We start from the raw sequence: 115,343 nt of genomic DNA, 5'->3' as shown, positions 1-115,343 counted from the left end.
CGGCGGCGGCCAGTTGCGTCAGGATCCGCTCGTAGTCCGCGGCGAGCCCCTCGATCGTCGTACGCTCGAAACGCTCGCCGTCCCACGCCCATTGCAGGTCGATCCGTTCGCGTGGCAGCACGGCGAGCGTCAGCGGGTAATGGGTGCGATCGGCGCTCTGCTGCGCGCGAACCGTCAGGCCGTCGCCGTGCGCGTCGAGCGCTCGATCGAGCGGATAGTTTTCGAACACGAACAGCGTGTCGAACAGGTTGTCGCCACTGCGGCCGGTCCATTGCTGGATGCGCGTGATCGGCGTGTGTTCGTGCTCGCGCAACGCGTGGTTCAGCGTGTGCAGCTCGCGCAGCCAGTCGGTGGTTGGCGCACTGGCGGGCGCGTCGACCCACAGCGGCACGCTGTTGATGAACAGGCCCATCATCCGTTCGACACCGGGCAAGTCCGCCGGGCGGCCGGACACGGTCACGCCGAAGGCGGCGCGATGACGGCCGCCGTAGCGTGCGAGCAGGATCGCCCACGCGCCTTGCATCAACGTGTTCAAGGTCACCTGGGCGCGCTGCGCGGCTTGCAGCAGGCGGGCGTGCAGACCGCCGGCGAGCCGCGTCGACCAGTCATGCGAGCCAGGTTCGCGTTGCTGCGGACGCCCGAGGCTAGGTGCAAGCAACGCCGCTTCGTCGGCGTGACTTGCGAGGGTGCGCCACCAGTCGGCATGATCGCGGGTGGCGGTGTCGTGTGCGAGCCAGCGGACGTAGTCGCGATAGGGTGCAATAGATGCCGTCGGCGCACTGGAAGCGCGGGTCGCGAGCTGCGCTGCGTGTGTGCCGCTGCGCGTGCGGGCCCGATACGCTTGCGACAGCGCGTTGAGCAATTGCGCGCTGCTCCAGCCGTCGAGCAACGCATGGTGGCTGGTCCACACCAGATCGTGTGCACCGTCAGGCCGCGCGAACAGCGCGACACGCATCAGCGGCGCGCGGCCCGGATCGAAGTCGCTGCGCAGATCGGCGCCGAGCCATTGCGCGAGGCGGGCATCGTAATCGGTGGCGTGGGCACGCCAGTCATGCGTCGCGAATGGCACGACGGCATGTCGATGCACCACCTGAAGGGGACCGCTTTCCTGGCCGAGTTCGAAATGCGTGCGCAGCACCGGATGCTGGTCGAGCATGTCCTGCCAGGCAGCGAGTAACGCGCGTGGGTCGAGCGCGCCGTCGAGCGTCAGGCGCAACTGGTTCAGGTACATGCCCGCGCCGGCCGTGAGCAGGCTATGAAACAGCAGACCTTGCTGCAGCGGTGTCGCTGGATAGATGTCTTCGATGTTGCCGAGCGGCAGCCGCATGGCTTCCAGCGTGGCTTGGCCGATACGCGCGAGCGGGAAGTCGGCGGCGGTGGCACCCGGCGGCGCATCGACACAATGCGCGATCAGTTCGCGCAGCGCCTGCGCGGTTTGCGCGGCGAGTCGTTCGACCGCGTCCGCGTCCAGTACGTCGGGACTGAAGCGCCAGTGAAGATCGAGCACGCCGTCCACCACCAGCGCGGTGATGTCGAGCAGGTGGTCCATGGTGTCGGCGCCCGCAAGCGGCGCGCCGGCGAAGTCGTGAGAAAAGTGCAGGCGCGGGGCGCCATCCGGTGAATTCACCGTGTGACTGCCGGCGAGCGCCTGATCGAACTGGCCGAGATAGTTGAAGCGGACCTGGGCGCGAGGCCAGAGCGCGAGTGCTGCCTGACGTCCGGCGTCGGTTATTCCGTCGAGCGAGGCGCTTCTGCCGGCCTCGCGCAAATGACCGAAATTAAGCCCTTGTTCCGGCACGGCACGTAGCGCCTCTTTGACCGCGATCAGTGTCGCCGCCGGCGTCTGCGCGCGCGGCAAGGCGAACGGGTATTGAACCGTGAACCAGCCTACTGTTCGGTCGAGATCGACGGTATCGAGCGAGGTGCTGCGGCCGTGTGCTTCAAGATCGATCAACACCGGCGCGTCATGACTCGACGACGCGCCGAGCGTTTGCGCAAGCGCCGCAAGCAGCAGGTCGTCGGGACGGGTGCGATAGGCATGCGATGTGTGTTGCAACAGACGGCGCGTGCTGGTTGCGTCGAGTTCGATGCTGACCGTGCGGCTCGCGGCGAGACTGCGATCGACCATGCCTCGCGCGGGCTCGCGGACGAGGTGGTCCGGCAACGCACGTTGCTCAGCCGTGAGCGTGTGCGCCCAATAGTCGAGTTCCGCGGCAGCCGGTGCGGCACTGTTCGCCTGGGCGTTGACCCAAGCGCTCCAGGGCGTTGTGAGGGTGGGCAAAGGTTGGTCGGCGTAGAGCGCGCGCAGGTCGTCGAGCAGAACGCGCCACGACACGCCGTCGACCGCGAGATGATGAATCGCGATCAGCAGGCGGCGGCGTGAGCCCGCTTCGAAATAGCCGGCGCGCAACAGCGGACCGTGCTCGATGTCGAGACTTTGCTGGATCGTCGCGCCTTGCTTCGCCAACGCGTTGTCCCAGTCGGCGGAATCGAGTTCGACGTGGCGCAGCAGCGCAGCGTCCTCGCGAGCGACCACACGCTGCTGCCAGCGCGGGGCGTCACTGTTACCGTTGCCATTGCCGTCGCGCGTGAAGCGCAGTCGGAGCGCATCGTGACGCTGGACCAGCGCGGTCAGCGCGTCGCTGAGGCGGTCGGGATCGAGCGCGTCCGCGGTGTCGAGCAGCACGGACTGATTCCAGTGCGACTCGCCATCCGGACGTTTCGTGAAGAACGCTGCCTGGATCGGCGTCAACGGCAACGCATCGTGGTGCTCGGCGGCCCGGCTTGTCGCATCGGCGCAAACAGTCATAAGCTGGGCCTGTTGCGCGATAGTCGGATGCTCGAAGATCTGTTTGGGCGTGAGATGCCAGCCGGCGTTGCGCACGCGCGAAATCAGCTGCAGGCTCAGGATCGAATCGCCGCCGGCCGCAAAGAAGTTGATGGTGACGCTGGCGACGGGATGGCCGAGCACGGTCTGCCAGATATCGAGCAGGGCGGCTTCACGGGGCGAGCGCGGCGTGACCACGGGCGTGTCGTCGTCCTGCCATGCGGGTTCAGGCAATGCGCGACGGTCGAGCTTGCCGCTGGGCGTGAGCGGCAGCGCATCGAGCGTGACGATGGCCGAGGGCAGCATGTGCGCTGGCAGTGAACGGGCGAGCCGGGTTCCCAGCACACGGGTGTCCGCTGTGCCGGTGATGTAGCCGATCAGGCGCTGCTGCGCGCCTTCGCCCCTGATCGCCACGGCGGCGTTCTTCACGCCGTCGCAGGCACAGAGCGCGGCTTCGATCTCGCCGGGCTCGATCCGGTAGCCGCGCAGCTTGACCTGCTGGTCGAGACGGCCAAGCGGTTCGGGCCGGCCATCGTCGCGCAGCCGGCAGAGGTCGCCGGTGCGGTAGAGGCGGGTACCGGGCGCGCCGTCGGGATCGGGCACGAAGCGCTCGGCGGTGAGAGCCGGGCGGCGCAGATAGCCGCGCGCGAGATTGCGGCCGCCGATGCACAGTTCGCCGAGTCCGCCGTCGGGCACGGCGAGGCCGTGCGAGTCGATCACGCGCAGCACGGTGTCGGGCAAGGGATCGCCGTGAGTGATGGGCTGAGCGGTGAAGACCTGGGCGCCGGCGGAATAGATGGTGGTCTCGGTCGGGCCGTACAGATTCCACAAGGCCACGCCGCGGGCGATCAGCGCGGCGGCGAGATCGGGGTGCAGCGGTTCGCCGCCGCTCAGGCCGAGCAGCGGGCGGTGCGGCACGGACAGATCGGCGCGCCAGCCGGCTTCGAGCAGCATGCGCCAGCCGCTGGGGGTAGCCTGGAAGACGGTGGCGCGGCTCGCTTCGAGGCGAGCGGCGAGCGCGATGCCGTCCCGGGCGGTCTGCGAGGAGACGAGCTCGAGCGGCACGCCGCGCACGAGCGGCAGACAGAATTCGAGCAGGGAGATGTCGAACACGGGTGCCGATTCGCTGAGCCAGAGATCGTCATCGCGCAGGCCGGGGCGCAGATCGACACTGGCGAGGAGGCGGTCGAGCGCGCCGTGGGTGACGCCGACGCCTTTGGGCCTGCCGGTGGAGCCTGAGGTGTAGATGACGTAGGCGAGCTGGTCGGGGTGGAGGGCGGGTAGTGTGTGGGTGCGGTGACCGGAGTGGGAAGCGTGCCGCACGGCGGCGAGCTCGACCACCTGACGCCCGGCAAACAGCGCGGGGCTGTGCTGATCGGTAACCGTAGCGGCATCGGCGAGCACATGCAGCACCTGCGCATCCTCGAGCATCGCGGCGATGCGCTCGGGCGGATAGGACGGATCGACGGGCAGATAGGCCGCGCCGGCCTGCCACACGCCGAGCATGGCGGCGAGCAGCGCAGGGCCACGGGCGACGCAGACGGCGACGCAGGTGTCGCGCTGCACGCCGTCGCGCAGCAGCCGCTGGGCGATGGCCGAAGCCCGGTCAAGCAGCTCACGATACGTGAGGCTTTCCTGCTCACCGGTAAGGGCAACGGCATCAGGTCGCCGCGCACCGGTCTGCGCAATACGCTGGCTCACTGGCACAAACGTATAACGCGCAAGCGGCACCGCCTCGCGCTTCGGCGAACTCACTGTCAGCGAGCGCAATTCGACCTCAGGTCGAGCAATCACCTGATCGACCAGTTCGACGAAGTGATCCGCCATCCGCTCGATCGTCGACGCCGCGAAAATATCATCGGCGAAATCGAAGTGCAGGCGCGCGTAATCCGCTGCGCCGGTGACGTCCAGTTTCAGATCGAACTGCACCGCATCCGCTTGCGCATCGCGCGGCTCGATCCGCAGTCCGGGCAACGCTTGCGTCGGCGCTGCCGCCTGCTGATAGTTGAACATCACCTGAAACAGCGGCGTCGTGTTGCGTTCGCGGTTCGGTTGCAACGCTTCGACGAGCCGCGCGAACGGCAGGTCCGCGTGAGCGTGCGCGTCGAGCGAGCGCTGCCGGACGTGCGCGATCAGTGCTGCGAACGTGTCCGCGCGGCTGATGTCCGCCGTCATCACCAACGTGTTCACGAAGCAACCGATCATCCGTCCAGTCTCGACTTGCGTGCGGCCCGTAACGGGCACGCCGACGCGGATCTCGTTCTGTCCGCTATAGCGTTGCAGCAGGACGTCGAGTGCCGCGAGCATCACGATAAAGAGGCTAGCCTGATGCGCTTCGGCGAGATGACGCAGCGCCTGCATCCGCGCGGTGTCGAGTGTGCGGACGGTGCGGCCGAGTCCACGCCGCCGCTGTGCCGCGCGCGGCTGTTTGAGCGGCAGTTCGAGGACGGGATCGGTTTCGCCAAGCAAGTCGCGCCAATAGCCGAGTTGGCGCGCGAGTGCCGTGTCGTCGGCGTGCAGTCGCTGCCAGCGCGCGTAATCGCCGTATTGCACGCCCAGTTCGGGCAGCGCGGTGAAATCCGCGTGGTCCAGCGCTGCGCGATACAGCGCGATCAACTCGTCGATCAGCAGATCGACCGACTCGCCGTCAGCGATGATGTGATGCAGGGCGAGATGCAGCACATGGTGTTCGGCGTCGACGTGAATCAGCGTGACGCGCAACAGCGGATCGACAGTCAGATCGAACGGTGCACGCGCGGCATCGCTCAATCGTGACGCGACGCCGGACTCACGTGCGTCCGGCGCGCTCGTACGCAGATCGTGCGCCGTCCATGTGTAGCGCGGCGCGGCATGAACCTCCTGATAGCCGACACCATCCTCTTCGCCAAACGACGTGCGTAACGCCTCGTGCCGCAGCGATAGCGCGTCGAAGGCGCCGCGCAACGCGACGGCGTCGAGCGCCCCATGCAGATTCACCGCGCACGTGATGTTGTAGGCGGTGTCCTGCGGATCGAATTGCCAGAGGAACCAGAGCCGTTCCTGTGCATGCGACAGCGGCACGCAGGTTTGCGCAGCCGGACGCCGCACGAGCGCTTGCCGCTGCGATTGACCATCAGGATGCCTGCTGGCAAGCGCCGTTTCCAGTTGCGCGGCGAGCGCGCCGAGCCGCGGATGATCGAAGAAGATGCGCAAGGGCAGTTGCACGGCGAAGGCCTGTTCGATTCGCGCCGCAAGCTTGACTGCCAGCAATGAATGGCCACCGCGAGCAAAGAAATCATCATCGGCATCGACATGGGAGACACCGAGCACCTCGCGCCAAAGATCGGCGAGGCGCAGACCGACCGGCGACAGCGGCGGTACTGGCGCATCGGTATTTGCACCGGCACTCACGTGTTCGGCGCCGAATGCCGCATCGTCCGGAGCGGGCAGCGCGTGGCGATCGAGTTTGCCGTTGATGGTGAGCGGCAGCGCGTCGAGCACGACATAGGCCGACGGCACCAGATGCGCCGGTAGATACGCTGCGGCATGCGCGCGCGCGGCCTGACGCAGCGTGACCGCGTTGCGGCGTGCGACCAGGTAGGCGATCAATTGCACACCCCGTTGCGGATGCTCACGTGCGATCACTTCAGCCGAAGCGATATCCGGATGGCTCAGCAACGCCGCGCGCACTTCGCCGGGTTCGATACGAAAACCGCGCAGCTTCACCTGTGCATCGTTGCGGCCGAGATAGGCGAGCTCGCCATCCGGCAGCCGCCGCGCGACATCGCCGGAGCGATACAAACGCGCGCCGGGAAGACCGAACGGATCGGGAACGAAACGCTCGGCGCTCAGTGCCGGACGATTCGCATAGCCACGCGCGAGACCGGCGCCCCCGATATACAGTTCGCCCTTCGCGCCTGGCGGAACCGGATTCAGATCGGCATCGAGCAGATGCAATTGCAGATCGTCGAGTGCGCTGCCGATAGGGCTCAAAAGCGCCTGTGTCGTGCCGTGAATATCGTTGTCGCGCAACACGCGATGGGTGACGTGCACGGTCGTTTCGGTAATCCCGTACATGTTGACGAGCGCCGGCACATGCGCGCCGCGCGCGCGATGCCATGCGGCTAGCGCCGCGGGTTCGAGCCGTTCGCCGCCGAACACGATTACGCGCACGTTGGCGAAAGGTTCGGACGCCGCGAGATCGGCCTGCATTAATGCATCGAACGCGGACGGCGTCTGGTTCAACACCGTCACGCGCTGCTCACACAGCAGGCGCTGCAGCGCAGCCGGTTCGCGCGTTGTCCAGTACGGGACAACGACGAGCCGGCCGCCATGCGCCAGCGCGCCGAACAGCTCCCACACCGAGAAGTCGAAGGCGTGCGAATGGAATAGCGTCCAGACGTCGTCGGGACCGAAATCGAACAGCGCAGCCGTGCTGTCGAACAGGCGCGCCAGGTTCGCGTGCGTGACGCCGACGCCTTTCGGCCGCCCGGTCGATCCGGACGTGTAGATCACGTAGGCGAGTTGTTCGGGGTGCGGCGTCGTTTGCTGCGGGAAAGCTTCCGCGTCAGCGGTTTCGATATCCTGCAACGCCGCTGCGTCGACGATCGCCACGCCGTGTTCCGTAGCCCACGCGCCGAGTGACGCGATACCTTCGGCATCAGCGACGATGCAGCGTATGTTCGCATCGAGCAGCGTGTCGTGCAGGCGCTCAGGCGGATAGCGCGGATCGAGCGGCACATAGGCTGCACCCGCTTTGAGAATGCCGAGCGCGCCTGCGACGAGCGCAAGCGAGCGGCCCGTGCAGAGGCCGATGCGGACATCGGGCGCCGGCGTCACGCCGGTTTGTTCGGCGAGGCATCGGCCGATCCGGTTCGACCAGCGATCGAGTTCGCGGTAAGTCAAGGCGCCGGTCTCGCCGGTCACAGCCTCTGCATTGGGCCGCGAGCACACGTGGTCGGCGATTCGCTGCAACACGCCGCGTGGGGCATGAGCTTGCTGCGTGACTTCAATGGCGGAGATAGGTAGCGACGCCTGCGCACTGTCGCTCAGGCGCAGGTCGGCGATGCAAAGATTCGCGTTGCGCGCCAGTTGCCAGAGCAGTTCGGCATAGTGATCGGCGAGGCGTTCGATCGTCGCGGCATCGAAGCGGTCGGACGCATAGACGATGTTCAGCCGCGCGCCGTGATCGTGTTCGACGACGTTGAACGACAGGTCGAATTGCGCGGCGCCGGTTTCGATTTCGCGCGTTGTGACGCTCAAACCCGGCAGCGACAACAACGCCGCGCGATCGCTGCGCTGCATGCTGAACATCGCGTGAAAGAGCGGCGTGTCGTCGGTGCGCGAAGTCTGCAGCGACCGGACCAGACGCGCGAATGGCAGCGCACGATGCGCTTGCGCGTCGAGCAATGTCTGGCGTGTCTGCGCGAGCAGCGTGCCGAAGGGCAGATTGCCCGCCACCTGCTGACGCACTACCAGCGTGTTGACGAAAAAGCCGATCAGATTTTCGGTTTCGACACTGTCGCGTCCGCTCGACGGTACGCCGATGCGCAGATCGCTCTCGCTGCTGTAGCGGTATAACAGCGTGCCGAAGGCGGCGAGCAGCGCCATGAAAAGTGTCGCGCCTTGCGCGGCGGCCTGGGTTTGCAGGCCCGCCAGCAGCGCCGCGTCGATCTCGCGCCGCACGCGGCCGCCCGCCGCGCTCGGCTGATGCGCGCGCGGACGGTCGAACGGTAACGGGGACGGTGGCGTGTGCGTGCCGAGTTGCGCGCGCCAGTAGTCGATGTGCGTTTGCAGCGCGGCGTCGTCGAGCCATTCGCGTTGCCATGCGGCGCAGTCGCGAAATTGCAGCGTGGGCGCGGTGGTGGGCGCTGGCGCTTTGCTCGATGCCTGCCGATAGGCTTGCGCCAATGCCCGGATCAGAACGCTCATCGAATGTCCGTCGGTGACGATGTGATGCAGGGTCAGCAGGAGGACATAACGCGAGGCGCCAATACGGAACAGATCGGCGCGCACTGGCGGACCGGCTTCAAGGTCGAACGGCTCGACGGCTGCGCGACGCAGCGCGGCATCGAGTGTTGCATCGAGCGCGGTGCCGTCGGCGCCGCGCAGATCGTGCAGGCGACAAGCGGGCCGCGGCGTGCCTTCCGTTGTCTGTCGCAACTCGCCATCCGCGCGCTGGAAGAAGCGTGTGCACAGACTCTGATGCTGCTGCGCGACGCTGCCTAGCGCGTGATCGAGCGCTGCGGCGTCGAGTTCGCCGTCGAGCTCGATCGCGCCCGGCATGTGATAGGCCGGGTTGTCCGGTTGCAGTTTCCACAGGAACCACAGGTGCTCCTGTTCGAACGACAGCGGCGCGTCGCCGCCGTGCGCAGCACTTCGGGCGATGGGCACGATCGGCAGCGTCGCCGGATCGATGTGCTGTGCGGCCACACGTTGCCGGAAAGCGGCGCGACTCTCGGGCGGCAGTGCGGCGTAGCGGAGCGAGATGACCTGCATTTGCGGAGTCGGTTGGGTCATAAAGTCAGAATCAGTGTCGGGTCGGTGAGCCATGGCGTTACTCGGTTACTCGAGGTCTGCCAGCAGTTGGCTTAGGGTGGCGGCGCCGCTTTGCGCCGCGTCGGCTTGCGCGTCATCGGCGTCGAGGTAGTCGGCGAGCCCGCGAATCGTCGGGTGACGGAATAGCATGGCGAGCGGCACATTGCGCGCGACCATCTGGTTGATGCGCGCGGCGACCCGCACGCCGCTGATCGAATCGCCGCCGGCTTCAAAGAAGTTGACGGTGACGCTGGCGACGGGATGGCCGAGCACGGTCTGCCAGATATCGAGCAGGGCGGCTTCACGGGGCGAGCGCGGCGTGACCACGGGCGTGTCGTCGTCCTGCCATGCGGGTTCAGGCAATGCGCGACGGTCGAGCTTGCCGCTGGGCGTGAGCGGCAGCGCATCGAGCGTGACGATGGCCGAGGGCAGCATGTGCGCTGGCAGTGAACGGGCGAGCCGGGTTCCCAGCACACGGGTGTCCGCTGTGCCGGTGATGTAGCCGATCAGGCGCTGCTGCGCGCCTTCGCCCCTGATCGCCACGGCGGCGTTCTTCACGCCGTCGCAGGCACAGAGCGCGGCTTCGATCTCGCCGGGCTCGATCCGGTAGCCGCGCAGCTTGACCTGCTGGTCGAGACGGCCAAGCGGTTCGGGCCGGCCATCGTCGCGCAGCCGGCAGAGGTCGCCGGTGCGGTAGAGGCGGGTACCGGGCGCGCCGTCGGGATCGGGCACGAAGCGCTCGGCGGTGAGAGCCGGGCGGCGCAGATAGCCGCGCGCGAGATTGCGGCCGCCGATGCACAGTTCGCCGAGTCCGCCGTCGGGCACGGCGAGGCCGTGCGAGTCGATCACGCGCAGCACGGTGTCGGGCAAGGGATCGCCGTGAGTGATGGGCTGAGCGGTGAAGACCTGGGCGCCGGCGGAATAGATGGTGGTCTCGGTCGGGCCGTACAGATTCCACAAGGCCACGCCGCGGGCGATCAGCGCGGCGGCGAGATCGGGGTGCAGCGGTTCGCCGCCGCTCAGGCCGAGCAGCGGGCGGTGCGGCACGGACAGATCGGCGCGCCAGCCGGCTTCGAGCAGCATGCGCCAGCCGCTGGGGGTAGCCTGGAAGACGGTGGCGCGGCTCGCTTCGAGGCGAGCGGCGAGCGCGATGCCGTCCCGGGCGGTCTGCGAGGAGACGAGCTCGAGCGGCACGCCGCGCACGAGCGGCAGACAGAATTCGAGCAGGGAGATGTCGAACACGGGTGCCGATTCGCTGAGCCAGAGATCGTCATCGCGCAGGCCGGGGCGCAGATCGACACTGGCGAGGAGGCGGTCGAGCGCGCCGTGGGTGACGCCGACGCCTTTGGGCCTGCCGGTGGAGCCTGAGGTGTAGATGACGTAGGCGAGCTGGTCGGGGTGGAGGGCGGGTAGTGTGTGGGTGCGGTGACCGGAGTGGGAAGCGTGCCGCACGGCGGCGAGCTCGACCACCTGACGCCCGGCAAACAGCGCGGGGCTGTGCTGATCGGTAACCGTAGCGGCATCGGCGAGCACATGCAGCACCTGCGCATCCTCGAGCATCGCGGCGATGCGCTCGGGCGGATAGGACGGATCGACGGGCAGATAGGCCGCGCCGGCCTGCCACACGCCGAGCATGGCGGCGAGCAGCGCAGGGCCACGGGCGACGCAGACGGCGACGCAGGTGTCGCGCTGCACGCCGTCGCGCAGCAGCCGCTGGGCGATGGCCGAAGCCCGGTCAAGCAGCTCACGATACGTGAGGCTTTCCTGCTCACCGGTAAGGGCAACGGCATCAGGTCGCCGCGCACCGGTCTGCGCAATACGCTGGCTCACTGGCACAAACGTATAACGCGCAAGCGGCACCGCCTCGCGCTTCGGCGAACTCACTGTCAGCGAGCGCAAGCGACGCGGTGCGGCATCCGCCTCAGCCTCGGCACACGTCGCCAACTGATCGAGCAACTCGACATACCCCAGCGACAACCGTTCGACGCCAGGCTGGTCGAGCCGCAAGCCGTCCCATTCCCATTCGAGCTTGAGCGCGGGTTGCGGCACGACCATCAGCGTCAGCGGATAGTGCGTGCGACCGATCGACTGCACGGCGCTCACGCGCAAGCCGTCGCCCGTATCGTTATCGCCGGCTATATTCAGCGCGTCGAGCGCGGCATCGAGCGGATAGTTTTCGAACACGAACAGGCTGTCGAACAGCGCATCACCGCTGCGCCCGACCCAGCGCTGCAATTGCGCGAGCGGCGTGTGTTCATGGCGGCGCATCTCGACCGACTGCGTCTGCATGCGACGCAACCAGCCGCCGACGTCCTCGGCCCCAGGCACGCTCGCCCACACCGGCAAGCTGTTGATGAACAGCCCCAGCATCTGTTCGGCGCCGTCGAGCGATTCGGGCCGCCCAGACACGGTCGTGCCGAACGCCACCTGTTCGCGATTGCCGTGTCGCGCGAGCAGCAGCGCCCACGCGCTCTGCATCAGCGTATTGAGCGTGATGCCAAAGGTGCTGGCGGCCGCGCGCAGACGCGCGTCGCGTGCCGCACCCAGTTCGCGATCCAAACGATAGGCGCCAGGCTGAGGGACGGCGGGTCCCGCGACGGAGGTCGTCAGCGTCGCCGGGTCTTCGCAAGCCGCTGCGGCTGCGGACCACCACGCGCGGGCGTCCGGTTGTGCCGCAAGCCATTCGACGTAAGCGCGATACGGCGTAGCGCGTTGCACCGGCTCGGCGCGCGAGTTATTCAGCGACACTTCCGGTGCACCCGACGCATCCGACCCACGATACCCCTCGCCAATTTCCGCGAGCAAACGCGCGGCGCTCCAGCCATCGATCAGCGCATGGTGAGTGGTCCAGATGAGATCGTGAGCGCCATCGGGCCGTGCGAACAGATCGACGCGCATCAGCGGCGCGCGCGCCAGATCGAAGCCGCGCGCGAGGTCGTCGTGCATCCACGCGGCGAGTCGCGTTTCGTATGCCGCAGCGGTTTCTGCTCCCGCGCCGTACACACCGAACGGCAATTCGACAGCCCGCTCGACGACTTGCCATGCATCGTCGTCGCGCCATTCAAAACGCGTGCGCAGAATATCGTGCCGCGCAACCGCGCGGTGCCAGACAGCCTGCAAGCGCGTAATGTCGAGCGAGCCGGCCAGCGTCAGCCGCCGCTGCGTGACGTACATGCCGCCGCTTCCACCGTTGCCGTTCCTGCTATCGGGCTGGGCCAGGCTGTGGAACAGCAGACCCTGCTGCATTGCCGTGGCCGGATAGGCATCCTGAACCTGCAGCGGATCGAAGCCGAGCGCGGCAAGCGCGTGCGCATCGAGCGGTACGACCGCTGCCGTCGACGGTCCGTCGACGCCGGCCGGACCCACTTGCACGACGGCGCAGAGGGCGCGCACGGTCGGCCGGGCAAACAGCTCGCGCGAGGTGAATACAAGACCAGCACGGCGCGCCTGAGCGACGACCTGGAACGCGCTGATCGAATCGCCGCCGGCCATGAAGAAGTTGTCGTCGATACCGAGCGCCGCTTGACATAGCACTTGCCGCCAGACATCGAGCAGCGCATGTTGCAAGGGCGTTTCAGGCGCTGCACTAGCGTCCGCCGACCGGTGCTCTACCGGCTCGGGCAGCGCCGTGCGGTCGATCTTGCCGTTGCGTGTCAACGGCAGCGCGTCGAGTAGACAGATGACTGCGGGCACCAACGCTGCCGGCAAGCGGGCGGCGAGCGCATCGCGCAATTGCTCCGCATCAAGCCTGTTGCCGACCGCGTAGCCGATCAGGCGCATCCGTTGCTGCGAATCCGCACGGCCGATCACCACGGCGTCGCGCACACCGGGCAGCGCGCGCAATTGCGCGGCCACTTCGGCGGGTTCGACGCGATAGCCGCGAATTTTCAGTTGATCGTCGACGCGGCCGAGGAATTCAAGCTGACCGTCGTCGAGCCGGCGCGCCTGATCGCCGGTGCGATAGACGCGTGCGCCGGGCACGAACGGATCGGGCACGAATCGACCGGCGGTGAGCGCCGCTTGCTGCCGATAGCCGCGCGCCAGCGCGACACCGCCCGCGTGGATTTCGCCACGAGCGCCCGGCAGGGCGGGATGACCGTCGGGGTCGAGCAGATAGACGCGCGCGTGATCCAGTGGGCGGCCAAGCGGCAATCCGTCATCGGCGCCGCGTTCGGACGTCATGATGCCGACGGTCGACTCGGTCGGTCCATAGTGGCCAAGAATGGCGCACTCGGGTTGCAGCAGCGAGACACGCTCGAGCAGTGCACGGGAGCTGGCTTCTCCACCCAGCAGCAACGCGCGCTTCGGCAATACCGCGTGCGCATCCGCCGCATGAAGCAGGCCTTCGAGATGGCTTGGCGCGATCTTGAGCAGATCGGCCGGATGCGTGCGGCACCAATCGGCGTACGCGTCGGCATCGAAGGCACGCCGATCGTCGATCAACTGCAGGGTCCAGCCCGACCACAGCGCCGCCATCAAGGTCGAGTGGCCGAGATCGGCGGCCGGTGTCGACAGATACGCGGCGCTGCGAATGCCATCGGGCAGACGGGCGAGTAGCGCCTCGGTGTACGCGGCAAGCGAGCGGTGCGAGACCAGCACGCCCTTCGGCGAGCCGGTCGAGCCGGACGTGTAGATCAGGTAGGCAGCGAGATCGGCAGGCAGGGCGGCCGGTGTCGGCAATGTGGCCGATGCGGCGCCCGGCATGGATTCGCATTCGGGCGTGCATGCCACCAGCGCCACGTTGTCCGGACGCCAGTCGGCATCTGCATCTGCGATCAGGCAATGCGCCTCGGCATCGCGGATTTGCCAACCGAGCCGTTCGCCTGGCGCGGCCGGATCGAACGGCGCATAGACGCCGCCCGCGCGCCACACGGCGAGCATTGCAACGATCAATTCCGCGCGGCGCGGCAAGACGACGGCCACGGTTGTTTCGGTACGCACACCGGCTGCGGCGAGGCGCGCGGCGAGGGCGCCGGACAGACGCCAGAGCGTCGCCCAGTCGAGGGTGCGGGTTTCATCATGCAATGCGATTGCGGTGGGTTGGCTGTGCGCATGCTGGGCGATGCGCTTGAGCAGGCCGCCTTGCCATGCTGCCGACGCCGCGGTTTCTGGCGTCGACCGCGCCGACGTGATGTCTTTCGCGCTCCCGGTGATTTGCGCGTCGCTGGGCAGATGCAGTGCGCCGAGCGCGCGCGCGGCATTGGCCGTGAACATCGCGAGCGCCTGCTGCAATTGCGCGAGCAGACGCCGCACGGTCGCGCCGTCGAAGCGCTGCGATTGCGCGGCGAGCGTCAGCGTCAATTCATCGCCCGGTACCGCGATCAGGCTCAGCGGGAAATGATTGCGGCCATCGTGCGCATGACCGTCCGCGCCGGTGGCGAGCCGCTCGATCGCGAGACCATGCACGAGCGGCGTGCGCAGCGATGCATCGAGCGGATAGTTCTCGAATACGAAGATGCTCTCGAACAGGGGTTCGCCCGCGGCGCCGGTGATCTCGCGCTGCAATTGCGCGAGCGGCGTCTGCGCGAGTTCCTGCAACGCGAGATTGCGCGATTGCAGTGCCGCCAGCCAGGCGTGCACGGTCATCGCCGGCGGCAATTCAACCGACAGCGGCAAGGTATTGATGAACAGGCCCACCGTGTCGCCGGCGCCCGGCCAGCCGTCACCGCGGCCCGACACGGTGACGCCGAACGAGACTTCGCGCCGGTTCGCGTGACGCGACAGCAGCCAGGCCCACGCGCCCTGGATCAGCGTGTTCAACGTGACACCGGCAGCGCGGGCGAATTGTTCGGCCTGCGCCGTTAGTGCTTGCGGCAGCCGCACGGTGTGTTCGAGCGGCTGTCCGTGGTCGGCGCTGTCGGGCAGGCTAGCGTCTGCGTGTGAAGCGTGTGGAATGTGCGGAGCGTGTGATGAGGCCGCCAGCGGCAGCGGCGTGCGCGACCAGTCCGCGAGCAGCGGACGCCATTGCGCCAGCGCGTCGCCGTCGCGATTCTGCTGCTCGAGCCAGCGCACGTAGTGGCTGAATGCTGGCGCGGCGTTTGGCGTGGGTATCGAGGAGGTGCGGCTCAGTGCGGCGTCGTATGCTTGCAGCACGTCGCGCAGCACGAGCCCGATGCTCCAGCCGTCGAGTTGCGCGTGATGGAAGCGCCACACGAACCAGCGGCATTGCGTGCCGCGCTCGATCAACAGCAACTGCGCGTGCGAAGTCTGCGCAAAATCGAAACCGCGTGCCTGCACCTCGCGCCATTGGGTCGCCAGGGCGTCGCGCGCGTCGCCTTCGCTCAGATGGCGCCAGTCGAGCGAGCGCACGTCGACGGCGGCATGCTTGCGCACCAGTTGCACGGGAGCGTCGAGGCCGTCCCAACGGAAGTCGGTACGTAGCGCGGGATGCCGGTCTATCGCACTTTGCCATGCAGAGACGAACGCGTCGGCTGCGAACGGCCCGTTCAGTTCGAACACGCGTTGCAAATAGTAGGGGTCGCGCGCCGAACGTTGAGCGAGCGATATCAGGCCTTGTTGCAGTGGCGTTGCGATGCACAGGTCTTGCAGCGCCGCGCGTTGAGTCTCGGTCAATTGCAGTGCGTCGCTCAATGCGGCATCGAGTGTTTCGTCAGGCGGCGGGTTCGTGGGCGTAGCGGCAGGATTTGGCGCGTTTGCGGCCGCTTGCTCGACAGGCGTGGCGACTCGCGCCAACTGCTCGATGGTCGGGTGCTGAAACACCTGCTTCGGCGTCAGCGCGAGGCCTGCGTTCAAGGCGGCGCCGACCATCCGTAGACTAACGATCGAATCGCCGCCCGCCGCGAAGAAATCCGTCGTGACACCGAGTGCGGCGGACGGCAGCAGCGCGCGCCAGATCGTCAGCAACTGCGCTTCGAGCGCGTTGCGCGGCGCGATCAGCGTGGCGGTATCGGCGGCGGGCGCGGGCAGGCTACGCCGATCGAGCTTACCGCTCGACGTGAGCGGCAACGCGTCGAGTACGACCCACGCGGACGGAATCAGCGCTGCCGGCAGACGCTCGGCCAGCGCGCTACGCCATTGCGTGTGATCGGCCACGTGACCGTCTGCACAGACTACATATGCAACGAGATGAGGCGCGTCGCCGTCGTGACGCAGGACCACGGCTGCGTCGCGTACCTCGTCCAGCGTGCGCAGCGCGGCTTCAATTTCGGCCGGCTCGATCCGGTGTCCGCGCAGCTTCAATTGCTGATCGAGGCGGCCGAGATAATCGAGACCGCCGTCGTCGCGGCGCCGGCACAGGTCGCCGCTGCGATAGAGCCGCGCGCCGGGCGCGCCGAACGGGTCGGGCACGAAGCTCGCGGCGGTCAAGGCCGCGCGGCCGAGATAACCGCGCGCGAGGTTGTCGCCGCCGATGCACAACTCCCCCACCGCACCGGGCGGCGTCGGCAAGCCGTCTGGATCGAGTACGCGCAACGCGGTATCGTGCAGCGCCTCACCCAGTGTGATGGGTGCGGCGCTTGTGACCGGCGCCATGCTCGACCAGATCGTCGTCTCGGTCGGGCCATACATATTGGAGAGCGTCATACCGCGTTCGAGCAGCGCGGCCGCCAGATCGGCCGGCAGCGCTTCGCCGCCGCATAGCGCCTGCAGTGGGCCGCGCAAGACGAGGCCGGCGCGCGCTTCACTGTCGAGTAGCATGCGCCAGCCCGCTGGCGTCGCCTGCATGACGGTGGCGCCGCTTTGCTGCATGAGCCGCAGCAGACGGGCGCCATCGAGCACCGTGTCGCGCGAGGCCAGTTCGACGCGCGCGCCGCGCGTGAGCGGCAGATGCAACTCCAGTCCGGCAATGTCGAACGATAGCGTGGTCACGCTGAGCCAGACGTCGCTGTCGTCGAAATCGAGGTGCGCGGCGACGCTCGCGAGCAGGCGGTCGAGACTCGCGTGCGTCACGCACACGCCCTTCGGTTCGCCGGTCGAGCCGGATGTGTAGATCACATAGGCGGCCTGCTGCGGTTCGACCGGCTGCGGCCAGCCCTGCGACGCTTCGTTGTGCACGTCGCTGACGCGCACCAGCGTGCGGCCGGCGAGGCAATCGGCGAGTCGGGTTGCGCTGGCGTCGTCGGTGACGACGAGATCGATGCCGGCATCGTCGAGGATGCGGCGCAGACGGTGCGGCGGATGATGCGGGTCGAGCGGCACATAGGCGGCGCCCGTTTTGGTGATGCCGTACAAACCGGCGACCAGCGCGTTCGAACGTTCGACACACAAGCCGATCCGTTGCTCCGCGCGCGCGCCGAGCGACTTGAGGCGGCGGCCGATGCGGTTCGACCAGGCATCGAGTGCGGCATAGCTCAGCGCGTCGCCTTCGCAACCGAGGGCCGGTGCCGCCGGTTTGCGCGCGGCCTGCGCGGCGAGGCGTGCGCCGATCGGCTGGAAACGATGGCCGGCGACGCGGCGCAGCACCTCACGCGACGCCTCGGCGGCCACGTTGCCGCGCGGCATGATGTTGCCGACTGCCGGGTCGTCGGCGTCGCTCAGCGCGGCGAGCACGTCACGCCAGTCGTCGGCGAGCCGGGACAGTAGCGGCATTGTGATCCGCGCGCCATCGGCGAGCCAGACGACGCGGCCTTGCGCGTCGTTCGAAACCAGCATGGTCAGCGGATAGTGAGTGCGTTCGGTCGATTCGACCCGGCTTACGCTCAGACTGCCGAAGCGGCCACGTAACGCGGCGTCGACCGGATAGTTTTCGAACACGAGCAGGCTGTCGAACAGCGCGTCGCCGCTTTTGCCGCTCCAGTGCTGCAGATCGGCCAGCGACGTATGCTCGGCCTGGTGGCGCTCCGCCTGCGCGGTGTGCAGCGTGGACAACCACGTCGATACGCGTTGCGCGGCCGGGACTTCGATCCATACGGGCAAGCTGTTGATGAAGAGGCCGACCATCCGGCCGGCGCCTTGCAACTGCGTGGGACGTCCCGCGACAGTACTTCCGAATGCAACGTGGCGGCGATTGCCGCGCCGCGCGAGCACGAGTGCCCAGGCAGCCTGCACCAGCGTATTGACGGTAACGCGATGGCGCTGCGCCGCTTCGCGCACCCGCGCGACGAGTGCCTCGCCCAGTTGCTGCGTGAGCGTCAGCGACGCGCCGTGTTCGCGCGTTGCGCCGGCGGCCAGCGGCTGATGTTGCAGCAAGGTGGCCGGTTCGGGATGGCGGGCGAGTTGCGCCAGCCACCAGTCGCGTGGCGGCGTCTGGGCGGACAGCCATTCCACGTAGCGGCGGTACGGCAAGACTTCGGGCTGCGGTAACGGCTGCCCGGCGACGCGCGCGACGTAGTCGTCGGCGATCTCGCCCAGCAGTTGCGCGCTGCTCCAGCCATCGAGCAACGCGTGATGAATCGTGCGGACCAGATCGTGACAGCCGTCCGGACGCGTGAAAAGCGCAAGACGCAGGAGTGGTGCGTGGGCCGGATCGAATCCGCGTTGACGGTCGGCGTCGCACCAGACTTGCAGGTCGCGCTCATACTGTGCCGGGTCGCAGTCGGACCAGTCGTATTCGACGAACGGCAACGCGGCGCTGCGCTGCACGAGTTGCAACGGATCGGCGCCGGCGGGCACGACGAAACGCGTGCGCAGAATATCGTGCCGCGCGAGCGCGGCGGCCCATGCCTCGCGCAGCGCGTCGCGATCGAGCGGACCTGCGAGGGTCAGCCGCAACTGATTGACGTAGAGGCCGTGGCCGTCGTCCATCAGCGCGTGGAATAACAGGCCCTTTTGCAAGGGTGTGGCCGGGTAGATATCCTGGACGTTCGCGGCGTCGAGCCGCAGTGCGTCGAGCGCGGGCTGATCGAGTCGCGCGAGCGGGAAGTCGGCGGTATCGAGCGGGACGTCGCCCTTCATGCTGCGCGCAGCGAGCGCGGCGAGTTGCGCCTCGAAATCGGTTGCGAGCGCTTGAGCGACATCCGGCGAGATCTGCGCCGGGTCGTAGCGCAGGGTGGCTGTCAAGCGGCCATTCGACACCCACGCATTGATATCGAGCGCGTACTCGAGCGGCGTGTGGTCGGCGATCGCGGCGCCGAGCGGCTCGTCGAGCGCGAACGAGAGCACGCCCGCGAGTGCGCCGGTTTGCGGCAGGCTCTGATCGAAGCGGCCGAGATAGTTGAAGCTGATCTGCGGCCTGGCGATCGCTTCGGCGAAACGTTCGCGCATGTGGTGCCAGTTTACGCCGCGTGACGGAATGGCGCGCAAGGTGCGGGTCGCCGCGACGAGTGGGTCGCTTCGCAGATCGAACCATGCCGGATAGCGCGTGGTGAACCAGCCGACCGTGCGGCTCGTGTCGTGCGCGGCGCTACGGCTTTCATACGTGCTTGTCTGCACGTCCTGCGGATCGCTGCTGTGAAATTCGCGGCCATGGCCTTCTAGCGACAGCAAGGCGCCGTCTGCGCCGCTCCATTGACCGAGCGATGCGCTCAGCGCGGCGAGCAGCAGTGTTTCGGTTGTGGTGCGTGCGGCGAAGGGCGCGTCGCGCAGCAGCGTAGAGGTGAGCTCCGCGGACAACTGCAGTGTGTGCGTTGCGCTATCGCGAACCCGGCGCTGCTCATCCGCCTGCTTTGCCTGCCAGGCTGGCGAACCACTGACAAGCGCTGCTTTTTTGTCATCCGGCAGTGCGGTTTCACGCAAGCACTGCGCTGCCAGCATGCGTTGCCATGACGCGTATTCCGCGTCGAGCGCCGCCGCTTCGGGCGCGCTCTGCTGCAACGCGACCCATGCGCTCCAGGGCAAGCCGCCCGACAACGTAACCGGCTGCTGCTGGGCAAGCTGTTCGTAGGCCAACTGGAACGATTCGAGCAGCACGCGCCACGACATGCCATCGACAGCCAGATGATGGATCGTCAGCAACAGACGGCCTTCGCCGCGCAGTCTGACGTACGCCGCTTTGATCAGGCGTCCGGCTTCGATATCGAGGCTTTGCTGCAACGGCGTGCCGATCGCGAGCAGACGCTCGGGCCATTGCGGGGACTCGGTGCCTCCGTCGACATCGATCACGTCGAGCAACGCGCCGGCGTCCGGCACTGAAGCGGATGCTTGCACCTGTTGCTGCCAGCCGTGAGCGTCACGGAAGAATTTGAGGCGCAGCGCATCGTGCGCGACGACGACCGCGTGCAGCGCCTGGGCGACTAAGGCCGCATCGAGTTCGCCTTGCACGCGCAATGCGACCGTCTGATTCCAGTGCGACTCACCGTGCGGAAAGCGCTCGAAGAACCAGGCCTGAATCGGCGTGAGCGGCAGGGGTACGTGCCGCTCGGCCGGCAGTGCGAGCGCGCTCGCGCTGCCCGATTCGGCGCTGGGTGGCAACTGGGCGAGTCGCGCGATGACCGGCTGTGCGTAGAACTGTTTAAGGTTGAAATGCAGGCCGCGCTGCGCGGCCCGCGCAACCACCTGCAGGCTCAGGATCGAGTCGCCGCCGATGGCGAAGAAATTGTCGTCGATACCGATGGCGTCCGTGCCCAACACGGCGCGCCAGATCGCCAGCAATTCGGCTTCCTGCTGGTTGCGTGGCGCACGAGCGGCAAGCTCGCCTTCACCATGCCCGCTGGACTCCTTCGGGTCGGGCAAGGCGCTCCGGTCGACCTTGCCGTTCAGCATCAGCGGCAGCGTCGCGAGTTGCATCAACACGGCCGGCACCATGTGGGCCGGCAGGCGTGCTTCGAGCGTATCGCGCAACGCGCCCAAATTGAGTGAGTCGGCGCCGGCCACATAGCCGATCAAACGCAGATGGCCATCCTTGCTGCGCGCTTCGACGGCGGCATCGCGCACGCCTTCGCATTGCCGCAGCATGGCTTCAATCTCGCCGGGCTCGATGCGAAAACCCCGTAGCTTGATCTGCCGGTCGATCCGGCCAAGGAAATCGAAGCCGCCGTCGGCGCGGCGGCGGCACAGGTCGCCACTGCGGTAGCAGCGTGAACCGGGCACGCCGTGCGGGTCCGGCACGAAGCGCTCGGCCGTCAGGGCGGCCTGGCCGATGTAGCCGCGCGCGAGCGTGGTGCCGCCGATGCACAGTTCGCCCACGGCACCGACCGGCACGGCATTGCCATCGGCGTCGACCACCTGCGCGCTGCGCGACGGGAATGGCACGCCGATCTGCACGATGGGTTGTTCGACGTCGGCCGGGCCGGTACGGCGGTAGAGGCAGGCGACCGTCGTTTCGGTCGGGCCGTACAGATTGTCGACGTGAATCCCGCGTAGCGGGCCGGCGTTCCAACGCGCCAGCGCGTCACCCGGCAGCGCCTCGCCGCCGACGGTGATCTGCCGCAATGCACTCAGGCTCTCGCGAGCGGGCGGCGTTTGCAGCCACTGCTGCCAATAGGCGGTCGGCATGCGCGCGAAGGTGACGCGCGAGTCGATCAGGCGCTGGCTCAAGGTGGCAAGGTCCCACGCCTGCGGACCGCGCATGACGACGCGGCCCCCCCGCATCAGTGCGGGCAGCATCTCATGCAAGGCGACGTCGAAGTTGATCGTGGACGATTGCAGTTGGCAATCGTGTTCGGTAATGGCGTAGGTGGCGATAAAGTCGGCGAGATGCCGCGCCAGGGCGCCATGGCTGATGGCGACGCCTTTCGGCATGCCGGTCGAACCGGAGGTGTAGATGACGTAGGCAAGCTGTTCCGGATGCGAGGTCGCGAAATGACGTACTGGCTGAGACAGATCGAGAATCGGTGCCGCATCGATGTCGAGTGTCGCGCAGGCGCTGAAGACGTCGGCGAGTCCGCCAAGACAGGCGCTGTCGCCGACGACCATGCGTACCCGTGCATCGTCGAGCATGTGGCGAAGGCGTTCGGCCGGATAGACCGGATCGAGCGGCACGAACGCCGCGCCGGCCTTCCAGATGCTGAGCAGGGCGGCGATCAGGGCGGGCGAGCGTTCGACGCACAGGCCCACGCACGCGTCGGCGCCGATGCCGGCTTCCAGCAGGCGCTGCGCGAGTTGGTCCGACCAGCGGTCGAGCGCGCCGTAGCTCAGTTGCTGCGCGTCGCATTCGAGCGCGATCCGTTGCGGATGAGTGTTGGCCGCGTGGGCGAACTGGACGGTGACCGGCAAAGGCACGGCTTCGGCCGTTTCAGCCGTTCCGGCGGCCAGCGTATGCTGCGAATCGGCATGCGTGGCGGCCGGCTGGTGCAAGACGAAATCGCGTACGTCGAGGCTCGCGCCTTCGACCGCCTGCGCGACGATGGCGAGATACGCATCGGCCAGTTGCTCGACGGTTTCGCCGTCGAACAGATCGACCGGAAAGTCGAATGCGATCTGCACGCCGTTATCGTCGCGCGCGAGATTCAGCGCGAGATCGAACGGGGTCGCCTCGGCGCCGTGCTCGAAGCGCTGCAATTGCAGCGTCGTCGAATGCAGGGCGTCGCGCCAGTCGACCTGGTCGAAGTTGAACACGGTCTGGAACAGCGGCGTTTGCCCCCGTTCGCGATGCGGTTGCAAAGCTGCGACCACGCGATGGAACGGCACGTCCTGATTCGCTTGCGCGTCGAGCAGGGCGTCGCGCGTACGGCGCAACAGAGCGTCGAACGACAGTGCGCCCGCGAGCGCAACGCGCACCACGATCGTATTGACGAAGTAGCCGATCGTGCTTTCGGTGGCGGCGTCGCGTCGGCTATTCAGCGGCACGCCGATGCGGATATCGGTCTGCCCGCCGTAGCGATAGAGCAGCGCGGCGAAGGCGGCCATCAGCGTCATCGGCAGCGTGACGCCGTGGTTGCGTGCAAGGTGGCCGGCGCGCGCGATGCATTCGGCCGGCAGGCGCCGCGTGACGCGAGCACCGGCCGACGCGCGTGTCGCGTCGCGACGGGCACCCGACAGAATGATTTCCGCGCGTGTGTCGCCGAGTTGCGCGCGCCAATAGGCGAGTTGTTCGTCACTGCGCGTGGCGCTCAGGACACGGCGTGCGTGCTCGATGCTGGCGAAATACGTGGAAGTCTGGGCGCCGGGGGACGCCTCGCGTCCTTCGTAGCACTGAAACAGCGACTCGACGACCAGCTTGAACGACCACGCGTCGGCGACGATGTGATGCATTGTCAGTTGCAGCACGTGCTCGTCCGGGCCCACACGCACGAGCGTGGCGCGCAGCAACGCGTCCTCGCGAAGATCGAAGGGCGCGTGCGCAACCGCGATCAGATGATCCTGGAGATGCGCCTCGCGGCTCGCGGCATCGAACGACGTGACGTCGGCGACGTGCCAGTCGAAGCGCGGCGCGGCGCTGCAAACCTGATGCGGCACGCCGTCGTGTTCGTCGAAGCGCACCCGCAGCGCGTCGTGACTCGCGCAGACTTGCGCGAGGGCGTCGTGCAGCCGCGCTGCGTCGAGTGCGCCGCGCGCACGCACGGCACCGGACACGTGATACGCGGTGCTCGCCGGATCGAGCTTCCACTCGAAGTAGAGACCTTCCTGGGCCGGCGACAGTGGGAACGTCGCGCCGGTCGCGACGACGCCGGCATGCGTGCCGGTGGCGTCGGTCTGCACAAGCGTTGCGGCCGAGGCGCTCGCGTTTTGCTGTGCCAGCCAACTGGCTTGCAGCGCAACTGTACGTGCCTCGAAAACGAGTCGCACGGGGGGGACCACGCCGAATGTCTCGCCGATCCGCGCGGTCAGTCGTGCGGCTTTCAGCGAGTCGCCGCCGAGATCGAAGAAGTCGTCGTCGATGCCGACCCGTGCGTGCCCGAATACGGCCTCCCATACCCCGGCCAGACTGTGCTCCAGCGCTGACGCCGGTGCGCGATAGGGCGCGCGTGCCAGCGTGGCGCCCACATCCCCGGCACGCCGATAGACGGCAACCGTGGGCAGCGAGCGTTCGCGCCAGCCGGCGGCGCAGGCGCTGCGGCGCAGTTTGCCACTCGAGGTGCGCGGCAGCTTGCCGGGCGCAAGCAACAGAATCACGCTAGCCGGTTCGCCGTGGGTTTCGGCAATCGCCCGATTGATCTGTGCAAAGAGTTCGGTGGGATCGGCCTTTGCGACGGCATGTGAAACTTCGGCGGCGATGCCGATGCCTTCAGTGCCATTCTCTGTTGCCGCGAACGCGATGATCCGGCCTTTGCGAACGCGTTCGACCCGCTTCGCGAGCATCGCCTCGACATCCTGCGGATAAGTGTTTTGTCCACGGACGATGATCAGATCCTTGACGCGGCCGGTGACGAACAATTCGCCGTCCAGCACGCAACCGAGGTCGCCGGTACGCAGCCAGCGTTCAGCCGGCGCGTCGCCTGTCACGAACGTTTCGGCGCTCGCTTGCGGATTTTGCCAATAGCCGGTTGCGACGCTCGGCCCGCTGACCCAGATTTCGCCGATCCGACCATCATCAAGCACTGCATGCGATCCGGACTCGACGACGCGCACGCTATGCGCTTGAGGAACCCGCCCGCAACTCACTAGCACGACGCCTTCGCCCGTCGTGTTGAGCGCACCCTCGCTGAGCGCTTGCGGCGCGACGTGGCGCACGGTCATCCCCTTGCCGGGCTCGGCACCGCTCACGAGCAGGGTGGCTTCGGCGAGACCGTAGCAGGGGAAGAGCGCGTTGGCGTCGAAACCTTGTGCGGCGAAATGGCCGGCGAACTGGCTGAGCGTCTCGGCCCGAATCGGCTCTGCCCCGCAGAAGGCGACGCGCCAACTGTCGAGTGCGATCCCTTCGAGTTGTGCGGCGCGTACGCGATCGGCGCACAACTGGAACGCAAAATTCGGCCCGCCGCTGACCGTGCCGCGATACGCGGCAATCGCCTTCAACCAGCGGATCGGTGCTTCGAGAAAATGCTGCGGCGTCATCAGGACGAGCGGAAAGCCACCGAACAGCGGCGCGATAAGGCCGCCGATCAGACCCATGTCATGAAACAGCGGCAGCCAGCTGACCATCGTATCGGCGGGCGTGAAGGCCATGGCGGCGCTGATCGCGCGTTCGTTCGCGACGAGGTTCGCGTGGCTGACCATGACGCCTTTCGCGGTGCTGGTCGAACCCGAGGTGTATTGCAGAAAGGCGATCGTCGTACCGTCGATGTCAATGGGTGCGTTCGACGTTGCGGCGTTGCTGCGCATCGGGTCGTCGACCGGCAGCGTGAGCGGTGTGACGGCTTCGCTGCCAGGCTGCGCGTACTCGTCGGCGAGCGCGTGAACGGCGTCCGCGTGCGCCAGGTCGGTGAGCAGCAGACGTGGCTGGGCGTCGTCGAGAATCGCCAGCAGCCGTTCGAATTGCTGCGCCTGGGTGGGCTCGGGCGGATACACCGGTACGGCCGCAATGCCGGCATGCAGACAGGCGAGAAACGCGACCGGGTAGTCGAGTCCCGACGGCAGCAGCAACATGGCCCGGTCGCCTGGCGCGGCGTGGCTACGCAATGTGGCGGCGAGTTCACGGGCGCGGGTGTCGAGTTCGCGATAGGTCAGCGTGCGCTCGTCGCGTTCGCCGTCGGCGAGAAAGCGGATGGCGATCTGCCCAGGTTGCCGTTCGAGGTGCCCGGCGAGCGCGTCGAGCAAGGTCGCTGGCGGCTTCGCTACCGCCGAATGTGCGCTCGTTAAGGTCGATGCGGGCGGCGCCGCCTGCGTCCCGCCGTGCTGGTTCGATTCGATCGCGGCTTGCATCAAGCCAGGATTGCGCCGCAGGAACGGGCACGCGCCGAAGTTCGGTGTTTCGTCGTCGGGCAGAAAATATTGCTTCCACTCGCGATTGTCCGTGTCGCCGAAATAGCCGAGATCGGCGTGCGGTGGCACTTCGTCCCAGATGTTCAGGCGGCGGCGCACTTCGGAGCGCGCCTGTGTGCTGATTGCCCGGTTCGTGACCTTATCGACGAACACGGCGCGCGGCTGGAACAGCAGCACCATGCCGGGCCCGAGATTGCGGCTGTGACGCGCGCCGAACGACGGGCACGCGCACACGACAAAAGTCTCCAGACCGGCGAAGGAAAACTCCCAATCCGGATGCGACGGGTCGAGTTGCTGCCCCACCTTGGGATCGGGGTCGCGGTCGTGGAGATATTGCAGCGTGTGCCAGAACGCGTCGTGATAGGCCTCGTGCGAAAGCGGCTGTGTGTCGGGCTCGAAAAAGATTGCGATGTTGTTCTTTTCGTACTGCGGCAGCGTGGCGAGTTCGGCAAAGGCCGCCATGGTGTCCGGCAGTGACGAGATGTCCTTGCCGTCGACCCACGAGTAGAACATTTCGCCGCGCTTTTCCGCCTGGGTGCCGAAGAAGCATGGATAACCCGGGTCCATCACGTCGGCGCGCAGGCGCTCGTACGACGCAGGCAACCAGTCGGGTAACGCACGATCGAACGTGCTTGCGCCCACTCGGCGCCCCAGGATGATGCGGGAGCACCAGTCGGATACGTCAATCGTGTCGCTTTCGAGATTCGGGCGAACAGGGTCCTTTTCAGGCTGCATCAGGTGCTCCAGATGTGCGTGTGCTAACGCCGGCTTGCGATGTGCGAGCCGGACGGCTTGATCCGGGGGGACAGGCGGCTCTGTGATCGAGCCTTGAGCGAACGGCGTGGGCGGGATTCAGGCGCGGCCCGAGTCCCGCCGGCCGATGTGCGTCAGGTGGTTGCCGTTGTGACGGCGGCGCTGCCCGCGGTCGATGGATCGGTGAGTTCGGCGATCCACTCGTCCGGAATGATCGGCTGGTGATACGTGCACGAATCGGACTCGACGGTCGAGCCGTGCAGACGCCCGTCGGGAATCAGCACCATGTCGCCGGGACGCATCGAAAGCTTCATGCCGAGGTTGCCCCAGAACAGCATGTCGCCGCTTTCGATCACGACCAGCCGATGTTCGTTGTGCACGTGAGTGGTCGAGCAGAGTTCATGAGGTTCGATGAACGTGTCGCGGTCGATGTCCGGAAAATCGATCTCGATCTTGTCGTAGATCCGGCGTGCGTACTCGCAATACGTTTCAATCGACGATAGCCAGTCCAGTTGTTCGCCGAGGTCCCAGCGTGCGCGCTGCGCCAGCAATTGCGCGCCGGCCACGCCCTGCGCGAACTGGTGCAATGCCTGCTCGCCGTGCCGCGCGATAAGCGTGTCGATCGTGCGTTCGAAGCGTGTTTGCAGGTCCGCGCGCAACGTCTCGACACTAGCGCCTGCGGCGGCGCCGGGCGCGATGTGGGCACAGGCTTTGAGCAGCGCGCCGCCAAAGGCGAGATGCTCGGCCTCGGCAACGAACGCCGCGCCGGCGAGCGCGAATGCGCGGTCCGGCCGCGAGCCGAGTGCGTAGAGCAGATTGCAGCGAGCCAGCGTGGTCGGCAGATAGAATTGCCAGTACGAATGGGTCTGGCGCGTGACGCCGCACATGCCGGCAATGCGCGTGAAGGTTGCGTCGTCCGGCAGCTGGCTCGATAGACTCGGGCGAAGTTCGGGATCGAGCCAGTCGAAATAGTTGGAGCCGGCAGCCCGTGCCAGCGCGGTACGGCGCGACGGCAGCGTCGCCCAGCGCTGAATGACGATGAAGCGCAAGCCTTCTTCGAGGAAGTCGCGCTGCAGCAGTCTGTCGAAGCGTGTGCTCCAGAACTGCAGTTCGTCATTCAGGGTTGCGGTGAGACGTGTGCTGAGCGTTGCGCGGGTTTCGCCGGGTTGCGCCTGATCGCCCAGATAGTCGAATGCGTACGCTTCCAGGTAAGGGCGGATCTGCGCGCCGATGATGCGCTGTTTGTCGGCGTAAAACGAAGCACAACGCTGTTGCTGGTCGTGACTGCGGCCCGGTGCGCGGGCGATGTCGAGCTCGTTTAGCGTCAACAGCGTGCGGTTCGTGGCGAGCGACGGCAACCGGCTGACGTTGTCGGCGCGTACGGGTTTCTGGTACTGGAGAAAGTTGAAGTCTTCCGGCCGCAGCGGTCGCCGGTAGAAATCGTCGTCCAGCACCAGTTCATCCACCGATGCGCTGCGGAATGGATCGCACGCTGCGAATTCGCGTAACAGCGACAGAAAAGTTTCACGCTGCGGATGCTGCGCGGCGAAATCGAACAGGGCGGGGAAGACGGTTGGGTTCATGGGAAAGCGACTCCATTGCATTGAACAGGGCGGCTATGAGCGCAGCGAGCAGGTAACGCGCTGCGCGTACCGCTGACGGCCGCGTTAGCCGATAGATTGCAGGTCTGCGTGCGTCTGCTCCAACGTGGCATGCCGCAACGAAACAGCGATCGCGTCGATCAGTTCGGCGCGATGACTGTCGATAAAAAAATGGCCGCCGTCGAAAATCGAGCGATCGAAGGCGCCGCGGCTCTCGTCGCGCCACGCATCGAGCTTGAGCGCATCTTGCGTGACGTCGTCGCGACTGCCGCCGAATGCGTGGATCGGACAATCAAGCGGATTCCGTGTGCCGGGGCGCGGCGCGCGCCACGTGCCATACAGATGAAAATCGTTGCGCACTACCGGCACGATCAGTTCGACAAACTCACGATCCGCCAGCAACTCCGCCGAGGTCTGACCGAACGCCTTCAATTCGTCGAGCACATCCTGCTCCGGGCACACCAGCCAATCCGTTCTAGCCACGTGATGCGCCGGCGCGGGACAGCCGGACACGCCGAGCCAGCAAGGCTCGACACCGGTCCGCTGACACAGCGCGTGAGCTAACTCGAATGCGAGCAGCGCGCCGAGGCTGTGTCCGAACAATGCGAAAGGGCGATCGGGCTGTGAGCGCACGTCGGCGACCAGTCGGTCGATCAGACGCCCCCAATCCGGCAACAACGCCTCGTCGAGACGCACGCCGCGGCCAGGTAAATGCAATGGCGCGATCCGTAGCCACGACGGTGCCGCTTGTGGCCATTCCCGATAGACGGCCGCCGCCCCGCCCGCATACGGCAGGCAAAACAATGTGATCGGCTGCATGGAAGGTGCGTTAGTGCGTTAGTGCGTCGCTGCGCCGACGGGGGCTGCACTCGCGGTTTCAGCCGGAGCGTCCATCGCCTGGCGCAGGCTGAGCGGGCGCATGTCGACCCACACTTCGTCGATATATGCGAGGCATTCGGCTTTGGTGCCCTGCTTGCCCGCGGTGTTCCAGCCAGCTGGCAAGTTTTTGTAAGTAGGCCAAATTGAATATTGTTCTTCGTGATTCACGACTACGTCATAAACGGTATTTTCGTCGCCCCAGCTCATATTTTCCTCGTTAGTAATCCAAATTACCTATGCCAAAGGAATAGGTTTTTAGAGTGGTTGAATTGCATGCGTGAAAGGGTTCGCGAACCGCTAGCATTGCGAATTCTTTCGGCGGTATCTCTAATTTCTTGCGTGGATACGCGGGCTTGAAGATTGATAAGCAGAATAGGGCAACGTAGGAAGTCCGTCAAGGAATGAGAATGATTCTCATCTTCATTTCGGGGTTATTGATCGATTGCCTCGCGCGACAAGAGCTTCCGGAGCGGACGACGATGGAATCTGTACCGCGACCCGGCATCACGGATGCAGTACAACCCGGCGAAGGTCGGCATGGCGGCCTCTCTCAATCTTGATATGGTTGTGTTCGCGTCTCGGCGATCTTCTGTTGATAGAGCGGCTTTTGCACTTGGCACACATGGGCTAGGTGCTTCGGGTGCATAGGCATCCGAAGGCCGTCTGGACGTCGGATAGGGCGGTGAAAGAAAATTCTTGCGCGGTGAAAAGGTAGCTGCGTATAATTGCGTTCTTCGCTGCTGTGACTTCCGGGACAAGTTGCAAGAGGGTGTTTCAGAGCGAGATGTTGTTGGAAAGCGTCAAATCGTAGATCATGTACCCCAAGTCGTACCCGATGGGGCTCGTGATTCACGAGAGCCTTTGGTGGCGCAGGTCTGCAGGGAATTTTTCGATCCCGCTTACCCCATCAGAGCAGAGTGAAGTCGTTCCGAAGTCTGGAGCTTGTAGCAAAAAAGACTTCACAAACAGCTGTAATGTAGTTAGAATATCGGTCTTTGCTGCTGACGAAAACGAAGTTAGCGTGAATTAGCAGCAAGATAAAGACAAATCTGAAAAGATTATGTCCCCTTCGTCTAGAGGCCTAGGACATCACCCTTTCACGGTGAGTACAGGGGTTCGAATCCCCTAGGGGACGCCAAACATCAGCGTCGCTTGGTAGTAGTAAAGCAGCGCAGCTTGCAGAGAAAAAACCAACGCTCGCAAGTCATGATAGGCAAACTGGAGTGGTAGTTCAGTTGGTTAGAATACCGGCCTGTCACGCCGGGGGTCGCGGGTTCGAGTCCCGTCCACTCCGCCAGACAAAGCCCGTTCATACAAACCTGAACGGGCTTTTTCATTAAAGGTGTAAGCAGTACGTTGTCCCCTTCGTCTAGAGGCCTAGGACATCACCCTTTCACGGTGAGTACAGGGGTTCGAATCCCCTAGGGGACGCCAGCAACATAGGCGTCGCTCGGTTAGCAGTATGAGCGGTGCAAGTGGTAAATGAGCCAAGCTCATTTGCCACGGTGCAAAAATCTGGAGCGGTAGTTCAGTTGGTTAGAATACCGGCCTGTCACGCCGGGGGTCGCGGGTTCGAGTCCCGTCCGCTCCGCCAGATTTTAAGAAGCCCACTTCGAGAGAAGTGGGCTTTTTTTATTTCCGCAGCCGGTTCGCCTGGGTATCGTCCGGGTATGCTCGGGACAAACAGCCATTGCCAGCGCGCGTGGCCTGTTTTACCGTTGACCCGACTCATCTTCGTCGTTCCACCATGTTCGATCCAACCGAAGCTCCGTCACCGTTTCATCTGCGCCCGGCCAGCATGGACGATTTCGAGTTCGCCGAAGCGCTGACCCGCAATAACATGGGCGGCTACTATCGTCGGCACCATCTGGTGTGGCGTGGCGATCTGTTTCTCGGCAGTTGGCGCGAGTCGGAGAATTTCATTCTCGAAGTGGACGGTACGCCGATCGGTGTGCTGCGCATCACCCAGGAAGGCGATTCGCTGCATATCCGCGACGTGCAGATTGCCGAAGGGCATCGGCGCCTCGGCGCCGGCACGTATCTGCTCGATATGTCGCATCAATGGGCGCGCGAGCGCGGGCTGCGCGAGTTGCAGTTGCGCGTGTTCGTCGACAATCCTGCCGCGCGGCTGTACCAGCGCAAGGGGTACAAGCTGGCGGGGCCGCGTCTGGCGCAACTCGGGGCGATCCGTCATCTGGCGCGGCGCGTTTGACGCACTGCGGCGAGTGGCTGGCGGTTACGCTTTACGCCGTCACTTTTGCGCGGTCTCTTCGTCCGCCTCGCTATCGCCGCGATCTCCACTCTCTACACGATGTTCAGCGCCACGCTCGATGAACGCTCGTGGGCTTTCGCCGAATGCTCGCCGGAACATGGCCGAGAACGCACTCTGACTCTGATAGCCAAGCTCTTGCGCCACATGTGAAAGCGGCCGCCCCTGGCTCAACAGCGGAATCGCGCGCGCGAGAATGGCCTGCTGACGCCATTGCGAAAAGCTCACGCCCAACTCCTGACGAAACAGCCGCGCAATCGTGCGCGTACTCGCTCCCACGCTCGATGCCCATTGTTCGAGCGATTCGCCATGCGTCGGGTCTGCGATCACGGCCTCGCACAACGCGCGCAAACGCTTTTCGTTCGGCATCGGCACGGATAGCGGCAGCGGCTCCGAACGCGTCAGTTCATCGAGTGCAAGGGCGCCTAGCAATTGTTCGCGCGTCGCCGAGATGCCTGGTGTGTCGAGCGCGGCGATGACTTCGCGTAGCAGATCCGATACTTCGACCACGCGCGGCGTATCCAGTCCGGCCGGAACCGTGCTTTCGGTGATGTAGAGCGTGCGCAGAAATGCATCTTCGACTGCGACCACTTCGTGCGTCACGTGCGGCGGCACCCAGATCGCCCGGGATGGCGGCACCATCCACGTCGTGCCGGTCGTCGCAACCCGCAGCACGCCGCGTGATGCATAGGCCACTTGGGCCCATGCATGCGTGTGTCGCGCGATACGCCAGCCCGAAGGCATCAGCCGCGAGCGCACGCGGATCGGGTGCGTTTGCGTCGGCTGGAATTCGGGCGGGATGTCGGCGAAGTGGACCTGGCTCGACAGGGCTGAGTCAGTGGACGAATTCATCTTGAAGATCGATCCAATGGATGGAACGCAAAAACGCAGTGGATGTATGCGCGCAACCCGCAAGCAGGGAGCGCTCACGCATAGAGCCATCAAGCGCGGACCTGAGCGCGCGGGCTAAGCAAGACCCAAAGGCCCAGACCCAAAACCACCGCGAGCCTCTCATTGTAGGTGTTACGTCGGAGTCAACGTTGCATAATGTCCCGATTGCACGGATCCCGAGGAGAAGGTCATGAGTTTTGCAACCGCCGACTTGTGCGACGCACACGAGGACCAACTGGCGCTGGGCACACTGCGTGTGCTCGAACCGGTCTTTCATCTCTTCAGCCGTGCCGAGTGTTTCAGCGGCGAGGCGGTCACGCTGAAGGTGTTCGAAGACAACGCGCTCGTGCGCGCCACGCTCGAGGAGAAGGGCGCCGGCCGGGTGCTGGTCGTCGACGGTGGTGGCAGTCTGCGTTGCGCCCTCGTGGGCGGCAACCTCGCGCAAATCGCCGAACAGAATGGCTGGGCGGGCATCGTGCTGAACGGCTGCGTGCGAGACGCGCTTGAGCTCAATGAAGTCAATGTCGGCGTCGCGGCGCTGACGACCTGCCCACGGCGTGGCAAGAAGCTCGGCACAGGCGAGCGCGACGTGCCGGTGCAATTGCCGGGCGCGCTGGTACGTCCGGGCGAATGGATCTATGTGGATATCGACGGCGTGCTGGTGGCGAGCGCGCCGCTGAACTGAACCCTAGGCAACAGCCGGGGGCAAGCCGAACTCATCATCAAGGAGAACAAACGACGATGCAGACCGTTTTTGTATACGGCACGTTGCGAGCCGGTGAAGTGAACGACCTTAGAGAGGCTGCGGCGCGCAACGAGATCGCCGCGCCCAATCTGCTCGGCACGGCCACGGTGCGCGGCCATCTATTCGACTTTGGCTTGTATCCGGGTCTGGTGGTCGACGAAGCGGGCGTAGACGTCACGGGCGACGTCTACGAAATCGACGATGAACTGGTTGCGGTGCTCGACGAGATCGAAGCCGTGTATCCCGGTGTTGAAGATCGATTCCTCGCGCGGGAAGTGATGGTGAAAGTCGACGGTAACGTCGTGAACTGCCGGTTCTATCCGGTTGCGCCTCAGGCGGCGAAGGGGCTTCCGGAAATCAGGTCGGGTGATTGGGTCGAGTACCGCAGCACGCGCTGACAGGGTGTATGGCTGGCCCACGGCGAGCGCGCCGCAGCATAACCAATGCATGACGCGCACATCGCGAGCGCATCACCGGCGCACAACGAGCACATAAAAAAACGGCCCGGCAGGCATACGCCTGTCGGGCCGCCCGGTCGGTCAGCCTTGTGACCCAGGCCGCTCTTTCATCTTGCGTGGCTGCTGAAAGCGGGCCTGGTACGACGTCGTTATTGCTGATGCATGAGGCACAGATGCCTCAGATTTCCTCGTACAGCGGCAGCGTCAGGAAGTCGGTGAACTGCTCCGACGTCGACATCTCTTCGAAGATTTGTGCAGCGCGATCGTACGGCTTCGTATCGCCGCCGACTGCCTGCTTCACCTTGTCGAGCTCCTGTGCCGACAACTCGCGCACCAGCTCGGCCGTGACCTTGCGGCCGTCTTCGAGCTTGCCCTTCGGCGAGCGAATCCATTGCCACACTTGCGAGCGCGAGATCTCGGCGGTGGCGGCGTCCTCCATCAGGTTGTGAATCGGCACGCAGCCATTGCCTGCGAGCCACGAACCCAGGTAGTGAATGCCGACGTTGATGTTGTTGCGCAAACCGCCTTCGGTGATCGGCGCTTCCGGGCGGAAGTCCGTCAGGTCGGTCGCCGTGACGAGCACGTCGTCGCGTTGCTTGCCGATCTGATTCGGCTTGTCGCCGAGCACCTTGACGAATTCTTCCATCGCGATCGGCACGAGGCCCGGATGTGCGACCCAGCCACCGTCGTAACCGTCGCCGGCATCGCGCGCCTTGTCCGAGCGCACGCCACCCATGGCCTTGTCGTTGGCGGCCGGATCGTTCTTGATCGGAATCAGCGCGCTCATGCCGCCGATTGCCGGCGCATTGCGGCGATGGCAGGTCTTCAGCAACAGCAGCGCGTACGCACGCATGAACGGCGAGGTCATCGTGATCTGCGAGCGGTCGGCGAGACAGAAATCGCGGTCGTTCTTGAACTTCTTGATCGCCGAGAAGATGTAGTCCCAACGGCCGGCGTTCAGACCCGAGCTGTGTTCGCGCAGCTCGTACAGGATCTCGTCCATTTCGAATGCGGCGACGATCGTCTCGATCAGAACGGTCGCGCGAATCGTGCCGCGCGGCACGCCGACGGCTTCCTGTGCGGCGAGGAAGATGTCGTTCCACAGACGCGCTTCCAGATGGCTCTCCATCTTCGGCAGATAGAAGTAGGGCGCCGTGCCGCGCGCAACCTGTTCCTTCGCGTTGTGAACCATGAAGAGCGCGAAATCGAAGATGCCGCCGGAGACGCGCTTGCCGTCCACCGTCACATGCTTTTCGTCCAGATGCCAGCCGCGCGGACGCACGATCAACGTAGCGATCTTGTCGTTCAGCGTGTACGACTTGCCATTCTGTTCGAGCGAAATCGTGCGGCGCACTGCGTCCTTCAGATTGATATGACCGGTAATCTGGTTGTCCCAGCTCGGCGCATTCGAATCTTCGAAGTCGGTCATGTACGAATCCGCGCCCGAATTCAGCGCGTTGATGATCATCTTGCGCTCGACCGGTCCGGTGATTTCCACGCGGCGGCATTGCAGATCCTGCGGCAGCGGCGCGATCTTCCAGTCGCCGTCACGCACGCTTTTCGTTTCGGCGAGGAAGTCGGGGCGCTCGCCGGCGTCGAGACGTTTGGTGCGTTCCACACGCGCCTGCAGCAGTTGCTGACGGCGCGGTTCAAACGTGCGATGCAGCGCGGCGACGAGCTCGAGCGCTTCGCGGGTGAGGATTGCTTCATAGCCCGGCTTGATCTCAGCCGTGATTTCCATGCCCTGCGGCAGCGACAGCGATGATTGCGATGACAGCGGATTCGCCATGGTTTCTCCTTGGTCGGTCAGATTGCAAAGGTGCAAATGTTGAGATGCGGTTGAATTGCGTCCCGGGATCGAGGTGGTAGCTGTCATGCGCCAGGGCTGTGGCGTGTGCGGCTGCCAGCGGGATTGCCGGTGCTGCCCGCGCCGTTATTGCGGCCGGGCGACGCGAGGGACTTCAGAAAAGCGAGCAGATCGTTCATGCCTCCGCCCGCGCCATGCGGCGTGACGCCCAGTTCTTCGGCTGGTGCGTTTTGCCGGTTAAGCCAGAAAGTTGTGAAGCCGAACCAGCCCGCGCCTGCCACGTCCCAGCCGTTCGACGACACGAAGACGATCTCGCGCGGTTCAGCGTTGAAGGCTTGCGTGCCGAGTGTGTAGGCCGCGGGCGAGGGTTTGTAGGCGCGTACCGTGTCGACGGACAGGACATGGTCGAACAGGCGCGTCATGCCGGCGCTCTTCACGGCGATGTCGAGCATTTGCGGATTGCCGTTCGAGAGGATCGCGAGACCGGGCCTTGTTGAATTCGCGCCTGCCCCGGCTTTGGCGCCAGCAGGCGCGGATGTGGATCCGGACGACGCTGAAGGCGCGTCGCGCAACTGGCGCAGCGCGGGCACGGCATCGGGAAAAGCGGACAGGCACGCATATTCGTCCATCAGACGCTTCTCGGCCGCACGGCCCAGCGTGAGATGCAGTTTCTTGGCGGCGAAGCGCAAGGCGTCGAGCGTGATGTCCCAGAACGGCCGGTAATGTGCACCGGGCGCACCGGCCGGATCGGCGAGCGTGCGCAGCTGCGTGTATTCGATCTGTTTCTGGCGCCACAACTGCGAGAGCGCGTCGCCGTGGCCCGGGAACATCTGCTCCGCGGCAGCGATCACCGAATGCACGTCGAAAAGCGTGCCGTACGCGTCGAAAATCACTGCTTTGGGGAAGGGTGTCGTTGTGGCCGACATTGCCGTGCACTCCTATCAGAGGTCAGGATGGATTGTATTAGTGATGCCATACGCTAAAAAAGAGGCTAAACATCACTTGATCTTTTACTTTCATGCACCTAATCTGACGCGCACCGACCACTTTCCAGCACAAACGCCCCCAAAGGGACATCCTTCGAGGCGCGCGGCTCCGTTCCCCATGGATCGTTTCAAGCAGATCGAGACTTTCGTTACCGTCGCGGCCAAGGGCAGCCTGTCCGCCGCGGCGCTCGCCGAAGGCGTCGCGCCCGCGATCATCGGCCGCCGCATCGATGCGCTCGAAGAGCGTCTCGGCGTCAAATTGCTGGTGCGCACCACGCGCAAGATCACGCTGACCTTCGAGGGCTCGGCGTTTCTCGAAGATTGCCAGCGAGTCATCCACGATATGCAAAACGCCGAGGCCAGCGTGTCGGCGGGCGGCGTGAAGGCGAGCGGCCATTTGCGGCTGTCGGCGCCGGCCGGGTTTGGGCGCCGGCATGTTGCGCCCCTGGTGCCCGCGTTTACGGTCGCGCATCCGGATGTATCGATTACGCTCGACCTGTCCGACCGGCTGGTCGACCTCGTCAACGAGGGCTTCGACTGCGCCGTGCGTCTGGGCGAATTGCCGGATTCGTCGCTGGTGTCGCTCAAGCTCGGTGAGAACCGCCGCGTATGCGTGGCTTCGCCGTCGTATCTGAGCCGGCGCGGTTCGCCGCATACGCTGGCCGATCTCGCGCATCACAACTGCCTCGCGCTCGGTGCGAGCGCCAACCAGCAGCGCGGCTGGATGTTCCAGCAGGGGGACAAGGTCGTGTCGATCAAGGTGTCCGGCACGATGGAATGCTCGGACGGCGCCGTGCTGCACGAGTGGTGTCTCGAGGGTTACGGGCTCGCATGGCGCTCGTGGTGGGAGGTCGGCACGGATATCGCGGCTGGCCGGCTGGTGAGCGTGCTCGACGAGTTCGCCGCGCCGCCGATCGGCATCCATGCGGTTTTTCCGCAGCGTCGGCATTTGCCGCTGCGGGTCCGGCTGTTTCTGGACTTTCTCAAGCATACGTACGGCCATCCTGATTACTGGGGCGAGGGCGGCTGAGTTGCGGCTGCGGTCCGGCGGTCCGTTGATCAGGCACAACGGCCCCTTATGCCGTCCTGCACAACCGCGACACACAACTGCCATGCGGATCCGCGCAGCGGGTTTTCGATATGCGGACAGACCCGCACGACGGCCTTGAGCGCGTTTCTGCGACCTACAATCGATTGAAGCGGTTTCCAAGCCGCGCCTCGTGGGACGCTGACGCCGCGCTGCACGCAGCCGGCGACGGAGGGCATCATGTTCAGGCACATCCTGGTTCCGACCGATGGTTCAGACCTGTCACGCAAAGCGATAGACGGCGCCATCGATCTCGCGCAGGCCGTCGGTGCTCGCGTTACCGCCTACGCGTGTCTGCCGCAATATCCATACTCGCCGTTCTCCGATGTAGTGATCGAGCCGCCGGTCGAGTTTCTGCAGCGCAGCGAGCGTGAAGCGCAGGTGCATCTGAGAGAAGTGGAACTGGCCGCGCGCCGCGTCGGCGTCGCGTTCGACAGTCGCACCAGCGTGCATCCGGCGCCGTACCTCGGCATCATCGAAGCCGCGGAGCAGGGTGCCTGTGACGTGATTTTCATGGCGTCGCATGGACGGCGTGGTCTCGGCAGTTTGCTGATCGGCAGCGAGACGCAGCGGGTCCTGACGCATACGAAGATTCCGGTCATCGTGTACCGCTGAGGCGCGCGCTCGCGATTCCCGTCACGCGCAAAACCGGCATAGCAAAAAAACGCGCCGGCGATGAGGCCGGCGCGTCCGATGCTCGCCGCACAATGCGTTGTGCTGACTTTTTCTCCACTGCCGCCATCTCTCCCAGATTCCAGCCATCAGGGCAGACCGGCGTGCTTCCGCCCTGATGGCTGCTCCTCCCTGACCGCGGCTCTCTAACGGAGCCGCTTTTTCGTCTGCCTTGCCGTTCCCGCGATCAGACTGCAGAGTACTTAAGCGACCTTCTTGTCGAAGAACTGTTCGTCTTCCGTCGAACCGTGCAGCGCGGTCGTCGATGCATCGCGCTCGACCGTTTGCGTCACGGCGTCGAAGTAGCCGGTGCCGACTTCGCGCTGGTGTTTGACCGCGGTGAAGCCCTTCTCGGCCGCAGCGAATTCAGCCTGCTGCATTTCGACGAAGGCGGTCATCTGGTTGCGGGCATAGCCGTGCGCCAGGTTGAACATCGAGTAGTTCAGCGCGTGGAAGCCGGCCAGCGTGATGAACTGGAACTTGTAGCCCATTGCACCGAGTTCGCGCTGGAACTTGGCGATGGTTGCGTCGTCCAGGTTCTTCTTCCAGTTGAACGACGGCGAGCAGTTGTACGACAGCAGCTGGTCCGGGAATTCCTTGTGGATCGCGTCGGCGAATTTCTTCGCGAACTCGAGGTCCGGCTTGCCGGTTTCGCACCAGATCATGTCGGCGTACGGCGCGTAGGCGAGGCCACGCGAGATTGCCTGTTCCAGACCCGGCTTCGTGCGATAGAAACCTTCTACCGTGCGTTCGCCCGTCAGGAACGGCTTGTCGTTGTCATCCACGTCCGACGTGATCAGGTCGGCGGCTTCCGCGTCGGTGCGAGCCAGCAGCACGGTCGACGTGCCGGAGACGTCGGCGGCCAGACGAGCAGCGGTCAGCTTGGCGATGTTTTCGCGGGTCGGCACGAGCACTTTGCCGCCCATGTGGCCGCACTTCTTCACCGAAGCGAGCTGGTCTTCGAAGTGCACGCCTGCGGCGCCCGCTTCGATCATCGCCTTCATCAGTTCGAATGCGTTCAGCACGCCGCCGAAACCGGCTTCCGCGTCGGCCACGATCGGGGCGAAGTAGTCGATATAGCCTTCGTCGCCCGGATTCTTGCCTTCCGACCACTGGATCTGGTCAGCGCGCGTCAGCGTATTGTTGATGCGCTTCACGACGAGCGGCACCGAGTTCGCCGGGTACAGCGACTGGTCCGGGTACATTTCACCGGCCACGTTCGCATCGCCCGCCACTTGCCAGCCTGACAGGTAGATCGCCTTCAGGCCGGCCTTGACCTGTTGCATCGCCTGGTTGCCGGTCAGCGCGCCGAGCGAGTTCACGAACGGCTCGTTGTTGACGCTTTCCCACAGCTTTTCCGCGCCGCGCTTGGCAAGCGTGTGCTCCACTTGCAGCGAGCCGCGCAGACGGATCACGTCTTCGGCGGTGTACGTACGCTTCACGCCTTTCCAGCGCGGATCGGTTTCCCATTGCTGTTGGAGTTGCTTGGCTTGTTGTTCGCGCGACATGGTGTGCTCCTTGGTTGCCTGTAATGGATAGATGACTCTTGTCTCTTCGTCGAAAGCGCTTGGCCCGTTGAGGCGTTTCGTTTCGTGAAGTCTTATATAAGAGTCTAGGCAAATCGACCGTCGCGCAATAGCTGCCGAGGAGCGTTTTTTTAATATTTATTTTTGTTAAAAATCAATTGCTTGCGTCACACGTTTCGCATTAAGAAACGTCTTTTCCCATCTTGCAATAGGCCTTGTTGTGCCTTGCAGCACGATTTTTTACGACGCAAAAAAATTTTCCACATCGTGAAATTTCGCCGGTGCCCAAAGTGTGGACGAAAAAAAACCGGTGCCTGAGCACCGGTTCCTTTCAGACTGACGAACTGCGCGAGGCCGTTCGTGTCTTTTCAGGCCGCCCTACGCGCTAAACGAGCCGCGTAAATAGGCTTGCCTGGTGACTGCCAGGCAGTCGCTGCTTAGCTGCCGCGACGCGCCGTACGCGGGCCGTCGCTGCGGCGTGCGCCGTAGCCGCCGTCACGCGAACCACCGCCGAAGCCGCCTTCACGTGAACCGCCGCCGAAGCCGCCTTCACGCGAACCGCCGCCAGCCGACTTGCCGGCCCAGCCGCCGCCATTGCCGCTACCGCTACGCGAACCGCCGCCGTTACCAGCCGGCTTGCCTGCGCCGCTGCCGCTACCGAAGCGACGGCCACCACCATTGCCACCGCCCGGACGGCCACGGCCGCCAAAGCCAGGACGGCCACCGCCCGACGGAGCCGACTTGCGCGGCTCGAAGCCTGCGACGACATTCACCGGCAGCGGGGTGCGCACGAAACGCTCGATGCGCTTCAACGCGCCTTGTTCCGCGTGGTGCACGAGGCTCACTGCGATACCCGAGCGGCCAGCACGGCCGGTACGGCCGATGCGGTGCACGTAGTCTTCAGCGAACTTCGGCAGGTCGTAGTTGAACACGTGCGTGATGCCCGGGATGTCGATACCGCGAGCGGCGACGTCCGTTGCCACCAGCACGCGCACACGGCGCTCGCGCAGAGCCTTGATCGTGCGGTTACGTGCGCCTTGCGGCAGGTCGCCATGGAGAGCTGCCGATTCGAAACCGGCGTCGGCCAGACGGCCAGCCAGTTGGTCAGCGTCCATCTTGGTTGCCGTGAAGACGATAGCCTGGTCGAGGCCTTCGTCACGCAGCAGATGGTCGAGCAGACGATCCTTGTGATCGCGGTCGTCAACATAGTGGACGGTTTGCGCGATGTTGGTGCGTTGTTCGAGGCGTTGAACGATCTCGATCCGTTCCGGATCCTTCAGCAGGCGGCCGGTCAGCGAGCTGATCTTGCCGTCGAGCGTAGCCGAGAACAGCATGGTTTGACGCGAAGCCGGCGTAGCGGCAACGATCGTTTCGATGTCTTCGATGAAGCCCATGTCCAGCATGCGGTCGGCTTCGTCGAGCACGAGGATCTGCAGTTGCGACAGATCAATACGGCCGCGTTCCAGGTGGTCGATCAGACGGCCCGGCGTAGCAACCAGGATTTCCGGGTTCTTTGCCAGCAGCATCAACTGTTGACCGTATGCGACGCCGCCCAGAATGCTGACGGTGCGCAGACGCTTGAGGTGCTTGCCGTACGTGGCAGCGGCGGTGGTGACCTGCATCGCGAGTTCGCGGGTCGGCGTCAGAACCAGCATGGTCGGACGGGCAACGGGTTGCGGACGGCGCGTGCGGGCACCGTCAGCCGGACGCGCTTCACGCGGCTGGCTGGCTTGTGCTTTTTGCAGTTGCGAAAAACGTTCGATGGCGGGCAGCATGAACGCGGCGGTCTTGCCCGAACCGGTCGGGCTCGAGACCATCAGATCGCGGCCGGCGATGCCAGCGGGGATCGCGCGTTGCTGAACCGGAGTCGGGTTTTGATAACCAGCGGCGGTCAGGGCGGAGACGACATCCGCGGAGAGACCGAGCGACGCGAACGACGGGCCGGTCGGCGCTGCGGCTTCTGCGGCGACAGCTTCCGGAGCGGCAGCGATGGCTGCAGCTTGTGCGGGTGCGTCGGCGAAACCGAGAGCTTGATCGGCGATGGCGTTCAACGGGCTGCTGGGGGTATTGCTCGAAGTCATGAGAATCCTTGGTACACAGGGAATTAAAACGTCGGCGCCAATCGGCATACCCAAGTCGTCGGATTCAGCGAGCAAAGAAGCAGCGAGCAAATCGAAAAACGGGGGCAGCTCGCGACAATGAAGGCGAGCTTTTCGTTAGAAGCTGTATCGGATGCGACATGCCAACACGGCGTGCCGCCAGCCTGGGACATGATCGCCCGTAGGGGGCTAGGCAGGAGGGGACAGGTTCTAAACTGGATTGGAGCTAAACGCTACGAGGCGCTGCGCCGCAAAGGCCGCTAGAGGAAAGCCGGGCAAAGCAGTGAAGCGCAGGCAGCATTGTATAGGGTTTTGTTGCACTGCGCCACTGTTAGGAAGTTTCCTGGGGGAAAACTTTCATCCGGCTGCCCGAGTGGGCTTAAGGAGCCGGCCTGCTGGGCCACACCTAAGGACTTGCCCGCGGGGCTGCCGCGGCCAAGTCCGGGCGACGGATTTAGCCGCGGGGTCAGATTCAGGCGGCGGTGCCGCTCTTGAGGGCTTCGATCAGTTCGACGTATTGCTGCTTTGCGGCGTCCGGCGCGGTGCCTTTGAGCGCGGCCCACGCATCGTACTTGTATTTGCCGACGATATCGGTGAAACCGGGTTTGTCGCCGTGGACGTCGCCGTCGATCGCCTGCTTGTAGAGGGCATAAAGGCGCAGAAGGGTAAGGTTGCCCGGACGCTCGGGCAGTTGCTTGGCGTCTTCCTGGGCCTGGACGAATTGCGCGTTGATGTCTGTCATGGTGGTTTTTGCCCGGCTGGCGGGGTTGGTTCTGGCTGGGCCGATGATCATAACAACTGCATGCGGCGGCGGGGCCGAGGGCTTATTCCAAACATTCATGCCCGCCCGGCAGGCACACCCAAAACCGCATCTGCACGCGCCGTGCCGATTACAATACGGTCCATGACTCAAACTGTGCTTCTTGCTCTCGATACCTCGACCGAATTCTGCTCGGTAGCGCTCCTGTCCGCCGTCGGCGGCGCGGCGAACCAGACAGCGGACCAAGGCAACGCCGAACCCCGGATCTGGATGCGCCACGAGCAAACCGGCGCAGTCTCCAGCACGCGCCTTCTGCCCGCAATTCGCGAACTTTTCGACGAAGCTGGCCTGAAACTGGCGGACTGCCACGCCATCGCCTTCGGCTCCGGCCCCGGCTCATTCACGGGTCTTCGCACCGCGACGGGCGTCGCTCAAGGCCTCGCGTTCGGCTTGAACCTGCCGGTCGTGCCGGTCAGCACGCTGCTGGCCTGCGCGGAAAGCGCACGGTTGCGCGATCCGTCGGCGACCCGCGTGCTTGCTGCCCTCGACGCCCGGATGGACGAAATCTATTGGGCCGACTACGCCTGGGACGCGGCCGTTGGCGAATGGCGCACGCTACAGGCGGCTTCGCTGGACGCGCCGGAACGGCTCGTGTTGCCCGACGTCCCATTCACTTTGGCAGGCAACGCTGCTGCGGCCTTCGGCGCGCGGCTGCCCGCCGTCGCGGCTGCGCGGACCGTCGACAGCGAAGCGCTGCCGCATGCTGTGCCGCTCGCGCACGCGGCGTTGCGCGCGTTTCGCGCCGGCCGCACCGTGCCCGCGGATCAGGCCGCGCCGGAATACATTCGCGACAAGGTTGCCCAGACTACGGCGGAACGCGTCGCTGAAAAAGCCGCCAAGGCCGAACAGGCTGCCAAGGTGGCGCATGAAGCGGATCAAGGTGAGGGCCGGCAATGAGCGGGGTGTTGCTGGCGGATCGCTATATGTCGCCGATGACCGAAGCCGATCTGGACGAGGTCGCGGCTATCGAAAAGATCGCCTACGAATTCCCCTGGAGCCGCGGCAATTTCGGCGACTCGCTGCGCAACGGCTATTTCGGCATCTGCATGCGTCACGTAACGGGCTCGCTGATCGGCTATTGCGTGCTGATGCCGGTGGTCGATGAAATGCATCTGCTCAATTTGTGCGTGACGCCCGCTGCGCAAGGTGCCGGCGCCGGGCTCGCGCTGCTGCGTGAAGCGGTGCGCATTACGCGCGCTGAAAAACTCGAAGGTTTGCTGCTCGAAGTGCGGCCCTCGAATCACCGGGCGATCCGGCTTTACGAGCGGTTTGGCTTTGCGTCGATTGGCCGGCGCAAAAACTATTATCCGGCGCGGCATCGCAGCCGGGAGGACGCCATCGTGATGCGTTTCTCGTTTGCCACGGAGGGCGCAGATGGCGCTGCATGAATCGGTACTGGAAGAGTTCGGACTCGCGCCGCTGTGGGTGCGTCGCGGGATGTCGGCGGCGCAGGAACCCGTAGTCGAAGCCGCTGCCGAGCAGGGCGGTGCCGGGTTGGCGGATCAGGTAGCGCGTCGCGAAGATCCGCGGATGACGGGGAGTGAACCATCGTCGTCCATGCTCGCTCAGGATGGCCGGGACGTCGCGCGGCCCGCGATGCGAACCGGCGAAGCTGGACAAGCCGATTCGGCACAACTGCAGGGAGAGCGCCGTGCGCCGGTACGCGCGGATCAAGCGCCGCCACCTGCGGAAACGCGCGATCGATTCGATCGTCAGACTCCCGCACGTGCAAGCGATTCGTCACGGCCCATGCCGGCGCCTGTCGAAACGCGGCAGCCACCGCAGCAGTCTCGTACACCCGAGCCACCGCCGTTCGACGCACCACCCGACGACGATTTCGCATGGTTCGACGACCAGCCGTCCCACGCTCACGCTCCCGTTGAAGCGCGCCGCGACGCGCCCGAGCCCTCATCGATCCAGACGCTCGACTGGGACGCATTGAGCCAGCAGGTCGCTGCCTGCGAACGCTGCCGTCTGTGCGAGAAACGCACGAACACGGTATTCGGCGTCGGCGATCGCAACGCCGACTGGATGCTGATCGGCGAAGCGCCGGGTGAGAACGAAGATCGGCTGGGCGAGCCGTTCGTCGGCCAGGCCGGCAAGCTGCTCGACAATATGCTGCGTTCGCTGACGCTCGCGCGCGACAGCAACGTCTATATCGCTAACGTAATCAAGTGCCGCCCGCCGGGTAACCGCAATCCTGAGCCGGACGAAGTCGCGCGTTGCGAGCCTTATCTGCAACGCCAGGTCACGCTGGTCAAGCCGAAAGTGATCGTCGCGCTCGGCCGCTTCGCCGCGCAAAGTCTGCTCAGGACCGAAGCGAGCATTTCATCGCTGCGCGGCCGCGTGCACGAATACGAAGGCGTGCCGGTTATCGTCACCTATCACCCGGCGTACCTGCTGCGCAGCCTGCCCGACAAGGCGAAGGCCTGGGCGGACCTGTGCCTCGCGCGCGACACGTGGCTCGCTGCGGGCGGCGTGCCGTCCAACGCGGCAAAGTGACGGACGCGAACGGGCCGGCGGCGCGCTTTGCCGCCGCGCCCGGCACATCGGCGGCGGTCCTCGAACAGTTGCTCGATACATTGCACGAACCGGCCGTGCGCGATCTCGCGTGGCTGCTGCTGAGCGCCGATTTGTTGCGCGCGCAACCACCGGTTGGTGCGCTCGCGAGTCCTTTCGACACGCCGCAGGAAGCTGACGCAACCGTCGACTGGTTACGCGCGCTGGACGCCGATCCGGCCGACCTGCACCGCGATCTCGCCGCGACGCGTATCACGCGTCTTGGCCGCTACGCCGAGCGGTTGCTCGGATGGTTCCTGCAAAACGGGCCGGCGACGCGGCTGGTCGCGGCCGGCGTGCCGTTGCGGCGCTCGGGCGTCACGCTCGGTGAATGCGATTTTCTCGTGCAGACGCAGCAGGGCGCGCGGCTGCATTGGGAGCTGGCGGTGAAGTGCTATCTGCATGCGGGCGAGAGCCGCGCGCAGTCGGCCACGCAATCGGTGGCGCGCTTAGCCGATTACGTCGGCCCGAATCTGAAAGACCGCTTCGATCTGAAGCTCGCGCATGTTCTGAATCATCAACTGCCGTTGAGCGCGCGCGAAGAGTTCGCATCGGTCGGTCACACAGGGCCGTGGACGCCGCAGATGTTCATCAAAGGCTGGCTGTTCTATCGTGCGGGCGAGACGCCGGCTGATCCTGTCGAACTCGATCCGTCGCATGGACGAGGCTGGTGGGTAACCCGCAGCGAATGGGCAGACTTTGCCGAGGCGCATGCGCAAATGTGGCGTGTGTTGCCACGGTTGGAATGGCTCGCGCCGCGGCGGCATAAAGAGGGTGCAGCCCAGGCCGCAGGGTTTGCTTTCGTCGATCAGCAGATGCTTGCTGAACAAACATCACATCAGCATGGACCAACGATGGTCGCGGCGTTCGCCAGTGACGGCGCGGGTACTATTGCAGAACTTTCGCGCGGCTTTATCGTGCCGGACGATTGGCCAGAGCAGGCGCAGATCTACGCGCGGAAGTAGCAGGACTGTTGGCGAGATTGACGCCGAGCTACCCGACGCGTGGCCGTTGCCTTCCGATCAGATTCGCCGTTGAACCCAGCGTCTGAGTCGAACGGGCCGCATCGCCAGGCGTAGCCATGCGCGCCCCTGTCCCAGCCCCTCACCACCACCGATAAAAATGATGCACCGGCCCGACGCCTCTGCCGACATCCAGCTGATCGCTCGCCTGCAACGCGCCGGTCAGATACAGCTTGGCGTCGGCGACCGCACTCGCCAGATCAGCGCGCTGCGGAATCAGTGCCGCAATTGCCGATGACAGCGTGCAGCCCGTCCCGTGCGTATTCTTCACCGGCACGCGTGGGCCGCCCAAACGCAGCGTGCCGCTTTCCAGTATGAGCCAGTCGGGACTGTCCGCCGCGCTCAAATGACCGCCCTTCATCAGCACCGCCCGCGCGCCAAGCGCACGCAACGCTTCACCTTGTTCGACCATCCCGGCTTCGTCGGTGGCAGCTTGCACGCCCAGCAAAGCCGCGGCTTCCGGCAGATTCGGCGTCAACAGATCGGCCAGCGGCAGCAACTCGTCGCGCACCGCTGCAACCGCATCCGGCAGCAACAGCGCGTGATTGCTCTTCGAAATCATCACCGTGTCGAGCACGACGTGCTTCGGTTTGTGCCGCCGCAGCGCTTCGGCGACCGCACGCGCGATGCCCGCATTCGCCAGCATGCCGATCTTCACGGCATCGATACGGATGTCGTCGAACACCGCATCGAGTTGCGCGGTAATGAAGGCGGGCTCCGGCGCATGAATCGCCGTGACGCCACGCGTGTTCTGCGCGGTGAGCGCGGTGATCACGCTCGCGCCGTAAGCGCCGAGCGCCGAGAAAGCCTTCAGATCGGCCTGAATGCCGGCGCCGCCGCCGGAATCGGAACCGGCGATCGTCAGCACATTGGGAATGGGTTGAGTCATGGCAAAGCGAGGAAAGGGGGAAGGCGCGGGCACTACCAGGAGCAGTACCCGCCGCGGGTCAGTGCTTGACTTCGCCGATTAGCGCGACCGAGTCAAACGCGCGCTGATTCGCCTGGTGGCGGCGCATCACGAACCACATCATCACGCAGACGAAGGTGCCGAATAGCACGATCACCGCCGTAACCGGCACATCGAGCCACACCAGCACGGCGTACAGGCACAGCATCACGAGCACCGAGAGATTTTCGTTGAAGTTCTGCACGGCGATCGAGTGCCCTGCCGACAGCAGCACGTGGCCGCGATGCTGGAGCAGCGCATTCATCGGTACGACGAAAAAGCCCGACAAGCCGCCGACGATCATCAGGAAGATATACGCGACGATCAGATAGCCCGGCACATGCACGCGGCCGAAATACAGGCCCCAATGCGTGGGGAACAGATCGCGTGTGTAGAAGGCCATCAGCATGACGGCGATACCCATCATGATTCCGACCGGAAGTACCGTCAGCGACTTCTTCAATGGCACGCGCGAGGCGGCGTAAATCGCGCCAACTGCTACGCCCACCGCAACTACCGCTTGCAGAATGGCCGCTTCCGAAAGCGACATGTTCAGCGACACCTCGGCCCACTTCAGCACGATGAATTGCAGCGTCGCGCCGGCGCCCCAAAAAAGCGTGGTGACGGCGAGCGAGATCTGACCGAGTTTGTCACGCCACAGCACGAGAAAGCAGTCGGCGAAATCGGTGACCAGCTTGATCGGGCCGCGTTCCTGTTTCGGATAGCGTGCGCCGGTGTCGGGAATGCGCAGATTGAAGAGCGCCGCGATCACGTAGATGGCCATGATCACCAGCATCGCTGCTTCAGCGGGCGTGTTGACGGTAGGGATGTGGTGCCTGAGGATCGGTGCGGCAATGTGCGGGCTGATGAGCGCGCCGCCGAGCACGGTGCCGAGAATGATCGAGCCGACCGTGGTGCCTTCGATCCAGCCGTTCGCCGCGACCAGCCGGTCAGGCGGCAGCAGTTCGGTAAGAATGCCGTATTTGGCGGGCGAGTAGGCCGCCGCGCCGAAACCCACGATGCCATAGGCGATCAACGGATGCGCGCCGACCAGCATCGTGATGCAGCCAACCACCTTGATGGTATTGGTGACGAACATCACGTGGCCTTTCGGCCGGGAGTCGGCGAAGGCGCCCACGAAGGCGGCCAGAACGACGTACGACAGCACAAAGAACAACTTGAGCAGCGGCGTCATCCAGTTCGGGGCGTGGAGATCTTTCAGCAGTGCGATAGCAGCGATCAGAAGCGCATTGTCGGCCAGCGACGAAAAAAACTGCGCGGCCATGATGGTGTAAAAACCTTTTTTCATCTGATGCGATGCTGTCCTCGCTGCGGTCTGTCCGCCCCGGCCGTGTGCAAAGCGTCCGGGCTTATACCGTTCGAAATGGGTTGTGCGCACGGCTTTATATCATGAAAATAGCTGGATTCGGACTAGCAGAATCCTTGATCGCACCGCCCAGCGGGCTGCCGAGCACTGAAAACGCCCTGTAAGCTCCTGATTCGCAAGCGTCTTTACGAAAATTACCCATGCCGCGCCCCCTCTCAGCCACGATCCACACTGCCGCACTCGCCAATAACCTCGCCGTCGCCCGGCGCTACGCACCAAAATCCAAGATCTGGGCCGTGGTCAAGGCAAACGCCTATGGGCATGGCCTCGCGCGTGCTTTTCCCGGCTTGCGCGCAACCGACGGCTTTGGTCTTCTCGACCTGGAAGAGGCGGTGAAGTTGCGTGAATTGGGCTGGGCAGGCCCGATTCTGTTGCTCGAAGGCTTCTTTCGCCCGACCGATATCGACGTGATCGACCGTTACAGCCTGACCACGGCGCTGCACTCGGACGAGCAGCTGCGCATGCTCGAAATGGCGCGCCTGTCCAAGCCCGTCAATATCCAGCTGAAGATGAACACCGGCATGAACCGCCTCGGTTACACGGTGGAAAAATTCCGCGCCGCGTGGGAGCGCGCGCGGGCCTGCCAGGGCGTCGGCCAGATCACGTTGATGACCCATTTCTCGGATGCTGACGGCGAGCGTGGCGTTGCCCATCAGATGGAAGCGTTCGAGCGCGGCGCGCAAGGCATTGCCGGTGCGCGCAGCCTGTCGAATTCGGCGGCCACGCTGTGGCATCCCGAAGCCCACTTCGATTGGGTCCGCCCGGGCATCATCATGTACGGCGCGTCGCCCTCGGGCGTGACGGCCGCGATCGCTGGCACCGGCCTGCAACCGGCCATGACGCTCGCCTCCGAACTGATCGCCGTGCAGACGCTCGCCGAAGGCCATACGGTCGGCTATGGTTCGGCGTTCAAGGCGCGTGGGGCGATGCGCATCGGCGTAGTGGCCTGCGGTTACGCGGACGGTTATCCGCGGGTCGCGCCGGAAGGCACGCCGGTGATCGTCGACGGCGTGCGGACGCGGATCGTCGGACGGGTGTCGATGGACATGCTGACCGTCGACCTGACGCCGATTCCGACAGCCAATGTCGGCTCGCGCGTCGAGCTGTGGGGTACGTCCCTGCCGATCGACGACGTCGCGCAGGCGTGCGGCACGATCGGCTACGAGCTGATGTGCGCGGTGGCGCCGCGTGTGCCGGTGCGGGCGGAGTAAGGCGCGGCACTGACAGGCTGGCTGTGTGGGCCGCCGCGCTGGCGGTCTCCTTGACGGTGCAAAGACAATCCCAAAGACGGTCGCAGTGAGGTCCACGGTGAGTTGGAGTTTGAACTGCTCACCGAGGACCCCGGCGAACGCATCAATCCAAAGAACAGCAACACAGGCAGGGGCGCGTGGCTAAACAGAAGACGTTGTACATCTGCAGTGAATGTGGCGGCCAATCGCCGAAGTGGGCCGGACAGTGCCCGTCATGCAATGCGTGGAACACGCTGGTGGAATCGGTCGCGGAGGCGCCGTCCACGCATCGCTTCCAGTCGCTCGCGAAGAGTGCGCCTGTGCGGCGTCTCGCCGATATCGAAGCGTCCGACGTGCCGCGCTTCTCGACCGGCGTCAGCGAATTCGATCGTGTGCTGGGCGGCGGTCTCGTGCCGGGTGGCGTAGTGCTGATCGGCGGCGATCCGGGCATCGGCAAATCGACGCTGCTGCTGCAGTCGCTCGCGGAAATTGCCGCGGACAAACGCGCGCTTTATATCAGCGGCGAAGAATCGGCCGCACAGATTGCGTTGCGTGCGCAACGACTTTCGTTACTGGAACCCGGCTCGAAGGCGAGCGAATTGCAACTGCTGGCGGAAATCCAGCTCGAGAAAATTCAGGCGACCATCGCCGAGCAGCGGCCGGACGTCGCCGTGATCGACTCGATTCAAACCGTTTACTCCGACGCGCTGACCTCGGCGCCTGGCTCGGTCGCGCAGGTGCGCGAGTGCGCGGCGCAGTTGACGCGCATTGCCAAACAGTCGGGTACCACAATCATCATGGTCGGCCACGTGACGAAGGAAGGTGCGCTCGCCGGGCCGCGCGTGCTCGAGCACATCGTCGATACGGTGCTGTACTTTGAGGGCGACACACATTCGTCGTACCGCCTCGTGCGGGCGATCAAGAACCGCTTCGGCGCGGTCAACGAACTCGGCGTGTTCGCGATGACCGAGCGCGGTCTGCGCGGTGTCGCCAATCCGTCGGCTTTGTTTCTGTCGCAGCACGAGCAATCCGTGCCGGGCTCGTGCGTGCTGGTGACGCAGGAAGGCACGCGGCCGCTGCTGGTCGAAGTGCAGGCGCTGGTCGATGCGGCCAACGCGCCGAACCCGCGGCGCCTTGCCGTAGGGCTGGAACAGAACCGCCTGGCGATGCTGCTGGCGGTGCTGCACCGGCATGCCGGCATTGCCTGTTTCGATCAGGACGTGTTCCTGAACGCGGTGGGCGGCGTGAAGATCACCGAGCCCGCGGCCGACCTTGCCGTGCTGCTCGCGATTCACTCTTCGATGCGCAACAAGCCGCTGCCCAAGGGGCTCGTCGTATTCGGCGAAGTGGGCCTCGCCGGCGAAATCCGGCCGTCGCCGCGCGGTCAGGATCGTCTTAAGGAAGCCGCCAAACTGGGCTTTTCGGTGGCGGTCATTCCGAAGGCCAATGCACCGAAACAGCCGATTGAAGGCTTACAAGTTGTTGCGGTGGAACGGATCGAACAGGCCATCGATCGGGTCCGCACGCTTGACTAGACGGGGTTCCGGCGCCTGCGGGCGCCTGTCCGTCCGTAATGGCCAGTAAATATCTCCATATTGGCTGTAACCTACCCGACATTCCTTTTTCCTAAGCTGGCAGGGTATTGCATCCCTTCTGATGCCCGAAAAAGGATCGCGCCTTGAAACAGTCATACGAAACCGTGGCCGAGCGGCCCATGCAGGTGCGCGGCTGCCGCGTCTCCGAGCCGATTCGCCAGCCTTGGGGTGGTGCCTGCCGGATTGTCGAGTGGATCGACACGACCGGGCAGATTTCGCGCCGGGTGGTGGCCGAAGATGTCACCGCCGCCGAAGTTCGCGCGACGATCAACCGTCACGTGGAAGGCCGCAAGCATGTCCTGTACGACGACGAAAAAACGCCGCGCCAGGTTTTGCCGCGGCAAACGGTGGTGCGGCGCTAAGGTTTTGCACTGCGAGGTAGTGCTTAACCGTTCTGGCCTTCGTTCATCGCCGCGTACGCCTCGCGGTTAAACAGTGGGTGCTGCGCGGCTTCCGCTGGCGTCAGTACCGGCGAGACGCAGCAGTCCAGCGATTCCAGCAGCAATACCCATTCTTCCAGCGGCCGTTTGATGATCAGGTCGGCCAGTTCTTGCGTCAGCGCAGCAGCGTCCGGGCCGCCAATCGCCTGGCCGAGGCTCCAGTGCCGCGTCGCCCATTCGGGCCGATCCAGCGCCATGCAGAGCGTTTCCCAGAACTTCAGTTCGAGCGCGCCGACGGCGAGCCAGCGATTGTCGAGCGTTCGATACAGGTTGTAGCAGGGCACGCCGCCGTTCAGCAGACTCGCGCCAGCCGCGGGCGCGGCGCCTTCATTGGCGAGCGCCACTTGCGCGACGACGTTGTGCGCATAGGTGGCGTGCGTCATCGATACGTCGACGAAGCGGCCCTCGCCGCCACGCGACACGTGCCATAGCGCGGCGAGAATCTGCGTCACCGCGCTCAACGCGCCGCCGAGCAGGTCGGCAATCTGGAAATTCGGCAGGATCGGCGTACCGTCGCGGCCTGCCAATTGATCGAGCACGCCCGCGTAGCCGATGTAGTTCAGATCGTGACCGGCATGGTCGACAAACGGACCGCTGGCCCCGTAACCGCTGATCGCGCAGTACACCAACCTCGGATTGAGCGCGCGCAGGGTTTCGTAGCCGACGCCGAGGCGCTCCATCACGCCGGGACGGAAACTTTCGATCAACACGTCTGATTCGGCCGCCAGCGCTCGCAATACATTGCGTCCCGCATCCGATTTGAGGTCGAGGCGCGTCTCGCGCTTGCCGCGATTTACCAGCCGGTAAAACGCGCCGGGGCGGCCCGCTACGCGGTCGCCGGACGACTGCATCATCGTGCGGGTGGGATCGCCCGCGCCGGGCGCTTCGATCTTGAGCACTTCTGCGCCGAGTTCTGCGAGCCGCAAGGCGGCGACCGGACCCGGCAGCAGGCGCGTCAGGTCCAGCACACGCAGGCCTTGCAGCGGGGCAGGCGCCGCTGCGGACGACGGCGCAACCGATGGCGCGGCTGAAGCATCAGACGACTCAGATGAGGACTCAGACGAGCTCACGGGTGACAAGGGCTACCTCCGATCGATGCCGGCGCGGACCGCGAACAGCCTGCCGCTAGCCGATTTGTTCGAGTTCCTCATGAGTCTCGAGCCATTCGGCTTCGAGCGTTTCGAGGCGCGCGTTCACATCTGCCTGACGGCGGATCGCTTCCGTCAGTTTGCTCTTCTGCTCGGGCTCGTAACTGGCCGGATCGACGACGAATGCATCGAGCTTCGCCTTCTCCGCGTTGAGCGCGTCCATTTCCTTTTCGATCTTGGTGATGCGGCTTTGCAGCGGTTTTTTCAGGTGCGCGAGCTTTTGACGCGTTTCCGCTTCGAGACGGCGTTGCTCCTTGCGATTGACGCCGCTGTCCGCGCTATACGCACCGTCTGATGCCGTGCCCGCCTTGAGCGCTGCGCGCTGGTCGGCGGCATGTTGCAGCAGCCAGTCGCGGTAGTCGTCGAGATCGCCGTCGAACTCCTGCAGACGATGCTTGGCCACCAGCATGAACACATCGGTGGTGGCGCGCAGCAGATGCCGGTCGTGCGACACCAGAATCAGCGTGCCCTCGAATTGCGCGAGCGCCATGGTCAGCGCGTGACGCGTTTCGAGATCCAGGTGGTTGGTCGGTTCGTCGAGCAGCAGCAGATTCGGCTTTTGCCAGATGATCAGCGCGAGCGCCAAACGGGCCTTTTCGCCGCCCGAGAAGGGCGCGATTTTCGCGGTCGCCATCTCGCCGGAAAAGTTGAAGCTGCCAAGGAAGTCGCGCAATTCCTGTTCGCGCGTATCCGGTGCGAGACGCGCCAGATGCTGCAGCGGCGTGTCGTCCGGACGCAGCGTTTCGAGCTGATGCTGCGCGAAGTAGCCGATGCGCAGGCCTTTGCCTTCGCGCACATGGCCGCCGAGCGCTTCGAGCGTGCCGGCGAGCGTTTTGATCAGCGTCGATTTGCCCTGGCCGTTCGCGCCGAGCAGGCCGATGCGCTGACCGTTCTGGATCGACAGCATCACATGGTCGACGATGGGAATTTCGCCGTCTTCACCGCGATAGCCGCAGCGCACGTCTTCCATCACCATCATCGGATTCGGTGCGGAATCGGGCGTGCGGAATTCGAACGTGAAGGGCGAGGACGCATGCGCCGGCGCGATCATCTCCATCTTTTCGAGCGCCTTCACGCGGCTTTGCGCCTGGCGTGCCTTGGTGGCCTGCGCCTTGAAACGGTTGATGTAACTCTGCAGATGTTCGACCGTGCGCTGCTGCTTCTCATACGCGCTTTGCTGCAAGGCGATCTGCTGCGCGCGCAGGATTTCGAACTGCGAGTAGTTGCCGCCGTAACGCTTGATCTGCTGATGCTCCAGATGCAGCGTGACGTTGCAGACCGAATCGAGAAATTCGCGGTCGTGCGAGATCACGATCAGCGTGCCGGGATAACGGTGCAGCCAGTCTTCGAGCCAGACGATCGCGTCGAGATCCAGGTGATTGGTCGGTTCGTCGAGCAGCAGCAGGTCGGAGCGGCACATCAGTGCCTGCGCCAGATTCAGCCGCATGCGCCAGCCGCCAGAAAAGCTGCTAACCGGCTCGCGCGTTTGTTCGAGCGTGAAGCCGAGGCCGAGCAGCAAGGCTTCGGCGCGGGCGGGCGCGGTGTAGCCGTCGGCATCGGCGAAGGCGGCGTGCGCTTCGCCTTCCGCGGCGCCGTCATGCGCCGCCGAGGCTTCGGCGATGCACGCTTCGATCGCGCGCAGGGCAGCGTCGCCGTCGAGCGTGTAGGCGAGGGCGGTTTTGTCCGCTGCGGGCGTTTCCTGCGCGACGTGAGCGATCTGCCAGTTCGGCGGGATCGAGAAATCACCGGCGTCGGCGTGCAGCTCGCCGAGCAGAACGGCAAACAGCGTCGACTTGCCCGCGCCGTTCGCCCCCACCAGGCCGGCCTTCTCGCCGGGATTGAGGGTGAACGTGGTGTTTTCAAAGAGCGGCTTGGTGCCGCGCGCGAGGCTGAACTGGTTAAAGCGGATCACGAAGAGGCCGACTGAAGAAAAACGCTATTTTAGACTGCTGGGGCTGACACCGGGCGCCCGGCCAGGATCGGCCATTCGGCCGACTGTACCGGCGCGGCTTTTGGCATAGACTGACGGCTTTCACGGGGGAGCATATGACATCGATTTATTCGTTTTCCGCACGTACGCTTGGTGGCGAGGAAGTGAGCCTTGAGCGCTATCAGGGCAAGGTCTTGCTGATCGTCAATACGGCGAGCGAATGCGGGTTCACGCCGCAGTACGCGGGTCTGCAGAAGGTTTATGACACGTACGCGGCGCGCGGCCTCGCGGTGCTCGGTTTTCCGTGCAACCAGTTCGGTAAGCAGGAACCGGGTGACGCTACGCAGATCGGCAGTTTCTGCGAAAAGAATTACGGCGTGACCTTTCCGATGTTCGACAAGATCGACGTGAACGGCGCCAATGCGCATCCGCTGTTCCGCTATCTGACGGGCGAGGCGCCGGGCTTGCTGGGGCTCGAAGCGATCAAATGGAACTTCACCAAGTTCCTGATCGGCCGCGACGGCAACGTGGTGAAGCGCTATGCGCCGCTGACCAAGCCCGAGGCGATTGTCGAGGACATCGAAAAGCAGTTGTAAGGCACGGCGCGGTGGCAGGGACGCTACAGGATCGGCGAGAACAACCGCGCCACGTGCATCAACACGCGCCGCAGCGCGCTCGCGTTGCGGTACTCGGTGCGGTCGATTTCGAGCGACTCCGCGAAGTCTTTGAGCAGCATCGCTTCGACATCCTTGGCGAAGCCGCGGTCCACGGTCAGCACCATGATCTCGAAGTTCAAGCGGAACGAGCGGTTGTCGAGATTGGCGCTGCCGATGGCCGCCGCCGCGCTGTCGATCAGCACGACCTTCTGGTGCAGGAAGCCTGGCTGGTAGCGGAAAATGCGGATGCCCGCGCGCAGCGAGTCGTACGCATACAGTTTCGAGGCGGCGAACACCACGCGGTGATCGCGGCGGCACGGAATCAGAATGCGCACATCCACCCCGCGTAGCACGGCCAGTCGCAACGCTGAGAATACGGCTTCGTCGGGGATCAGATAAGGCGTGGTGATCCAGATCCGCTCGCGTGCCGCATTGATCGCTTCGACGAAGAAGAGCGAGCAGGTTTCCTGTTTGTCGGCCGGACCGCTCGGCACGACGAGGCAGTGCATGCCCTCGTCGGAGGGCTGGAAAGCCGGCATGGCGAACTCGGGCAACTGCTGGGTCGCCCAGTGCCAGTCCTCGGTGAACACGAACTGGATGCTGGCGACGGCCGGGCCGCGCACTTCGATATGCGTATCGCGCCATGGCGACAGGGGCGGTTTGCTGCCGAGATATTCGACCCCAACGTTGTGTCCGCCGACAAACGCGCGCTCACCGTCCACCGAGACGATCTTGCGGTGATTGCGGAAATTCAGCTGCAAGCGGTTCACGAAGCGGCGATTGGTGGCGAACGGGTGCGTCTCCACGCCGGCCGCGCGCAGCGCCGCCACGTAGCGGTGGGGCAGATCGAAACTGCCGATGCTGTCGTACAGGAAATAGACGCGCACGCCTTGCTGCGCTTTCGCGATCAATGCGTCCTTAAGCATCTCGCCGAGCGCGTCGTCACGCACGATAAAGAACTGCACGATCACGTAATGGCGTGCGCCTTCGATCGCTTCGAAGATCGCCTCAAAAGTGGCGGCGCCGTTGACCAGCGTGCGCACGGAATTGCCCGGCAGGAACGGCATGCCACCGAGGCGCGTGAGCGAATGCACGAGTCTCGCGCCAAGTTCCTGGGTAGGCAGCCCGGCCGACGAGGCCAGCGTGTCCCATGCCTGAGGATGGGCGCGCGTGCGCAGCAATTCGTTTTCGATGCGGCGGGCGTCCGCGTAACCCTGGAATTTGCTGCGGCCGAGGAACAGATACGGGACGAGCGTGAGATACGGCATGGCGACCAGTGACACGGCCCATGCGATCGCGCCTTGCGATGTGCGGGTGTTCAGAATCGCGTGGCACGCCGCCACCACGCCGAGAATATGGGCGAGGGCGACCAGCGTGCCGATGTGAAGCAGGTCGAATTCCATAGGCGGACGAAGGGTTGGCAGGGCGCTACCGCTGCTGCCTGATGGCGCAGCGTGCAGCTGACCGCGCCCATCTTACCGAACGTGCGTGAGTTGGGGTGGTGTGATGGTTCAGCGTCTTCGGGGATTCCGCGAATGCGGGGTGAGCGGGGGAGAGGTGGGCGGTGCTGGCCTGTGCGGCCAGGCGCTGCGACATGCGCGGCAGGCAATGAACGTCTGCCGCGCGTGTCGTGCGATAAAGCGGTCCGGCGGTCCGGCGATAAAACGTTACACCGGCAGGTCCGCGGCCTGAATCAGGAACACGTTGTCGTCGCCGGCACTCGTCGACAGCCAGACCAGATCGAGGCCGCCGAAGGCCGCTTCGACGTTCGCGCGCTCGTTGCCGATCTCGACCACCAGCACGCCGTCTTCGGTCAGCCAGTTGCGCGCTTCGGCGATGATCCGGCGCACGATGTCCATGCCGTCCGCGCCGCCTGCCAAAGCCATGTCCGGCTCGTGCTTGTACTCGGCGGGCAGTTCCTGCATGGATGTGGCGTTCACATACGGCGGATTGCTGATGATCACGTCGTAGCGGCGCTCGGCGAGCGGCGCGTACAGATCGCCTTCGAAGAGGGCGATGCGGTCGTCGAGATGGTAGTCCGCGACGTTGCGGGTGGCCACTTCGAGAGCGGGCGCGGAGAGATCGACGGCGTCGATATCCGCGTTCGGGAAGGCGTGCGCCGCGAGAATCGCAAGGCAGCCGGAGCCTGTGCACAGTTCGAGCACGGCGCCGACCTGTTCAGGATCTTCGACATACGGCTGCAGACCGTCCTGCAGCAACTCGCCGATGAACGAGCGCGGCACGATCACGCGTTCGTCCACGTGGAAGCGAAAGCCGTGCATCCACGCTTCCTGCGTGATGTATGCGGCCGGCACGCGTTGGCCCGCGCGGCGCTCGATCACGTTCAGCACGGCGTCGACTTCGGCCGGGGAGAGACGCGCGTCGAGGAATGGCTCCAGCAGATCGAGCGGCAGATGCAGCGTGTGCAGGATCAGATAGGCGGCTTCGTCGTAGGCGTTGGCCGAGCCGTGGCCGAACGACAACTCGGCCTGGTTGAAGCGCGACACCGCGAAACGCAGCAGGTCGCGGACAGTGGAAAACGGGAGCGTCATCGCAGAAATTCCTTGGTCAGGCGATCAGTTGTTCGAGCACGCGGCGATACACGTTCTTCAGCGGCTCGATGTGTGCGACTTCGATGTGTTCGTCGATCTTATGGATGCTGGCGTTCAGCGGGCCGAATTCGATCACCTGCTCGCAGATGCGGGCGATGAAGCGGCCATCCGAGGTGCCGCCGGTGGTCGACAGTTCGGTCGTGACGCCGGTTTCGTCCTTGATCGCTTTAGCCAGCGCGTTCGACAGGTCGCCGCGCGGCGTGAGGAACGGCAGGCCGCTCACGGTCCATTGCAGGTCGTATTCGAGATTGTGTTTGTCGAGGATCGCATGGACGCGAGCCTGCAAGCTTTCCACTGTGCTCGCCGTCGAGAAGCGGAAGTTGAACATCACGCCCGCATGGCCCGGAATGACGTTGGTCGCGCCGGTGCCGCTATGGATGTTCGACACCTGCCAGGTGGTGGGCGGGAAGTACTCGTTGCCGTCGTCCCAGCGTTCGGCGACCAGCTCGGCCAACGCGGGCGCGAGCAGATGCACCGGATTTTTCGCCAGATGCGGATAGGCGATATGGCCTTGCACGCCCTTGACGATGAGCTTGCCCGACATGGAACCACGCCGGCCGTTCTTCACCATGTCGCCGAACTGCGCGCTCGAGGTCGGTTCGCCGACGATGCAGTAGTCCATGCGCTCGCCGCGTGCCTGCAGCGCCTCGACGACCTTGACGGTGCCGTCGGTGGCGGGGCCTTCTTCGTCGCTCGTGATCAGGAATGCGATCGAGCCGCGATGCGCGGGGTGCGCCGCGACGAACTCCTCGCTTGCCACCACGAAGCCGGCGATTGACGACTTCATGTCCGCCGCACCGCGGCCGTAGAGCTTGCCGTCACGATGGGTCGGCTCGAACGGCGCCGAGTGCCATTGTTCGAGCGGGCCGGTCGGCACGACGTCCGTGTGGCCGGCGAAGGCGAGCAGCTTGCCGCGCGTGCCGTCGACGCCGCGTTTGACGGCCCACAGGTTGGTTACGCCGTTCGATTCGATCGTCTCGTGCTCGAAGCCGAGCGCGGACAGGCGTTCGATCAGGAGGCGCTGGCAATGCTGGTCGTCGGGCGTGACAGACGCGCGCGCGATCAGTTGTTCGGTAAGGGCGAGGGTGCCGGACATGGATTCAGTACAAGCCACTTTGAAATGAAAAAATGCCGGCTGGCGGTGGGACACCGCAGCCGGCAACAGCTTTTAAGCAACGCGGCGAGGCCGCGTTTTACTACTCGTTGCACTCGAGCGAGGCGCTGAGCCTGGCGTTCAGTCCCGCGCGTCGAGTCACGCAAGCGGGACTGCGCGCTAACAATCAGCGTCAGGCAAACAGCGCCGTGTATTCGTCCGCGGAAAAACCGAGCGACTTGACCTTTCCGTTGACCACCAGCACCGGCCGCTTGATCACCGACGGCTTGTGAATCATCAACGCGATCGCGCCCGGCTGCGTTTCCGCCGCCGCCTTCATGTCGTCAGACAGGCCACGCCAGGTCGTGCCGCGACGGTTCAGCAATGCGTCGAGCTTGACGTCCTTCAGCCAGTCCTGAACCAGCGGCTCAGTCACGCCGTGCTTCTTGAAGTCGTGGAACTCGAACTCGACGCCGTGCTCTTCGAGCCACACACGAGCCTTCTTCACAGTGTCGCAGTTCGGGATGCCGTAGACGACGGTCTTGGTGCCGCGTGCCATCAGTCGCCTCGCAGCAGCTCGTTCAGGCCGACCTTCGCGCGCGTCTTGGCGTCGACCTTCTTGACGATTACGGCGCAGTAGAGGCTATGCGAGCCGTCCTTCGACGGCAGGTTGCCCGCCACCACCACCGAACCCGCCGGAATGCGGCCATACGTGACTTCGCCGGTTTCGCGGTCGTAAATCTTGGTGCTTTGGCCGAGGTACACGCCCATCGAAATCACCGAGTTTTCTTCGACGATCACGCCTTCCACCACCTCCGAACGCGCGCCGATGAAGCAGTTGTCTTCGATGATGACCGGGTTCGCCTGCAGCGGCTCCAGCACACCGCCGATGCCCACGCCACCCGACAGGTGGACGTTCTTGCCGATCTGCGCGCACGAACCGACAGTCGCCCACGTGTCCACCATCGTGCCTTCATCGACATAAGCGCCGATGTTGGTGTACGACGGCATCAGCACGACGTTCTTCGCGATGAACGAGCCGCGGCGCGCGATGGCGGGCGGCACCACGCGGAAGCCGCCGGCGGCGAAGTCTTCAGCGGTGTAGTTGGCGAACTTCGACGGCACCTTGTCGTAGAACTGTGAGTAGCCGCCAGCCGGCTGCACCACGTTGTCTTCCAGGCGGAACGACAGCAGCACGGCTTTCTTCAGCCATTGATTGACGACCCAGTCGCCGTCCTTCTTTTCGGCCACGCGCAGCGCGCCCTTGTCCAGTTGCTCGATGGCGTGGGCGACGGCTTCGCGCACCTCGGCCGGCGCGGCCTTCGGCGACAGGTCGGCGCGGTTTTCCCAGGCGGTATCAATGATCTGCTGAAGTTGTTGCGACATATGCGTGCTTTTCTGAAGAGTTGAAGTCTGAAGAAGGGAGTGCGGTGCGCGGGGTTGCCGAATATGAAAATTCGCGAAAAACCTCAACCCGCGAGCGCGCGGCAAAAATCGACGATCCGTTGTGCGCCCTGCGTGCATTCGTCGACATCGGCGACGAGCGCCATGCGCACGAAATTGCGGCCGGGGTTCACGCCATGCGCAGTGCGCGCGAGGAACGAGCCCGGCAGAACCGTCACATTATAGTCGGCGTAGAGGCGCTGGGCGAACTCGGTGTCCGTGAGGCCCGTGCGCGAGACGTCCGCCCACAGGTAGAACGCGGCGTCCGGCAGGCGCACGTCGAGCACCTCGGCGAGCATCGGCGTCACGGTGGAAAATTTCTGCACGTACTTCGCGCGGTTCTCGCGCACGTGCGTTTCGTCATTCCAGGCCGCGATGCTGGCACTCTGGAACACCGTGGACAAGGCCGTGCCGTGGTATGTCCGGTATAGCAGGAAGTCTTTCAGGATCGCCGCGTCGCCCGCCACGAAGCCCGAGCGCATGCCTGGCACATTCGAGCGCTTGGACAGGCTGGAGAGCATCACGAGGCGCTCGAAGCCGCGGCCGAGCTTGTGGGCCGCCTCCAGACCGCCGAGCGGCGGATTGGCTTCGTCGAAGTAGATTTCCGAGTAGCACTCGTCCGAGGCGATCACGAAGCCGTAACGGTCCGACAGGGCAAACAGCTCGCGCCAGTCGTCGAGTGTGAGCACGGCGCCCGTGGGATTGCCCGGCGAGCACACGTACAGCAGCTGCGTGCGCGCCCAGATGTCTGCTGGCACGGCTGAATAGTCGCAGGCGAAGTTGCGCGCCGGGTCGCTATTCACGAAGTACGGCTGCGCGCCGGCCAGAAGCGCGGCGCCTTCATAGATTTGGTAGAACGGGTTCGGACAGAGTACGATCGCAGGCTCGCCGTTCGCGTTGAGCTTGGGGTCGATAACCGTTTGTGCGAGCGCAAAAAGCGCCTCGCGCGAGCCCGCCACCGGCAGCACCTGGGTGGCCGGATCGACCGGCGGCAGGTTGTAGCGCTGGGTCGCCCATTTCGCGATCGATTCGCGCAGTGCAGGCGAACCGATGGTGGCCGGATACGCCGCCAGGCCGCCGAGCGAGGCGATCACCGCGTCGCGAATCAGCGCGGGCGTGGGATGTTTCGGTTCGCCGATGCCGAAGCTGATGTGCGCGAGGGCCGCTGGCGGCGTGATGTCCTTGAAAAGCGCACGCAGCTTTTCGAACGGATAGGGCTGAAGGGAGTCGAGTAGCGGGTTCACTGGGCGGATCGAGCCTGATCGAAGATGGGCGCAGAGGAATGCTGGCACGCATGCTGACCGGAAAACGCATGAAACACGCGAAAAGGGCGGCAGCGGCGGCGAGCGAATGATTATAGCGTGGCGGCGCGTACGGGAAATTCGTGGTGGCGCCCCGGGTGTAAGACGCGGCGCAACCCGCCAGGCGGCGCAGGCAATGCGACGCAGCGGGAACGACGCGAACCGCAGACGGTTCGCGCAAAAAAGAAGCGGGAGCAGCAATGTTTGTAGCAGCAATGGAGACATCCGCACGATTCGGACGAAGCGGGCGCAAGAACGCCGCCGTCTGTAAAGTCAGCAACATCGCCTGCAGGAGCAGCAACCGCCGCGGGGGCCTTGCATCATGAGCAACTGGCTTCGCACAGGCTGGCCCACGCTCGCGATCATGCTGGGCGCCTCGGTATGGGGGATGATCTGGTACCCGCTGCGCATGCTGAATGCGCTTGGCGTGACCGGCACGGCGGCAAGCGCACTGACGAGCGCCGCCGGTTGTCTGTTCGTTCTGCTGGTGCGCCATCGTGCGCTCAAGACAGTGCGCTGGCACTGGCTGCTACCGGCCCTTGCGCTGGCAGCCGGCGTAACCAATCTCGGTTTCGTGTGGGGCTCGATCCACGGCGAGGTGATGCGCGTCCTGCTGCTGTTCTATCTCACCCCCGCCTGGACCGCGCTCTTTGCGCACTTTATCCTGCACGAGCGCCTCACCTGGTCGGGCGCAGGCCTTGCCGCGCTGTCGCTGGCCGGCGCGATGACCATGCTGTGGTCGCCGCAACTGGGTGTCCCGGTGCCCGGCAATCTCGCCGAATGGGCGGGGCTCGCGGGCGGCATGGGTTTCGCGATGAGCAACGTCCTGATCCTCAAGACGAGCCGCGTGCTGCCTGAGATGAAGCCCGAAATGCGCACCGCGACGATCTTCGGCGGCGCGGCGATTTTCAGCGCCTGTGCGTCGCTGTTCGAGGCGATGCCGGCACCGCCAACCGGCGCGCATCTCGGCACGGCCGCGTTACTAGTGCTCGGCCTCGGTTTTCTGCTGGCGTCGAACAATATGCTCGTGCAGTACGGACTCGCGCGCGTGCCGGCCAATCGGGCCTCGATCATCATGCTGTTCGAGATCGTGGTGACGGCTTTGTCCGCATGGCTGTTCGCCGGCGAGTCGCCGGGCCCGCGCGAATGGGCAGGCGGCGCGTGCATCGTGCTGGCGTCGGCATTGTCCAGTTGGGTGCACCGGACCAAGGCTTTACCGCCCGATCCGGCCAATCAGGATGCGGGTCTTGATGTTGACCGAGACGCCGACCGCGACGCCGACCTCGGTGCGGACCGTAAGGACGCTAAGAACCGCTCCCGCGCGATGGTATGATTGCCCCTCATTAGCCGGCGCATGCTTCATCGCGTGCAGTTGGCGCCCGTGTCGCGGGGGTTCGCGGGCCGTTTCGCTGCATCGGCGAACGGCTGGCGCGGCCTTCACGAGCCACCTTTTATTTTCCCTTTTCAAACAGCGAAATCGCCGTGCGTCTGACCTCGATCAAACTCGCTGGCTTCAAGTCATTCGTCGATCCCACGCATTTCCAGGTCCCGGGCCAGCTTGTCGGCGTGGTCGGACCCAATGGGTGCGGCAAGTCCAACATCATCGACGCCGTGCGCTGGGTGCTCGGCGAATCGCGCGCTTCCGAGCTGCGCGGCGAGTCGATGCAGGACGTGATCTTCAATGGCTCGACCGCGCGCAAGCCGGGTAGCCGCGCCAGCGTCGAACTCGTGTTCGACAACGCCGACGGCCGCGCCGCCGGGCAGTGGGGGCAGTATGCCGAAATCGCCGTCAAGCGCGTGCTGACGCGCGACGGCACCTCGAGCTACTACATCAACAACCTGCCGGCGCGCCGCCGCGATATTCAGGACATCTTCCTCGGCACCGGCCTCGGGCCGCGTGCGTACGCGATCATCGGGCAGGGCATGATCGCGCGCCTGATCGAGGCGAAGCCGGAAGAGCTGCGCGTGTTCCTCGAAGAAGCCGCGGGCGTGTCGAAGTACAAGGAACGCCGCCGCGAGACGGAGAACCGTCTGCACGACACGCGCGAGAATCTGATCCGCGTCGAAGACATCGTCCGCGAACTCAGTGCCAACCTCGAGAAGCTCGAGGCGCAGGCAATCGTCGCGACCAAGTACAAGGATTTGCAGGCCGACGGCGAAGAGAAGCAGCGTCTGTTGTGGCTGCTGCGCAAGAACGAAGCCGGCGGCGAGCAGGAACGCCAGCAACGCGCGATCGAACAGGCGCAGATCGACCTCGAAGCGCAAACCGCGAAGCTGCGTGAAGTCGAAGCGCAACTCGAAACGCTGCGTGTGGCGCATTACTCCGCCAGCGACGCGATGCAGGGCGCGCAAGGCGCGTTGTACGAGGCGAATGCCGAAGTCAGCCGCCTCGAGGCCGAGATCAAGTTCATTGTCGAGTCGCGTAACCGCACACAGGCGCAGATTGCCGCGTTGACCGCGCAGCGCGAGCAGTGGCAGTCGCAGGCGCAGAAGGCGCAAGACGATCTTGCAGACGCTGAGGAACAACTGGCCGTCGCCGACGAAAAGGCCGCGCTGGCCGAAGACGAGGCCGCCGCCAAGCATGATGCGATGCCCGCGCTCGAAGCGCGCTGGCGCGATGCGCAGACCGAACTGAACGCCGAGCGCGGCGGTATCGCGCAGACCGAACAGGCACTCAAGCTCGAAGCGGCGCATCAGCGTAATGCCGATCAGCAATTGCAGCAGTTGCAGCAGCGTCACGAACGGCTGAAGTCGGAAGCGGGCGGTCTGGATGCCCCTGACGAAGCGCAGCTCGAAGACATGCGCGCGCAGCTCGCCGAGCACGAAGAAATCCTGCACGACGCGCAGGCCCGTCTTGCCGACGCGCAGGAAACGCTGCCGCGTCTCGACGGCGAAAGGCGCGCTGCGCAGGAACGCGTGCAGTCGGAAAGCGCACAGATTCATCAGCTCGACGCACGCCTTGCCGCGCTCAAGCAACTGCAGGAAAACGTCCAGACCGAAGGCAAGATCCAGCCGTGGCTCGAAAAGCACGAGCTGAGCGGCTTGCCGCGTCTGTGGAAGAAGCTGCACGTCGAAGCCGGTTGGGAAGCCGCGCTCGAAGCGGTGCTGCGTGAGCGGCTCGCCGCCCTCGAAGTGTCGAACCTCGACTGGGTCAAGGCGTTCGCCACCGACGCGCCGCCCGCCAAGCTCGCGTTCTACGCGCCGCCCGCAGCCGGTCAGCCGGCTGCTGCGCCGGCGGGTCTGCGTCCGTTGCTGTCGCTGGTCCGTATCGACGACGCAGGCATTCGCGCCGTGCTGAATGACTGGCTTGGCCTCGCCTTCGTTGCTGACGATCTGCAACAGGCGCTCGCCATGCGCGCGCAATTGCCGGAAGGCGGCTCGTTCGTCGTCAAGGCCGGCCATGTAGTGACGCGCGTCGGCGTCCAACTGTATGCCGCCGATTCCGAACAGGCCGGCATGCTGGCCCGCCAGCAGGAAATCGAAAACCTGGGCCGTCAGGTGCGCGCGCAGGCTTTGCTCGCCGATGAGGCGAAGGCCGCCGCAATCCGCGCTGAAGCCGCACACACGCAAGCCGCGCAAGCGTTGACCGATGTGCGTCAACAGTCGGAGCGCGCAACCCAACGCGTGCACGCCTTGCAGATGGACGTGCTCAAGCTTGCGCAAGCGCATGAGCGTTACACGCAGCGCAGCACGCAAATCCGCGAAGAGCTCGAAGAAATCACCGCGCAGATCGAAGAGCAGCGCGCTTTGCGTGGCGAATCGGAAGCGAACTTCGAGCGTCACGATTCCGAACTCGCCGAATTGCAGGCGCGTTTCGAAGATCACCAGATGGCCTTCGAAGCGCTCGACGAATCGCTTACCGCCGCGCGCGCCCAATCGCGCGATCTCGATCGGGCCGCCACCGACGCGCGCTTCGCGGCGCGCAACATGGCGAACCGCATCGACGAATTGAAGCGCAGCATTCAGGTCTCGCACGAGCAGAGTGAGCGCGTCGCTGCGTCGCTGGAAGATGCGCGCGCCGAACTGGAAACGATCAACGAGCAAACCGCGCATACCGGTTTGCAGGACGCGCTCGATATCCGCGCGGTCAAGGAAGAAGCGCTGCACGCCACGCGTCTGGAGCTGGACGACCTGACGGCCAAGCTGCGTGCCGCCGACGAAACCCGTCTGAGCGCCGAGCGTGCGCTACAACCGCTGCGTGACCGCATCAACGAATTGCAGTTGAAGGAACAGGCCGCGCGCCTGAACGGCGAGCAGTTCATCGAGCAACTGGCGGCAGCCGGCGTCGATGAAGCGGAGTTGCAGGCCAAGCTCACGCCGGACATGAAGCCGTCCTACCTGCAAGGCGAAGTTACGCGGATCAACAACGCCATCACGGCGCTCGGTCCGGTCAACATGGCTGCGCTCGACGAACTGAAGGCCGCAACCGAGCGCAAGACGTTCCTCGATTCGCAGTCGGCCGACCTGAACAACGCGATCGAAACGCTCGAAGACGCGATCCGCAAGATCGACGGCGAAACGCGCACGTTGCTGCAAGGCACATTCGACGAAGTGAACCGTCATTTCGGCGAGCTGTTCCCGCGTCTCTTCGGCGGTGGCCAGGCCAAGCTGATCATGACCGGTGACGAGATTCTCGACGCCGGCGTGCAGGTGATGGCGCAGCCGCCGGGCAAGAAGAATTCGACGATTCACCTGCTGTCAGGCGGCGAGAAGGCCCTGACCGCTACCGCACTGGTGTTCGCGATGTTCCAGCTGAATCCCGCGCCGTTCTGTCTGCTCGACGAAGTGGACGCGCCGCTCGACGACGCCAACACCGAACGCTTCGCGAACCTCGTGCGCGCAATGTCGGACAAGACGCAGTTCCTGTTCATTTCGCACAACAAGATCGCGATGGAAATGGCGCAGCAACTGATCGGCGTGACCATGCAGGAACAGGGCGTATCGCGGATCGTCGCGGTCGACATGGAAACGGCGGCTGGTTTCGCCCAGAATATCGTTTAAGTTTTCGTTTAGGTTGATCATCGCGGGCGCCCGCGTTCAGCGCTGCGGCCATCGGCCGCGCGACACGTGGGGCGGGCGCAAAGCCGCGCAGACAGAAGAATTGCTGATGGAGCATGCATGGACGAGTTGACACTCGGTTTGATCGGCGCGGGTGCCGTGGTGGTCGGGGGCGTGGTCGTGTACAACGCATGGCAAGGCGCGAAGGTGCGCCGCAAGATGCCGCGTCCAATGCCGGCCGATACCGCCGAAAGTTTCGCGCGGGACGATCAGGAGGAGCAGAGCCCGTTTATCGAACCGGCCCGGCCGATCACGCGGCGCGAGCCGGTAGTGGGTTCGGAGCAGGCGGCGGAAACCTCGGCGGCGCGCGTCGAACCGACTTTTGGCGCGACCGCCCCGCCGCTCGATACGCCGGCCGATATTCAGGCCGAGACGACTACGCCGAATGGCTATCCAGAAGCGGAAGGCATTGCTGAAGCCGAAAGCGGCCATGCCGCGACGGCCGATGAGCCGATCCTGCCCGCTGCCACGACGATTTCGTCGGCGCCGCCGGCTATCGTCGATCGCCGCATCGACTGCATCGTGCCGATTCGTTTGAACGGCCCGGTGGCCGGCGACAAGGTGATTCCGCTCGCGCAGCGTCTGCGCCGCGCCGGCAGCAAGCCGGTGCATATCGAAGGCAAGCTCGAAGGCGGCGCGTGGGAATTGCTGCAGAACGGCGCGCGCTATGAAGAGCTCCGCGCGGCCGCGCAACTGGCCAATCGGAGTGGCGCGCTCAACGAACTGGAGTTCTCCGAGTTCGTGACCGGCGTGCAGCAGTTTGCCGACGCGCTCGATGCGTCGCCGGAATTTCCCGACATGCTCGAAACGGTCGCGATGGCGCGCGAGCTCGACGGCTTCGCCGCGCAGTGCGATGCGCAGCTGTCGATCAACGTGCTCTCCGACGGCGCGCCGTGGTCGGCCAATTATGTCCAGGCCGTCGCGTCGCAAGACGGCTTGCTGCTCTCGCGCGACGGCACGCGCTTCGTCAAGCTCGACGCGAAGCAGAGCCCGGTCTTCATGCTGCAATTCGGCGACACCAATTTCCTGCGCGACGACCTGACCTACAAGGGCGGCCAGATGATCACGCTGGTGCTGGATGTGCCGGTCGCGGACGAAGACATCCTGCCGTTCCGCCTGATGTGCGACTACGCGAAATCGTTGGCTGAGCGTATTGGCGGCCGGGTGGTCGACGACGGACGCCGGCCGCTGCCGGAAACCGCGCTGCTGGCGATCGAAAAGCAGTTGATGACGCTTTACGCGAAGCTCGAACAGGCGGGTATTCCGGCGGGTTCGCCGGCCACGCGACGTCTGTTCAGCCAGTAAGGGCTTCGCAATCGCGCAGTATTCGACGGCCGCACAGTGTGCGGCCGTTGGCGTTTGGGGCGGCGTCTGGGGCGGAATAACGAACGCACGAAACTGGCCGTTCGGCCGATGTAAAGGGGCACGCTTCCTGCGATAATCCAATGTCTGAATTCCTTTAAAGAAGCTTCCGACAGCATGGCCCGAACCCCCGCCTCCAACCCTGCAACCAGCACGCCCGCCGAACGGGCCACGTGGCTGCGCGCGGAACTCGAACGCGCCAATTACGCGTACTACGTGCTAGACCAGCCCGACCTGCCGGACGCGGAGTACGACAAGCTGTTCAAGGAACTGGAGCGAATCGAGGCGGAGCATCCGGACCTGATCGTGCCGGATTCACCCACTCAGCGCGTGGGCGGCGAGGCGTCGAGCGGCTTCGAGCCGGTCGTGCACGATCAGCCCATGCTCTCGCTGAACAATGGTTTTGCCGACGAAGATATCGTCGCGTTCGACAAGCGCGTCGGAGACGCGCTCGGCAAGAACGCGAGCGAACCGCCTGTGCCGGTGGATTACGCTGCTGAACTGAAGTTCGACGGCCTTGCCATCTCGCTGCGTTACGTCGACGGCACCTTCGTCCAGGCGTCCACGCGCGGCGACGGCGCCACGGGCGAGAACGTCACCGAAAACGTCCGCACGATCCGTTCCATTCCGCTCAAGCTCAAGGGCAAGCGCGTGCCGCAGGTGCTCGATGTGCGCGGGGAAGTGCTCATGTTCAAGCGCGATTTTGAGCGCCTGAACGAGCGCCAGCGGGCCGCTGAGCAGAAGGAGTTCGCTAATCCGCGTAACGCTGCGGCGGGCAGTTTGCGGCAGCTCGATTCGAAGATCACTGCGCAACGGCCGCTGTCGTTCTTCGCTTATGGAATCGGTGTGGTCGAAGGCATTGAAATGCCGGCCACGCATAGCGAACTGCTGGACTGGTACAAGGAACTCGGCTTGCCGGTGAATGGCGAGCGCGCGGTGGTGCAGGGCGCCGAAGGCTTGCTGGGGTTCTTTCACGCGGTGGGCGAAAAGCGCGATACGCTGCCTTACGATATCGACGGCGTCGTCTACAAGGTCAACCGGCGCGATGAGCAGGACGCGCTCGGCTTTGTCTCGCGCGCGCCGCGTTTCGCTCTGGCGCACAAATTCCCGGCGCAGGAAGCGCTGACCAAACTCCTGGCCATCGACGTTCAGGTGGGCCGCACCGGTGCGATTACGCCGGTTGCGCGGCTGGAGCCGGTGTTCGTCGGCGGCGCCACGGTCACGAACGCAACGTTGCACAACGAAGACGAAGTGCGCCGCAAGGATATTCGCATCGGCGACACGGTGATCGTGCGGCGCGCGGGCGACGTGATTCCCGAAGTGGTGAGCGCGTTGCTCGACCGCCGCCCGGACGACGCCCGCGAGTTTGTCATGCCCACGCAGTGCCCGGTGTGCGGCTCGAGCATCGAACGCCTGCCGGACGAGGCGATTGCGCGCTGCACGGGTGGCCTGTTCTGCCCGGCGCAGCGCAAGCAGGCGCTGTGGCACTTCGCGCAGCGGCGAGCGCTGGATATCGACGGGCTCGGCGAAAAGATCATCGATCAGCTCGTCGAGCAGAATCTGGTGCGCACGCCGGCCGATCTGTTCAACGTCGGCTTTGCGACACTCGCTGAACTCGATCGCTTCGCTGAAAAGTCCGCGCAGAATCTGCTCGACTCGCTGGAAAAAGCCAAGCACACCACGCTGGCGCGCTTTATTTACGCGCTCGGTATCCGGCATGTGGGTGAATCGACAGCGAAAGATCTCGCCAAGCATTTCGGCTCGCTGAATCCGATCATGGACGCCTCGGTCGAAGAATTGCTGGAGGTGAACGACGTGGGCCCTGTGGTGGCCGAGTCGCTTCATCAGTTTTTTGCCGAAGAACACAACCGCACGGTGATCGAGCAACTCCGCGCACCGGGCAAGGTCACCTGGCCGGAAGGACCGCCCGCACCAAAGGCGCCGCAAGGCGTGCTGGCCGGCAAGACGGTCGTCCTGACCGGCACCTTGCCGACGCTCGCCCGTGAAGAGGCGAAAGAAATGCTCGAAGCGGCCGGTGCGAAAGTGGCCGGTTCGGTGTCGAAGAAAACGGACTACGTGGTGGCGGGGGCCGAAGCGGGCAGCAAGTTGGCGAAAGCCGAGGAACTCGGCGTTCCCGTACTCGACGAAGATGGTATGCGTAAGCTCCTGGAGGGGCAGTTATGATCCGCGAAATTCTCAAGATGGGCGATCCGCGCCTTTTGCAAATTGCCGACCCGGTCGACCACTTCGACACCCCCGAGTTGCATGAACTCATCAAAGACATGTTCGAGACCATGCACGACGCGAACGGCGCGGGGCTCGCCGCGCCGCAGATCGGCGTCAATCTGCAGGTGGTGATCTTTGGTTTTGGGCACAACGAACGCTATCCGGATGCGCCGCCGGTGCCGGAGACGGTGCTGATCAACCCGACCATCACGCCGGTGTCGCAGGATATGGAAGAGGGCTGGGAAGGTTGCCTGTCCGTGCCGGGCCTGCGCGGCGCCGTGAGCCGGTTTTCGATGATCAAGTACCACGGCTTCGATCAATACGGCAAGCCGATCGACCGCGTCGCCGAGGGCTTTCACGCGCGTGTCGTGCAGCATGAGTGCGATCACCTGATCGGCAAGCTATACCCCATGCGGATCAACGATTTCGCGAAGTTCGGTTTCACGGAAGTTCTGTTTCCGGATATGGATCCGAATAGCGACGACTGAGGCTGCCGTGTTCTGCGCGCGTGCGTTGCAGGCATAAAAAAACCCACGTTTTCACGTGGGTTTTTTGTTGGGCGAACGTATCTGAGCGTCAAGCTCCCCGCATCAGAACGACTCGTCCGCCGACAGATAGCGCCATTGACCCGGCGGCAGTGCGCCCAGCATGACCTGACCCATCCGCACGCGCTTCAGGCCGATTACTTCGAGGCCGACCAGCTCGCACATCCGGCGGATCTGGCGTTTCTTGCCTTCGCGCAGCACGAAGCGCAGTTGCTCGCCGTTTTGCCAATTGACCTGGGCGGGTTTCAGCGGCACGTCGTCGAGCGAGAGGCCGTGGCACAGGAGCGCGAGGCTTTCCGGCGGGAAGTGGCTTTCGACGTCGGTGGTGTGCTCGCCGAACGACACGCGCACCAGATACTCCTTGTCGATCTCCGAATGGCCGCCAATCAGCTGCTTGGCAATGCGGCCGTCCTGAGTCAACACCAGTAAGCCCGTCGAATCGATGTCGAGGCGGCCTGCCGGCGCGAGTTGGCGCAGATGCGAGACCGAGAAGCGGATGTCGGAAGTGTCGCCATCCCAGCGATTTTCCGGCGTGACCAGCGTGATCGCCGGTTGATAGCCGTCTTCCGCCTGGCCCGATACGAGGCCCACGGGCTTGTGGATCAAGACCGTCACCTGGCTCGCTTGCGCGGCTTCGGCGGCGGGGTCGATCTCGATGCGTTGATCCGGGCGAACCTTGGTGCCGAGCGTGTCGATCCGCTCGCCGTCGACCAGCACCCAGCCTTTTTCGATCCACTCGTCGGCTTCGCGGCGCGAGCACAGGCCGAGTTCCGACATCAGCTTGGACAGGCGCAGCGTGCCCGGTGCGTCTTCGTAATCACGGCGCGGCGTGCGCGGAGCGGCATCGGCGTCATCGTTGCGTTCGGCTCTGGCTGCGGGAGCTGGGCCACGCGGCTTGTCGGCACGGGCGGGGCGGTTGTCGTCGCCAAAGCGGCGGCCGGCGGCCGGCAGCGCCTTGTCGAAGCTGCGAGCAGGGCGCTCGCCCCGCTCGCTACGTTCGTTACGTTCGCCGGCACGCGGCGGACGATCGCCGAATTCACGTTTGGCTGGGGCGCGTTCGCCGCGGTCGTCGCGCGGTGCGCGTGCCGGACGGTCCGTGCGGTCACTGTAGCCGCTCTTGACGGGCTTCGCGAAAGTGCGCTCGCCACGCTCGGAGGAACCACGCTCGCCGTCAAAACGGCGCGGTGCTGCGCTGTCGCTGCGCGGGCCGCGCTCGCCGGTACGGCGCTCCTGCGGGGCGCCGCGGTCGCTGCCGAAGCGGGGCCGATCCGAGGCGTCATGCGCCGGACGCTCGCCACGCGGTCCACCTTCCGACTGACGGCCTGCACCCGGGCGCGGACCGCTGAACGGGCGGCGTTCGCCGTCGTCGCGGCGCGGGGCGCGGTTGCCTTCGAAACTGCGGGGTGTGCGCTCGCCGCGCTCGCTGGCACCTTCGAACCGGCGCGGAGCGCCTTGGCTGCGTTCACCGTCAGCGCGACGCGGGGCGCGTTCAGTGCGATCACCACCGCCTTCAAACCTGCGAGGTGCACGTTCACCAACGTCACGACGCGGAGCACGGTCGCTGCTGCCCTCAAACCGACGCGGAGCACCTTGGCTGCGTTCACCGTCAGCGCGGCGCGGAGCACGTTCGCTGCGATCGCCGCCACCTTCAAACTTACGGGGCGCACGCTCGCCATCGTCTCGACGCGGCGCACGGTCGTTGCCCTCAAACCGGCGCGGAGCACCTTGAGGGCGTTCACCGTCAGCACGGCGCGGAGCGCGTTCGCTACGATCACCGCCACCTTCAAACTTACGGGGCGCACGAGCGCCCTCATCCCGACGCGGCGCACGATCGCCGCCACCTTCAAATCGACGCGGAGCGCCCTGGCTACGTTCGCCGTCAGCACGGCGCGGCGCACGTTCGCTACGATCGCCACCACCTTCAAACCGGCGCGGCGCACGCTCACCATCGTCCCGACGCGGCGCACGATCGCCGCCGCCCTCGAAACGGCGCGGCGCACCGCCGGCCCCTTCGCGCCGCGGCGGACGATCCGACGGCGCCCGGCGCGCAGCGCCGGCACCACCCGCATCCCGCTCACGGGAAAACGATCCTTCAGCCCGTGGCGCACGCGCCCCGGCGCCTGCCGGCTTGCCTGCACCCGCCGGCCGCTTGCCGCCACCCGCTGCGCCAGCGCCTTCGCCCCGCGCCCCGTTAAACCCGGCCGTCGGCGTAGACGGCCGTGGCCCGGTCGGACGCGTCGGCTTACGCGCCGAATTGCTTCCGGTACGGACAGGGGCGCGTTCGGACGAAGCCGGCCGCGGGTGCTTGGCTGTTAATTTGACTCGCATGAAATCTCACACTGCAATCGCGCGCAGCAGTTCGGTCTCGACCTGAATTTGCAGGCGGTTGTCCGACAGACCGTGTCCATCCAGCAGGAACACGTCTTCGACACGTTCGCCGAGCGTATTGATCCGCGCCGACGCGACGCCGACCCGGTGCTCGGCCAGCACGCGCGCGATTGAATAAAGAAGGCCTGGCCGGTCGTTCGCAGACACGGACAGGATGTAATATTGGCCGCGCTCGTCGGCCCGAAGATCGACGCGCGGCGTCACAGGGAAGGTCCGCGACAGCCGTGACAACCGGCCTTTCGACGGTCCCGGAAGCAGGGTGCCGTCACCGGCGAGGCGTGCGGTCAGTTCCTGTTCGACCAGATTGGCAATATCGCGATAATGCACGTCTTCTTCGGTATGCGCGACGAGGAAATTATCGAGCGCGTACCCGTGGCGGGTCGTGCTGACCCGCGCATCGAGCACCGACAAGCCATTGCGGTCGAAATACGCACAAATGCCGGCGAACAGATCGGGCTGGTCTTTCACATACACCAGCACCTGAAGCGCTTCGCCGATCGGCGAAGGACGCGCCCGTACGATCGGCGTCGCGGTTTCGACGTGCCGGTACAGCACACGGGTCTGCCACGCGATATCCGCGGCGTCGTGGCGCAGGAAGTAGCCGATATCCAGCTTGTCCCACAGCGCCTTTTGCGCGCCTTCCGGCACGGTTTCGAGGCGCAGCAGGGCAAGCGCTTCTTCCTGGCGCGATTTCAGTTCCGAATGCGCGTCAGGCCGTGCGCCGCCGAGCACCGCCAACGTTGCGCGGTAGAGGTCCTCGAGCAGCTTGCCTTTCCACGTGTTCCAGACTTTCGGGCTGGTGCCGCGAATGTCGGCCACGGTCAGCAGGTAAAGCGCGGTGAGCCAGCGCTCGTTGCCGACCAGTTCGGCAAAGCGCTTGATGACTTCGGGGTCGCTCGTATCCTGCTTCTGCGCGACCTGGCTCATGGTCAGATGCTGCTGCACCAGCCAGACGACCAGTTCGCCGTCCTCGCCTTCGATGCCATGGTTGCGGCAGAAGCGCCGCGCGTCGGCCATCCCGAGCGTGGAATGGTCGCCGCCGCGGCCCTTGGCGATGTCGTGAAACAGCGCCGCCACGTACAACACCCACGGCCGGTCGAAATTGGCGATCAACTGGCTGCAGAACGGATATTCGTGCGCGTGCTCGGCGACCGCGAAGCGGCGCAGATTACGCAGCACCATGAGGATGTGCTGATCGACCGTATAGACGTGATACAGATCGTGCTGCATCTGCCCGACGATGCGCCGGAAGTTCAGCAGATAGCGCCCGAGCACGCTGGTCTGGTTCATCAGTCGCAGCGCGTGCGTGATGCCGGCGGGCTGCTTCAGGATGTCCATGAACAGGCGACCGTTTTCCGGATCGCGCCGCCAATGCTGGTCCATCACGTCGCGGGCGTTGTAGATTGCGCGCAGCGTGCGCGCCGACAAACCCTTCACGCCCGGCGTCTGTTCGTAGAGCAGAAAAGCTTCGAGGATCGCGTTCGGCTCGCGCTGGAAGACGTCGTCGCTGGCGATTTCCAGCATGCCTTGTTTCTCGACGAAACGGTCCGAGAGCACGCGCGTGATGCCGCTCGTGTTCGGGAAGAGCTGCGCTTCGATGTTCTGGATCAGGATCGTGGCCAGCTGCGTAACGGCTTTGGCGGACCAGTAATAGCGGCGCATCAGCTGTTCGCTGGCGCGCTTGGTCGCCGTTGGCTTATAGCCGAAGCTTTCGGCCACCGGCGTTTGCAGGTCGAACACCAGAATGTCCTGACGACGGCCGGCGATCACATGCAAGCGGGCGCGCAGCGTTTTCAGGAAGCCTTCGTTGCGGCGCAGTTCGCGCGCTTCTCGCTCGGTGATCAGGCCGCGTGCTTCGAGCTCGCGCCAGCTGCTGCCGAAGCCAGCTGCCTGGGTAATCCACAGAATCAGCTGCAGATCGCGCAGGCCGCCCGGGCTTTCCTTGATGTTCGGCTCGAGCGCATACGGCGTGTCCTGAAATTTGGCGTGCCGCTGACGCATTTCCAGCACTTTGGCCTGGAAGAACGCGCGCGGGTCGAGCGTTTCGCGGTAGCGCTTCGCAAAGTCGTCGAAAAGCAGGGTGCTGCCTGTAATGCGCCGAGCTTCGAGCAGCGAGGTGCGCACGGTGACGTCGTTCGCGGCTTCTTCGACACACTGCACCACGCTGCGCACACTGCTGCCGAGTTCGAGCCCCAAATCCCACGCGAGGCTGATAAAACGCTCGATGCGTGCTTCCAGATGCGCGATCGGCGCGTCGGGCAGCAAGACGAGAATGTCGATGTCAGAATGCGGCGCGAGTTCGCCCCGCCCATAGCCGCCGACCGCGAGCAGGGCCAACTCGGGCGGCAACTCGCAGGTATTCCAGGCGGCGCGCAGCGACTCGTCCGTGGCGCGCGCCAGGGCGGCCATCAGCGAGTCGACGTTGGAGGCTGTCTTGAAGCGTTCCAGCAACTGGGCTTTGGCCACTTTGTAGTCCGCCTTGAGCGACGTGGCATGGGATTGGGCGACGGCTGGAACACTACTCATTGGCAGGCGGGCGGGTGGGGGCGGAAGTCGTTCAGGCCGTGGCTGCGACAACCGGCGGACGCGAGGGCGTGCCAGCCGAGACAGTCAGCACGTCGTAACCGGTTTCGGTGACGAGCACGGTGTGTTCCCACTGTGCCGACAGGCTGCGGTCCTTGGTTTTGACGGTCCACTGATCCGGCATGGTGCGGATATCGCGCCGACCGGCGTTGATCATCGGTTCGATCGTAAAGATCATGCCGGTTTGCAGCTCGAGCCCGGTGCCGGGACGGCCGTAGTGCAGAATCTGCGGGTCTTCGTGAAACACCGTGCCGATGCCATGGCCGCAATATTCGCGCACCACGCTGTAGCCTTGCGCTTCGGCATGCTTCTGGATGGCGTAGCCGATGTCGCCGAGATGGGCGCCTGGGCGCACCTGATCGATGCCGAGCCACATGCATTCGAAGGTGGTTTGCACGAGGCGCCTCGCCATGATCGAGCCTTCGCCGACGATAAACATCCGGCTGGTGTCGCCGAAATAGCCTTCCTTGATCACCGTGACGTCGATATTCAGGGCGTCGCCGTTCTTCACCGTCTTGTCGCCCGGAATACCGTGGCAGATCACGTCGTTGACCGAAATGCAGGTGGCTTTCGGGTAAGGCGGGTAGCCGGGCGGCTGATAATTCAGCGGCGCCGGAACCGTGCCTTGCACCTGGAGCATGTATTCGTGACATAGCCGGTCGAGTTCGCCGGTCGTGATGCCGGCCGTGACGAACGGCGTGATGTAGTCGAGCACTTCGCTAGCGAGCTTGCAGGCGACGCGCATCTGCGCGATATCGTGTTCGTTTTTGAGCGTAATAGCCATGAGTCGGGCCTGAAATGCGATTTATTGCAAGATTATCGCACCATATTCCCGCTGCCGCAGGGTTTTGCCACGGTTTTGCAATATGGTGGTGGGCGTATAGGCGCAACCCGCCTGCGGCAAACGGGAGCTACCGCGCAGGTTGAGTCGGCCGATAGTCACGTGCTATAATCTTTGGCTAAGTCGATCTCTGTCTTATTTTGTTGCTCTATTGGTCACTCTGATGAGCGCAAACTGACAGGAAAGGCGCCTCGTAGCGATAGTTGCCTGCGCTACAGGTAAGGCAGCACCAAGGCAGCAGACTCGCAAGCCGGCGCACCCAGGGTGTCCGTCGCGTTCAGCCAGAACGGCAGCGCGGCAGATACGGCAGCCGGCTTAAGACCCAACCCTCGCGGAGATTTTCATGGCAGTTACCATGCGTCAAATGCTGGAAGCCGGTGTCCACTTCGGTCACCAAACGCGCTTCTGGAACCCGAAGATGGCCCCCTTCATTTTCGGCCATCGCAACAAGATTCACATCATCAACCTCGAAAAGACGCTGCCGATGTACAACGACGCGCTGAAGTACGCGCGTCAACTGGCAGCGAATCGCGGCACGATCCTGTTCGTCGGCACGAAGCGTCAATCGCGCGACACGATCGCTGAAGAAGCACAACGCGCTGGCATGCCTTACGTCAACGCACGCTGGCTCGGCGGCATGCTGACCAACTTCAAGACGCTGAAGGTTTCGATCAAGCGCCTGAAGGACATGGAAGCATCGCTGGAAGCTGGCGAAACCGAACGCATGAGCAAGAAAGAAGCGCTCCTGTTCGAACGCGAAATGGCCAAGCTGCAAAAGTCGATCGGCGGCGTGAAAGACATGGGCGGTATTCCGGACGCGATCTTCGTGGTCGACGTCGGCTACCACAAGATTGCCGTTACCGAAGCGAACAAGCTCGGTATTCCGGTCATCGCCGTGGTCGACACGAACCACTCGCCGGAAGGCATCGACTACGTGATCCCGGGTAACGACGACGCTTCGAAGGCTGTCGCTCTGTACACGGCTGGCGTGGCTGACGCAATCGTCGAAGGCCGTGCTAACGCGGTCAACGAAGTGGTGCAAGCTGCTCGCGGTGGTGACGGCGACGAGTTCGTCGAGGTCAACTCGGAAGCGTAAAGCTGCCCCGTGTCCGGCAAAAAAGGGGGCTTTCTACAGGCCCCCTTTTTTTAAGCCGCGACAAAGTGGTGTGCTGTGAGTAGTGCTGAAACGTAGTCCGTAAAAAATACGTGCGACGTTGAAACGAATTCTTGCCGCCGGTATCGAAGTCCGGGCGGCGTGTGACAAGACGGAACTCAAGGAGCAAATGATGGCGGCAATTACCGCAAGCATGGTTGCAGAACTGCGCGCAAAGACCGACGCGCCGATGATGGAATGCAAGAAGGCGCTGACGGAAGCTGAAGGCGACATGGCGCGCGCTGAAGAGCTGCTGCGCGTGAAGCTGGGCAACAAGGCCAGCAAGGCAGCGTCGCGCGTGACGGCTGAAGGCGTGGTTGCATCGTTCATCGGCGGCAACGCTGGTTCGCTCGTCGAACTGAACTGCGAAACCGACTTCGTTTCGAAGAACGACGACTTCCTGGCATTCTCGAAGACGATCGCTGAACTGGTCGCCACGCAAAACCCGGCTGACGTCGCTGCCCTGTCGGCACTGCCGCTGGACGGCTCGACGGTCGACGCAGTGCGTCTGGCGCTGGTCGGCAAGATCGGTGAAAACCTGTCGATCCGCCGTTTCGTGCGTTTCGAAACCTCGAACAAGCTGGCAGCGTACCTGCACGGCACGCGTATCGGCGTGCTGGTCGAGTACACCGGCGCGGACGAGCAGGTCGGCAAGGACGTGGCAATGCACATCGCCGCCATGAAGCCGGTCTCGCTGTCGTCGGACGACGTCCCGGCGGATCTGATCGCCAAGGAGCGCAGCATTGCTGAGCAGAAGGCTGCTGAATCGGGCAAGCCGGCTGAAATCGTCGCCAAGATGGTCGACGGCAGCGTGCAGAAGTACCTGAAGGAAGTGTCGCTGCTGAACCAGACGTTCGTTAAGAACGACAAGCAGACGATCGAACAGATGCTGAAGGCTGGCAATGCGAGCGTGCAGAAGTTCGCGCTGTTCGTGGTCGGCGAAGGCATCGAGAAGAAGCAGGACGACTTCGCAGCTGAAGTGGCCGCTCAAGTCGCTGCTGCAAAGCAACAATAAGTATCGCTTAAGCTTCAGTTCGTACTGTTGGACCCGCGGCGGAGCAAGACTTTGCCGCGGTCGGCAGCGCCGCAAGGCTGCACGCGGGTGACCCTCGCGGCGCACGCCGCTGGCGGACCCCAGGGTTCGTCAATTTGGCGACGCTTGCCCGAATCAGCATTTCACCCCTACATTAGTCCCTTGTTGTTGCCCTGTTCTGCGCGATCTGGATACCTCTATGCCCACTGCCTATAAACGCGTCCTGCTCAAACTCTCCGGTGAAGCTCTGATGGGCGACGATGCCTTCGGCATCAATCGCGCGACCATCGAACGAATGGTAGCGGACGTGGCCGAAGTGGTCCGTCTCGGAACGCAGCTGGCCGTGGTGATCGGCGGCGGTAATATTTTCCGCGGCGTCGCGGGCGGCGCGGCCGGTATGGATCGCGCCACGGCTGACTACATGGGCATGCTGGCCACCATGATGAACGCGCTGGCGCTGCAAGACGCAATGCGCCACGCCGGCATCGAAGCGCGCGTGCAATCCGCGCTGCGTATGGACCAGGTGGTCGAGCCTTACATCCGCCCGCGTGCGATTCGCCAGCTCGAAGAAGGCAAAGTCGTGATTTTCGCGGCCGGTACCGGCAACCCGTTCTTCACGACCGATACGGCCGCCGCGCTGCGCGGTTCGGAAATCGGCGCGGAAGTCGTGCTGAAAGCCACCAAGGTGGACGGCGTTTATTCGGCCGATCCCAAGAAAGACCCGAGCGCGACCCGTTACACCACGATCAGCTTTGACGAAGCCATCGGCCGCAATCTGCAGGTGATGGACGCCACGGCGTTCGCGCTGTGCCGCGACCAGAAGCTGCCGATCCGGGTGTTTTCGATCGTCAAGCCGGGTGCGCTCAAGCGCATCGTACAAGGCGAGGACGAGGGCACCCTCGTCCACGTGTAAACTCTCGTTCACATAACGTGGGCTTTAACGCGAGCCCAGGCCGCCGCATAGTGCGCGCGCTGGCCGGCTCGCACCGTTTTGAAGGTTCGGAGGTTTAAAAATGTCTGTGGCTGATATCAGGAAGGGCGCTGAACAAAAGATGCAGCGTTCCATCGACGCGTTCAAGAACGACCTGTCGAAGATCCGCACGGGCCGTGCACACACGGGCCTGCTCGATCACATCCAGTGCGATTACTACGGTTCGCCGGTGCCGATTTCGCAGGTCGCGAATCTGACGCTGATCGACGCACGCACGATCGGCGTGCAGCCGTGGGAAAAGAAGATGGTCCAGGTCGTCGAAAAGGCGATCCGCGAGTCGGACCTCGGTCTGAACCCGGCTACGCAAGGCGACGTGATTCGCGTGCCGATGCCCGCGCTGACCGAAGAACGCCGTCGCGAACTGACCAAAGTGGTCAAGAGCGAGGCAGAAACGGCCAAGGTCGCTGTGCGTAACCTACGTCGTGATGCAAACGAGCAACTGAAGAAGCTCGTGAAAGACAAAGAAATTTCTGAAGATGACGAGCGCCGTGCAGGTGACGACGTTCAGAAACTGACGGACAAGTTCGTCACGGAAATCGACAAGCTTGTAGTGACCAAAGAAGCCGAGATCATGACGGTCTGAGGCCGGTTGGCTCAGCACCTTCAAGATCTCCACTTCTTTTTTTGCAGTCACTGTCCCGACGGCCATGACCTATACCAGCTCAACCGTGCGCGTGCCTGATGTCGCCGCGGTGCCGCGACATATCGCGATCATCATGGACGGCAACGGCCGTTGGGCGACCCAGCGCCGTCTGCCGCGCGTGGCCGGCCATACGCGCGGTGTCGACGCAGTGCGTGCGGCCGTCGAGGCCTGCGCCCGGCAGGGCGTCGAATACCTGACGCTCTTTGCCTTCAGCTCGGAAAACTGGCGCCGCCCGAATGACGAAGTGTCGTTCCTGATGCGCCTGTTCGTCACTGCGCTGGAGCGCGAGATCGGCAAGCTGCACGCGAACGGCATCCGTCTGCGCGTAGTTGGCGATCTGTCCCGATTCGATACGCGCATTCGCGACCTGATCAAGCGCGCGGAAACCAAAACCGCGCGCAATACCCGTCTCACGCTCACCATTGCCGCCAACTACGGCGGTCGCTGGGACATCATGCAGGCCACCCGCAAGCTCGCCGAACAATCGGCGCTGGCGGGCAAGGCGGTCGAGGTGAACGAAGATTCGTTCGCCGAACACCTGTCGATGGCCTATGCGCCGGAGCCGGACCTCTTTATCCGCACCGGCGGCGAGCGCCGCGTCAGCAACTTCCTGCTGTGGCAACTCGCCTACACTGAGTTCTACTTCACCGACACGTTCTGGCCGGATTTCGACGCCGACGCGCTCGGCCACGCCATCGCATCCTACGCGGAGCGTGAGCGCCGCTTCGGCCGCACCAGTGCTCAACTCGAGCCGCAATCGCAGAACGTCGATTCGCTTCCATGCTAAAAACCCGTGTCATCACGGCGATCATCCTGCTGGCGATCTTCCTGCCGGTCACGCTGTTCGCGCCGGTGGGCGCGTTTGGCGCGCTGATCGCCTTCGTCGTCGTGTTCGCTGCGTGGGAGTGGGCGCGCCTGCTGAAGCTCGGCGGCGCGGGCCCGGTCATTTACGCGCTGGTCGCAGCGGTGGCTTTGGTCGCGAGCACGCGCCTCGGCACCGGCGTCGAGGAACCCCGGCCGCTCTTTCAGGCGGCCGCTATTTTCTGGGTGATCGCGGGGCCGTATGTGCTCCTGCGCAAGCCGGCCCTCGCGCAAGGCGCCTGGCGCGCGTTTCTCTTTCTTGCCGGCATTGTGGTATTTGTCGCGTGCTGGCATGCTCTCGTCGCCGCGCGCATGCAGGGCGTGGCCTTTGTGCTGTCGCTGCTCCTATTGGTATGGCTGGCCGATATCGGCGCATACTTCTCCGGAAAAGCTTTCGGAAAACACAAGCTGGCGCCTGCCATCAGCCCGGGTAAGACCTGGGAGGGCGCGATCGGCGGCTGGCTGGTGGTGATGATCGTCGCGGCGGCGGCGGTCTTTTTGCACGCGTTCGAGCCGACCCTGTATTCTGCGCTGCTGGCGCAATGGGGCGCCGTACGTACGTTGCTCGCACTGAGCCTGCTGGTGGCGTTCAGCGTGGTGGGCGACCTGTTCGAATCCATGATGAAACGCCAGGCCGGAGTGAAAGATTCAAGCGGCCTGTTGCCTGGGCACGGTGGCGTACTCGACCGCATCGACGCATTGTTGCCGGTGCTGCCGCTTGCCATGCTGCTGCTCGGCTAGAGAAAGAGATATGCAAAAACGTCTGACATTGCTCGGTTCCACGGGCTCGATTGGAGACAGCACGCTCGACGTCGTCGCGCGTCATCCCGAACGCTTTTCGGTTTACGCGCTTACGGCGCATCGCAACGGCGACAAGCTCGTCGAGCAATGCCTGCGCTTTCAGCCTGACGTCGCGGTAGTTGGCGATGCCGATACCGCTGCGCAGGTCGCGGCGAAGTTGCGAGAAGCCGGTTGCAAGACGGAAGTCACTTACGGCCCGCAAGCGCTCGTCGACGTGTCGAAGAGTGACAACTGCGATACGGTGGTGGCGGCGATTGTCGGCGCGGCAGGCCTCGCGCCGAGTCTCGCTGCTGCGCGCGCCGGCAAGCGTATCCTGCTCGCCAACAAGGAAGCGCTGGTCATGTCCGGCGCGATCTTCATGGACGCGGTGCGTGACAACGGCGCCGTGCTGCTGCCGGTCGACAGCGAACACAACGCCATTTTCCAATGCTTGCCGCGCGAAGCCGCACAGCATGGCGGTGTCTCGAAGATCATCCTGACCGCGTCAGGCGGTCCGTTCCGCACGCGCGAACCGGCCACGCTGGTCGACGTTACCCCGGACGAAGCCTGCAAGCATCCGAACTGGGTCATGGGCCGTAAGATTTCGGTCGACTCGGCCACGATGATGAACAAAGGCCTCGAAGTGATCGAGGCGCACTGGCTCTTCGATCTGCCGGGCGAGCGCATCGAGGTGCTGATTCACCCGCAAAGCGTGATTCACTCGATGGTGTCGTACGCTGACGGCTCGGTGCTCGCGCAATTGGGCAACCCCGACATGCGCACGCCGATCGCGCATGCGCTGGCATTTCCGGACCGCGTCGATTCGGGCGTGGCCCAACTGGATCTGCTGCAGGTCGCATCGCTGTCGTTCGAAAAACCGGATTACACGCGCTTTCCGTGTCTCGCGCTCGCCGTGAAGGCGCTGGCCGAGGGCGGTCTCGCGAGCGCGGCTCTCAACGCCGCGAACGAAGTCGCGGTGGAAGCGTTCCTGTCGCACCAGATCGGTTTCATGGCAATCGCTCAGGTCGTCGACGCTGTACTCAATGCGTTGCCGAACCGCAGCGCGCACGCGCTCGAAGACGTGATCGAAGCGGACGCGGCCGCACGCCGCGCCGCTGCCGACTTCATCGCGCGCCTGCCTGACGGCGCCCGTCGCACGGAACGCGCCGTCCAGTGAGGCGCCTATGAACCTGCTGATCGAACTGCTTGCCTTCGCGGTGGCGATTGGCGTACTCGTGGTTGTCCACGAGTACGGGCACTACAGTGTCGCGCGTTTGTGCGGCGTCAAGGTGCTGCGTTTTTCGATCGGCTTCGGCAAGCCGCTGTTCCAGTGGGTGAGCCCGAAGACAGGCACCGAATGGACGATTGCCGCGCTGCCGCTGGGCGGCTACGTGAAGATGCTCGACGAGCGCGAGACCGGCGGGGCGCCGATTCCCGCTGAAGCCTTGCCGCATGCGTTCAACCGGCAGTCGGTGTGGCGCCGTTTCGCGATTGTCGCGGCCGGGCCGGTCGCGAATTTCCTGCTCGCCATCGTGCTGTTCGCCCTCGTGTTCGCCACGGGCGTGACGGAGCCGGCGGCTGTGGTGGCCGCGCCTACGCCTAATACGCCGGCCGCGCTGGCCGGTTTCGACGGTGGCGAAACGATTGTTGCCGTGCGTGCGGAAAACGCTGGCGAATCCGAGCGAGTGCGTTCGTGGTCCGACCTGCGCTGGAAACTGCTGGGCGCGGCATTCGATCACAAGCGCGTCGTGCTGAGCGCAAAAGATGCACACGGCACCTCGGATTTCCAGCTGGATCTGCGTGGCGTCACCGAGAAAGACGTCGACGACGACTTCATGTCGCGCCTTGGTTTCGAGCCGGGTGGCGGCAAGCTGACCGTCGCCGGGGTGCAGCCGGGTAGCGCGGCGCAAAAGGCAGGCCTTGCGGTGGGCGACCGTCTGCGCGCGATCAACGGTATCCCGACCGACAATGCCACAGCCTTCATCGCTTATGTAAAATCGCACGCCGGCACGCCCGTAACGCTGCAGGTAGAGCGTGGCGGGCAAGCCTTGGGCAAGCTGGAAGACGTTCGCATCGTCCCGCAGTCGCAGCGCGATGACGCGACCGGGCAGCAGATCGGCCGTATCGGCGCGGAACTCGCTACCCAGGTGCCGTCGATCGACGTGCGTTACGGGCCGGTCGAAAGCTTGCAACTGGGCGCGCGCCGTACGTGGGATCTGGCTGTTTATTCGGTGCGGATGTTCGGACGGATGATCGTCGGCGAGGCTTCGCTGAAAAATCTTTCTGGCCCCGTGACGATCGCCGATTACGCAGGAAAGAGCGCACGTCTAGGTCCATCTGCATTCCTGTCGTTCCTGGCCCTTGTCAGTATTAGCCTCGGCGTACTGAACCTGTTACCAATTCCGGTATTGGACGGGGGTCATCTGTTATATTATTTGGTTGAAGCTGTAACCGGCAAAGTTGTCTCCGATCGCTGGCAACTCGTTTTTCAGAGGGCGGGTCTCGCCTGCATCGTCGCGTTGTCGGCGATTGCGCTGTTCAACGATCTGGCTCGTTTAATCCATTTTTAAAGTGTCTGGCGGCGTTCACGATGGCGACCGCCCGACCTGATGCAGCTATACACACTGGGGAAGCACGTTGTTTAAACCTCATCGCTTTGTTCCAAAGACGGTTATAGCCGCGGCGTTTGCCGCGCATGGGCTGGTTGCTCACGCAACGACGCCCTTCGTGGTGCAAGACATCCGGATCGAGGGATTGCAACGCGTCGAACCCGGTACCGTGTTCGCGTACCTGCCTATCAAGCAAGGCGACACCTTTAGCGACGACAAGGCTTCCGAAGCCATTCGCGCGCTGTACGCCACGGGCTTCTTCAACGACGTCAAGATCGCGACGGAAGGCAATGTCGTCATCGTGCAGGTGCTGGAACGTCCGGCCATCGGCACGATCGACTTCGCCGGCATTCATGAGTTCGACAAGGAAAACCTGACCAAGGCGCTGCGCGCGGTCGGTTTGTCGCAAGGCCGTTATTACGACAAGGCACTCGTCGACAAGGCCGAGCAGGAACTGAAGCGCCAGTACCTGACGCGTGGCTACTACGCCGCCGAAGTCACCACCACGATCACGCCGATCGACCGCAATCGCGTGTCGGTGCTGTTCTCGGTGGCTGAAGGTCCGAGCGCGAAGATCCGCCAGATCAACTTCATCGGCAATAAGGCGTTCAGCACGGGTACGCTGCGCGACGAAATGCAGTTGTCCACGCCGAACTGGTTCTCGTGGTACACGAAGAACGACCTGTACGCGAAAGACAAGCTCACCGGCGACCTCGAAAACGTCCGCTCGTATTACCTGAATCGCGGCTACCTCGAGTTCAACATCGAGTCGACCCAGGTGTCGATCACGCCGGACAAGAAGGACATGTATCTGACGGTCACGCTGCACGAAGGCGAGCCGTACACGATCAACAGCATCAAGCTGGCCGGTAACCTGCTCGACCGCGAGCCGGAGTTGAACAAGCTCATCAAGATCAAACCGGGCGACCGCTTCTCGGCTGAAAAGCTGCAAGCCACCACCAAGTCGATCGTCGACAAGCTCGGCGAATACGGCTATGCGTTCGCCACGGTCAACGCGCAGCCGCAGATCGATCAGGAACACCATAAGGTCGACCTGACGCTGCAAGTGGACCCGAGCCGCCGTGTGTACGTGCGCCGCATCAACGTGGTCGGCAACACGCGCACCCGCGACGAAGTGGTGCGCCGCGAAATGCGCCAGCTCGAAAGCTCGTGGTTCGATTCGAACCGCCTCGCGCTGTCGAAAGACCGGATCAACCGTCTCGGCTACTTTACCGATGTGGACGTGACCACGGTGCCCGTGGAAGGCACGCCCGACCAGGTCGATGTGGACGTCAAGGTGGCCGAAAAGCCGACCGGCGCGATCACGCTGGGCGCCGGCTTCTCGTCGACCGACAAGGTGGTGCTCTCGGCCGGCGTATCGCAGGACAACGTGTTCGGTTCGGGTACGAGTCTCGCGGTGAACGTGAATACCGCCAAGACGTACCGTACCTTGACGGTTACGCAGGTCGACCCGTACTTCACGGTCGACGGCATCAAGCGCATTACCGACGTTTACTACCGTACGTACCAGCCGCTGTACTACTCGACGGATTCGAGCTTCAAGATCGTCACGATCGGTGGCGACCTGAAGTTCGGTATCCCGTTCTCCGAAGTCGACACGGTGTACTTCGGCGCGGGCCTCGAGCAGAACCAGCTGGACGTCGACGCGAACACGCCAGCGTCCTATAAGCAGTACGTCACCGATTTCGGACGCGTTTCGAACAACGTGCCAATTACGGTGGGCTGGTCGCGCGACGCACGAGACAGCGCGCTGGTGCCGAGCCGCGGCTACTTTACGCAGGCGAACGCCGAGTACGGCACGCCGATCGGTGGCACGCAGTACTACAAGGCCGACATCAACGCGCAGTACTATTACTCGTTTTCGCGTGGCTTTGTGCTGGGCTTCAACTTCCAGGGCGGCTACGGTAAGGGCATGGGCGGTAAGCCGTATCCGATTTTCAAGAACTACTACGCAGGTGGTATCGGTTCGGTGCGGGGATATGAGCCTAGCTCGCTGGGTCCGCGTGACGCGACGACGAACGATCCGATCGGCGGCTCAAAGCTGCTGGTGGGTAACATCGAGTTGACGTTCCCGTTGCCGGGCACCGGGTATGATCGCACGCTGCGCGTGTTTACGTTCCTTGACGCAGGTAACGTCTGGGCGGACGCAAGCAGTGCCGCTACGTCGAACGGCGCGAACGGCCTGCGTTACGGCTACGGTGTCGGTCTTGCGTGGATCTCGCCGATCGGCCCGCTCAAGCTCAGCTTGGGCTTCCCGCTCACGAAGCACACGGGCGACCAGTATCAGAAGTTCCAGTTCCAGATCGGGACGGCATTCTGATCCGGCGGAGGGCGGCCCGGGCCTTTACGGGCGGCTTCCGGCGGTGGGCCCGGCCAAACTACAGTATCGAGAGGATGACTTTGCGAACCGGTATGTTTTCGAAACGTGTGGCTTGCGCGCTGGCGCTGGCAATGACGCTGGGTGTCGGCGTAGCAGGGGTCGCGCACGCCCAGGAAGCCAGGATCGCTGCGGTGAATTCGGACCGTATCCTGCGTGAATCGGCTGCCGCGAAGGCTGCACAGGTCAAGCTCGAGGCGGAGTTCGCCAAGCGCGACAAGGACCTGGCCGACATGGCGCAGAAGCTGAAGTCGATGTCCGACTCGCTCGACAAGAACGGTGCGTCGATGTCGGCTGCCGATCGCGCGCAGAAGCAGCGCGATCTGTCGCAGCTGGATACGGACTTTCAGCGCAAGCAACGCGAGTTTCGGGAAGACCTGAACCAGCGCCGCAACGAAGAACTGGCGGCGGTGCTCGACCGGGCCAACAAGGTGATCAAGCAGATCGCCGAGCAGCAGCACTACGACCTGATCGTTCAGGAAGCGGTGTACGTGAGCCCGCGCATCGACATTACCGATCAGGTGCTCAAGGCGCTGGCGGCCTCGGGTAACTAGCGCACACGCCGGGCACCGGCCGGGTTGCAGCGCAAGGCCGTAGAACCGACAAGTTGGACTGATTGTGCAGCAACCATCTCGCATGGGATCGGAGACAGAGGATAGGCATGGCATTTACGCTTGAGGACATCGTCCAGCGGTTCGGCGGTGAAGTAGTCGGAGAGGGTTCGCAGCGCGTCGGCAGTCTGGCGCCGCTCGACCAGGCAGGCCCGGACCAGCTGGCGTTCCTCGCCAATCCGAAGTACCTGTCGCAGGTCGAGACGACCCGTGCAGGCGCGGTGTTGATCAATGCCGACGACCTCTCGAAGCTCAGCTCCCTTACTGGCCGTAACTTCATCGTCACGCCGAATCCGTACGCTTACTTCGCGCGCGTCGCGCAGACATTCATCGACATGGCGGCGCCCAAGGCGGTGCCCGGTGTGCATCCTAGCGCGACGATCGACCCGTCGGCCCAGATTGCCGCAAGCGCGGTGATCGGTCCGCACGTCACGGTGGAAGCGGGCGCGGTGATCGGCGAAAACGTGCGTCTGGACGCTAACGTGGTGATCGGCCGCGGCACGCGTATCGGTGCGGGCTCGCATCTGTATCCGAACGTCGCGGTGTACTACGGCTGCAAAATCGGCGAGCGCGTGATTGTGCACGCCGGCGCGGTGATCGGTTCCGACGGTTTTGGCTTCGCGCCGGATTTCGTGGGTGAAGGTGACGCGCGTACCGGCAGCTGGGTAAAAATTCCGCAGGTCGGCGGCGTGTCGATCGCGGCGGACGTCGAAATCGGTGCGAACACCACCATCGACCGCGGCGCCATGGCCGACACGATCATCGAAGAGTGCGTGAAAATCGACAACCTCGTGCAGATCGGCCACAACTGCAAGGTCGGCGCTTACACCGTGATCGCCGGCTGTGCGGGCATTGCGGGCAGCACCACGATCGGCCGTCATTGCATGATCGGCGGCGCGGTGGGGATCGCGGGGCACGTTACGCTGGCTGACTATGTGATCGTCACGGCGAAGTCGGGCGTCTCGAAGTCCTTGCTGAAGCCTGGCATGTACACCAGCGCATTCCCGGCGGTGAACCATGCCGACTGGAACAAGAGCGCTGCTTTGCTGCGTAACATCGATAAGCTTCGCGATCGTATCAAGGCGCTCGAAAATGCCGCTTCGGCAGGCAAGCCGGCCGGCGCGGCAAGCAATTCCGCAGGCGACGAAGCCTGAGACATAAGGCCGACCCGCAGGCAGACCCGCACGCCGACCCGCGGGTCAACCCGCACAACAATCCGCGGGCCAACCGGCCGGTACCGCGTAAAATAGCGGGCAAGCATCAGGAAGCAAAGTCGGTTGCCGTGACCGGGTGGCATGGCCGCCGGGTTTCGGCGAGCGCCGGCAGCACGCGTTACCAACCCACCTGCACCAGCATCCGCAGTCATCATCGCGCAGTCAATGCGTGAGTAGAAACACCATGAGCACCGAAAAAATCAATCTCGACATTCATAAGATTCTCACGCTGCTGCCCCATCGTTACCCGATCCTGCTGGTCGACCGGGTGCTCGAACTCGAGCCGCATAAGAGCATCAAAGCGTTGAAGAACGTGTCGATCAATGAGCCGTATTTCCAGGGTCACTTTCCGACCCGTCCGGTGATGCCCGGCGTGCTGATCCTCGAAGCGCTCGCGCAAACGGCAGCGCTGCTGACGTTTTCGGAAGAGCCGAGTGATCCGTCGAACACGCTGTATCTGTTCGTGGGCATCGACAACGCGCGTTTCAAGCGCGTGGTGGAACCGGGCGATCAGCTGATCCTGAACTGCACGTTCGAGCGTCATATGCGCGGCATCTGGAAGTTCAAGGCACGCGCCGAAGTGGATGGAGCCGTGGCGGCGGAAGCCGATCTGATGTGCGCGGTGCGGCACACGGACAAAGACGCTTGAAGCCGGTGTCCGGACGGTCAGTCGCTTATCCCAGGCGCTGCGCACTCCGGCTACGCCCATCCAGACAACGCAACAGAATCAGAAGCGAGGACGCATGAGCAGGATTCATCCCACTGCGATCGTCGAACCGGGCGCACAACTCGACGAATCCGTCGAAATCGGACCGTATGCCGTCGTCGGCGCACATGTGACGATCGGCGCACGGACCACGGTCGGTTCGCACAGCGTGATCGAAGGTCACACGACGCTCGGCGAAGACAACCGCATCGGCCACTATGCATCGGTCGGCGGCCGCCCGCAGGACATGAAGTACAGGGACGAGCCGACCCGGCTCGTGATCGGCAATCGCAACACGATCCGTGAATTCACCACGATCCACACCGGCACGGTGCAGGACTCGGGCGTCACTACGCTTGGCGACGACAACTGGATCATGGCCTACGTGCACATCGGCCACGACTGCCACGTCGGCAACAACGTGATTCTGTCGAGCAATGCGCAGATGGCCGGCCACGTGACGATTGGCGACCATGCGATTATCGGCGGCATGTCGGGCGTGCATCAGTTCGTGCGCATTGGTGCGCATTCGATGCTGGGCGGCGCGTCGGCGCTCGTGCAGGACATCCCGCCGTTCGTGATCGCTGCCGGCAACAAGGCCGAGCCGCACGGTATCAACGTCGAAGGTCTGCGCCGCCGCGGTTTCTCCGCGGACGCGATCTCGGCGCTGCGCTCAGCGTACCGCTTGCTGTACAAGAACGGCCTGTCGCTTGAAGAAGCGAAGGTGCAGTTGCGCGAACTCGCAACCGCAGGTGGCGATGGCGATGCGCCGGTACAAACGCTGCTCGCGTTTGTCGAAGCGTCGCAACGCGGCATCATCCGCTAACCGATGGCTTTGAACCCGAGTCCCCTGCGCGTCGCGATGGTGGCAGGCGAGCCGTCCGGCGACCTGCTGGCGGCGTCGCTGCTCGACGGCCTCGCGAGCCGTTTGCCCGCCGGCACCCAGTATTATGGGGTCGGCGGCCCGCGCATGATCGCCACGGGGTTCGACGCCCACTGGCCGATGGAGAAGCTGACGGTGCGCGGCTATGTCGAAGCACTGCGGCATATTCCAGAGATCCTCGGCATCCGCAAGGAACTGAAGCGCCAGTTGCTTGCGGAACCGCCGTCGGTATTCGTCGGCGTGGACGCGCCGGATTTCAATTTCGGACTCGAGCATCCGTTGCGCGACGCCGGTATTCCGACGGTTCACTTCGTTTGCCCGTCGATCTGGGCGTGGCGAGGTGGGCGCATCAAGAAGATCGCCAAGGCGGTCGACCACATGCTGTGCGTGTTTCCGTTCGAAACGGCGTTGCTGGAAAAGGCCGGCATCGCGGCCTCGTACGTGGGCCATCCGCTTGCCGACGAAATTCCTCTGGTACCCGATACGCTTGGCGCGCGCCGTACGCTCGGTCTTGCCGAAAGCGGCCCGATCATCGCGGTGCTGCCAGGCAGCCGGCGCTCGGAGATCGATCTGATCGGTCCGACGTTCTTTGCCGCGATGGAAATGATGCAGCACCAGGAGCCCAGTTTGCGTTTCGTGATGCCGGCGGCCACGCCCGCACTGCGCGAAATGCTACGGCCGCTGGTCGATGCGCATCCCGGTCTCGCGCTGACCATTACCGACGGCCAGGCGCAAATCGCCATGACGGCGGCCGATGCGATCCTCGTCAAGAGCGGCACGGTGACGCTGGAAGCCGCGCTGCTGAAAAAGCCGATGGTGATCTCGTATAAGGTGCCCTGGCTGACCGGCCAGATCATGCGCCGCCAAGGCTATCTGCCGTATGTCGGCTTGCCGAACATTCTGGCGGGGCGCTTCGTCGTGCCGGAAATTCTGCAGCACTTCGCGACGCCTCAGGCGCTCGCCGAAGCGACGCTGAAACAGTTGCGCGACGAGGCCAACCGGCGCACGCTGACGGAAATCTTCACGGAGATGCATCACGTGCTGAAGCAGAACACCGCGCAACGTGCAGCGGAAGTCGTGGCGAGCATCGTCGAAAAGCGGAAGGCGCGGCCGTGACTACCGCGCGCGCGCCACGCCGCAAGGCTGCGACCGTTGCTGGCGCGGCGGCGCGGCAGGTCGGTCTTGACTTCGAGACGCCGGACGACATCGTCTGCGGCGTCGACGAAGCAGGGCGCGGGCCGCTGGCCGGCCCGGTGGTCGCTGCGGCGGTGATTTTCGATCCGTCGAAGCCGATGATCCGCGGCCTCGACGATTCGAAAGCGCTCACCGCCAAAAAACGCGACGAGCTGTACGACAAGATCGTCGACCGGGCGCTCGCCTACTGCATCGCGTCCGCCAGCGTCGAAGAAATCGATACGCTGAACATCCTGCACGCCACCATGCTGGCGATGAAGCGGGCGGTCGAAGGCCTCTCGGTCGTGCCGACGCTCGTGAAAATCGACGGCAATCGCTGCCCGACGCTGAGCGTTCGCAGCGAGGCGGTGATCGGCGGCGACGCACTGATCAAAAGCATTTCGGCGGCGTCGATTCTCGCCAAGGTCACGCGTGACCGGATGCTGCTCGAATTGCATCAAACCTATCCGGTCTACGGTTTTAACGCGCATGCCGGTTACGGCACGCCGCAGCATCTCGCGGCGCTGCGTGAACATGGGCCCTGCGAGCATCATCGGCGCTCGTTCGCACCGGTGCGCGAAGCGCATCAGCGTTTCGGCACGGCGTTGAAACCACTGCCGGCGGGCGACATGATCGTCGTGTCCGGAACGCTCACCGACGCCATGCTCGACGACGACGCCTTCGGCGAACGCAGCGGCGCGTAAGCGCTGCGCGTTGTCCGGCGCGTCGCCCACTCTTTCCTCATTCTCACTGTCTGCGCTGCCTGTGAAAGCCATCACCTCGCGGGACAATCCGCTCTACAAGCGCCTCAAGGCACTGGCCGGCTCGACGCATCAGCAGCGTCGCAGCGGTCACGCGTTGCTCGAAGGGTTCCATCTCGCGAGCGCATATCTCGACGTCGCCGGGCAGCCGGAAATGTGCATTGTCACCGAGGGCGCGTTGCGCCACGACGAAGCGCAAGCCATCGTGTCGCGCATCGACGAGCACCGTATCGTTACGCTGCCCGATGCATTGTTCGGCCAGGTGTCGAACGTCGTGCACGGTGTCGGGATTCTGCTGCTGGTCGAAAAGCTCGATACACCGTTGCCGGAGAAGGTCGGAGAAACCTGCCTCGTGCTCGATGGCGTGCAGGACGCCGGTAACGTCGGTTCGATTCTGCGCAGCGCGGCGGCCGCCGGTATTCAGCAGGTATTTTGCGCGCCGGGCACCGCGTACGCGTGGTCGTCGAAGGTGTTGCGCTCAGGCATGGGTGCGCATTTCCTGTTGCAAATCCATGAGGATGTCGAGGCGCAGGCATTGATCGAGCGCCTCGCGGTGCCCATCGTCATTACGGATTCGCACGGTGCCGAGGCGATCTACGATTGCGACCTGAGCGGGCCGCTCGCGTGGGTGTTCGGCAACGAAGGGGCGGGCGTCTCGCAGACCTGGCGCGATGCGGTTTCGTTGCGGGTGACGATTCCTCAGCCGGGCGGCATGGAATCGCTGAATGTGGCGGCCGCCGCGGCTGTCTGCGTGTTCGAACAGTGCCGCCAGCAGCGCCGCGCGTGACAGTGCACTGACTTCAGGGCTGAGGCGATCTTCGCGGTCACCTCAGCATCCTGCTCGCACGCCGGTAAAACAGGCCACTGCTCAATAAGCCGGCCGATCCAGCTTGATCTCCTGCAGGATCGTCGTCGCGATCTCTTCGATCGACTTATGCGTCGACGACAACCACTTGACGCCTTCGCGCCGCATCATCGCTTCCGCCTCGTTGATCTCGTAACGGCAATTTTCCGGCGCGGCGTACTTGCTGCCCGGACGGCGCTCGTTACGGATCTCCGACAGCCGCTGCGGATCGATCGACAAACCAAACATCTTCTGCCGATGCGCCAATAGCGGCGTAGGCAGCTTGCCACGCTCGAAGTCTTCCGGAATCAGCGGATAGTTGGCCGCTTTCACGCCGTACTGCATGGCCAGATACAGGCTCGTCGGCGTCTTGCCGCTGCGCGACACGCCCACCAGAATCACGTCGGCATCGGCCAGATTGCGGTTCGATTGACCGTCGTCGTGGGCGAGCGAGAAGTTGATCGCCTCGATCCGGTTCTTGTATTCCTCGGTATCGGCGTTCTGGTGGCCGCGGCCCATCGCGTGGCTCGACTTGAGCTCCAGCTCCTGCTCGAGCGGCTCGACGAAGGTCTGAAACATATCCAGCACGAGCGCATTCGAACCTTTGACGATCTGATTCGACGCGCTGTCCACCAGCGTCGTGAAGACGATCGGACGGCGGCCGTCCTGCTGGATCGCTTCGTTGATCTTTTCTAGCGTGGCGTAGGCTTTTTCCGTCGAGTCGACGAAGGGCACGCGAACCAGGCGGAATTTCTGGTCGAACTGGGAGAGGATCGAATGCGCGAAGGTTTCGGCAGTGATCCCGGTACCGTCGGAGACGATGAATACGGTGGGCGGCATCAGTGGGGCTGGGGAACGTGAGCGAAAAAAAGCGCTCGAATGAAACATCGCTGCATGGATGCCGCTGCACGGTGGCTAACCGGGGATTGCAGCGGCGTCATGTCAGCGCGCCGTGGGCACCGCAATTGCGTCCGGAAGGTGGTGGGTCCTCGCGAGAGCCTCGCAGGGGCCAGTCAACCGGTCCGGGGCGCGATTCGAGGCGCAATTCTCGTCCGACTGTCACATTTTGAGAGTCGGCACGGTAGAATAGCGGCAACCTGTTGGATAAGCAATTGCAGGCGATTGGCGTCTAACTTACCGCGAACGGTCGGTCAACGCCACGCTTTGCGCCGGTAACTTGCGGCAAATTGAGAGATTGTGCCGGATCGATCGGTAATTTCGTCCAACCGCTTTCTACGTCGCGCATCCGGCACTTTTTGGCCCGCGCGGCCATTTGCAGCGATTGCTTCTCCAACAGGTTGTGCAAGACGCGAGGTCACGCTTCCAATGGCGTCTCGCGTTCAAGCCCACTTGCACAGCCGTGAATTTCTTTCACACTTAGGGGCTTGTATGACTAACGCAGTTACCGTCGCAAAGGAAGAGGCGTATGTAGTTCCGTTCGAGCAGTTGCGGATGACCGATGTGGAGATTGTCGGCGGCAAGAATGCGTCGCTAGGCGAGATGATCAGTCAGCTCGCCGAAGCAGGCGTGCGCGTGCCGACTGGCTTCGCCACTACGGCGCTGGCTTTCCGTGACTTCCTGCATCACAACAATCTGACCGAACGCATCGCCAAACGTCTCGAAACGCTCGACGTCGACGACGTGAAAGCGCTCGCCGAAGCGGGCAAGGAGATCCGTCAATGGATCGTCGACGCCCCGATGCAGCCGCGTCTCGAAGCGGATATCCGCGCAGGCTTCGACACCCTGCAAAACAGCTCGCCTGAAGAGTTGTCGTTTGCCGTGCGTTCGTCGGCAACGGCAGAAGACTTGCCGGACGCATCGTTCGCGGGTCAACAGGAAAGCTATCTCAACGTGGTCGGCATCGACGAGGTGCTCGATCGCATGAAGCACGTGTTCGCGTCGCTGTACAACGACCGTGCCATCTCCTATCGCGTCCACAAGGGCTTCACCCACGCTGAAGTCGCGTTGTCGGCTGGTGTGCAGCGCATGGTGCGTTCGGACGTCGGCGCGGCTGGCGTGATGTTCACACTGGACACGGAATCGGGCTTCAAGGACGCCGTCTTCATCACGTCGAGCTACGGTCTGGGCGAAACGGTCGTGCAGGGCGCCGTGAATCCGGACGAGTTCTACGTGTTCAAGACCACGCTCGCACAAGGCAAGTACCCGATCATCCGCCGCTCGATCGGCTCGAAGCTGATCAAGATGGAATTCACCAAGGCGGGCGAAGAAGGCCGCGTGAAGACCGTCGACGTCGCGCACGAGCAGCGCAACCGTTTCTCGATCACCGACGAAGACGTGATCGAGCTCGCGAAATACGCCGTCATTATCGAAAAGCACTACGAGCGTCCGATGGACATCGAGTGGGGCAAGGACGGCCGCGACGGCAAGATCTTCATCCTGCAGGCGCGCCCGGAAACGGTGAAGAGCCAGGCAGCGGGCAAGGCCGAGCAACGCTTCAAGCTGAAGGGCCAATCGAACGTGCTGACTACCGGCCGCGCAATCGGCCAGAAGATCGGTGCGGGTCCGGTGCGTGTGATTCACGATCCGTCGGAAATGGACCGTGTGCAGCCGGGCGACGTGCTGGTGGCCGACATGACCGACCCCAACTGGGAACCGGTGATGAAGCGCGCCTCCGCAATCGTCACGAACCGTGGCGGCCGTACCTGCCACGCGGCAATTATCGCGCGCGAACTGGGCGTGCCCGCGGTGGTCGGCTGTGGTGACGCGACCGACCTGCTGAAGGACGGCGCGCTGGTGACCGTCTCCTGCGCGGAAGGCGACGAAGGCAAGATCTACGACGGTCTGCTCGAAACCGAAATCACCGAAGTGCAGCGCGGCGAATTGCCGTCGATTCCGGTGAAGATCATGATGAACGTCGGCAACCCGCAACTGGCTTTCGACTTCTCGCAACTGCCGAACGCAGGCGTGGGTCTGGCGCGGCTCGAGTTCATCATCAACAACAACATCGGCGTTCACCCGAAGGCGATTCTCGAGTACCCGAACATCGATCAGGACCTGAAGAAGGCCGTGGAAAGCGTGGCGCGTGGCCATGCATCGCCGCGTGCGTTCTACGTCGACAAGCTGACCGAAGGCATCGCAACGATCGCAGCGGCGTTCTATCCGAAGCCCGTGATCGTGCGTCTGTCGGACTTCAAGTCGAACGAGTACAAGAAGCTGATCGGCGGTTCGCGTTACGAGCCGGACGAAGAAAACCCGATGCTGGGCTTCCGTGGCGCATCGCGTTACATCGCCGACGACTTCGCCGAAGCGTTCCAGATGGAATGCATCGCGCTGAAGAAGGTGCGTGAAGAGATGGGCCTCGACAACGTCGAGATCATGGTGCCGTTCGTGCGTACGCTGAAGCAGGCGGAGCGCGTGGTCGGGCTGCTGGAGAAGTTCGGCCTGAAGCGCGGTGAAAAGGGCTTGCGCCTGATCATGATGTGCGAAGTGCCGTCGAACGCGATTCTCGCCGAAGAATTCCTGCAATTCTTCGACGGCTTCTCGATCGGTTCGAACGACCTGACGCAGCTCACGCTCGGCCTCGACCGCGACTCCGGCATGGAACTGCTGGCAGTCGATTTCGACGAACGCGATCCGGCCGTCAAGTTCCTGTTGAAGCGCGCGATCGATACGTGTCTGCGACTGAACAAGTACGTCGGCATCTGCGGCCAGGGTCCTTCGGATCATCCAGACTTTGCGCAATGGCTGACCGATGAAGGCATCAAGTCGATCTCGCTGAACCCGGACTCGATCGTCGAGACGTGGCAGCAACTGGCGAAATCGCTGGTGAAGTAAACAAGCCGAATAAGCAGTGTGCATAAAGGGTGGTGCGGTATGTCAAAAGCACGTAAAAGCGTGCTGCACCGCCCGGTAATATGCACCTGCTTCGTGCTATAAACACCCCGGTAGATCCGGGGTGTTTTGCTTTGTGGAGATCAACATGGCGCCAGGTGGATTGTTCTGGTGGATCGGGGCAGGTGTGCTGATCATGCTGGAATTGATCAGCGGCACTTTCTATTTGCTGATGATCGCGTTGGGTTGTGTCGCGGCCGCCATTGCGCACCTGGCGGGCGCTGCTGCCGATGTGCAGTTCGCGGTTGCGGCTGTGGTGGCGCTGGCGGCGGTCCTGGTGCTGCGGCGTTCGCGCTTTGGCCGCAGGACGCGTAAGGAGGCGTCGAAGAACCCGGACGTCAATCTGGACATCGGCCAGACGTTGAACGTGCCGGCGTGGCACGAGCGCCGGGCGCGCGTCAATTACCGCGGGGCTGCATGGGACGTCGAACTGGCCGCGGGCGAGCCCGAAGATGCTCAGCTCTATGAAATCGCCGAGATGCGCGGCAGTTGCCTTGTCGTCGTGGCCAGCCGGCAGACGAAAGCAAGAGCAACCGCGGCCTGAGCGCGCGCCAATGCGCGCACAGCGCCATGCATAACTATTCGAACTACGGACCGGAGGTCAGTCATGGATTCAACCATTGTCGGGGCGGTGCTTCTGCTTATCGTGATCGTGCTGGCGGCGCAGACGCTCAAGATCGTGCCGCAGCAGCATGCGTGGGTGCTGGAGCGGCTCGGCCGCTATCACCGCACGCTGACGCCGGGCCTGAGCTTCGCGTTTCCGTTCGTCGACCGGATCGCGTACAAGCACATCCTCAAGGAAATCCCGCTCGAAGTGCCGAGCCAGGTGTGTATTACACGCGACAACACGCAATTGCAGGTGGACGGTGTGCTGTATTTCCAGGTCACCGATCCCATGAAAGCGTCGTACGGGTCGAGCAACTTCGTGTTCGCGATTACGCAGTTGTCGCAGACCACGCTGCGCTCCGTGATCGGCAAACTCGAACTCGACAAGACGTTTGAAGAGCGTGACTTCATCAATCACAGCATCGTGTCGTCGCTCGATGAAGCGGCGTCCAACTGGGGTGTGAAGGTGCTGCGCTACGAGATCAAGGACCTGACGCCGCCCAAGGAAATTCTTCACGCCATGCAGGCGCAGATCACCGCCGAGCGCGAAAAGCGCGCGCTGATCGCGGCATCCGAAGGGCGTAAGCAGGAACAGATCAATATTGCCTCGGGCGGGCGTGAGGCGTCGATCCAGAAGTCCGAAGGCGAGCGGCAGGCGGCGATCAATCAGGCGCAAGGTCAGGCTGCGGCGATTCTGGCGGTGGCTGAGGCTAACTCACAGGCGATTCAGAAGATCGCTGCGGCCATTCAATCGAACGGCGGGATGGAAGCGGTGAATCTGAAGGTGGCCGAGCAGTATGTGAATGCATTCGGTAACCTGGCAAAGCAGGGCACCACCTTGATCGTGCCGGGCAACCTGGCGGATATGAGTTCGATGATCGCGTCGGCGCTGACCATTGTGAACAAGGGGAAGGGCGCGGCATAAGCGCGCTGATTGACGTTCTTCCTTGCCGAATGAAAATGGCCCGCAAATTTGCGGGCCATTTTTCGTTGAATCGCAGTTTTACGACGGCGAGCGCATCAGGCGCGCCTTCTCGCGTTCCCAGTCGCGCTTCTTCTCGGTTTCGCGCTTGTCGTGCTGCTTCTTACCCTTGGCGAGGCCGATCTCGCATTTGACGCGACCGCCCTTGTAATGAAAGTTCAACGGCACGAGCGTATAACCACGCTGCTCGACCTTGCCGATCAGCTTGCTGATTTCCTCGGCGTGCAGCAGCAGCTTGCGCGTGCGCACCGGGTCCGGGTTGATGTGGGTCGAGGCTTCGGGCAGCGGGCTGATGTGCGTGCCGATCAGGAACAGTTCGTTATTCTTGATGACCACATAGCCTTCCTTGATCTGGCCACGGCCGGCGCGCAAGGCTTTGACCTCCCATCCTTCGAGCACGAGCCCCGCTTCGTAGCGTTCTTCGACCGAGTAGTCGTAGAAGGCTTTTCTGTTGTCAATGATGCTCATGAATGGAAAGTGCCCAACTCGTTTAAAATCACGATTTTAGCAAAGCGGGGCAAGGAAAGCCCGCGGCGCTTGTCCACCCTTGCCACGCGCTGTTCAATTTATGGCAGATGTCCAGAAAACCGTGTTGATCCGCCATTCGGCGGAACAGATGTTCGACCTCGTCACCGACGTCGCCGATTACCCCAACTTCCTGCCTTGGTGCGGGGGAGTCGAAATCCGCCGCCAGGACGAAACCGGCATGGAGGCGAAGATCGATATCAACTTCAAGGGCATCAAGCAGCATTTCGCCACGCGCAACAGCATGGAGCGGCCCACGCGCATCGATATGGAGTTCGCGGACGGTCCGTTTCGCAAATTCACCGGCTTCTGGCGTTTCACGCCGCTGCGGGCCGACGCCTGCAAGATCGAATTCGCGTTGCACTACGAATTCACCAACATCATTCTCGAGAAGATCATCGGGCCGGTGTTCAGCCACATTGCCAACACCTTCGTCGAATCGTTCGTGAAGCGCGCCGATCAGCGCTACGGTAAGGCATGAGCGCGCGCTTGTCGATTGAAGTCTGCTACGCGCTTGCCAATGAGCAGGCGCTGATTACCGTGGACTTGCCGGAAGGCGCCACGCTGCAGCAGGCGATAGAGGCGAGCGGTATCTTGCAGCGTTATCCGCAGATCGATCTGGGCATGCAGAAGGTCGGCGTGTTCGGCAAGCTCAAGCCATTGGATACGGTGCTCGCCGACCACGATCGTGTCGAGATTTACCGGCCGCTGCTGGTGGATCCGAAGCTGTCGCGCCAACGGCGCGTCGAGAAGACCCGCAAGGCGGGCTCGATCGAAGGGCGCCGCTGGCTGAACAAGGACTCGCGCTAGGCTTGTTCTGTAACTGTGGCGGGGCAGCGCCTCGTTCTCAATCGTCTCAATGCACCGAAGGCTGCGCCTTCTCCTCAAGCGACGCCGCCCCGGACGTATCGTCGTCCGCATGCTGGCGCACCGACCAGCACACCCCTGCCACCAGCAGCAGGATCGCCGCCGTCTCCAGCGGGCGCGGCAGGCGCTGGTCGTAGATAAACGCGTAGAGCAGCGCGAAAAGCGTCTCGAACACGATCATCTGGCCGGACAGCGTGAGCGGCAACCGTTTCGACGCGGCATTCCACAGCCCATTGCCGAGCCACGACGCGCCGACGGCGAGGCCCAGATTCAGCATCCAGAAGGTGTGCCAGCGCTCGTCGCCGACCGGTCCTTGCAGGTTCTCGGACGGCATGACGGCGACCACCAGCCACAATCCCGCGCCGAGCGCGCCGGTGACCACACCCCACAGCACCGACCACTCGTTGCCGCTGAAATGCTTCTGACGCTGCAGATACCGGGCGTTTTCGACCGCGAACCAGGTCCAGCAGGCAAGCGCGCCGACTGCGCAGGCGAGGCCAAGGAGCTTGGTCGCGATAGTGACGGGCGTGCTGTCCGCTACCGTGAAGACGTCGATATTGATGCAGGCGATGCCGGCCACCACCAGCGCAAGCGGCCATGCGAGGCGGGCGAGCGGCACGGCACCGTGATCGCGCCGACCGAGCAGCGTCACCGTGACCGGCAGCACGCCGACGATCAGCGAAGCCGGCGCGATGCCGGTCATATGGACCGCGGCGGTTAGCAGCAGGTAATAGAGCAGGTTGCCGGCCAGCGCCAGTTTGACCAGTGCGCCGAGATCCTCACGGGTCAGTCGTTTGACGAGCGAGCGCCCCATCGGCAGCGCGGCGGCCAGCGAGACGATGCCGTACATCGTGTAACGGCCGGCGCTCAACAGCAGCGGCGAGAAATCGGGCAGCACGCGCGGCACCAGAAACACCATGCCCCATAAGGCCCCGGCCATTACTCCATATGCCACACCGCGCTGCATCGACTGCCCCTGCAAGAAAACTGGAATGGTCGGCAGAATAGCCGTTCGACGGGCAGGGCGTCTTGTTTGATTCTGCATTTCGGCGGTTTTATCCGGCGTGTTCAGGCGCTTTTTAACTTCCACGCGATGGCCCGGCGCCGCTCAAGCCCCCGAAATACCCATTCCCGAACCGGGTGGGGCGTCCATGCGCCCGAACGCGCAAACGAAACCGGATCGAACTCGAGGCGAACGCAGAAGCGAAATCGAAGGGTACAAAGTCACGAAAAAAATCCCCTGAAATTCGCTAAGCTGCTGTTAGTGCAGTGAAAACCAGGGAGGTATCGCGTATAATTCGCTTTTGCGCCTATAGGATTTGCCATGCGTCTGATCCAAACAGCACTCACGTTCGATGACGTGCTCCTCGTCCCGGCTTTCTCCGATGTTCTGCCGCGCGACACCAGCCTCAAGACCCGGCTGACCCGCAACATCTCCCTGAATATGCCGCTTGTGTCCGCCGCCATGGACACCGTCACCGAAGCCCGTCTCGCGATCGCGATGGCGCAAATGGGTGGCGTGGGCATCATCCACAAGAATCTCACGCCGGCCGAACAGGCGCGTGAAGTTGCCAAGGTCAAGCGCTTCGAATCGGGCGTCGTGCGTGATCCGATCACCGTGCCGCCGCAAATGAAGGTGCGCGACGTCATTGCGCTGTCCCGCCAGCATGGCATTTCGGGTTTCCCGGTCGTCGAAGGCTCGCAACTGATCGGTATCGTCACGAACCGTGACTTGCGCTTCGAAGAGCGTCTGGACGAGCCGGTGCGCAACATCATGACGCCGCGCGAGCGCCTCGTCACCGTCAAGGAAGGCACGCCGCTCGCCGAAGCCAAGGCGCTGATGCATAGCCACCGCCTCGAGCGCGTGCTGGTCATCAACGACGCATTCGAACTGCGCGGCCTGATGACGGTAAAAGACATCACCAAGCAAACCGAACACCCGGACGCGTGTAAAGACGAACACGGCAAGCTGCGCGCAGGCGCGGCGGTCGGTGTGGGCGAAGACAACGAAGAGCGTGTCGAACTGCTGGTGCAGGCCGGCGTGGACGTGATCGTCGTCGACACGGCGCACGGCCACAGCAAAGGCGTGCTCGAGCGCGTCAAGTGGGTCAAACAGAAATTCCCGCATGTCGAGGTGATCGGCGGCAACATCGCTACCGCTGCTGCAGCCAAGGCGCTCGTCGAATACGGCGCGGATGGCGTGAAGGTCGGTATCGGCCCGGGCTCGATCTGCACGACGCGTATCGTTGCCGGCGTGGGCGTGCCGCAGGTCACCGCGATCTCGAACGTGTCGGAAGCGCTGAAGGGCACGGGCGTGCCGGTCATCGCCGACGGCGGCGTGCGTTTCTCGGGCGACGTCAGCAAGGCGCTGGCCGCCGGTGCGAATTCCGTGATGATGGGCAGCATGTTCGCAGGCACCGAAGAAGCGCCGGGCGACGTGTTCCTGTTCCAGGGCCGTCAGTACAAGTCGTACCGTGGCATGGGTTCGGTCGGCGCGATGAAAGACGGCGCGGCAGACCGCTACTTCCAGGACAACTCCGCGAACATCGACAAGCTGGTGCCGGAAGGTATCGAAGGCCGCGTCGCCTACAAGGGCTCGGTCAACGCGATCCTGTTCCAGCTGATCGGCGGCGTGCGCGCCAGCATGGGGTACTGCGGTTGCCGCACGATCGCGGAGATGAACGACAAGGCCGAGTTCGTGCAGATCACGGGCGCGGGCTTGCGCGAATCGCACGTGCATGACGTGCAGATCACCAAGGAAGCGCCCAACTACCACGTGGACTAAACGCCAATGAAGCCATTGCTGCGCGCTGTACTCATCCTCGATGCACTGTTGCTGCTTGCGTTCGGCCTGCTGTTTCTGCTGACGCCCTGGACTTCGTTGTACAACGCGCTGCTTCTGGTGCAAACCCAGCCGGCTCTGGTCGGCCAGGGGTTTGGCGTGGCGCTGATCGGGCTCGCGTGGCTTGCTTTGCACGCGTCTATCGACGGTTCGCTCACGTCGACGGTCGCCAAGGTCGTCGGCCATGTGAACTGGCTGACCGGCGTGCTGATGCTGGTCTGGCTGCTCGGGCTGCATACGCCGGCGCTGACCGGCTTCGGGCAGATCATCGCGGTGCTGACCGGTGTGGTGCTGCTGGTGGTTGGCCTCGGTGGTGTGCGCCTGTCCGGCGCGGTGCGGCGGCGTGAGAGGGTGCGGCTGGTTGAAGCCGCTGCTGCTGAGCGCGCCGAAAAGCAGGCCGCGAAAGATGCCGCCAAAGACGCTGCCAACAGGCGCGACGCCGGTCGCGTGGCGGCGGAGCCAGTCTATCGCGCGGAGCCGGTCGTCGAGCCCGTTGTGCCGGTCACACGGCCCGTCAGTCCAGTTTCGGCTGCACCGGTCTACCCGGCGGTCGACGAACCGGGTCTGACGGCCTCTGAACGCGCCGCACGCGCCGATGCTGCAGCTGCGCGCGACGATGCCCGTAACGCCGCTGCCGACGCACCTGGTGCGCCCCGGCCGCCGTTTCATGGCTGACGCGCCAAGCGCCAGAACGCCTGCCGAAGCAACCGGATTCCGTTCGCGCGCGCCGCAGGCAAGTGCCTGCGGTGCCGAATGGTCCAGCGCGCTTCATCGTCACGCTTCATGCTCGATCGTCCCCACGTGGACAGCTTTGAATTCAACGCCGCGCTTCTTGCGCGGTATCCCGTATCCGTTCACTTTTGACTCCGTCCGCTGCCATGCATGACAAGATCCTGATCCTCGACTTCGGTTCGCAAGTCACCCAACTGATTGCACGTCGCGTTCGCGAAGCCAACGTGTATTCGGAAATTCATCCGTACGACGTCGATGCGTCGTTCATTCGCGATTTCGCGCCGAAGGGCGTGATCCTCTCCGGCGGCCCGAGCTCGGTCACCGAAACGGATACGCCGCGCGTGCCGCAAGCGGTGTTCGAACTCGGCGTGCCCGTGCTGGGCATTTGCTACGGCATGCAGGCGATGGCCGAGCAGCTCGGCGGCAAGGTCGATATCGGCCACCTGCGTGAGTTCGGCTACGCGGAAGTGCGCGCGCGCAACCATACGAGCCTGCTCGAAGGCATCAGCGACTTCACCACGCCGGAAGGTCACGGCATGCTGAAGGTGTGGATGAGCCACGGCGACAAGGTTCTCGAGATGCCGCCGGGCTTCCAGCTGATGGCCTCGACGGACTCGTGCCCGATCGCGGCAATGGCCGACGAAGCGCGCCATTTCTACGGCCTGCAATGGCACCCGGAAGTGACGCACACCGTGCAAGGCCGCGCGATGCTCGAACGTTTCGTGCTGCAGATTTGCGGCGCGAATCCCGATTGGGAAATGGGCCATTACATCGACGAAGCCGTCGCGAAGATTCGCGAGCAGGTCGGTAATGAGCACGTGATTCTGGGCTTGTCGGGTGGCGTGGATTCGTCGGTGGCTGCGGCGCTGTTGCATCGCGCGATCGGCGATCAGCTGACCTGCGTGTTCGTCGATCACGGTCTCCTGCGTTTGAACGAAGCCGAGCAGGTGATGGCAACGTTCGCTGAGAACCTCGGCGTCAAGGTGATCCACGTCGACGCGAGCGAAGTGTTCCTGTCGAAGCTGGCCGGCGTCACCGATCCGGAAGCGAAGCGCAAAATCATCGGCGCGGAGTTCGTCGAGGTGTTCCAGACCGAAGCCAACAAGCTGACCGACGCGAAGTGGCTCGCCCAAGGCACGATCTATCCGGACGTGATCGAATCGGCCGGCAAGGGCAAGAAGGCCACGCAGACCATCAAGAGCCACCACAATGTGGGCGGCCTGCCGGAGACGCTGAATCTGAAGCTGCTCGAGCCGCTGCGTGAACTGTTCAAGGACGAAGTGCGCGAACTCGGCGTGAAGCTCGGCTTGCCGCCGGCAATGGTGTATCGCCACCCGTTCCCGGGCCCGGGTCTGGGCGTGCGGATTCTCGGCGAAGTGCGCCGCGATTTCGCCGATCTGCTGCGTCGCGCGGACGCGATTTTCATCGAGACGCTGCGTACCTTTATCGACAAGGAAACCGGCAAGTCATGGTACGACCTGACGAGCCAGGCTTTTGCGGTGTTCCTGCCGGTGAAGAGCGTCGGCGTGATGGGCGATGGCCGCACCTACGAATATGTGGTTGCGCTGCGTGCTGTGCAGACGCTGGACTTCATGACCGCGCATTGGGCGCATCTGCCGCACGAGTTGCTGGGGCATGTGTCGAACCGCATCATCAATGAAGTGCGCGGGATTAACCGGGTTGTCTATGACATCTCGGGGAAGCCGCCGGCAACGATCGAGTGGGAATAGAATTCCCGCCAGGAAACATCATTCGCTAATTGACTGACTATTAAAGCCCTGTTTTTTACAGGGCTTTATATTTTGTTCTGAGTACCATTTTTGGAATTTCCCCATGGAAATTAAAGTCAACTTTCTCGACAAGCTACGTCTTGAAGCCAAGTTCGATGACTTCACAGTCGTGGCCGACCAGCCTATCCGTTATAAGGGCGATGGCTCGGCGCCTGGTCCCTTCGATTATTTTCTGGCCTCATCGGCTTTGTGTGCGGCTTACTTTGTGAAGTTGTACTGCGTAACTCGCAATATTCCTACCGAAAATATCCGTCTGTCGCAGAACAATATTGTTGATCCGGAAAACCGGTACCAGCAGATTTTCAAGATTCAGGTTGAGTTGCCGGCGGACATCTCCGACAAAGACCGCCAGGGCATTTTGCGTTCTATCGACCGTTGTACGGTCAAAAAAGTGGTGCAAGCCGGACCTGAGTTTGTCATTGAAGAGGTAGAGAACCTGGATGCCGATGCACAGGCCTTGCTGACCTTGACTCCGGCTTCTGACGCCAGCACCTATATTGCGGGCAAGGATCTGCCGTTGGAGCAAACCATCGCCAATATGTCGGGCATTCTGGCAGGCTTGGGCATGAAGATTGAAATCGCTTCGTGGCGCAACATCGTTCCCAATGTGTGGTCGCTGCATATCCGCGATGCACACTCGCCGATGTGTTTTACCAACGGCAAGGGAGCGACCAAAGAAAGCGCGTTGGCGTCCGCGTTGGGAGAGTTTATCGAGCGCCTGAATTGCAACCATTTCTATGGCGGGGCGTTTTGGGGCGAAGACATCGCCAACGCGGAGTTTGTGCATTACCCGAACGAGCGGTGGTTCAAGCCCGGCCGTAAGGATGCGCTGCCGGCTGAGATTCTGGATGCGTACTGCCTGGAGATTTACAACCCGGATGGGGAGTTGCGTGGCTCGCATCTGATCGACACCAACTCCGGCAATGTGGAGCGCGGCATCTGTTCGCTGCCGTTCGTGCGGCAGTCGGACGGCGAAGTGGTGTACTTTCCGTCCAACCTGATCGAAAACCTGTACGTCAGCAATGGCATGAGTGCCGGTAATACGCTGGCCGAAGCGCAGGTGCAATGTCTGTCCGAAATTTTCGAGCGAGCGGTGAAGCGCGAAATTCTGGAAGGTGAAATTGCCTTGCCTGATGTGCCGCACGAAGTGCTGGCGAAATACCCTGGCATTCTGGCCGGGATTCAGGGATTGGAAGAGCAGGGCTTTCCGGTGCTGGTAAAGGATGCGTCGCTGGGTGGGACCTACCCGGTGATGTGCGTCACCTTGATGAACCCGCGCACAGGCGGTGTCTTTGCCTCGTTCGGCGCGCACCCAAGCTTCGAGGTGGCGCTGGAACGGAGTCTGACGGAATTGCTGCAGGGGCGTAGCTTTGAAGGCCTGAACGATTTACCTCAGCCCACCTTCGTCAGTAACGCCGTGACTGAACCCAATAACTTCGTTGAGCACTTCATTGATTCCAGCGGCATAGTGTCGTGGCGCTTTTTCAGCGCCAAAGCGGATTTCGAGTTTGTCGAGTGGGATTTTTCTGGTCAGGGTGCAAACTCCAACGCCGACGAAGCAGCAACCTTGTTCGGCATTCTCGAAGACATGGGCAAAGAATCTTATATGGCGGTGTACGACCAGCTGGGTGCTGTTGCCTGCCGGATTCTGGTGCCCGATTATTCGGAAGTTTACCCGGTAGAGGATTTGATCTGGGATAACACAAACAAGGCCCTGTTGTTCCGCGCCGATATTCTGAACGTGCATCGCCTGGACGATGCCGGCCTGGCAGCACTGCTTGAACGGTTGGAGAACAGCGAGCTGGACGAGCACGCCGATATTGCCACTTTGATCGGCATCGAATTTGACGAGAATACGGACTGGGGGCAGCTAACAGTTCTCGAGTTGAAGCTGCTGATTCATCTCGCCTTGCAACAATTTGAGGAAGCGCAAGAACTGGTGGGCGCGTTCCTGCAGTACAACGACAACACGGTCGAGCGCGGATTGTTTTACCAGGCGTTGAATGTGGTGCTGGAGGTGCTGCTCGATGACGACCTGGAACTGGACGACTACGCGGTCAACTTCCGTCGGATGTTTGGCAACGCTCGGATGGACGCGGTAATGGGCTCAGTGGACGGCAGCGTGCGCTTCTATGGATTGACGCCGACGAGCATGAAACTGGAGGGTCTCGATAGGCACCACCGCCTGATCGACAGCTACAAAAAACTGCATAAGGCGCGGGCCAATGTGACGGCTACAGCCAGTTAGGGTTGCGAGTCATGGCTGGATGCGATGATGCCGTTCATCCCCCGGCACAAACGGGCTCCGGTGCAAATCGGAGGAGCCAGTAGGTTCCGCTCGGGTTTTGACGATCGCGAGCAGGCAATGTGAGGTAGCGGTGAATACGCTGCGTTTCGCTCGCGCCCGTAGTTTGCAACAGAGCCCTGCCACGACGGGCAAGAAAGGTAACGCCGGGATCCGCCGCACTGAAGCCTGGATTGTCTGTTGGCACTCGAACGTGTTGACGTCGTCAGGACCTGTCGTGCAGAAATGGTTGGTCTTGCCGAAAAAAAGCCGGCACGAAGCCGGCTTGAAAGGACCTAGCGTCCGAGTGAGCTAGAACCTGAGAGGCCTATACTCTATGCGGAATAGCTTAAGAAACGCTTAAGCCCAGAACGACTTGCCCGAAGCCAGAGGCTCGACCAGCGCGCGCCGCGTAGTGCGATCAATGGCCGCAGCTTCGCGAACTCAACATCCGTCGAAATGCACCTGAGCGCAGCAACGACGGATGTTCAGACAACCTGTTAGAAGCGCGTTCTCAAGCCGATTGTTGCTGCTACCTGACTGTTGCTCGACGACGCTGACAAGCCGGTGATGTCTGCGGTGATGCCGGAATTGCCAGCACCGCTGACGTGCTGATAGACACCCTCTAGATAGACATCGGTGCGCCTGGACAATGAGTAATCCGCGCGCAAATTGATTTGATTATATTTTGGGCTGACGCCGCTTACACGTGCATCCGTAAATGTGTAAGACCCGATGAGTGCGAATGCCGGCGTCAAGTTATAGCGTCCATTCACTTCATAGTTCGTAAATCGGGCACTTCCGCCTGTCAGCGCCAGGCCCTTACTCGTACCGGAGGCATACGCGCCAATGCCTGTCGCTGCAGACAGTTTCGTCTGCGTGATCACGACCCCCGCCACTGTAGGACCGAAAGCATAGCTTTGACCGCCGCCGAAGACGCGCTGGTTGCCCGCGCTAAACGTCGCGTCGTCGGAAACCGCACCCGTCGAAAATGTCGAACCCGAGTTGTTCAGTTGAAGATAGCCGACTGCTGCATTCAACGGTCCCCAGTTATACGACGCGCCAATGCTGTACGCGCGATTAGACGCGAATCCGCCTGCCTGATTGGAAAAACCGTACAGACCGCCGAACTTGAAGCCACCGTAGTTGACGCTTTGATACTTGACCGAATTGCTGACCCGGAACGAGTTGTCCAAGTTGTCGTTGTCGTACGGGTGGGCGAAATGCGTGCCGCCATACTGTGTGCCGGTCAACGAAAGTGGGCCAAGATAATCGACCACGGAATCGTACTGACGACCGGCGGTCAGCGCACCATACGATTCGCTAGACAGACCGACGAACGCCTGGCGTCCAAACATGCGACCGCCTTGACCGAGCGAGCCGCTTTGAATGCTAAACCCGTTTTCCAATGTGAAGATGGCTTTCAGTCCACCGCCAAGATCCTCTGCGCCACGCAGTCCCCAACGGCTACCGTTCGTGTCGCCGCTGGTCGCCTGGAAGTTTTTCTGGCCGTGCTGATTGTTGGTATAGGTCAGACCTGCATCGATCAAACCTTATAGTGTGACGCTGCTTTGCGCATGGGCAGCGCTTGCCGCAAGGCACAACGTACTAACTGCAAACAACGACTTCTTTTTCATTCAGGTTCTCCGAAGCGAAATAGATGTTCGAAAGGCTCAACTTCCTTGAGATGAAGCCCACGGCATATTAATCGTCGGAATGGATGCGGTTCTCGTCCGCTACACCAATTCAGAATCGCTGGTTCTCTTGTGCATGTGGCTATACCCGAGAGCCCGTAAGGAATAAGGGCACAAAATTCGTGACCCGAGGATAAGGTATCTGAAAAGCTATGGGACGCTCTTCGTTGTGTGCTCGCAACGTGTTCTCTTCGATCGCGCGCTATGCGCGCTGCAATCTCCTCCATTGAGTTAGCAGGACTACGCTTCGCTCGAGACACATGACGAAAATGTAATCGTCCGGTCAGTGCCCGGATATGGTGTGGTTGTGCACTATCGGTACGCGACAGTCATATTGTCGGACCTACTCCAGGACCCGGAAGATCCATTCCGCTCGTCTCTAAAGAACTTTGGCCGCGCTTCTCAGATTCACTCGGACGATCGTGAGGCGAAACTCGCACTCGTCACCGCGCGTTATGCACTGGTCGTCGTGAACATGGTGTTGCCTCATGGGTCTTGTCTCGATCTTCTTGTCTGGCTCCGTCGCATCAACCGTGTGGTGCCGGTCTTTACCTTCAGAGAAAGTTCCGGATTTTTGCGAGCAAACTGATGAAGATTCACCTTCGCCTGCTGGCTGCCGTTGGCCTCTGCCTGGCCGGCTGCGAAAGCGCCGCACAAGATTCTGCTGGCAAATCGAGGCAAGGAACTGCTGATAGCCGACGCAGGCGACGCGGACGTCAAGGTAGTCGACACGACGCGCTTCAAGGTCGGTAAAACCATCGCACTCACGCCGCAACCCGACTCCGGCATTGAGGACAGTAAAAGCGGCGCCTTTTATATCTTTAAATCTTAAGGGCACGTTAAATAAATCCAGACCATGAAAATAACTGTCCTGTAATCTGCCGGACGGCTTAGGGTAACGAAGTGGCCGCTATGCTGAGAACTAACCTCCCACGGTCAGGCAAGCATCGTAGCGATGCGGTTCCTGCCCCCGCGTGGAGCTCGACATCCAGCAGATGGAGTGCCCTCTATGGTTTCTCACCCCCCCACACAGCCGTATTGCGCCCAAAGCCTGTCATCCGGTGTGCGCCGGAGAACACAATGAACCAGTTGGCTTCAATACGCATCTTCGCCAAAGTCGCGGAGTGTCTGAATTTTGCGGAAGCCGCCAAGCAATTGGGCATTTCCGGTTCGGTGGTCACGCGCGCTGTCGCGACGCTGGAAGAACACTTGGGCGTTCGGCTGGTCAGCCGCACTACGCGGCGCGTGTCGCTGACGGGGACGGGCGAACTGTATTGGAAGCGCTGCATCGACTTGCTCAGGCAGCTCGATGACATGGACGAATGTATTGCCTCCGCAGTGGGCCAGCCGGCCGGTTCGTTGCGGATCGCAGCGTCGTCGCTGTACGCGACCACAGATCTGCCGGACGTGCTAGCCGCTTATCGGGCCCAGCAACCCCGCATGAGTTTTGAACTGACCGTGTTCGACAATATGAGCGACGTCACGACCAGCGAGTTCGACATCTGTTTCAGTGCGGAACGTCGCTTGCGTGATTCATCACTGGTGTGCCGGCCGCTCGCGCAAACACGCGACGTGATTGTTGCCAGTCCGGACTATCTGGCGCGTCGCCCGGCGCCGAGCACACCGGGCGAACTGGTCTCGCACGACGTGCTCGTTGCGTCGGATGCGCCAAGCCGTTACTGGGAGTTTCGCGATGTCCACGGCACACAACGCGTCGTCGTGCAGCCGATCATGAACATGCAAAGTCCTCAGGTCGTCAAGCGCGCAGTGCAAGCGGGACTCGGCATCGCACGCTTATCACGTTCGTTCGTGCAGAACGAACTGGCCGACGGCAGCTTGCGTGCGTTGCTGGACGACGCGACGCTTTGCGGAGACGAACGTACTGTGTGGCTGCTGTATTCAGGGCAACCGTACATGGCGGCTGCTTTGCGCGGTTTCGTCGATTTCGTCGTGGAACGTTATCGTCAGAAACCGCCGGAAAATCAGGGACAAAACGAAGCGTGCGTCGGCCCGGTACAACAGAGATCGAGCAATACTGAATTGCTGCGCAGCAGGATTTTGTAGGTCCTAAAGTGCGAGCACCTGACGTCGGCTTGTGCCTAGCGCGATTGGCACGATTGGCGCGATTGGCGCGAGCGATGCACCGACGCGATGTTCTCACCCCCAAAGGATCCACATTCATGAAGAAACTCCTGATTGCCGCAGTTGCGAATACGGCACTTGGCTGCTCGTTTGCCCCAATCAGTGCAATGGCGCAAAGCAGCGTGACGTTGTACGGTCTGATCGACGAAGGCGTGAATTACACCAGCAATACCAGCGGCCATTCGAACGTACAGATGGAAAGTGGGTTTGCGCAAGGCAGCCGCTGGGGCGTGAAGGGTTCGGAGGACCTGGGCGACGGCACCAAGGCAATCTTCCAGTTGGAAAACGGGTTCGATGTCAACTCGGGCAGGCTCGGGCAAGGTGGGCGGATGTTCGGACGTCAGGCCTACGTCGGCTTAAGCTCGGCGCAATTCGGCACGCTGACGATGGGGCGCCAGTATGACTCTGTCGTCGACTTTCTCGCACCGCTCACGGCAAACGGCAACTGGGCCGGTTACCTCATGTCGCATCCCTACGATAACGACAACACCGACAATTCGTTCCGCTTGAACAACAGCGTGAAGTACACGAGCAAGACGTACGGCGGCTTTACGTTCGGCGGTCTGTATGGCTTCAGCAACCAGGCAGGTGGTTTCGCGAACAATCGGTCTTACAGCCTCGGCGCGCAATACGTGGGCAGTGCGGTGACGGTGGCTGCGGCCTATATGCAGATCAACAATCCGGGCGGCACGACAGGCGGCTCGCTCACGGGCGACGACACCGACTTTTTCGCCGGCCGCGAACAAGTCTGGGGCGCGGGCATCAACTACACGATCGGATCAACGGTGCTTGGCCTTGTGTATAGTCATACGAATCTGAATGACGCGACTGGTTCGGTATACGTTGGCAACTTCACGAACACTGCGAGCAGCCTTAAGTTCGACAATTTCGAACTCAACGCCAAGTATCAATTCACGAAGGCTGCCTATGTAGGTGCGATGTACAACTACACGATTGCCCATTTCAACAGCAACGCGGGCAGCTCAACGCCGAAATACCAGCAGCTCGGCTTGATGGCGGACTACAACCTATCAGGACGTACTGACGTCTACGTTCAAGGCTTGTACCAGCATGCATCGGGTGGCGACGCGGTGTCGGCGCCGTTGAATACCGCGTTTATAACGGGCGCAGATGCTCCGTCGTCGAGTGCCAATCAGCTCCTCGCGCGCGTTGGCATCCGCCACACGTTTTAGGCAATTGCGCTTTGCGGTTATCGGGAAGGATGTGCCCGATAACCTGGCGCAACGCATTGCGCGGCAGGATGAGTTCGACACCGAATCCGAACGAAGGGCTGCCGAACCGGTGGTCTTCGTCAGGGTTGTGCTGTCGGTGCCGTGCCGCCTTGGAAAGGAACGTGACCTCACGGTATCGCTGACGGTAGCGGTGCCCACAAAAGTCGCCGAGGGCCCGGCAGTACATGGGTTCAGCAGGCCATTTACAATCGAGTGGGAGCGATTTAAGGTGCTCCCGGGTCTCTCCGGGAGCGCCGGTTTTCCCTGTTTTTCCTTTAACAAAACATGGGGTTTGTTGTCCGGTGCGATCCGGGCAATGCCAAATGGAAATGTCGATATCAGTGACGGTACTGACATTTCTTTCTCGGACGGCCTTGTCCGATACCGTCCTGGAAGAGCTGATGGCTGAACGAGGCATCACGGTCGATCATTCAACCGAGCATCGCCGGGCGCTCAAGCTGTTGCCAATACCTTCACCGCAACCAGCATCGATGCACCGCTCGACTCACCCAGCGTGAATTTCCCGAGCCTCGCCGTTTCGAGCGCGTTGGTGCCGACAAACCGAAGGGTCAGGCAGAGCCTTGTGTCGGCATGGGTTTAACGCAATGCACGCGAAGGGCATGCGACTACAGCAAAGTAAGGATATCCCTACCGTTCTCTTACCCCGCATACCAAAGCAGATTACGCAATACGCATGTGGTTACTATGGGTGGGCAAGCACGTTCTTTAATCTCGCAAAGTCTGAACCCGAACACCACTTCCTAGATGGACGCAACATGGGCAACCTTATAAAAACGGTCAGGTTCAAGATCATTCTCGCTTTTGGCGTATGCGTGCTTCTCATGGTCGCGCTCGGATCGTTTGACGCGTGGGAGCTTTCCAGGCTCAATTCGAACATCGCCGACGGGTACGCTGAAAACACGGTTCCCATTGCAGACCTATCCGAAGTTCGCGCAGCCCAGCTTAATGTGCGTCTTCTGCTAAGGCGCATGCAGGTGGCCCACGATCCAGCGAAAACGACGGAATACGCTGCAGGCATTGCCCTGCAATTTGAACGACTCAACAAGTCGTGGAACCACTACTACCCAGCCAGTGTTTCCAGCGACAAAGAGCGTGAAATCGCAAAGCGCATCCAAAGCTCCTTGCCCGAGTTCACGGCGTTAAGCAAGGAAGCTGTGGCTGCCGGTAGCGCAGGCAATTTCGACCGAGCCGCTGTCGTAATCGACGAAATCCTCTCGGTAAGTAAGTCAATGAACGACGCGATAGACGAGGACGCCGCTCTCAATCTGGATCAGGCCAGACAGTCTGTCGAGGACAGTGATGCGACGTTCAGGGCAACCCTTCGGAATGCATTTGTCCTTCTCTGCGGCGGCATGCTGGTTGCTGTTGGCATGTCTGTATACCTGCTACGTTCGATCTCGAAGCCGCTCAACAAGGCCGTTGATCTGGCCAACCATATCACGAGCGGCAAGTTGGAAAATCACGTGGTGGTCGACTCAGGCGGCGAGTTTGGTCAGCTTCTCGAGGCACTGAAGAAAATGGACCAGCAACTGAGTCAGACGGTTCGCGGGATCAAGGTTTCCACCGAGTCGGTCGCAGTGGCATCGCGCGAAATTGCAAGCGGTAATACGGACCTCTCGGCCCGCACAGAGGAGCAGGCAGCGTCGCTTGAAGAGACCGCGGCAAGCATGACGCAGCTGACCGAAACGGTAAAGCAGAACGCTGACAACGCCCGGCAGGCGAATGCACTGGCCACGAGTGCCACAGACATCGCCGATACGGGTAATGACTCGGTTCAGGCCATGGTCGGCACCATCGGCCAGATCAGCAGCAGCTCCAGCAAGATTTCCGAAATCACCGGTGTCATTGAAGGCATTGCGTTCCAGACGAACATTCTCGCGCTGAACGCGGCCGTCGAAGCCGCACGTGCTGGCGAACAGGGTCGGGGCTTTGCTGTGGTTGCCAGTGAGGTTCGCAGTCTGGCTCAACGGTCCGCCACTGCAGCAAAGGAAATCAAGGAACTGATCAGCTCGTCCGTGACAACGATTCAGGACGGCGCAAAGCAGGCAGCGGAAGTCAGTGCCACGATGGGGCAGGTCAAGCAGGCAATCAAGCAGGTCTCCGATATTGTCGGCGAAATCGCAGCAGCGTCCGAAGAGCAAAGCCGCGGCATCGAACAGGTGAATCAGGCCGTCGTCCA

75 protein-coding genes, 4 tRNA genes and 2 pseudogenes (2 of these 81 cut by a window edge) are annotated in these 115,343 nt (G+C 63.4%); 53 read left to right on the top strand and 28 right to left on the bottom strand.

Translation table 11 applies throughout. The annotated features are described in order from the left end of the window. From BM438_RS05800 to BM438_RS05780, 5 genes are all read right to left on the bottom strand, one after another. On the bottom strand, window positions 1–9,325 hold the 5' portion of the coding sequence (locus BM438_RS05800; protein ID WP_167378311.1) for a non-ribosomal peptide synthetase. Its footprint begins 1,952 nt before the window's first position; the window shows 9,325 of its 11,277 coding nt (coding positions 1–9,325); it begins with the start codon at window positions 9,323–9,325; its stop codon lies beyond the left edge, outside the window. A 45-nt stretch (window positions 9,326–9,370) separates the two neighbouring features. Next, on the bottom strand, window positions 9,371–26,713 hold the full coding sequence (locus BM438_RS05795; RefSeq protein ID WP_093633367.1) for a non-ribosomal peptide synthetase: 17,343 nt from the start codon (window positions 26,711–26,713) through the stop codon (window positions 9,371–9,373). Window positions 26,714–26,865: 152 nt separating this feature from the next. Then, complete coding sequence (locus tag BM438_RS05790) at window positions 26,866–28,314, bottom strand: cupin domain-containing protein (RefSeq protein ID WP_093633366.1); 1,449 nt, start codon at window positions 28,312–28,314, stop codon at window positions 26,866–26,868. A gap of 84 nt (window positions 28,315–28,398) precedes the next feature. Further along, entirely contained in the window at window positions 28,399–29,151 is a 753-nt protein-coding gene (locus BM438_RS05785; protein WP_093633365.1) for a thioesterase II family protein, read from the bottom strand. Between the two features lie 18 nt (window positions 29,152–29,169). Continuing rightward, entirely contained in the window at window positions 29,170–29,418 is a 249-nt protein-coding gene (locus BM438_RS05780) for an MbtH family protein (RefSeq protein ID WP_093633364.1), read from the bottom strand. An 855-nt stretch (window positions 29,419–30,273) separates the two neighbouring features. Between BM438_RS05780 and BM438_RS05775 the strand changes: the two genes are divergently transcribed. The 5 genes from BM438_RS05775 to BM438_RS05755 all read left to right on the top strand — a co-directional run bounded on the left by BM438_RS05775 (window position 30,274) and on the right by BM438_RS05755 (window position 31,423). Continuing rightward, window positions 30,274–30,349 (top strand) — tRNA-Glu (locus BM438_RS05775). Window positions 30,350–30,431: 82 nt separating this feature from the next. Next, window positions 30,432–30,508, top strand: a tRNA-Asp gene (locus BM438_RS05770). A gap of 61 nt (window positions 30,509–30,569) precedes the next feature. Then, a tRNA-Glu gene (locus BM438_RS05765) sits at window positions 30,570–30,645 on the top strand. Between the two features lie 83 nt (window positions 30,646–30,728). Continuing rightward, window positions 30,729–30,805: transfer RNA gene (locus BM438_RS05760), tRNA-Asp, on the top strand. 153 nt (window positions 30,806–30,958) lie between these two features. Beyond that, complete coding sequence (locus BM438_RS05755) at window positions 30,959–31,423, top strand: GNAT family N-acetyltransferase (RefSeq protein ID WP_054041032.1); 465 nt, start codon at window positions 30,959–30,961, stop codon at window positions 31,421–31,423. Window positions 31,424–31,462: 39 nt separating this feature from the next. On the opposite strand, the gene BM438_RS05750 is transcribed toward BM438_RS05755, so the two are convergent. After that, on the bottom strand, window positions 31,463–32,332 hold the full coding sequence (locus tag BM438_RS05750; protein WP_093633363.1) for an AraC family transcriptional regulator: 870 nt from the start codon (window positions 32,330–32,332) through the stop codon (window positions 31,463–31,465). Between the two features lie 229 nt (window positions 32,333–32,561). Here BM438_RS05750 and rraA point away from each other — a divergent pair, with 229 nt between their 5' ends. Beyond that, window positions 32,562–33,056 carry a ribonuclease E activity regulator RraA gene (gene rraA, locus BM438_RS05745; protein ID WP_093633362.1) on the top strand — a complete coding sequence of 165 codons (495 nt, stop codon included), beginning with the start codon at window positions 32,562–32,564 and terminating at the stop codon, window positions 33,054–33,056. 56 nt (window positions 33,057–33,112) lie between these two features. After that, window positions 33,113–33,514 (top strand): gamma-glutamylcyclotransferase family protein, encoded by a 402-nt coding sequence (locus BM438_RS05740; RefSeq protein WP_093633361.1) that lies wholly within the window; start codon window positions 33,113–33,115, stop codon window positions 33,512–33,514. Between the two features lie 238 nt (window positions 33,515–33,752). On the opposite strand, the gene aceB is transcribed toward BM438_RS05740, so the two are convergent. Then, window positions 33,753–35,363 (bottom strand): malate synthase A, encoded by a 1,611-nt coding sequence (gene aceB, locus BM438_RS05735; RefSeq protein ID WP_093633360.1) that lies wholly within the window; start codon window positions 35,361–35,363, stop codon window positions 33,753–33,755. Between the two features lie 83 nt (window positions 35,364–35,446). Next, a complete protein-coding gene (locus tag BM438_RS05730) occupies window positions 35,447–36,307 on the bottom strand; it encodes a (S)-2-haloacid dehalogenase (protein WP_093633359.1) in 861 nt (286 codons plus the stop codon). Between the two features lie 178 nt (window positions 36,308–36,485). Here BM438_RS05730 and BM438_RS05725 point away from each other — a divergent pair, with 178 nt between their 5' ends. Together BM438_RS05725 and BM438_RS05720 are read left to right on the top strand one after the other, a co-directional pair. After that, entirely contained in the window at window positions 36,486–37,397 is a 912-nt protein-coding gene (locus tag BM438_RS05725; RefSeq protein ID WP_093633358.1) for a LysR family transcriptional regulator, read from the top strand. 237 nt (window positions 37,398–37,634) lie between these two features. Further along, entirely contained in the window at window positions 37,635–38,069 is a 435-nt protein-coding gene (locus tag BM438_RS05720; RefSeq protein ID WP_093633357.1) for a universal stress protein, read from the top strand. 260 nt (window positions 38,070–38,329) lie between these two features. Here the strand turns inward: BM438_RS05720 and aceA are convergent, their stop codons facing one another. The 3 genes from aceA to BM438_RS05705 form a co-directional block, all read right to left on the bottom strand. Continuing rightward, complete coding sequence (aceA, locus tag BM438_RS05715; RefSeq protein ID WP_054041024.1) at window positions 38,330–39,634, bottom strand: isocitrate lyase; 1,305 nt, start codon at window positions 39,632–39,634, stop codon at window positions 38,330–38,332. Window positions 39,635–40,089: 455 nt separating this feature from the next. Further along, window positions 40,090–41,733, bottom strand: a complete 1,644-nt coding sequence (locus BM438_RS05710; RefSeq protein ID WP_093633356.1) for a DEAD/DEAH box helicase — start codon at window positions 41,731–41,733, stop codon at window positions 40,090–40,092. A gap of 490 nt (window positions 41,734–42,223) precedes the next feature. After that, window positions 42,224–42,493, bottom strand: coding sequence for an acyl-CoA-binding protein (locus tag BM438_RS05705; protein ID WP_054041059.1), 270 nt, complete (start codon window positions 42,491–42,493; stop codon window positions 42,224–42,226). 162 nt (window positions 42,494–42,655) lie between these two features. On the opposite strand from BM438_RS05705, the gene tsaB reads away from it, so the two are divergent. From tsaB to BM438_RS05685, 4 genes are read left to right on the top strand one after another with little or no spacing between them, the layout of a single operon-like run. Further along, window positions 42,656–43,468, top strand: coding sequence for a tRNA (adenosine(37)-N6)-threonylcarbamoyltransferase complex dimerization subunit type 1 TsaB (gene tsaB, locus BM438_RS05700; protein ID WP_093633355.1), 813 nt, complete (start codon window positions 42,656–42,658; stop codon window positions 43,466–43,468). Continuing rightward, window positions 43,465–43,959: a ribosomal protein S18-alanine N-acetyltransferase gene (gene rimI, locus BM438_RS05695; RefSeq protein WP_093633354.1), complete on the top strand. Its 495-nt coding sequence runs from the start codon at window positions 43,465–43,467 to the stop codon at window positions 43,957–43,959. Before tsaB ends, rimI begins: the two co-directional genes overlap by 4 nt. Continuing rightward, on the top strand, window positions 43,946–45,073 hold the full coding sequence (locus BM438_RS05690; RefSeq protein ID WP_093633353.1) for a uracil-DNA glycosylase: 1,128 nt from the start codon (window positions 43,946–43,948) through the stop codon (window positions 45,071–45,073). Before rimI ends, BM438_RS05690 begins: the two co-directional genes overlap by 14 nt. Further along, the gene (locus BM438_RS05685) at window positions 45,070–46,095 is read left to right on the top strand and encodes a DUF1853 family protein (RefSeq protein WP_093633352.1); all 1,026 of its coding nucleotides are present in this window, start codon (window positions 45,070–45,072) and stop codon (window positions 46,093–46,095) included. Before BM438_RS05690 ends, BM438_RS05685 begins: the two co-directional genes overlap by 4 nt. 139 nt (window positions 46,096–46,234) lie before the next feature. On the opposite strand, the gene thiD is transcribed toward BM438_RS05685, so the two are convergent. Continuing rightward, window positions 46,235–47,041 carry a bifunctional hydroxymethylpyrimidine kinase/phosphomethylpyrimidine kinase gene (gene thiD / locus BM438_RS05680; protein WP_093633351.1) on the bottom strand — a complete coding sequence of 269 codons (807 nt, stop codon included), beginning with the start codon at window positions 47,039–47,041 and terminating at the stop codon, window positions 46,235–46,237. A gap of 58 nt (window positions 47,042–47,099) precedes the next feature. Beyond that, on the bottom strand, window positions 47,100–48,407 hold the full coding sequence (lplT, locus tag BM438_RS05675) for a lysophospholipid transporter LplT (protein WP_093633350.1): 1,308 nt from the start codon (window positions 48,405–48,407) through the stop codon (window positions 47,100–47,102). Between the two features lie 218 nt (window positions 48,408–48,625). On the opposite strand from lplT, the gene alr reads away from it, so the two are divergent. The 3 genes from alr (at window position 48,626) to BM438_RS05660 (ending at window position 51,671) form a co-directional block, all read left to right on the top strand. Continuing rightward, the gene (gene alr, locus BM438_RS05670) at window positions 48,626–49,696 is read left to right on the top strand and encodes an alanine racemase (protein WP_093633349.1); all 1,071 of its coding nucleotides are present in this window, start codon (window positions 48,626–48,628) and stop codon (window positions 49,694–49,696) included. A 176-nt stretch (window positions 49,697–49,872) separates the two neighbouring features. Continuing rightward, window positions 49,873–51,249 (top strand): DNA repair protein RadA, encoded by a 1,377-nt coding sequence (radA, locus tag BM438_RS05665; RefSeq protein ID WP_054041018.1) that lies wholly within the window; start codon window positions 49,873–49,875, stop codon window positions 51,247–51,249. 143 nt (window positions 51,250–51,392) lie between these two features. Further along, entirely contained in the window at window positions 51,393–51,671 is a 279-nt protein-coding gene (locus BM438_RS05660) for a DUF2866 domain-containing protein (protein ID WP_093633348.1), read from the top strand. Between the two features lie 23 nt (window positions 51,672–51,694). Here the strand turns inward: BM438_RS05660 and BM438_RS05655 are convergent, their stop codons facing one another. Beyond that, window positions 51,695–52,732: a CaiB/BaiF CoA transferase family protein gene (locus tag BM438_RS05655; protein WP_093633640.1), complete on the bottom strand. Its 1,038-nt coding sequence runs from the start codon at window positions 52,730–52,732 to the stop codon at window positions 51,695–51,697. Between the two features lie 142 nt (window positions 52,733–52,874). Continuing rightward, complete coding sequence (locus BM438_RS05650; RefSeq protein ID WP_093633347.1) at window positions 52,875–54,809, bottom strand: ATP-binding cassette domain-containing protein; 1,935 nt, start codon at window positions 54,807–54,809, stop codon at window positions 52,875–52,877. Between the two features lie 134 nt (window positions 54,810–54,943). Here BM438_RS05650 and BM438_RS05645 point away from each other — a divergent pair, with 134 nt between their 5' ends. After that, on the top strand, window positions 54,944–55,423 hold the full coding sequence (locus BM438_RS05645; protein WP_054041016.1) for a glutathione peroxidase: 480 nt from the start codon (window positions 54,944–54,946) through the stop codon (window positions 55,421–55,423). Between the two features lie 23 nt (window positions 55,424–55,446). Here BM438_RS05645 and cls read toward each other — a convergent pair whose 3' ends face one another. The 6 genes from cls to dapC all read right to left on the bottom strand — a co-directional run bounded on the left by cls (window position 55,447) and on the right by dapC (window position 61,875). Further along, the gene (cls, locus tag BM438_RS05640) at window positions 55,447–56,886 is read right to left on the bottom strand and encodes a cardiolipin synthase (RefSeq protein WP_093633346.1); all 1,440 of its coding nucleotides are present in this window, start codon (window positions 56,884–56,886) and stop codon (window positions 55,447–55,449) included. A gap of 264 nt (window positions 56,887–57,150) precedes the next feature. After that, entirely contained in the window at window positions 57,151–58,035 is an 885-nt protein-coding gene (gene prmB, locus BM438_RS05635) for a 50S ribosomal protein L3 N(5)-glutamine methyltransferase (protein ID WP_054041015.1), read from the bottom strand. Between the two features lie 16 nt (window positions 58,036–58,051). Continuing rightward, entirely contained in the window at window positions 58,052–59,191 is a 1,140-nt protein-coding gene (gene dapE, locus BM438_RS05630) for a succinyl-diaminopimelate desuccinylase (RefSeq protein ID WP_093633345.1), read from the bottom strand. Between the two features lie 190 nt (window positions 59,192–59,381). Then, window positions 59,382–59,747, bottom strand: a complete 366-nt coding sequence (locus BM438_RS05625) for an ArsC family reductase (RefSeq protein WP_093633344.1) — start codon at window positions 59,745–59,747, stop codon at window positions 59,382–59,384. Then, a complete protein-coding gene (gene dapD / locus BM438_RS05620) occupies window positions 59,747–60,574 on the bottom strand; it encodes a 2,3,4,5-tetrahydropyridine-2,6-dicarboxylate N-succinyltransferase (RefSeq protein ID WP_054041009.1) in 828 nt (275 codons plus the stop codon). The genes BM438_RS05625 and dapD overlap by 1 nt, the downstream gene beginning before the upstream one ends. Before the next feature lie 83 nt (window positions 60,575–60,657). Further along, window positions 60,658–61,875, bottom strand: a complete 1,218-nt coding sequence (dapC, locus tag BM438_RS05615) for a succinyldiaminopimelate transaminase (protein ID WP_093633343.1) — start codon at window positions 61,873–61,875, stop codon at window positions 60,658–60,660. Window positions 61,876–62,254: 379 nt separating this feature from the next. On the opposite strand from dapC, the gene BM438_RS05610 reads away from it, so the two are divergent. The 5 genes from BM438_RS05610 (at window position 62,255) to def (ending at window position 71,066) form a co-directional block, all read left to right on the top strand. Beyond that, window positions 62,255–63,265 (top strand): DMT family transporter, encoded by a 1,011-nt coding sequence (locus BM438_RS05610; protein ID WP_093633342.1) that lies wholly within the window; start codon window positions 62,255–62,257, stop codon window positions 63,263–63,265. Between the two features lie 149 nt (window positions 63,266–63,414). Continuing rightward, window positions 63,415–66,933, top strand: coding sequence for a chromosome segregation protein SMC (gene smc / locus BM438_RS05605; protein WP_093633341.1), 3,519 nt, complete (start codon window positions 63,415–63,417; stop codon window positions 66,931–66,933). A gap of 117 nt (window positions 66,934–67,050) precedes the next feature. After that, window positions 67,051–68,295, top strand: a complete 1,245-nt coding sequence (locus tag BM438_RS05600) for a cell division protein ZipA C-terminal FtsZ-binding domain-containing protein (protein ID WP_093633340.1) — start codon at window positions 67,051–67,053, stop codon at window positions 68,293–68,295. Window positions 68,296–68,469: 174 nt separating this feature from the next. Next, a complete protein-coding gene (gene ligA, locus BM438_RS05595) occupies window positions 68,470–70,536 on the top strand; it encodes an NAD-dependent DNA ligase LigA (RefSeq protein ID WP_093633339.1) in 2,067 nt (688 codons plus the stop codon). Next, a complete protein-coding gene (gene def / locus BM438_RS05590; RefSeq protein ID WP_093633338.1) occupies window positions 70,533–71,066 on the top strand; it encodes a peptide deformylase in 534 nt (177 codons plus the stop codon). Before ligA ends, def begins: the two co-directional genes overlap by 4 nt. A gap of 102 nt (window positions 71,067–71,168) precedes the next feature. On the opposite strand, the gene BM438_RS05585 is transcribed toward def, so the two are convergent. Genes BM438_RS05585 through map form a run of 3 tightly spaced genes read right to left on the bottom strand, consistent with a single transcriptional unit; the run spans window position 71,169 to window position 76,878 of the window. After that, a complete protein-coding gene (locus BM438_RS05585; protein WP_093633337.1) occupies window positions 71,169–73,451 on the bottom strand; it encodes a pseudouridine synthase in 2,283 nt (760 codons plus the stop codon). 6 nt (window positions 73,452–73,457) lie between these two features. Continuing rightward, entirely contained in the window at window positions 73,458–76,037 is a 2,580-nt protein-coding gene (locus tag BM438_RS05580) for a [protein-PII] uridylyltransferase (RefSeq protein ID WP_093633336.1), read from the bottom strand. A 31-nt stretch (window positions 76,038–76,068) separates the two neighbouring features. Further along, on the bottom strand, window positions 76,069–76,878 hold the full coding sequence (gene map / locus BM438_RS05575) for a type I methionyl aminopeptidase (protein WP_093633335.1): 810 nt from the start codon (window positions 76,876–76,878) through the stop codon (window positions 76,069–76,071). 400 nt (window positions 76,879–77,278) lie between these two features. Here map and rpsB point away from each other — a divergent pair, with 400 nt between their 5' ends. From rpsB to BM438_RS05495, 16 genes are all read left to right on the top strand, one after another. After that, entirely contained in the window at window positions 77,279–78,031 is a 753-nt protein-coding gene (gene rpsB / locus BM438_RS05570; RefSeq protein ID WP_054035183.1) for a 30S ribosomal protein S2, read from the top strand. A 190-nt stretch (window positions 78,032–78,221) separates the two neighbouring features. Further along, the gene (gene tsf, locus BM438_RS05565; RefSeq protein WP_028199372.1) at window positions 78,222–79,103 is read left to right on the top strand and encodes a translation elongation factor Ts; all 882 of its coding nucleotides are present in this window, start codon (window positions 78,222–78,224) and stop codon (window positions 79,101–79,103) included. 217 nt (window positions 79,104–79,320) lie between these two features. Then, window positions 79,321–80,034 carry a UMP kinase gene (gene pyrH, locus BM438_RS05560; RefSeq protein WP_011488865.1) on the top strand — a complete coding sequence of 238 codons (714 nt, stop codon included), beginning with the start codon at window positions 79,321–79,323 and terminating at the stop codon, window positions 80,032–80,034. Window positions 80,035–80,134: 100 nt separating this feature from the next. Beyond that, entirely contained in the window at window positions 80,135–80,695 is a 561-nt protein-coding gene (gene frr / locus BM438_RS05555) for a ribosome recycling factor (RefSeq protein WP_054035184.1), read from the top strand. Between the two features lie 64 nt (window positions 80,696–80,759). Next, complete coding sequence (gene uppS / locus BM438_RS05550; RefSeq protein WP_028199369.1) at window positions 80,760–81,542, top strand: polyprenyl diphosphate synthase; 783 nt, start codon at window positions 80,760–80,762, stop codon at window positions 81,540–81,542. Beyond that, window positions 81,536–82,357 (top strand): phosphatidate cytidylyltransferase, encoded by an 822-nt coding sequence (locus tag BM438_RS05545; protein ID WP_093633334.1) that lies wholly within the window; start codon window positions 81,536–81,538, stop codon window positions 82,355–82,357. The genes uppS and BM438_RS05545 overlap by 7 nt, the downstream gene beginning before the upstream one ends. Window positions 82,358–82,367: 10 nt before the next feature. Then, entirely contained in the window at window positions 82,368–83,573 is a 1,206-nt protein-coding gene (locus BM438_RS05540) for a 1-deoxy-D-xylulose-5-phosphate reductoisomerase (RefSeq protein ID WP_093633333.1), read from the top strand. 7 nt (window positions 83,574–83,580) lie between these two features. Further along, window positions 83,581–84,966, top strand: a complete 1,386-nt coding sequence (gene rseP / locus BM438_RS05535) for an RIP metalloprotease RseP (RefSeq protein ID WP_093633332.1) — start codon at window positions 83,581–83,583, stop codon at window positions 84,964–84,966. A gap of 67 nt (window positions 84,967–85,033) precedes the next feature. After that, window positions 85,034–87,346 carry an outer membrane protein assembly factor BamA gene (bamA, locus tag BM438_RS05530; RefSeq protein ID WP_093633331.1) on the top strand — a complete coding sequence of 771 codons (2,313 nt, stop codon included), beginning with the start codon at window positions 85,034–85,036 and terminating at the stop codon, window positions 87,344–87,346. A gap of 74 nt (window positions 87,347–87,420) precedes the next feature. Then, complete coding sequence (locus tag BM438_RS05525; RefSeq protein WP_171925998.1) at window positions 87,421–87,957, top strand: OmpH/Skp family outer membrane protein; 537 nt, start codon at window positions 87,421–87,423, stop codon at window positions 87,955–87,957. Window positions 87,958–88,064: 107 nt separating this feature from the next. Then, window positions 88,065–89,168, top strand: coding sequence for a UDP-3-O-(3-hydroxymyristoyl)glucosamine N-acyltransferase (gene lpxD, locus BM438_RS05520; RefSeq protein WP_093633329.1), 1,104 nt, complete (start codon window positions 88,065–88,067; stop codon window positions 89,166–89,168). 244 nt (window positions 89,169–89,412) lie between these two features. Continuing rightward, window positions 89,413–89,877 (top strand): 3-hydroxyacyl-ACP dehydratase FabZ, encoded by a 465-nt coding sequence (fabZ, locus tag BM438_RS05515; RefSeq protein ID WP_020065638.1) that lies wholly within the window; start codon window positions 89,413–89,415, stop codon window positions 89,875–89,877. 94 nt (window positions 89,878–89,971) lie between these two features. Then, complete coding sequence (gene lpxA / locus BM438_RS05510; RefSeq protein ID WP_093633328.1) at window positions 89,972–90,760, top strand: acyl-ACP--UDP-N-acetylglucosamine O-acyltransferase; 789 nt, start codon at window positions 89,972–89,974, stop codon at window positions 90,758–90,760. Window positions 90,761–90,763: 3 nt separating this feature from the next. Next, on the top strand, window positions 90,764–91,933 hold the full coding sequence (gene lpxB, locus BM438_RS05505) for a lipid-A-disaccharide synthase (protein ID WP_093633327.1): 1,170 nt from the start codon (window positions 90,764–90,766) through the stop codon (window positions 91,931–91,933). Further along, complete coding sequence (rnhB, locus tag BM438_RS05500; protein ID WP_093633326.1) at window positions 91,930–92,694, top strand: ribonuclease HII; 765 nt, start codon at window positions 91,930–91,932, stop codon at window positions 92,692–92,694. The genes lpxB and rnhB overlap by 4 nt, the downstream gene beginning before the upstream one ends. 61 nt (window positions 92,695–92,755) lie before the next feature. Then, complete coding sequence (locus BM438_RS05495; protein WP_093633325.1) at window positions 92,756–93,538, top strand: TrmH family RNA methyltransferase; 783 nt, start codon at window positions 92,756–92,758, stop codon at window positions 93,536–93,538. A gap of 81 nt (window positions 93,539–93,619) precedes the next feature. On the opposite strand, the gene ppsR is transcribed toward BM438_RS05495, so the two are convergent. Further along, entirely contained in the window at window positions 93,620–94,435 is an 816-nt protein-coding gene (gene ppsR, locus BM438_RS05490) for a posphoenolpyruvate synthetase regulatory kinase/phosphorylase PpsR (RefSeq protein WP_054035190.1), read from the bottom strand. Between the two features lie 549 nt (window positions 94,436–94,984). Between ppsR and ppsA the strand changes: the two genes are divergently transcribed. The 3 genes from ppsA (at window position 94,985) to BM438_RS05475 (ending at window position 98,978) form a co-directional block, all read left to right on the top strand. Next, a complete protein-coding gene (gene ppsA / locus BM438_RS05485) occupies window positions 94,985–97,390 on the top strand; it encodes a phosphoenolpyruvate synthase (RefSeq protein WP_093633324.1) in 2,406 nt (801 codons plus the stop codon). A gap of 145 nt (window positions 97,391–97,535) precedes the next feature. Continuing rightward, window positions 97,536–97,991, top strand: a complete 456-nt coding sequence (locus tag BM438_RS05480) for an NfeD family protein (protein ID WP_093633323.1) — start codon at window positions 97,536–97,538, stop codon at window positions 97,989–97,991. A 63-nt stretch (window positions 97,992–98,054) separates the two neighbouring features. Then, a complete protein-coding gene (locus BM438_RS05475; RefSeq protein WP_093633322.1) occupies window positions 98,055–98,978 on the top strand; it encodes an SPFH domain-containing protein in 924 nt (307 codons plus the stop codon). Between the two features lie 78 nt (window positions 98,979–99,056). Here BM438_RS05475 and smpB read toward each other — a convergent pair whose 3' ends face one another. Further along, entirely contained in the window at window positions 99,057–99,503 is a 447-nt protein-coding gene (smpB, locus tag BM438_RS05470; protein WP_054035193.1) for an SsrA-binding protein SmpB, read from the bottom strand. Between the two features lie 100 nt (window positions 99,504–99,603). On the opposite strand from smpB, the gene BM438_RS05465 reads away from it, so the two are divergent. After that, window positions 99,604–100,041 (top strand): type II toxin-antitoxin system RatA family toxin, encoded by a 438-nt coding sequence (locus BM438_RS05465; protein ID WP_028199353.1) that lies wholly within the window; start codon window positions 99,604–99,606, stop codon window positions 100,039–100,041. Continuing rightward, window positions 100,038–100,370, top strand: a complete 333-nt coding sequence (locus BM438_RS05460) for an RnfH family protein (RefSeq protein ID WP_093633321.1) — start codon at window positions 100,038–100,040, stop codon at window positions 100,368–100,370. Before BM438_RS05465 ends, BM438_RS05460 begins: the two co-directional genes overlap by 4 nt. A 46-nt stretch (window positions 100,371–100,416) precedes the next feature. On the opposite strand, the gene BM438_RS05455 is transcribed toward BM438_RS05460, so the two are convergent. Then, a complete protein-coding gene (locus BM438_RS05455; protein ID WP_093633639.1) occupies window positions 100,417–101,394 on the bottom strand; it encodes a DMT family transporter in 978 nt (325 codons plus the stop codon). A 357-nt stretch (window positions 101,395–101,751) separates the two neighbouring features. Between BM438_RS05455 and guaB the strand changes: the two genes are divergently transcribed. The 4 genes from guaB (at window position 101,752) to BM438_RS05435 (ending at window position 108,039) form a co-directional block, all read left to right on the top strand. Next, on the top strand, window positions 101,752–103,212 hold the full coding sequence (gene guaB, locus BM438_RS05450) for an IMP dehydrogenase (RefSeq protein ID WP_054035195.1): 1,461 nt from the start codon (window positions 101,752–101,754) through the stop codon (window positions 103,210–103,212). Between the two features lie 6 nt (window positions 103,213–103,218). Beyond that, window positions 103,219–103,944 carry a hypothetical protein gene (locus BM438_RS05445; RefSeq protein ID WP_093633320.1) on the top strand — a complete coding sequence of 242 codons (726 nt, stop codon included), beginning with the start codon at window positions 103,219–103,221 and terminating at the stop codon, window positions 103,942–103,944. Window positions 103,945–104,147: 203 nt separating this feature from the next. Continuing rightward, entirely contained in the window at window positions 104,148–105,731 is a 1,584-nt protein-coding gene (guaA, locus tag BM438_RS05440) for a glutamine-hydrolyzing GMP synthase (protein WP_093633319.1), read from the top strand. Window positions 105,732–105,834: 103 nt separating this feature from the next. After that, on the top strand, window positions 105,835–108,039 hold the full coding sequence (locus BM438_RS05435) for an OsmC domain/YcaO domain-containing protein (protein ID WP_093633318.1): 2,205 nt from the start codon (window positions 105,835–105,837) through the stop codon (window positions 108,037–108,039). A 536-nt stretch (window positions 108,040–108,575) separates the two neighbouring features. Here the strand turns inward: BM438_RS05435 and BM438_RS05430 are convergent. After that, window positions 108,576–109,712: pseudogene (locus BM438_RS05430) on the bottom strand (porin). Between the two features lie 676 nt (window positions 109,713–110,388). Here BM438_RS05430 and BM438_RS05425 point away from each other — a divergent pair. From BM438_RS05425 to BM438_RS05410, 6 genes and pseudogenes are all read left to right on the top strand, one after another. Next, window positions 110,389–110,601 carry a YncE family protein gene (locus BM438_RS05425; protein WP_093633317.1) on the top strand — a complete coding sequence of 71 codons (213 nt, stop codon included), beginning with the start codon at window positions 110,389–110,391 and terminating at the stop codon, window positions 110,599–110,601. Window positions 110,602–110,849: 248 nt separating this feature from the next. After that, window positions 110,850–111,833 carry a LysR family transcriptional regulator gene (locus BM438_RS05420; RefSeq protein WP_093633316.1) on the top strand — a complete coding sequence of 328 codons (984 nt, stop codon included), beginning with the start codon at window positions 110,850–110,852 and terminating at the stop codon, window positions 111,831–111,833. A gap of 116 nt (window positions 111,834–111,949) precedes the next feature. Beyond that, complete coding sequence (locus BM438_RS05415) at window positions 111,950–113,104, top strand: porin (RefSeq protein WP_093633315.1); 1,155 nt, start codon at window positions 111,950–111,952, stop codon at window positions 113,102–113,104. A 31-nt stretch (window positions 113,105–113,135) separates the two neighbouring features. Next, entirely contained in the window at window positions 113,136–113,552 is a 417-nt protein-coding gene (locus BM438_RS45370) for a hypothetical protein (RefSeq protein ID WP_167378310.1), read from the top strand. Further along, a pseudogene (locus BM438_RS45840) lies at window positions 113,518–113,613 on the top strand (IS6 family transposase); the annotation flags it as partial. The gene BM438_RS45370 and the pseudogene BM438_RS45840, both read left to right, overlap by 35 nt. Before the next feature lie 306 nt (window positions 113,614–113,919). Then, window positions 113,920–115,343, top strand: partial view of a methyl-accepting chemotaxis protein gene (locus BM438_RS05410; RefSeq protein WP_093633314.1) — the 5' portion only. It continues 304 nt past the right edge of the window; the window shows 1,424 of its 1,728 coding nt (coding positions 1–1,424); it begins with the start codon at window positions 113,920–113,922; its stop codon lies off the right edge, out of view.

The organism is Paraburkholderia aspalathi (assembly GCF_900116445.1).
Classification (GTDB): domain Bacteria; phylum Pseudomonadota; class Gammaproteobacteria; order Burkholderiales; family Burkholderiaceae; genus Paraburkholderia; species Paraburkholderia aspalathi.
This window is presented reverse-complemented; position numbering and strand designations above follow the sequence as displayed.

Excerpts from the sequence above, each read along its gene's own strand:
- BM438_RS05795 (WP_093633367.1), bottom strand. The coding sequence starts at position 26,713 with ATGCAGCCTGAAAAGGACCCTGTTCGCCCGAATCTCGAAAGCGACACG.
- BM438_RS05790 (WP_093633366.1), bottom strand. The coding sequence starts at position 28,314 with ATGAACCCAACCGTCTTCCCCGCCCTGTTCGATTTCGCCGCGCAGCAT.
- BM438_RS05785 (WP_093633365.1), bottom strand. The coding sequence starts at position 29,151 with ATGCAGCCGATCACATTGTTTTGCCTGCCGTATGCGGGCGGGGCGGCG.
- BM438_RS05780 (WP_093633364.1), bottom strand. The coding sequence starts at position 29,418 with ATGAGCTGGGGCGACGAAAATACCGTTTATGACGTAGTCGTGAATCAC.
- BM438_RS05755 (WP_054041032.1), top strand. The coding sequence starts at position 30,959 with ATGTTCGATCCAACCGAAGCTCCGTCACCGTTTCATCTGCGCCCGGCC.
- BM438_RS05750 (WP_093633363.1), bottom strand. The coding sequence starts at position 32,332 with ATGAATTCGTCCACTGACTCAGCCCTGTCGAGCCAGGTCCACTTCGCC.
- rraA (WP_093633362.1), top strand. The coding sequence starts at position 32,562 with ATGAGTTTTGCAACCGCCGACTTGTGCGACGCACACGAGGACCAACTG.
- BM438_RS05740 (WP_093633361.1), top strand. The coding sequence starts at position 33,113 with ATGCAGACCGTTTTTGTATACGGCACGTTGCGAGCCGGTGAAGTGAAC.
- aceB (WP_093633360.1), bottom strand. The coding sequence starts at position 35,363 with ATGGCGAATCCGCTGTCATCGCAATCATCGCTGTCGCTGCCGCAGGGC.
- BM438_RS05730 (WP_093633359.1), bottom strand. The coding sequence starts at position 36,307 with ATGTCGGCCACAACGACACCCTTCCCCAAAGCAGTGATTTTCGACGCG.
- BM438_RS05725 (WP_093633358.1), top strand. The coding sequence starts at position 36,486 with ATGGATCGTTTCAAGCAGATCGAGACTTTCGTTACCGTCGCGGCCAAG.
- BM438_RS05720 (WP_093633357.1), top strand. The coding sequence starts at position 37,635 with ATGTTCAGGCACATCCTGGTTCCGACCGATGGTTCAGACCTGTCACGC.
- aceA (WP_054041024.1), bottom strand. The coding sequence starts at position 39,634 with ATGTCGCGCGAACAACAAGCCAAGCAACTCCAACAGCAATGGGAAACC.
- BM438_RS05710 (WP_093633356.1), bottom strand. The coding sequence starts at position 41,733 with ATGACTTCGAGCAATACCCCCAGCAGCCCGTTGAACGCCATCGCCGAT.
- BM438_RS05705 (WP_054041059.1), bottom strand. The coding sequence starts at position 42,493 with ATGACAGACATCAACGCGCAATTCGTCCAGGCCCAGGAAGACGCCAAG.
- tsaB (WP_093633355.1), top strand. The coding sequence starts at position 42,656 with ATGACTCAAACTGTGCTTCTTGCTCTCGATACCTCGACCGAATTCTGC.
- rimI (WP_093633354.1), top strand. The coding sequence starts at position 43,465 with ATGAGCGGGGTGTTGCTGGCGGATCGCTATATGTCGCCGATGACCGAA.
- BM438_RS05690 (WP_093633353.1), top strand. The coding sequence starts at position 43,946 with ATGGCGCTGCATGAATCGGTACTGGAAGAGTTCGGACTCGCGCCGCTG.
- thiD (WP_093633351.1), bottom strand. The coding sequence starts at position 47,041 with ATGACTCAACCCATTCCCAATGTGCTGACGATCGCCGGTTCCGATTCC.
- lplT (WP_093633350.1), bottom strand. The coding sequence starts at position 48,407 with ATGAAAAAAGGTTTTTACACCATCATGGCCGCGCAGTTTTTTTCGTCG.
- alr (WP_093633349.1), top strand. The coding sequence starts at position 48,626 with ATGCCGCGCCCCCTCTCAGCCACGATCCACACTGCCGCACTCGCCAAT.
- BM438_RS05645 (WP_054041016.1), top strand. The coding sequence starts at position 54,944 with ATGACATCGATTTATTCGTTTTCCGCACGTACGCTTGGTGGCGAGGAA.
- cls (WP_093633346.1), bottom strand. The coding sequence starts at position 56,886 with ATGGAATTCGACCTGCTTCACATCGGCACGCTGGTCGCCCTCGCCCAT.
- prmB (WP_054041015.1), bottom strand. The coding sequence starts at position 58,035 with ATGACGCTCCCGTTTTCCACTGTCCGCGACCTGCTGCGTTTCGCGGTG.
- dapE (WP_093633345.1), bottom strand. The coding sequence starts at position 59,191 with ATGTCCGGCACCCTCGCCCTTACCGAACAACTGATCGCGCGCGCGTCT.
- BM438_RS05625 (WP_093633344.1), bottom strand. The coding sequence starts at position 59,747 with ATGGCACGCGGCACCAAGACCGTCGTCTACGGCATCCCGAACTGCGAC.
- dapD (WP_054041009.1), bottom strand. The coding sequence starts at position 60,574 with ATGTCGCAACAACTTCAGCAGATCATTGATACCGCCTGGGAAAACCGC.
- BM438_RS05610 (WP_093633342.1), top strand. The coding sequence starts at position 62,255 with ATGAGCAACTGGCTTCGCACAGGCTGGCCCACGCTCGCGATCATGCTG.
- BM438_RS05600 (WP_093633340.1), top strand. The coding sequence starts at position 67,051 with ATGGACGAGTTGACACTCGGTTTGATCGGCGCGGGTGCCGTGGTGGTC.
- ligA (WP_093633339.1), top strand. The coding sequence starts at position 68,470 with ATGGCCCGAACCCCCGCCTCCAACCCTGCAACCAGCACGCCCGCCGAA.
- def (WP_093633338.1), top strand. The coding sequence starts at position 70,533 with ATGATCCGCGAAATTCTCAAGATGGGCGATCCGCGCCTTTTGCAAATT.
- BM438_RS05585 (WP_093633337.1), bottom strand. The coding sequence starts at position 73,451 with ATGCGAGTCAAATTAACAGCCAAGCACCCGCGGCCGGCTTCGTCCGAA.
- BM438_RS05580 (WP_093633336.1), bottom strand. The coding sequence starts at position 76,037 with ATGAGTAGTGTTCCAGCCGTCGCCCAATCCCATGCCACGTCGCTCAAG.
- map (WP_093633335.1), bottom strand. The coding sequence starts at position 76,878 with ATGGCTATTACGCTCAAAAACGAACACGATATCGCGCAGATGCGCGTC.
- rpsB (WP_054035183.1), top strand. The coding sequence starts at position 77,279 with ATGGCAGTTACCATGCGTCAAATGCTGGAAGCCGGTGTCCACTTCGGT.
- tsf (WP_028199372.1), top strand. The coding sequence starts at position 78,222 with ATGGCGGCAATTACCGCAAGCATGGTTGCAGAACTGCGCGCAAAGACC.
- pyrH (WP_011488865.1), top strand. The coding sequence starts at position 79,321 with ATGCCCACTGCCTATAAACGCGTCCTGCTCAAACTCTCCGGTGAAGCT.
- frr (WP_054035184.1), top strand. The coding sequence starts at position 80,135 with ATGTCTGTGGCTGATATCAGGAAGGGCGCTGAACAAAAGATGCAGCGT.
- uppS (WP_028199369.1), top strand. The coding sequence starts at position 80,760 with ATGACCTATACCAGCTCAACCGTGCGCGTGCCTGATGTCGCCGCGGTG.
- BM438_RS05545 (WP_093633334.1), top strand. The coding sequence starts at position 81,536 with ATGCTAAAAACCCGTGTCATCACGGCGATCATCCTGCTGGCGATCTTC.
- BM438_RS05540 (WP_093633333.1), top strand. The coding sequence starts at position 82,368 with ATGCAAAAACGTCTGACATTGCTCGGTTCCACGGGCTCGATTGGAGAC.
- rseP (WP_093633332.1), top strand. The coding sequence starts at position 83,581 with ATGAACCTGCTGATCGAACTGCTTGCCTTCGCGGTGGCGATTGGCGTA.
- BM438_RS05525 (WP_171925998.1), top strand. The coding sequence starts at position 87,421 with ATGACTTTGCGAACCGGTATGTTTTCGAAACGTGTGGCTTGCGCGCTG.
- lpxD (WP_093633329.1), top strand. The coding sequence starts at position 88,065 with ATGGCATTTACGCTTGAGGACATCGTCCAGCGGTTCGGCGGTGAAGTA.
- fabZ (WP_020065638.1), top strand. The coding sequence starts at position 89,413 with ATGAGCACCGAAAAAATCAATCTCGACATTCATAAGATTCTCACGCTG.
- lpxA (WP_093633328.1), top strand. The coding sequence starts at position 89,972 with ATGAGCAGGATTCATCCCACTGCGATCGTCGAACCGGGCGCACAACTC.
- lpxB (WP_093633327.1), top strand. The coding sequence starts at position 90,764 with ATGGCTTTGAACCCGAGTCCCCTGCGCGTCGCGATGGTGGCAGGCGAG.
- ppsR (WP_054035190.1), bottom strand. The coding sequence starts at position 94,435 with ATGCCGCCCACCGTATTCATCGTCTCCGACGGTACCGGGATCACTGCC.
- ppsA (WP_093633324.1), top strand. The coding sequence starts at position 94,985 with ATGACTAACGCAGTTACCGTCGCAAAGGAAGAGGCGTATGTAGTTCCG.
- BM438_RS05480 (WP_093633323.1), top strand. The coding sequence starts at position 97,536 with ATGGCGCCAGGTGGATTGTTCTGGTGGATCGGGGCAGGTGTGCTGATC.
- BM438_RS05475 (WP_093633322.1), top strand. The coding sequence starts at position 98,055 with ATGGATTCAACCATTGTCGGGGCGGTGCTTCTGCTTATCGTGATCGTG.
- smpB (WP_054035193.1), bottom strand. The coding sequence starts at position 99,503 with ATGAGCATCATTGACAACAGAAAAGCCTTCTACGACTACTCGGTCGAA.
- BM438_RS05465 (WP_028199353.1), top strand. The coding sequence starts at position 99,604 with ATGGCAGATGTCCAGAAAACCGTGTTGATCCGCCATTCGGCGGAACAG.
- BM438_RS05460 (WP_093633321.1), top strand. The coding sequence starts at position 100,038 with ATGAGCGCGCGCTTGTCGATTGAAGTCTGCTACGCGCTTGCCAATGAG.
- BM438_RS05455 (WP_093633639.1), bottom strand. The coding sequence starts at position 101,394 with ATGCAGCGCGGTGTGGCATATGGAGTAATGGCCGGGGCCTTATGGGGC.
- guaB (WP_054035195.1), top strand. The coding sequence starts at position 101,752 with ATGCGTCTGATCCAAACAGCACTCACGTTCGATGACGTGCTCCTCGTC.
- BM438_RS05445 (WP_093633320.1), top strand. The coding sequence starts at position 103,219 with ATGAAGCCATTGCTGCGCGCTGTACTCATCCTCGATGCACTGTTGCTG.
- guaA (WP_093633319.1), top strand. The coding sequence starts at position 104,148 with ATGCATGACAAGATCCTGATCCTCGACTTCGGTTCGCAAGTCACCCAA.
- BM438_RS05435 (WP_093633318.1), top strand. The coding sequence starts at position 105,835 with ATGGAAATTAAAGTCAACTTTCTCGACAAGCTACGTCTTGAAGCCAAG.
- BM438_RS05420 (WP_093633316.1), top strand. The coding sequence starts at position 110,850 with ATGAACCAGTTGGCTTCAATACGCATCTTCGCCAAAGTCGCGGAGTGT.
- BM438_RS05415 (WP_093633315.1), top strand. The coding sequence starts at position 111,950 with ATGAAGAAACTCCTGATTGCCGCAGTTGCGAATACGGCACTTGGCTGC.